An 89,685-nucleotide genomic window follows, 5' to 3' on the forward strand; every position below is an offset into this window, starting at 1 on the left:
CTGATCGGCGCGGGGGTGATTGTGCTGGCGTTATCCCTGTTTGTGCTGGGGGATCATCAGGTGCGGCGACAGATAAAGCAGTTTCAAGTGGAAAGTTGAAAGTGCCAACGCGGCTCGAACGATTTTGGATGTTTTGAGTAAGCGGCACTTTCAGGGTGCACTGAGCGCAAGCGAACGGCACCGCTGCGGCCCTGGGTTGGTGCAGTTCGCTTGGGCTCAGTGCACCCTGCACATTCTGGTTGTTACGGGGTTTCCTGATGGCCGCGACCTTTGCCGTTTCGTCTCGCGGCACAGGCTATGGGTTACGAAGAAACGGCAGGAGCCGGCTCTGGCGGCATGCTGTGATGGCTGACTACGGTGCCGTTCTCAACGCTTTCCAGGTGCACGTCGAATTTCCACAGGCGATGCAGGTGGCGGAGGACTTCCCGGGCGCTGTCGTCATCCAGGGGGCGGCCGCTGCTGCGCTGGTGGCGCAGGGTCAGGGCCCGGTCACCATGGACGTTGGCGCGGACGATCTGGATGTTGGGTTCCTGAATGCTCAGGTTGTACTGCTCGGCCAGGGCGTCGCGGACTTTGCGGTAGCCCTGTTCATTGTGAATGGCGGCCACCTCTACGTAATCGTTGCGGTCGTCATCGTCGATCTGGAAGAACTTGAAGTATCGGATCAACCGTGGGGACAGAAACTGCTGAATAAAGCTTTCGTCCTTGAAGCTCTCCATGGCGAACTTGACCGTTTCCACCCAATTTGAGCCGGCAATTTCGGGGAACCATTCCCGGTCCTCGTCATCCGGAGTTTCGCAGATGCGTCGGATATCCTGGAACATGTTGAAGCCCAGCGCATAGGGGTTCATGCCGCTGTAGAAGGGCGCCGTGAACGGGGGCTGATAGATCACCTGGCTGTGATTCTGCAGAAACTCCAGCATGAAACCATCGGTGACCAGACCCTTGTCGTAGAGATCATTGAGCAGGGTGTAGTGCCACAGGCAGGCCCAGCCCTCGTTCATGACCTTGGTCTGGCGTTGGGGATAGAAATACTGGGCCATCTTGCGCACGATGCGGATGATCTCCCGCTGCCAGGGTTTTAGCAGTGGGGCATTTTTCTCCAGAAAATAGAGCAGATTTTCCTGCGGTTCCGCGGGAAAGGTATCGCTCTGCTCGCGCAGCTGAGTGGCGGGCTGCAACTGGGGGAAGGTACGCCATAATTCAGATACCTGTTTCTGCAGGGACTCTTCCCGTTCGCGCTGGCGCCGCTTTTCTTCGATGGCAGAAATCGGAGAAGGGCGTTTGTAGCGGTCCACGCCGTAGTTCATCAGGGCATGACAGGAGTCCAGAGTCTCTTCCACGGCGGTAACACCGTGGCGCATTTCGCAATCTGCGATATAGTTTCGTGCGAATACCAGGTAATCAATGATGGACGAGGCATCGGTCCAGGTCTTGAACAGGTAATTGTTCTTGAAAAAAGAGTTGTGTCCGTAGCTGGCATGAGCAATCACCAGGGCCTGCATGGCGATACTGTTTTCTTCCATCAGGTAAGCAATGCAGGGGTCGGAGTTGATGACGATCTCATAGGCCAGCCCCATCTGCCCTCGCCGATAGCGGCCTTCCACCTCCACGAATTGCTTGCCGAAGGACCAGTGGTTGTAACCCACCGGCATGCCCACCGAGGAGTAGGCGTCCATCATCTGCTCGGAGGAAATGACCTCGATCTGATTGGGGTAAGTATCCAGGCCATATTTATTGTGGGCGATATCGGCGATAGCCTCGTCATAGCGTGCCAGCAGTTCGAAATCCCAGTCGGACCCTTCGGAGAGATAGCGGCTCATGCATCCTCCATGCGTTTCTTGAAAAGGTGCCGGAAGACCGGGTAGATCTCACCGGGCTCATCAATCTGTGCCATGGAGAAGGCGGCGGGGTGCTTTGCCATGATGTTCTGGTAATGATCCCAGAGGGCCTGGTGAGCCCGTGGCATCACTTCCACGTAGGAGAAGTACTGCAGTTTGGGGAGCAGTTCTTCCTCAATCAGTTTGGCGCAGGCGGGGGAGTCGTCGTTCCAGTTGTCGCCGTCGGAGGCCTGGGCCGCATAGATATTCCATTCCGTCACCGGGTAACGGTCATTGATGATATCGCGGGTGAGTTTCAGGGCACTGGAGACAATGGTGCCGCCGGTCTCCCGGGAATAGAAAAACTCTTCTTCATCCACTTCCTTGGCGCTGGTGTGGTGGCGGATAAACACCACCTCGATCTTTTCGTAATTGCGTTGCAGAAACAGATACAGCAGCAGGAAGAAGCGTTTGGCCAGATCTTTCATGTCCTGATTCATGGAACCGGACACATCCATGATGCAGAACATGACGGCGCGACTCACCGGCACCGGCACTTTGACATGATGGTTGAAGCGAAGGTCCACGGTATCCAGAAACGGGATGCGTTCCACCCGCCGCTCCAGTTTGGCAATCTGCTCGTCCAGTTCCTGCAGGCGTGCCTGGCGTTGTGGTGACTGGTCCTGTTGCAAAAGCGCCTCGCGCTCTGCTTTCAGGTCCCGGATACGGCGGCGCGTGGCGGCGGTGAGCGCCCGGCGTCGCATGGATGCCTGGCGCATGGAGCGGACAATATTGATCTTGGCGGGCATGCCCTGGCTGACAATGCCACCATGTTTGGTCTGGAAGGTCTGGGCACCTTCCATATGGCGTTTTACCAGATTGGGCAGCTCCAGATCTTCAAACAGGAAGTTGAGAAACTCCTGTTTGTCGATTTCAAAGGCGAAGGCGTCCTCGCCGTCCCCCTGATTGCTGGCCTGGCCATCGCCGGAACCCTGGCCGCCTCCGCCTTCCGGGCGAGCAATCCGGTCACCCTGATGAAATTCCTTGTTGCCGGGATGAACAATGCTGCGCTGGCCGCCAGGGCCATGGTGGAAGATGGGCTCGGACAGGTCCTTGCGAGGGATGCTGATGCGCTCGCCCTGTTCCATGTCCTTGATGGAACGACGGTTGACGGCATCGTTGACCGCTTCACGGATATGCTTGCGATAACGACGCAAAAAGCGCTGGCGATTGACGGTGCTCTTGCGCTTGTCGTTCAGGCGGCGATCAATGATGTAGCTCATTCGCTTCTCCCGACTTCACCGGCGGCATTGTAGGAGCGCCGCTTGAGGCGCGAATTGGCACAGCTGGTTTGCGCCTCAAGCGGCGCTCCTACAGCGTTCTACTGCGCCTTGCGTACCCGCAGATACCATTCCGACAGCAGGCGTACCTGCTTTTCCGTGTAGCCGCGGGAGACCATGCGTTGCACGAAATTGTTGTGCTTGCGCTGGTCGTCTTCGCTGCCCTTGGCATTGAAGGAAATCACCGGCAGCAGGTCCTCCGTGTTGGAGAACATTTTCTTCTCGATCACGTCGCGGAGCTTTTGGTAGCTGAGCCAGCTCGGGTTCTTGCCGTGATTGTTGGCGCGGGCGCGGAGTACGAAGTTGACCACCTCGTTGCGGAAGTCCTTGGGGTTGGAAATGCCCGCCGGTTTTTCGATCTTTTCCAGGTCTTCGTTGAGAGCCTGGCGATCGAAAATTTCTCCCGTGTCCGGGTCGCGGAATTCCTGGTCCTGAATCCAGAAATCGGCATAGGTCACGTAGCGGTCGAAGATGTTCTGGCCATATTCGGAGTAGGACTCCAGGTAAGCGGTCTGGATTTCCTTGCCGATAAATTCCACGTAGCGGGGTACCAGGTATTCCTTGATGAATCTCCGGTATTGCTCCTGACGGTCCTGGGGGAATTGCTCCTGATCGATGCGTTGTTCCAGTACATGAATCAGGTGTACCGGGTTGGCGGCCACCTCGGAGTGATCGTAGTTGAATACCTTGGACAGAATCTTGAACGCGAAGCGGGTGGAGAGGCCGTTCATGCCTTCATCCACACCGGCCATGTCGTGGTATTCCTGAATCGACTTGGCGTGGGGATCCACATCCTTCAGGTTCTCACCATCATAGACCCGCATCTTGGAGTAGATGCTGGAATTCTCCGGTTCCTTGAGGCGAGTCAGGGTCGAGAACTGGGCCAGCATGTGCAGGGTATCCGGTGCGCAATGGGCGTCGCGCAGACTGGAATTGCGCAGCAGCTTTTCGTAAATCTGCATTTCTTCGGTGACACGCAGGCAGTAAGGCACCTTGACGATATAGACCCGGTCGATAAAGGCCTCGTTGTTCTTGTTGTTCTTGAAGGTATGCCACTCTGCTTCATTGGAGTGGGCCAGAACGATCCCGTCGAAGGGAATCGCGCCCATGTGTTCCGTGCCGTTGTAATTGCCTTCCTGGGTTGCTGTCAGCAATGGATGCAGCACCTTGATCGGTGCCTTGAACATCTCCACGAATTCCAGAATACCCTGATTGGCCCGGCACAGCCCGCCGGAGAAGGAGTAGGCATCCGGATCATCCTGGGAGAAGTCTTCCAGCTTGCGGATGTCCACCTTGCCCACCAGGGCCGAAATGTCCTGGTTGTTCTCGTCGCCCGGCTCGGTCTTGGCCACGCCCACCTGATCCAGAATCGAAGGATAGCGTTTGACCACCCGGAACTGGCTGATATCGCCGCCGAATTCATGTAACCGTTTTACCGCCCAGGGAGACATGATGGTGCGGATATAGCGGCGTGGGATGCCGTATTCCTCTTCCAGGATGGGAGCATCTTCCTCCGGATCAAACAGGGACAGGGGAGAGTCGTTCACCGGGGAGCCCTTGATGGCGTAGAAGGGCACTTTCTGCATCAGCGCCTTGAGCTTTTCCGCCAGGGAAGATTTGCCGCCCCCCACCGGGCCCAGCAGATACAGAATCTGTTTCTTTTCTTCCAGCCCCTGGGCCGCATGGCGGAAGTAGCTGACGATATTCTCGATGACCTCTTCCAGGCCGTAGAACTCGTCGAAGGCAGGGTAACGACGGATGACCTTGTTGGAGAAGATGCGTGACAGGCGGGGGTCCTTGGCAGTGTCGACCATCTCCGGCTCGCCGATGGCCATGAGCATGCGTTCGGGGGCGGTGGCGTAGGCGCTGGGATCGCGCTTGCACAGCTCCAGGTATTCTTCCAGCGACATCTCTTCCTGCTGGGTGCTCTCAAACCGGGCCTGGTAGTGGCTGATAATGCTCATGCCTGCTTCCTCCTGGCGGAACCAACAATGGTCACAACAAAACTACATGGGGTACGTGTCCTTGGTAGATGCCTTGATCACTTTTCTCATTAATAAAAAAAGTCGTGTAAATAAAAAATGAAAATGGGGATTCGTGTGCGCAGGGCTGACCGTGCAGTCACGTCTTTAGCATGTAGCCAAACGGCCGATGAAGTCAAAGCGGAAGGAAATTTTTTTTTGCAGAAAAAGGACGAAGTGTGGCGAATGTCTGACAGGCCGGGAGGCGGTCGGTCACAAGGGGGAAACGGAAGGACGGAATGCAGCCGGCAGGGCCTTGCCTGCCGGTGCCGGGGATCAGCAGTGACAGGCGAAGCGGGTCAGGTCGTCCAGGCGCAAGGCGGTGAGGCTGCCACCCCAGACACAGCCGGTATCCAGGGCGTCGACGCCGGCCACGTGGGTATTGCCTTCCAGTGCCGCCCAGTGGCCAAACAGGATACGGGTATCCGTCACCTGACGATCCGGGTGCTGGAACCAGGGCATAAAGCCCGCTGGGGGGGCATCGGCTTCCCCCTTGGTGGCCAGATCCAGTTCGCCGGCCAGGTTCACAAAACGCATGCGGGTAAAGTGATTGGTGATGACGCGCCAGCGCTCCGGGCCTTGCAGCGCGTCGTCCCAGCCGGCCGGCTGGTTGCCGTACATGTGGGCAAAATATTCGCCTACCTGTGGCCCACGCAGTACCTGCTCCACTTCCCGGGCCCGCTCCCGGGCTTGCGACAGTGTCCACAGTGGCGGAATGCCCGCATGGGTCATCACTGCCTGGTGTTCCGGGATATCAATCAGTAACGGACAATCCTGCAGCCAGCCCAGCAGGGCGTTGCGGTCAGGGGCCTCGAGGATATCCGTGAGAGTGTCCTTGCGACGGCTGTCGGTGCTCCCCTGGGCCACGGCCAGCAGATGCAGGTCGTGATTGCCCAATACCGTATGCACATTATCGCGTAGCGCGTAAACACGGCGCAGGGTCCCCAGGGAGTCCGGCCCCCGATTGACCAGATCGCCGGCCAGGAACAGCCGGTCACGATCGGCATTAAATCCGATCCGCTCCAGCAGGCAGTCGAACGGCGCCAGGCAGCCCTGCAGATCGCCGATGGCGTAATCGCTCAAGAGTTGCCTCCGCCTTGGATGCCGGGGTTAATGCAGTGCATGGGGCACCGCCAGGGTGAACATGGGGATTTCTGCATCGAAGTGAGTGCCATCTTCTCCAATCATCTGGTAACTGCCGCGCATGCTGCCAACCTCGGTTTCCAGGATGGCGCCGCTGGTATAGGAAAATGTCTGGCCCGGCGCGATATGGGGCTGTTCGCCGATAACGCCTTCGCCGTGGACTTCCTGGACACGGTCCTCGCCGTCGGTGATCACCCAGTGGCGGGTGAGCAGGCGGGCACTGACGGTGCCTTCATTGCGAATGGTGATGTGATAGGCAAACACCCAGCGCTGGCTGTCCGGATCGCTCTGATCGGCAAGGAATTCGGTTTCCACCGAGACCTGAATATTGTGGCGCGGGCTCATGATTGCTCCGTTGATGTGATTCTCGCTGAAGGGTGATGCCACCCGATGCCGGTTACCCGGCGGGCGCTGACGTGACAGAGTGGCCCGTTAGGCGTTGCCTGCCCCGGGGCAGGTGAGATTGGCCAGGGTCACATAGTCCGCCACGGTGAGCTGGTCCGGGCGCAGACCGGCGTCGATGCCTGCCTGTTCGAACTGCTCCAGCGTTACCTGGGATTTTAGACTATTGCGGATGGCCTTGCGTCGTTGAGTGAAGGCCTGGGCCACCAGTCGGCGCAGGTGCTCTTCATCGTTTGCCGGATGGGGCGGGCTGGCGTGGGGAATCAGGCGCACCACGGCGGAATCCACCTTGGGCGGCGGGCTGAAGGCGCCCGGTGGCACAAAGAACAGATAGTCCGCCTGACAATGGTACTGGACCATGATCGACAGGCGCCCCCAGTCCCGGGTGCCGGGGCTGGCGGTGAGCCGGTCCACCACTTCCTTCTGCAACATGAAGGTCATGTCGCTGATGGCGTCCGCCTGGCTGAGCAGGTGGAAGATCAGCGGGGTGGAAATGTTGTAGGGCAGGTTGCCGATGACCCGCAGCGGCTTGTCCGCCGGTTTCAGGGTGCGGAAGTCGAAGCGCAGGGCATCGCTTTCATGGATGGTCAGGCGTTCCGGGCTGTTTTCCTGGCGCAGCAGGGCAATCAGGTCCCGGTCCAGTTCCACCACGTGCAGGTGAGGTATCTCTTCCAGCAGCGGGTAGGTAAGCGCGCCACGGCCAGGGCCGATTTCCACCAGGGTGTCGTCCTGCTGCAGCCCCAGGGTGCGCACCATGCGGTCCACCAGGTTGCGGTCATGCAGGAAGTGCTGGCCGAAACGTTTGCGGGTGCGATGTTCTGTCATGTGGCGGCAAGCTCCAGAGCGAGTCGGGTGGCGGCGATCAGGCTGCCGGCCTTGGCCGTGCCGGTGCCAGCCAGGTCGAAAGCGGTGCCATGATCCACCGAGGTGCGGATAAAGGGCAGCCCCAGGGTAATGTTGATGGCTTCGCCAAAGCCGGCGTACTTGAGGACGGGCAAACCCTGATCGTGGTACATGGCCAGCACCGCATCATGTTTTGCCAGCAGGTCCGGCTGGAAGGCGGTATCCGCCGGCAGTGGGCCGGTGAGGGCCATGCCCTGGCCGCGCAGGGCTTCCAGGGTGGGAATGATCACGTCCAGTTCCTCGCGGCCCAGGTGACCCCCTTCGCCGGCATGGGGGTTGAGCCCGAGCACCAGAATACGGGGTTCATCAATGCGGTACTTGCCGATCAGGTCGTTGCGCAGAATGGTCAACGTGCGGGTCAGGCTGTCTGCGGTGATTGCCCGGGGCACCTGACTGAGTGGCAGATGGGTGGTGACCAGGGCCACGCGCAGTTCGCGGGCGGTGAGCATCATGACTACCTGGTCCACCCCGGCCTGCTCGGCGAGAAACTCGGTATGGCCGGTGAAGGCCGGGTCGGCCCCTTCGCAAATCACGTTCTTGGCCACCGGGGCGGTCACCATGGCCGCAAAGGTGTTGTCCAGGCAGCCCTGGGCGGCGCGGGTCAGCAGGGTGAGCGTGCCGCTGGCGGTGGCCGGGTCCGGCTGGCCGGCAGTGACCGGCGCCCCAGCCGGGGTGTGCCATACCGGCAGGGTGCCGGGCGCCAATGGTTGCCCGGGTTGCCAGTCGGAGAGGGTGACCGTCAGGCCGAGCCGGGAGGCTCGGTCTTTCAGGACGTCACGGTCACCGATGGCAACCAGCGGGGCATCCGGGAAGGAGGCCGGCAGGGTCAGCACCAGGTCGGGGCCGATGCCTGCCGGGTCTCCGCAGGTGATGGCGATGGGACGCTCTGGCGTCAGACGTCCGGCGTCAGACGCCAGACTCATAAGCGGATATCCACGTAGGACTCGCTGCGCTGCTCCTGCAGCCAGGTTTCCAGCTCTTCTTCGAAGCGTCGTTTCTGCAGGGCCTGGGTGGCCTGCATACGGCGGAATTCCTCGCTCATGTCCGCATCGCGGGTAGCGTCCACGCGCAGGAAGTGCCAGCCGAACTGGCTTTCAAAGACCGGCGACAGTTCCCCCATCGGGGTATTGAGCATCATGTCCTCGAATTCCGGCACCATCTCGCCCTGGGTGATCCAGCCCAGTTCGCCGCCGTTGCGGGCGCTGCCCGGATCATCGGAATGTTCTGCGGCCACCGTGGCAAAGTCCTGCTTGCCCTCGGCAATGCTGTCATGCAGGCGAATGGCCTTGTCGCGGGCCTCCTCGGCACTGATCAGGGCGTCGGGTTTGATCAGAATGTGGCGAACCTGATACTGGGTGACTACTTTCTCGACACCGCCCTTGCGGTCCATCAGCTTGAGAATGTGGAAGCCGGCGCCGGAGCGCAGGGGCGGGGAAATCTCGCCCTTGTCCATGTCGATGGCGGTTTCCGCAAACAGGCTGGGCCACTGGGCCGCCGGGCGCCAGCCCAGGTCGCCCCCTTCCAGCGCCTTGGGGCCATCGGATTCAGCGGTGGCCAGCTGCTGGAAATCGCTACCCTTGTTCAGCCGTTCCACAATGCCTTCGGCCTTCTGGCGGGCGGCCTGCACCACCTCCGGGCTGGCACCGGCAGGGACGCGTACCAGGATGTGCCCCAGACGAAAATCGGCTTCGAACATTTGCTTGCCCATTTCCGAACTCAGGAAACGGTCCACTTCCCGGTCGGTAATGCGGATGCGCGACGCCACGCTGCGCTGTTGCAGACGGGAAATCAGCATGTCCTCACGGATCTGTTCACGGAACTGGGCCCAGTTGTAGCCATCCTGGCGCAGGGCGCCGGCGAAATCTTCCAGGGTCATGCCGTTCTGGCGGGCAATGCCGGCCAGGGCCTGGTTGAGGGTGGCGTCATCCACCTTGATACCGGCCCGGTCGGCGAGCTGCAGTTGCAGGCGCTCCAGGATCATACGGTCGAGGACCTGCTCGCGCATCACCGCCGGGGGTGGCAATGGCTGGCCCTTTTCCTGGAACTGCAGGGCAATAGTGCTGATGCGTTCATCCAGCTCGCTGGCCATGATGGCGCCGTCGTTGACCACGGCCACAATGCGATCGAGCATCTGCACCTTGGCATGGGACCAGACCGGCACCATCAGCGCGACCATGGTCAGCAGGCCAAGCAGAGTGTGTCTGGCGTGCAGGGTTGTCTTAATCATACTGTCTCCTGTATCCCGGAATACTGCGCTCCAGCAGGGCATCCACCTGGCCGCCGAAGCCACCCAGGCCGACCATCTGGATCTGTAACCAGATGGTGCTGTCCGCCTCCAGATCGCCGTCGCCGTCATCGTCCACCAGCTCCCGCTGACTCAGCAGGCGCAGTTTCCAGCAGCAATTGCGGTATTCGGCCCCGGCGATGGTTTCCAGAGTGCGCTTGTTTTCCAGGTCGTACATCCAGCGGCCCACCATGCGCCAGTGGCGATGTATTGGCAGGATGCCGCTGATTTCCGATTCGCGGATGTCGTCTTCGGGGCGGTCGTGATAACCCAGATTGACCACCCGGCGTTCCCGGTCGTTGTAACCGATCTGGAAGCTGGAGCGTTCCCGCTCGTTTTCTTCCAGATCCCATTGGGCTTCAGTGTAGAGGTACCAGTCGCGGGCAAAGTTCCATCGGGCGTCGCCCACCAGTGGTGTCTGGTCATCGGTGGGGTCTTCCACGGTCTGTTCGGTGGTTACCTTGCGATCTTCGAAGTAGAACCCCTGGGCCACCCGCAGCCGCAGCTGTTCCCGGCCGGTGGCATCATGGAGGAAACGGCTGGTCAGGCCCAGCGCCAGTTTTTCCTCATCGCCGATGCGGTCATAGCCGATAAAACGGTTTTCCCGGAACAGGGAGTTGTAGGAAAAGGTGAGCTCGCGGCTGTCAAAGTTGGGCAGGAAGTCCTGATTCTTGTAGGCCACCTTGTTGACGAACAGACGCGGTTCCAGGGTCTGGGTGTAATCCTCGCCGAGCCAGCGGCTGGGGCGCTCGAAGAACAGACCGGAGTCCAGGCTGGCGCCCCAGGTAGTGATATCCGGATTGTCCTCGGCGTTGGCGTCCACGCTGTCCAGCTCATAACGGGTGTGATATAGCCGGGCGCGGGGTTCCAGATAGCCCCAGGGCTTCTGCAGGCGCAGGTTCAGGGCCGGGGCCGCGTGGGCGCGCAGGCCGGTGGCCTTGCCGCTGTCATCGGAACCGCTGCGCTCGAAGGAGGTGATGTCCGACAGCCACAGACCCTTGAGAGGGCCATACAGGGTGGGATCGCCGGTGAGCTGCAGCTGGGGCAGACGGCGGTAGGGCAGGTCCTGATCCTCCAGGGTCGGGTCGATGGTCTGCCAGGACTGCATGCGCCCCAGTACCTGCCAGGTGCGACCGTAATAGCGGGCTTCCGCCAGTCGGGGCAGGTGCGTCTGGGAGCTGATCTCCAGACCGGTATCCAGATCCTTGAAGTAGAAGTCGTCCGACACATAGTTGAAGTCGGTCTTCAGGTTCCAGCGGTTGATATTGCCCCGGTGGCTCCAGCGGGCCACCTGGCGGTCTTCATCGTCAAACTTGCGGTCGTTGAACAGCACCCCGTAGCTGATGTCGCCTTCGCCCCAGGGCGTCAGATAGCGGAATTCGGAGTCCACCCCTTCGCCGCGGCCATCAATAAAGCGGGGCCCGATGGTGGCATCCAGCTGTGGGTGGATGTTCACGTAGATCGGTTGGGTAATATCCAGGCCGCCGCTGCTGTCGCCGATGGCGATGGTGGGGAACAGCAGGCCGGTCTTGCGCCGGTCATCAATGGGGAAGGTCAGCCAGGGCAGCCAGAAAATCGGCATGCTTTTGACTTTCAGCACCACATTGTTGGCTTCGCCCCAGCCCTTTTCCCGGTCCAGGAAAATCCGCTCCCCTTCCAGTGACCAGCCATTGGAGCCTGGCGCACAGGTGGTATAGGAGCCACGGGTAATGGTGGTGGTGGTCTCATTGAGGAAGATGTAGTCGGCGCTGCCCCGTGCGGCGGTGTTGAACAGGGAATAGCGCACCCCCAGCAGGCTGCCTTCCTTGCGGCGGGTCTGGCCGCTCATGCTGGAGGCAATAAAGGTGGCCTGGTCGCTTTCCAGACGCATGCCGTTTTCCAGCTGGAACTTGCCCGTGGCCTGGTCCAGTTGGGCGCTGTCGGTGGTAATGCGGCTGCCGGGCTGTTCGATCAGCACGTCGCCATCCAGCTCGATCAGGCCATTCTGCGACATGGTGGAGTGGTCAGCGGTGACCACGGTGTCGCTGCCTTCCACAGGAATGCCCACGGCGGGGTTATAGTAGATGCCGCCACACCATTCCGGAATGCTGCGCTGTTGCACGGCGGGGAACGTGGCCATTTCTTCGCGGTCAACCCAGTTGAGGTCGTTGTCCGCGGTACTGGTGCCTGCCAGAAGCAGCAGGCCAGGGATCAGAATTCGTTGTACGGGCAGTGGCATCGGCTGCTCAGAACAGGTAAAAAGGCCGTTTTGCACCGCGCGGATAACTGGCGCGGTAAAAGCGGCAGTGTAATGGAACAAGGAAGGCAATGCAGCCTGATAAAAGTAATTCTCACGTAGATCTGCGTAAGCAGGCTCTCGATCAGTGGGTAAGCGCTCACATTGGCGCTGAGCTGGCGGGTGTGCCGGCCTCTGCGGACGCCAGCTTTCGCCGCTATTTCCGTTATCAGCACGATGGCCGCAGCCTGATCGCCATGGATGCGCCACCGGCCCAGGAAGATTGCCGCCCCTTTATTGATGTGGCCCGGCGTCTTCAGCGTGCCGGCCTGCATGTGCCGGAAATCGTTCATCAGGATCTGCAGCAGGGCTTCCTGTTGCTCACCGACATGGGCAATGAGACCTGGCTCACCGCCCTCAATGAGGGTAATGCGGATGCCTGGTACAGCGCCGCCATCGACACCCTGATTACCCAGCAATTGCATACCGATGTGGCCGGTCTGCCGGTCTATGACGAGGCCCTGCTGCAGCGGGAACTGGAGCTGTTCCCCCAATGGTACCTGTTTCGCCACCGGGAAAAGGTGGTCACCGGCGAGCTGCGCCAGCGTCTGGACCGGGTGTTTACCGTGCTGATCGAATCGGCCCTGGCCCAGCCGCAGGTGTTCGTGCACCGGGACTACATGCCCCGCAACCTGATGGTGTCCGACCCCAACCCCGGGGTGCTGGACTTCCAGGACGCGGTGGCCGGGCCCATCAGTTATGACGTGATCAGCCTGTTCAAGGATGCCTTTATCAGCTGGCCGGAAGCGCGGGTGCTGGGTTGGCTGCGGGAGTATTTCGACAAGGCCACCGCCGCAGGCCTGCCGGTGCCGGCGGAGTTCGATACCTTCCTGCGCGATTGCGACCTGATGGGCGCCCAGCGCCATCTCAAGGTGATCGGCATCTTTGCGCGCATCTGCCACCGGGACGGCAAACCCAAATACCTGGGCGATGTAGCCCGGTTCTTCGCCTACCTGCGCACCGTCATCGCCCGCCGTCCGGAGCTGGCGGACCTGGAATGGATCCTGGATCAGCTCGAGGACAACGAGTGAAGGCGATGATCCTGGCCGCCGGCTACGGCAAGCGCATGCGGCCCCTCACCGATCACACCCCCAAGCCCCTGCTGCAGGCGGGGGGCAAGGCGCTGATCGAATACCACATCGAGAAACTGCGCGATGGGGGCATCGATTCCCTGGTGATCAACACCGGCTGGCTGGGCGACCGGCTGGCCGCCACCCTGGGCGATGGTCGGCGCTTTGGCATTCCCATCGTCTATTCCCATGAAGGTACCCCGCTGGAAACCGCCGGCGGCATTCGCCGGGCGCTGCCCTTGCTGGGGGATGCTCCCTTTGTGCTGGTCAACGGCGATATCTGGACCGACTTTGACCTGTCCCGGTTGGTGACCGAGCGGCCCGACCCGGTGCATCTGGTGCTGGTGGATAACCCGGACCACCACCCGGGTGGGGATTTTCATCTGACAGAGGGGGGGCGGGTGCGCGATAATGACGAACCCAGGCTGACCTATGCGGGCATCGGGCGGTTCGATCCGGCCCTGTTCCGGGGTCTGCCCGATGGCGAAGCGAAACTGGCGCCGCTGCTACGCGCCGCCATGGCCGACGATGCTGTCAGCGGTGAGCACCACCCGGGTCAATGGTGGGACATCGGCACCCCGGAGCGCCTGGAGGAACTGGATCGGTTACTCAAGAGCCCCTGATCCAGCGCCGAAAATGGTTTTGTAGGAGCGTCGCTGGCGGCGCGATCACTGGGTTTCGAGTTGCGAGCAACGCGTTTCGAAAGGCCAAACCGGCGCTTTTGATTTTGCTTTTCGCCACTCGAAACTCCTTACTCGCAACTGTCTTTACTGAGGAATCTTCATGCCCAAGCAGGATTATCTGATCGCCCCCTCCATTCTCGCGGCCAACTTCGCCCGTCTCGGGGAAGAATGCGATAACGTGCTGGCCGCCGGGGCGGACGTGATCCACTTCGACGTGATGGACAACCACTACGTGCCCAACCTGACCATCGGCCCCATGGTCTGCAAGGCCCTGCGCGACCACGGCATCACCGCCCCCATCGACGTGCACCTGATGGTCAGCCCGGTGGACGACCTGATCGGCATGTTCGCCGAGGCCGGCGCCAGCTACATCACCTTTCACCCGGAAGCCAGCCAGCACGTGGATCGCTCCCTGCAACTGATCAAAAGCTACGGCTGCAAAGCTGGCCTGGTGCTCAATCCGGCCACCCGTCCTGACTGCCTGGAATACGTCATGGACAAGCTGGACATGATCCTGCTGATGAGCGTGAACCCGGGCTTCGGTGGCCAGAAGTTCATCCCCTCCACCCTGGACAAGACCCGCGCCGTGCGCCAGATGATCGATGCCAGCGGCTACGACATCCGTCTGGAAGTGGATGGCGGCGTCTCTGAAAAGAACATCCGTGACGTGGCCGCCGCCGGCGCCGACACCTTCGTGGCGGGCTCCGCCATCTTCGGCAAGGACGACTACGCCGCCGTCATCCAGCAAATGCGCGAGGAGCTGGCGCAGGCCTGAGGGCCTACACCGCTCAGGAGGGAACCGAATGGCCCTGCCGCTGCCTTATCCCTCCATGCGCTACGCGACCCTGCTATTCACCTGTCTGATGCTCCTGCTGGCCGGCTGTGCCAGCAGGTCGCCCGTTGCCCCGGAATCCATGACCGAGGCTCCGGCGGCAATCCGTGCCAAGCAGAAAGCCCGCTCAGGCAATAGCGCCCCGGATTTGCAGGCCCAGCAGGAAATGGATGCACTGGTGGCAGACGTGATGGCCGAAGTGCCACCCCTGCGCGTGTCCCTGGAAGCCCAGCACGAAGACTGGAAAGGTGTTCCCTACCGCTACGGCGGCTTGAGTCCTCGCGGCGTGGACTGCTCCGGTTTTGTCTATCTCACCTTCCTGTCCCGCCTGGGCATGGAAGTGCCGCGCACTACCACTGAATTGCTGCAAAGTGGCGAAAAGGTCAAACGTGACGAGATTCAGGTGGGCGACCTGGTGTTCTTCCGCACCGGCCCCGGTAACCGCCATGTGGGCATCTACATGGGCAACGGCGATTTCTTGCATGCGTCCTCCAGCCAGGGCGTCATGACGTCCTCCCTGAGTAATCCTTATTGGCATCGGCGGTACTGGCAGGCTCGGCGGTTAGCCGGTTTGTAATACGCGCCATCTCGTGCGCGCCTGGCGTTACCGCACCTAACCCCTCTGCCAAACGAGTAGGGTGCACTGAGCCTAAGGTGAACTGCACCATTTCCCGCCCACGCGGTGCAGTTCGCCCCAGGCTCAGTGCACCCTACGCAAACCGCAATTCATCCGTTGTGCCCGAAACCTTCCACTTATTGTCGGCCTGATATGTGGCCACTGCACCGCCCGTTTTCACCCACGCGCAAGTTGGATTTGTAGGATATGACTTACATATTTTTTTAAGTTGCTGAGATAAAGTGAATTTTCATTTGCATAGCAGTGCGGGTTGCGCTGCGTTTTTTGCGCGATTTTTTTGGGGAGATTCATGCGTTTCTTGGTTTTTTTGTAGCATTCCTTGCTGGTTGTTCGACTTCGCCAGCGATGAATAACCGGGTTCAGCAATTCAATGCCGCACAGGAAGCGCAATACTCACCTACACGGGCAGAGCTTAAGGAGCTTCCGGGTGGCGTCTCCAATCTAGAGTTCGGAGTCTGGGCGGGTGTTCCCGGCGAGTCTGCGGCTAACGCAGCGTACCGGAAAAGAATTTTCGATAGCTTTAGAACCCAATGTGGTTTTGACGAAAGCCAATTGAAGGAGGTGCGGATTGTTAAGCATGATCCTCCAATCTGGTACGAAGTTTGGGTATTTAATAATCCAGAGTCTCAGCGCCCTGATAATACATCCGGCCTTTCCGTGGTCATGAGATTTAATCCAATGACAAATATTACCAACACCTCCTTCCGTGGGGATTGTGATTGATGGGGGTTGAGGGAAGGGGAAATGAAGGCCTGCCTTGTTGCTAGTCGCTTATTGTTTTTTATAAATGGAGGTGATCATGAAGGTTTCAATTTTTGGGGTTTTGTTGTCTGGATCCCTTTTTATGTGCAGTCATGCCTTTGCTGAATATTCCGGTAAGGGTGGTATGGCAGCATATGATATTAGTTCTGAGGTTTATGAATACCATTACAAACATGGTTTTACGGGGGAGGATGCTATGGGCTGGGACCCTAATCTACAGTACGCCTGGTCAAGAGTTGGTGCCGCGATGACCTGCAATGTTGATATGGATAAGGCGCTAGTTTTAAAGGGGCTGAGTAATGAATTTGGCAATGATCCATTTATTCATGACATGAACGGCGTTGGCTTTCATCATATGCAAAGCAAGAATATTGAAGGTTTTTGCTCGCCAGAGCGCGTTGATGAGATTAAGGATTTGATTCCGAATATGGAGGCCGGAGAGTTTCCTGAGAAATTCTAAAAAAACGGGATTGAAAATTGTGAACACGGGGCCGTAATAACATTGGGTCAGGTCTCCCAATCCCCATCAGCCTGGAAAATGGTTGGCATGCAGCTGTTGGCTAAATGAAGATAGTGGTAATCATATGCATCCGATTTTTCTGTATTGCCTGGGAATGCTTTTCGCTTGGGTGCTGTTGGAGTTTCTGGCGAGAAGCGGCCTGATGGCGTCTTCAAATGCAGCCTTGATGCTTGCTTTGGGTGTCATGCTGGCCATCGTTAGTTTGGTTGATTGGCAGCTGAATAGTCCTATGGTAAATGCTAGGACGGGTGACAATGTGACACTGGACGATTACATTGAGATTAATGGAGTAGTGGTTGTGTTTGCATTTTTAGTGTCAATTATTCTTGAGGTCAGGAAAAGACAGAGTGGGAAATAAGGGAAAATGTGACTGGGGCATGCCTTAGGGCACTGTGGCAGGTCTTTCCTTTCCCAAAGCGTGTGGCAGTCAGCCCTCTGAAAGCTTTCCCAAAACCCGACTAATATTTTCCCCCGCAGACACTTCGAATCGCTCGCTTAAGTCAGCCGTGTGGTAAAGCGCCCCCTGACCCAGAAAACCCTCCAGCACCGCACTCCGCCCTTTCCGAAACACCGCCTCCGGGGTCGGGAATGGGGTCGGGCCTCCCATTTCCCATTAAACCTAAGCCTGGGAAATAGTATACCTGACCCTCAATGGCTGCACTCGCTATTGTTGTGCTGCAAGATCCATAGAGCGTGAAATGAACTCTACTGCCTGACCATGTAGCTTTGGCCAATTTCGAAGCTCTGGTGTATGAAACTTGAATTCATAACCAAGCTGACGGTCTGGAAGAGTGCCTATCATTTTGCAAAAGCCCTGGAATCGGCCCAGACACTCAATCCTGAATTCTGTGTCGCCGCGGACAAAGTAATACCAAGAGGAGTCCGCTGTTAGCTGCTTCCGATATACTTTATATTCGCCATATTTATCCCAGAGGCCAGTATCTTTCGTCTTTTCATCTAAGCCATAATCAAAATAGCGCGTCCCAAGTAGATAAATTTCACCATGAAAGCGCTCCTCTTTTTCCCAGTGTTCCTTGCAAGCATTCCAACCTGGTAGACATAAATGCACGTTTATTTTTCGGGCTTCTCTCTTTTTTCGCAGGCTAGGAACCCAGCTAGAGTCAGAGTCTTCAAGACATGCGTCAGAGATCAAAAAGCTAGCCTCTCTCCTGTCGGCGCAAGCGGTCTTGACACATTGGTTTTCTACATTCGTGTAAGCCGCGCAGTAGCCAATCGAAATTGGCTTGGCCTGCCCCGATAGACAATCGTAATGAAGCGCCTCTGAATCATCTGCAGCTTGGCTTTCTAATGGCGCCCCCAAATACAAGACGATCAGTAGTGGCTGAGCGAAGCGCCAGCGGTTACTCCTTTTCATTATCAATTTTTTCCTGCGTGGCTTTAAATTTAGCAACTCTGATTGACTGGGCCACAAATTGATCCAGTGACGCCATCAAGGCCTGCCAGTCATAATCCTGGAATCTTCCTGGATAAGTCAGTCGATAGCTGACGCTTTTCCCCGCATTCGCTTCGATATGACAAAGGGACCAGCCAGGCTCACTTTCACTGCAACTGCCATGGAACAATTTTCCCTTCCGGGAAAAGAAATATATCCGCCTACCTTTCTTGTAAAAAGAAAATGGGCCAATGTCCCTAAGGTACTCACCTTTCATGGCCGACATCTGAAGACCATGAGTTATTTCATCCCGTCTAGGGAACTGATAGCGAACAAATAATGCGCCATATTCCTGGCACGGCAAGGCCTGCCCGGGACAGAATACCATCACAGGAAAATCGCCATTTCCACTAAACATTGACGTCCCTGTAACCTCTTCCTGATAGAGGCAGTTTTTGTTAATAGCCAGCGAGGAATAGTGTTTTTCTTTGTAAGATATATCTCTAACAATTAGGTCGCCTTCTAGACACTCCTGTAGTGCAACAGCGTACTCGTCATTAATTCCTCGACTTTGGCATGCGCTTAGCAAAATTAAAAATGACAGCATAGCCAGCAATGATTTCATTTTATTTTCCCCTGAGTCGCCTCTCCCGGAGCGAGACATGTAATAACAGAATCCGCTGCTGAAAGTGGAAACATTCATGCCTATTATCGCAGCGCTGTAAATCCTATTTGCTTGTAAGCTATTTCTTACATGGTGTTTTTGGAGGCTATTGCGGGCTCATCGTTGGGCGATCCGTGGGCAGCTCGCGAGCTTCCCAAAGCGGGCTGCCACTCAGTCCTCGGAAAGCGTCCCCAAAGCCCGGCTAAGGTTGTTGCGCGCCGACACTTCCAGTTGCTCCCTCAACTCTACCGTGTGATAAATCACAGCCTGATCCAGAAAACTCTGCAACACCGCACTACGCCCTTTCCGAAACGCTTCTTCCGGCACAAACTCATATTCCTGCCGAATCCACCCTTCATACCGGTCATACAACTCAACATCTGCCCCAAGAATACTCAGGTCGATATCCTGCAGCAGGGCCATGTCCGGGTCCGTGGGTGGGTGCGGGTGGATGGTGGCCAGGATGAGTTCGTGTACTCGGGCGCGCTGTTGGTCGGTCAGCGTGCTATCAGCAAACTGCTGGGCAAACCAGTCTGCACTGCGAGCTTCGTTATCGCTGGCGCGGGGATCGTAAATCACATCGTGGGCCCACAGGGCCAGTTCCAGGCAAAGGGGATCTGCGGCGAGATGGCGATAGTGGTCTAGCCATCCGAGGCAGGCGGCGATGTGGTCCAGGGTGTGATAGTGGCGATGGGGTTCGCTGTAGTGGGTGGTGAGTTGTTGCCAGGTGGACTCCGGGTCAGGGAGTAGCGGGGCGACGACGGCCCGCCATCGTTGGTGCAGGGCTGACGCGGTGGTCATCCAGCTTCCTCCAGCGGCTTCCCATCTTCATCCACAAAACGCACATCCCGCACGGTGAGGGTCTGACCCTGCTGGTTCTGGACGGTAACCGGCGCCAGCGGCTCTCCGGTCTGGCGGTCCACCAGCTGCATGCTGTCTTTCTCGCCATTCCAGCGTTCGCTCCACTGGCGCAGGGCGGTGACTACCGTAAACAGGTCGCGGCCCTTGTCGGTGAGGCGGTATTCGTAGCGCTTGCCGTGCTCGCCCACGTCCACGCGCACCATGACGCCGTTGTCCACCAGCCGGGTCAGGCGGTTGCAGAGGATGTTCTTGGCTATGCCCAGGTTGTGCTGGAAATCCACAAAGCGGCGGGTGCCCAGCATGGCCTGCTTGACCACCAGCAGGGACCACCAGTCACCAACCTCATTGAGGGCGCAGGCCACCGAGCAGCCCATTTCATCGAAGCGTTTGCGTGTCATGGGTGGCATTGTACGCCAGAAAGGTTGCATAACGAAACCAAATAAGGTTTTATAACGCAACCAAATTGAGGGCCGTCGATTGGTGGCCTCGCTGATTCTGTTGTTTTTTATCGCGCTCGCTTGAGCGCCAGAGTGAAACAAAATTCGGGAGAGTAACAATGAGTGGTTCCCTGGACAGTCTGCTGCGCCCTTTTGCGCACAAATCCCTGAACCTGCGTAACCGGGTGGCCATGGCCCCCATGACCCGCACCTTCTCGCCGGGCTATGTGCCCAATGACGAGGTGGTGGGTTACTACCGCCGCCGAGCCGAGGGTGAGGTGGGCCTGATCATCACCGAAGGCACCTTTGTGGGCCACAAGGCGGCCAACGGCTATGAGCGGGTGCCGGCCATTTATGGCGATGCCGCCATGGCGGGCTGGAAGAAGGTGGTGGATGCGGTCCACGAGGCTGGTGGCCAGATCATCCCGCAGCTCTGGCACGTGGGCTCGGTGCGCAAGCCCGGGATTGGTCCGGACAAGGACGTGCCCGGGCATTCGCCGTCCGGCCTGTTCAAGCCGGGCAAGGAAAATGGCCACGCCATGACCCATGAGGATATCCAGGACGTGGTGCAGGCTTTTGCTGACTCCGCCAGGGCCGCCAAAGCGGTGGGCTTTGACGGGGTAGAGATTCATGGTGCCCACGGCTATCTGCTGGACCAGTTCTTCTGGGAAGGCACCAACCAGCGCGATGACGAGTACGGTGGCTCCATCGAGAACCGCGCCCGCTTCGGCGTGGAGATCGTCAAGGCGGTCCGTGAAGCGGTAGGTGAGGAGTTCGCCATTGTGCTGCGCTTTTCCCAATGGAAGCAGCAGGATTACGACGCCAAGCTGGCCGAGAACCCGGAAGAGCTGGAGCGCTTCCTGATGCCGTTCGTGGAAGCCGGCGTGGATATTTTCCATGCCTCCACACGACGTTTCTGGCTGCCGGAGTTCGAGGGTTCCGACCTGAACCTGGCCGGCTGGACCAAGAAGATCACCGGCAAGCCCACCATTTCCGTGGGCAGCGTGGGTCTGGATGGGGATTTCCTGAACAGCCCGGAAGGCATGGGCGGTACCGCCAACCCGGCGGCGCTGGATGAGCTGACCCGACGCATGGATAACGACGAGTTCGACATGATCGCCGTGGGCCGGGCGCTGCTGCAGGACCCGAACTGGCTGCTGAAGGTGAAGGAAGGGCGTGAGGAAGAGATCGCGCCGTTTACCAAGAAGGCGTTGGGAAGTTTGAGTTAAGAGCTACAAGCTCCAAGCTGCAAGCTACAACGCGGATCCGGGTTTGCCGGATCCGATAGGAAAGAGGCCGCGTCCAGAGTCTGGGTGCGGCCTCTTTGCGTTCTACGGAGCCGCTGTAGGAGCGCCTCTTGAGGCGCGAACCGAGCGACAGCGAGGAAAGGGCCAGAAATGGCACCCGATCCCGTATGGGGCTGACGGCGGGTTTCTGATCGTCCGCCGGACGATTCCGCGTTTACACGCGGTTCGCACCTCAAGAGGTGCTCCTACAGGTGGTTATTAATCCTCCCCCTGATCCACCAGGGTCTGGTTCACCGCCAACGCCAGCAGGGTGCAGATGACGCCGGAGAGCAAGTAGACGGTGACCGACAGCAGGCCGAATTTGGCGGACAGGCCCAGGGCCACCAGCGGAGCGAAGGCGGCGCCGAACAGCCAGGCGAAGTCGGAGGTCAGGGCGGCACCGGTGTAGCGGAAGCGGCGCTCGAAGTTGGCGGTGACGGTGCCGGAGGCCTGGCCGTAGGAAATCCCCAGCAGGGCAAAGCCGAGCAGGATAAAGGTGTCCTGCATGGCCGGGCTGCCCCCCATCAATAGCGGGGTGAGCAGGCTGAAGACGCCGATCACCGCCGCCAGGGCGCCCACGGTGGTGCGCTTGCCGATGCGCGCGGCGATCCAGCCGGAGCCGATGGTGGCAATAATGCCCACGATGCCGCCGACGATCTGTACGGTCAGCACCTGGCCGGTGGTCTGGCTGCCCTGCAGGGCGATCCAGGACAGCGGGAAGATGGTCACCAGGTGGAACAGGGCATAGCTGGCCAGGGCGGCGAAGGAGCCGATAAAGATGTTGTAGCCCTGCTTGCGCACCATCTCGGTGGTGCCGATGGGCTCCAGCTCGCTTTCTTCCAGGGCTTCGGTGTATTCCTCGGTGAGCACCAGACGCAGGCGGGCGAACAGGGCGACCACGTTGATGGCGAAGGCCACGAAGAACGGGTAGCGCCAGCCCCAGCCCAGGAAATCCGGGGCGCTCAGGCTGTTATAGAGAAACAGGAACAGGGCGCTGGCAATGACGAACCCCAGCGGCGCGCCCAGCTGACCGATCATGGCGTACCAGCTGCGCTTTTCCTTTGGCGCGTTCAGGGCCAGCAGCGACGGCAGACCATCCCAGGAGCCGCCGAAAGCCACCCCCTGCATGATACGGAACAGGGCCAGCAGGGTAATGGCGTAGCCACCCAGCTTCTCGTACCCGGGCAGGAAGGCGATGCCGGCGGTGGCGGTCCCCAGCAGGAACAGGGCTGCGGTGAGTTTGATGCCGCGACCCCAGTGGCGCTGGATCGTCATGAACAGGGCGGTACCGAAGGGCCGGGCCACAAACGCCAGGGCAAACAGGGAGAAGGAATAGAGCATGCCCTGTAGCGGGTCGGCGAAGGGGAAAAACACCTGCGGGAAGATCAGTACCGAGGCGATGCCATAGACAAAGAAGTCGAAGTATTCGGAAGTCCGGCCGATGACCACACCGACGGCGATTTCATTGGGCGCCACCGGGGCATGGCTGGAACCGTGGGACTGCTGGGGCTGGGACATGTTGTGCGCTCTTGTTCTGCCTGGGCTAAAGAGCCCGTTCAGTGATGGATGCGGATGTGTCTTCCCTGTAGGAGCCATGCTTGCATGGCGAACCGGGCTGGCACCTTTCGCCATGCAAGCATGGCTCCTACAGGGTTAGGGTCCACTCCCCTAGCACTTTAAGGCTATGGGACAAAATGTCCAATACCCGCTTCCCATTGCCTTGGCTAGAGTTCTCCTATCCCATAAGCCAACCAGAATAGCCGCCAATGCAAATATTCAAATACTTGCGTGGAGTGTCGCTGACGTTGCTTGTCGCTGCCCTGCTGTCGGGTTGCGATGCAGTCGTGATGTCCCCCTCTGGTGATGTGGCAGTGCAACAGCGGGACCTGCTTGTCTGGTCCACCATCCTGATGCTGCTGGTCATCGTTCCCGTCATCGTGCTGACGCTGTGGTTCGCCTGGCGTTATCGCGCATCCAATACCGAGGCCACCTACAAGCCTGACTGGACCCATTCCACCGTGCTGGAACTGGTGATCTGGGCGGTGCCGTTGCTGATCATCATCGCCCTGGGGGCGATGACCTGGGTGTATACCCACAAGCTGGACCCCTACCGGCCGCTGGATCGCATTGATGCCAGCACCCCGGTGCCGGCGGATCTGGAGCCGCTCACCGTGGAAGTGGTGGCGCTGGACTGGAAATGGCTGTTCATCTACCCGGAGCAGGGCATCGCCACGGTGAATGAGCTGGCGGCGCCGGTGGATCATCCGATCCGCTTCAAGATCACCGCGTCCACCATGATGAACTCCTTCTTCATCCCCGCCATGGCCGGGCAGATCTATGCCATGGCCGGCATGGAGACCAAGCTGCACGGCGTGATCAATGAGCCGGGCGTCTACCAGGGCTTCTCCGCCAACTACAGTGGTGCCGGCTACTCGCATATGAAGTTCCAGTTCCACGGGCTCAGCGAGGCAGATTTCCAGGCCTGGGTGGACAAGAACAAGGCCAGCGGCAATACCCTCAGCCGCGAGGTCTACAAGGAGCTGGAAGTGCCCAGCATCAAGGACCCGGTGACCCGCTATGGCAGCGTCGATCCGACCCTCTACCACGCCATTCTCAATCGCTGCGTGGACCCGGGCACCGTGTGCATGGAAGACATGATGTACCACAGCGGCCATGGCAAGCAGGAGGCGAGCGAAACGGGGCACGATGCCCACGCCGGCCATGCCCAGCATGGAGGCCACCATGAATAAGCCTGTTTACCTGAATACTGTCGCAGTAGGTGTCGCCCATGTTTGAAAACCTGGACCTGACCAAACTCATATTCGGACGTCTGACCTGGGACGCGATTCCGTTCCATGATCCGATCATTCTGGCTACCTTTGCGGTGGTGGCGGTAGGGGGTGTGGCCATGCTGGCGGCACTGACCCGCTACAAGCTGTGGGGCTACCTGTGGACCGAGTGGTTTACCTCCATCGACCACAAGAAGATCGGCATCATGTACATCATCCTGGGTCTGGTGATGCTGCTGCGCGGCTTCGCCGATGCCATCATGATGCGCCTGCAGCAGGCCATGGCCTTTGGCGACAACATGGGCTATCTGCCGCCTGATCACTACGACCAGATCTTCACCGCCCATGGCGTGATCATGATCTTCTTCGTGGCCATGCCGCTGGTGACCGGGATCATGAACTACCTGATTCCGTTGCAGATCGGTACCCGTGATGTGGCCTTCCCGTTCCTGAACAACTTCAGCTTCTGGATGACCGCCGGTGGCGCCGCGCTGATGATGATGTCCCTGTTCGTGGGCGAGTTTGCCAAGACCGGCTGGCTGGCTTATCCGCCACTATCGGGGATATTGCAGAGTCCCGGGGTGGGGGTGGATTACTACATCTGGTCGTTGCAGATCGCCGGGGTGGGGACCTTGTTATCGGGGATCAACCTGCTGGTGACCATCGTCAAGATGCGAGCCCCGGGCATGAGCCTGATGAAGATGCCGGTATTCACCTGGACGTCCCTGTGCACCAACGTGCTGATCGTGGCTGCCTTCCCGGTACTGACCGCGGTACTGGGCATGCTCACCATGGACCGTTATCTGGGCACCGCCTTCTTCACCAACGACATGGGCGGCAACGCCATGATGTACGTGAACCTGATCTGGATCTGGGGTCACCCGGAGGTGTACATCCTGATCCTGCCGGTGTTCGGTATCTTCTCCGAGATCGTGGCCACCTACAGCCGCAAGCCGCTGTTCGGGTACACCTCCATGGTCTATGCCACCGTGGTGATCACCGTGCTGTCCTACCTGGTATGGCTGCACCACTTTTTCACCATGGGCTCCGGGGCCAGTGTGAACTCGTTCTTCGGGATCACCACCATGATTATTTCGATCCCGACAGGTGCGAAGATCTTCAACTGGCTGTTCACCATGTTCCGTGGCCGCATCAAGTTTGATGTGCCCATGCTGTGGACCGTGGGCTTTATGGTCACCTTCGTGATCGGTGGTATGACCGGGGTGCTGCTGGCGGTACCGCCGGTGGACTTCGTGCTGCACAACAGCCTGTTCCTGATCGCCCACTTCCATAACGTGATAATCGGTGGCGTGCTGTTCGGTCTGTTTGCGGGTATCACCTACTGGTTCCCCAAGGCCACCGGTTACAAGCTGGACGAGTTCTGGGGCAAGATGTCCTTCTGGTTCTGGTTGATCGGTTTCTACTTCGCCTTCATGCCGCTGTACGTGCTCGGCCTGATGGGCGTGACCCGTCGTGTCAGCCACTTCGAGGATCAGTCCCTGCAGATCTGGTTCCAGATTGCCGCCTTCGGTGCGGTCCTGATCGCTGTAGGTATCGCCGCCTTTGTGATCCAGCTGGTGGTGAGCTTCAAGCGTCGCGAAGCGCTCAAGGACGAAACCGGCGACCCGTGGGATGGCCGCACCCTGGAGTGGTCCACCTCCTCGCCGCCACCGCCGTACAACTTTGCGTTTACTCCGCGCGTACATGATCTGGACGCCTGGTGGCAGATGAAACAGCACGGCTTCAAGCGCCCGGAATCCGGTTTCATCCCGATTCACATGCCCAAGGGCACCTGGGCGGGCGTCGTGCTGTCGGCGATCAGCGTGGCCTGTGGCTTCGCCCTGATCTGGCACATGTGGCTGGCGGCGGCGGTGACCTTTGTGGCTCTGATCGGCACGGCCATCTACCACACCTTCAATTACGACCGTGATTACTACATTCCTGCCGAGGAAGTAGAGCGGATTGAAGCTGAACGAACCAAGGTGCTTGCCAATGTCTGAAGCAACCATGACCGCTGACGGGAAAACCCAGGACGGCCAGCTGGAGTTCCTGGTGAAGGGGGATCATCACCCCCAGAACGGTACCCTGCTGGGTTTCTGGCTCTACCTGATGAGCGACTGCCTGATCTTCGCAGCGCTGTTCGCCACCTACGGGGTACTGGCACGCAGCTATGCCGGTGGCCCCACCGGGATGGAAGTGTTCGACCTGACACTGGTGGCCATCAACACCTCCATGCTGCTGCTGTCCTCCATCACCTATGGCTTCGCCATGCTGGAGATGCAGGCCAACCGCCTGAAGGGCACGCTGATCTGGCTGGGTATTACCGGCCTGCTGGGCGCGGGCTTTCTGGCGGTGGAACTGTATGAGTTCTATCACCTGATCCACATCGGTGCGACGCCGCAGACCAGTGGTTTCCTGACCGCCTTCTTTGCGCTGGTTGGCACCCACGGCCTGCACGTGCTGTTCGGTATCGTGTGGCTGGTGACCCTGTTGTTCCAGCTCAAGAAGCACGGCCTGATCCCCGCCAACAAACGCCGGGTGTTCTGCCTGTCCATGTTCTGGCACTTCCTGGATGTGGTCTGGGTGGGTGTCTTTACCTTCGTTTACCTGATGGGAGTGCTGCCATGAGTGAGCATACACACGATCACGATCATCACGAGGCGGAAGGCCCCCACGTTTCCCTGAAGGAATACGTGACCGGCTTTGTGCTGGCGGTGATCCTCACCGTGATTCCGTTCTGGGTGGTAATGGGCAATGTGTTTGAAAGCTCTACCACCACAGCACTGGTGATCCTGTCTTTCATGGTGGTGCAGATCTTTGTCCACATGGTGTTCTTCCTGCACATGAACTTCCATTCGGAAGGGGGCTGGAACATGCTGGCGTTGATCTTCACCCTGGTGCTGGTGTTCATCACCCTGGCCGGTTCCCTGTGGGTGATGATCAGCCTGAACAACAACATGATGCCGGGCATGATGTAGGGGGCGTCTCTGCATGCCCCCTTGCATGCTCAGTCATTCTGACCCGAGGGCGCGGCCTGAAGCGCGCATCTGTTGCGCCTTGTCTCTAGGAAAGGGAGCCACCCTGCCCGTCGAGACAAGACACAACAGCTGCACACTTCAGACCACGCTGAGCACGCAAGGGGGCATGCAGAAACGCCCCATGCGTCGGACAAAAGCTTTTTCATCACAGACTTCACTGAGTAAAACCGCTTAATCTCAGTGTTCTCTGTGGTGAAAAGGGTTTAACGATCTTTCCCCACGTTTGAAGAGGCATTGCCATGGCTCGTCGGCGTCTTCTTTCTTTCCTGTTTCTGCTGTTGTGCGTGGCGGCCTTTGCCGGCTTTGTCGCCCTGGGCGTCTGGCAGGTGCAGCGCCTGGCCTGGAAAGAGGATCTGATCGCCCGGGTGGATGCCCGCGTCCATGCCGCCCCGGTGACGGCCCCAGCTCCGGTCGACTGGGCCAGCGTGAGCAAGGATGTCCACGAATATCGGCGCGTTCAGTTAACGGGTGAATACCGGGTCGACGGCCTCTCCCTGGTGGCGGCGGCCACGGAAGAGGGGCAGGGTTACTGGGTGATGGTGCCCTTGCAGCGGGCGGATGGCAGCCGGGTTTACATCAACCGTGGCTTCGTGCCCCAGCGCTTGCGCGAGCAGGCTGCCCGGGGGGACTTCACTCCACGCGGCCAGGTCTCGGTGACCGGCCTGCTGCGGCTCAACCAACCGGGTGGCGGGGTGCTGCGCGACAATGTGCCCACCGAGAACCGCTGGTATTCCCGGGATGTGCAGGCCATGGCCGAACTGCACGGCCTGGCGCCGGTGGCGCCGTACTTTGTTGATGCGGAGACCAGCACGCAGCCCGGACCCATCGGTGGGCTTACCGTGATCCGCTTCCCCAATAACCATCGGGTCTATGCCATCACCTGGTTTGCCCTGGCGCTGGGCGTGATGCTGGCGGCCTGGCTGGTGGTGCGCGAACAGCGCAAGGGCTGAAAGCGTTGTTTGTTGAAGCCATGCTTGCATGGCGAACTGCCTCACACCTTCACGCCGAAGTCGGTAAACTGACTGGCCATGGATAAACTGACTATGACAGCCCCCGCCGGCACGGCCCCCCTGGCGGCCATTCGCCGTTCCAGTGAGGATGTGGCCGGTCGCAAGAATTTGCAGCTGCTGATCCAGTTGCGCTGGATCGCCATGGGCGGGCAGCTGGCCACCATCCTGCTGGTGCACTACGGTTTCGGTATCACGCTGCCGCTGGGGCAGATGCTGGTGGTGCTGTTTGGCTTGTTGCTGCTGAACGCGGTGAGCCTGCTGCGCCTGAAATTGCCGAAAAGCATCGGCAATACCGAGTTGTTCCTGTCGCTGCTGATTGATGTGGCGACGCTGACCATCCTGCTCTATCTCAGTGGCGGGGCCACCAACCCCTTCGTATTTCTCTATCTGTTACAGGTGATTCTCGGGGCCGTGCTGCTCAAGGTGTGGTCCACCTGGGTGATCCTGATCACTACTACCTTTTGCTTTGCCTGGCTGGCCTGGTCGGGCAAGCCGCTGCCGCTGCCGCTGGATCATTCCAAGGGTCTGTTCAGCCTGTATATCGAGGGGATGATCATCTGCTTTGTGCTCAACGGGGTGCTGCTGGTGATCTTTATCAACCGCATCACCCGTAACCGTCGCCAGCGCGACGAGCACCTGGCGGAGCTTCGTCAACGGGCCGCGGAGGAGGAGCACATCGTGCGCATGGGGCTGCTGGCCTCCGGCGCCGCCCACGAACTGGGCACCCCGCTGGCCACCCTGTCGGTGATTCTTGGCGACTGGCGGCACATGGAGCCGTTCAAGTCTGATCCGGACATGGCCCAGGAAATCGGCGAGATGCAGACCCAGGTGCTGCGTTGCAAGTCCATCGTCAGCGGCATCCTGCTGTCTGCCGGTGAGGCACGGGGCGAGTCGTCGGAGGAAACCACTGCCCGGGAATTCCTGGATGACCTGGTGGCGGAATGGCGGGAAACCCGCCCGGTGAAGGATTTCATTTACCTGAATGATTTTGGCCAGGACCTGAGCATCGTTTCCGACTCGGCCCTGAAGCAGAGCATCCATAACGTGCTCGATAACGCCCTGGAGGCATCGCCGAAATGGGTGCGCCTGGATGTACATCGCCATGACGATAACCTGGTGATTTCGGTGACCGACCGGGGCCCCGGCTTCCCGGCGGCCATGCTGGAAAGCCTGGGGCGCCCCTACCAGTCCAGCAAGGGCCGACCGGGTAGCGGCCTGGGGTTGTTCCTGGTCATGAATGTGCTGCGTACCCTGGGGGGGAATCTGCGCGCCCGGAATCTGGTGCAGGGTGGGGCCGTGGTGATGCTGTCGTTACCCCTGTCCGCCGTCACGCTGGAAGAGGAATAGGTTGTGAGTGAGTTGGAGCAACAGACCGAGCGGTTGCTGCTGATCGTGGAAGACGACGAGGCCTTTGCCCGTACCTTGAGTCGTTCCTTTGAACGGCGCGGCTATACCGTGATCCATGCGTCGGGAATGGACGAGATGGAGGTGTTGCTGGAGGACCATGATCCGGGCTACGCGGTAGTGGATCTGAAACTGAAAGGCGAGGCGTCCGGTCTGGCCTGTGTGCAGATGCTCAATCAGCATAACGAGGACATGCTGATTGTAGTGCTCACCGGTTACGCCAGCATTGCCACGGCGGTGGAAGCGGTGAAGCTGGGCGCCTGCCATTACCTGGCCAAACCCTCCAACACCGATGATATCGAAGCGGCCTTCCTGCGCGCCGAGGGCGACGTGGACGTGGCTCTGACCGCCCGGGAAACCGACCTGAAAACCCTGGAATGGGAACGCATCCACGAAACCCTGGCGGAAACCGGCTTTAATATCTCCGAAACCGCCCGCCGGCTTGGCATGCATCGACGGACCCTGGCCAGGAAGCTGGGCAAGCAGCGGGTTAAATAATCTCGCAGTTCTCAATAACGCCGCGTAGGAGCGTCGCTGGCGGCGCGATAACCACCCTATGGAATCGCGCCGCCAGCGACGCTCCTACAAAAATTGGGGGGGCTGTCGAAAAACGGTCACCCCAATCGATTAACTATGGAAAGCCAATTCCTTCAAGGAGAGAAGCCATGTCGGAAGTCCGTCTTAATCCCTATCTGAATTTCCCGGGCAATTGCCGGGAAGCCTTTGATTTTTATGCCGGTGTCCTGCAGGCCGAGATCAGTTTCCTGATCACCATGGGCGAATCGCCCATGGCCAGTGAGGTGCCGGCAGAAAGCCACCATCACATCTGCCATGTCTGCCTGGAGGGGGAGGGCATCGTATTGATGGGGTCGGATTGCCCGCCGGATACGTATGAAAAACCGCAAGGCACCATCATCAATGTGCAGGCGGAAACCTCCGAGCGGGCGGAAGCCATCTTTGCGGCGTTGAGCGACGGCGGCGAGATTCGCATGCCCATGGAGGAAACCTTCTGGGCGAAGCGCTTTGGCATGTGCATCGACCGCTTCGGGGTGCCCTGGATGCTCAATTGCGACAAACCCATGCCGTAGTGTGGCTGTGGCATTCGGGCTGCGGAGGCCTGGGCGTGTGGATGCAGCGTGCCTGCCTGCACACGCCCCCGTATACTTGTGCCATGAGCAATATACCTGCCAGCGATAACGGTACTTTTCTGTGGATGACCTACCAGGCCATGAGCAAGGCCGGCCTGGACTGCGCCGCCATCTTTGCCAGTGTCGGTATGCCTGACGAACCGCCGGATCGCTCCCAGCGGCGTATCAACTCTCCCCAGCAACGCTTCTGGGATGCGGCCGAAAAGGTTAGCGGCGATCCGGATATCGGGCTGCGCATCGGCGGTATGCTGCCGGCATGGCGGGGGCAGGTTCTCGAGTATCTGTTTCTCAGTAGCCCCACTTTCGGCGAGGGCCTGGAGCGGGCACTGCGTTACAGCCGGCTGATGACCGACGCCATGCAATTCCAGCTGCGGGTGGAGGGCGAGAGGGCAATCCTGTCCGGGCTCAGTCATCCGGTTCGTCATTATCTGGAATGTGCGACCTGCATTGTTCTGCGCTTCCTGCGCCATGTCTCCGAGAGCGACTTCCAGCCACAGCATATCCAGTTTGAACATGCCGAAGGCGCCAGTGGGACCCTTTACGAAAGTGTTTACCGGTGTCCGGTGGTCTTGGGGGCAGAAGAGGGGGCGCTGGTGTTCCCCGCTGCCCTGCTGGACCGGGCCTCGCCTGCGGCGGAGCCGGAGCTGCTGGCGGTGCATGAAAAACTGGCCTTGCAGAAGATGGCCGATCTGGCACGCCAGGATTTCCTGCTCACCCTGGAGCGGGAGCTGGGCAGCTTGCTGGAGCAGGGCGATGCGTCCCTGGATGCGCTGGCTGCGCGGGTTGGCCGCAAGCCTCGGGCGCTGCGGGCGGAGCTTGAGGAGGCCGGGACCAGCTTCAAACAGCTGCTGACCGGTTACCGGGAGCGTCTGTCCCGGCGCTTGCTGGCGCGCACCCAGGAACCCATCGACCAGATTCTCTACCTCACCGGGTTCTCCGAACCGGCGGCATTTACCCGCGCCTTCAAGCGCTGGACCGGGGAAACCCCCTCCGCCTATCGCAAACGCAAGCAGTCGGAAAACCCGGATTCTTGATCCTGGTGACGGCGATTACTGCCCTGCGGATCAAATCGATCGGAGTGGAATTGGGCAGGATAGCCGGCAACAGGTTATCCATGAGGTCTTCCCATGCTCGGTTTTCCCGTCGCATTGCTTAGCGTTAACGCCTTCGAGTGGTACGCCCACAAGGTGTGGTTGCACGAATTCCCGCGAAAGCACCGGAATAGTCCGTTCTTTACCCATATTCGCCACCACAAGCGTGCCCGCCTTAATGGTTTCGAGGACGAGGGTTACACCCAATCCATGTGGAAAGACCAGGAAATGTTCAATGAAAAGGCGGCGCTGATCGGACTCTGTGTCGTGTTCACGCCTACCGTGGTGGTGGCGCCCTTTTTTACCGTCGGCGTGTACTATGGCGCCTGGCAATACTGGCATAAGCACAGCAAGGCGCATCTGGACCCGGAATGGGCGAAAGCAAACCTGCCCTGGCATTACGACCACCACATGAACACCAACCAGGACGCCAACTGGTGTGTGACGCGGCCCTGGTTCGACTACATCATGGGCACCCGGGTTATTGGTGAGTCGGATATCGCAGAAACCAACCCCCTGGGTATGAACCTCCCCCAGTGGCTGGAAAAGCCCGTTAACCGGGTGGTCCGCCGTGTTTTGCCGAAGGCCTTTACCCGGCTGGATGAAAACCGCGAGCTGGAAGCGCAGCGTCTGCACGATAGCCAGGCGACCGAGGTGGATGCGGCCTAGGGTTGTTAACAGGGTTTAATGGATCTGATCCGGTGGAGGGGTAAAGCGGTGGGGCGGTAGCTCCACCCGCTGTACCTGGCCTCCCTGCACATAGGTGTGGCCCGGGTAGCGCTCGCCGCCAGTGACGGTGAATTCGAAGCGGTAGATGCGGGTGATACGCCGTTTGCCGTGGCGGTCTTTGATCAGCGCCAGTTTTTCCGGCCCCACGGTATCATCCAGAAACTCCACTTCTTCCCGCTCGCAAAATCGCCGGGTGTAGATCAGCGCCCGCTCACGGATGCCATGGGAACGCCAGAACAGGGCGGCGATCACTATCACGGCAGTGACCAGGCCGATGTCGGTCAGATCCAGATTCATGGAGCCCGTCCTGTCAGGTTGCCGAACAGGCTGCGCCACTGGTCGTCACTGAGGCCGTTGAGAGTGGCGATGTTGCGCTCGGGAATCTGCTCCGGGTCCGGGTAGCTGGCCAGGCCCCGGTCCAGGCTGGCTTCTCGGAGGATATGCAGGATCGGGTAGGGGGCCCGGTTGGTGAAGTTCTCGCGGTCGTCCACCTGCGTATCGGCAAACTGATAGGCCGGATGGAAACTGGCAATCTGAAAGGTGCCTTCCCAGCCCTGCTGTTCCAGCAGGCCGTCGGCCAGATCGAGCATGTCGTTGTAGTCGAGAAAATCATCCAGCTGATCCGGAATGATCAGCAGGGTGGTGTCGATCTGCTCGGCGGGGGTGCGATCCAGCCGTTCCAGCTCGTCATAAAGATCCACCAGCAGGGTTTCCACATTGCGGCTGTCGCTGACGGCAAAGTGCACCTGCCCGGCGTTCAGGGGTTTACGGGCAAAGGGGCACAGGTTCAGGCCGACGACGATCTGTTCCAGCCACTGGCGAGTGTCGGCGATGATGGTATCGGAAGCAGGCATGTTCATTGGGCTACGAGGTAGTAAAAGGGCGAGGGTAGCATGGATTCGTGTGGCCGTCGGGCGGAATGCGTAATGCGAGAGGAGGCACCGGTTTGATGACTCAGCAGCGAGGTCTGAGGTACGAGTTTCGAAAGGCAAACTGCCGTTGGTTTTCGCTCCTCGAAACTCGCTTCTCGCGACGGGCTGTTAGTTGCCCCAGAGGCTTCAGGCGTCTTCAGGCGTCACAATAGGGTCGCCCACCCGCACTACGCCGCTGGAGAGGATTTCACAACGCAGGCCGCCCCGGCCGAGCAGGGCCTTTACCACCTGGGGTGGGGTCAGGTCGCCGGCCAGCAGCTTGCCCACCACGGAGCAGGGCTCGCACAGTTCGATGCCCCGCAGGCGGATGTTGCCGAGCAAAAACTCCCGGCCTTCCAGGGCATTCAGGTCCACCCCTTCGGTGAGCACATTGCGGCGCAGAATGTGGGGTTCAACCCGCTGCTGATGATCCCGGTTGAAGTCGGCGATGGCTTCGGATTCGATCAGGGTAATCTGTTCGGCGGGCTTTGCATTGCGCCGGTAATGCCGATCGCCAACGATGCCGCAACCGGCGCGCAATTGCACGGCGGGCTGGCTTTCTACCGGGCCGCGGGATTCGCTGGCGGTGAACAAGGCGAGGACTTTCATGGGGCTCCTGGGTTCTGGCCGGAGGCTGACACGGGCATTCGAGCGATAGTCTATCAAAACGCGCCTGAATCCACCGTTGTTAAGGGGGCGATAGCCGTTGGAGCCTTGCTCGCAAGGCGAAGGGATGAATCCGTCCTGGTGCCCACTGAAACCTTCGCCTTGCGAGCAAGGCTCCAACGGGGGCATGCCTGGGGGGAGTGTCTGGCGTCGGGCGCTGTCATTCGCTAGAATTCTCTCCATCTTCACGTTTGAGAAAGGACGTCCCCCTTGGACCGTGCCCTGATCAACAGCTTTGCCTTCCTTTCCTCACCCGCCAGCTGGCGATGGTGACGCTCCCCTTGTGACTGTGCCCGGTGCACGGACACGCCCTTTTTGCCTTGTTTTTCCTCTACAATCGTTGCACTTGTCGGCCTGTGCGTTTGAATGGCCGAGCGAAGACCAATAGGGACAACCATGTCACAACAGCAACTGGATCGTTATGCCCAAGAGGGCTATACCCGGGTGCCGCTGGTACGCGAGGTGCTGGCGGATCTGGATACGCCGCTGACCGCCTACCGCAAACTGGCCCAGGGGCCTTACAGCTACCTGTTTGAATCCGTTCAGGGCGGCGAGCGCTGGGGGCGCTATTCCATTCTCGGGCTGCCGGCCACGGAAGTGATCCGCATCACCGGCCAGACCGTCAATGTCAGCAATGAACAGGGCGAGACCACCACCGAGGTCGCCGACCCGATCCAGTGGATTGAAGACTACCGTCAGCAGTATCGCTCACCGGAAATCCCCGGGCTGCCCCGTTTCAACGGTGGCCTGGTGGGCTACTTCGGTTATGACAGCGTGCGCTATTTCGAGCCGCGGCTGGGTCCGGCCCCCGGTGAGGATGTGCTCGGCGTGCCGGATATCCTGCTGATGCGCTCCGAAGAAGTGGTGGTGTTCGATAATCTGCGCGGTGCCCTGTTCCTGGTGGTGCATGTGGACCCCCGTGACGGGGATGCGGGCAAGCAGGCGGCACAGCGTCTGGATGCGCTGCAGGCGCAGCTGCGTGCGCCCCTGCCGGAGCCGGAGCATACCGTGTACGGCGAGCCGGTGGACGAAAGCGATTTCCGCAGCGAATTCCCGGAAGACCAGTTCAAGGCCGGCGTGGAGAAGGTGCGTGAGTATATTCTCGCCGGCGACGTGATGCAGGTGGTGCCGGCCCAGCGCATGAGCTGCCCGTTCCAGGCGCCGGCGCTGGATCTGTACCGGGCACTGCGTTATCTGAACCCGTCGCCGTACATGTTCTATCTGGATCTGGGCGATTTCCATATTGCCGGCTCTTCCCCGGAGATTCTCACCCGGGCGGAGCAGGGATCGGTCACGGTTCGGCCCATCGCCGGTACGCGCAAGCGCGGTGCCAACAGCGAGGAAGACCAGGCTCTGGAAGCGGACCTGCTGGCGGACCCCAAGGAAATCGCCGAGCACCTGATGCTGATTGATCTGGGCCGTAACGATGTGGGCCGGGTGGCGAAACCGGGCAAGGTCACGCTCACCGACAAGATGGTGGTGGAACGCTACTCCCACGTGATGCATATCGTGTCCAATGTGGAAGGCGAGTTGCGTGATGGCCTGGGGCCGTTGGACGTACTGCGTGCCACCTTCCCGGCAGGCACCCTGAGCGGAGCACCGAAGATCCGCGCCATGGAAATCATCGACGAACTGGAACCCACCAAGCGTGGCATCTACGGCGGCGCCGTGGGCTATATCGGTTTCAACGGCGACATGGATACCGCCATCGCCATCCGCACCGCCGTGGTCAAGGACCAGCGCCTCTACGTACAGGCCGGCGCAGGCATTGTGGCCGACTCGGTGCCCCAGTCCGAATGGGACGAGACCATGAACAAGGCCCGGGCCGTGTTCCGGGCAGTGAATCTGGCACTGGGTGGCCTCAACCTGGAAGACGGAGGGCAGCGGTAATGCGTGTGCTGATGATCGACAACTACGACAGCTTTACCTACAACCTGGTGCAGTACCTGCAGGAACTGGGTGCCGAGGTGCTGGTCCACCGCAATGATCAGATCACCATCGACGAGATCGAAGCGCTGAACCCGGATCGGCTGATGATTTCCCCCGGGCCCTGTACCCCCAATGAGGCGGGCATCTCCATTGCGGCGATTCAGCACTTTGCCGGCAAGCTGCCGATTCTGGGAGTCTGTCTGGGCCACCAGAGTATTGGCCAGGCCTTCGGTGGCAAGGTGGTGCGCGCCCGTCAGGTGATGCACGGCAAGACCTCACCCATTTACCACAGTGGCGTGGGCATTTTCCGCAACCTGCCGTCGCCCTATACGGCCACCCGTTATCACTCCCTGGTGGTGGAAAAGGACAGTCTGCCGGATTGCCTGGAAATGACCGCCTGGACCTGCCACGAAGATGGTAGCGTGGACGAGGTCATGGGCATGCGCCACAAGACCCTGCCTATCGAAGGGGTGCAGTATCATCCCGAATCCATTTTGAGTGAGCATGGCCATGCCCTGCTTGAGAACTTCCTGAACAACGAACAACAAGGGGACGCCGCATGAATATCCAGCAGGCCCTGGCCAAGGTGGTCGAGCAGATTGATCTGAGCGTGGACGAGATGCAGGAGGTGATGCGTCAGATCATGACCGGTGGCGCCACCGACGCCCAGATTGGCGGCTTCCTGGTGGCCCTGCGCATGAAAAGCGAGTCCCTGGATGAGATTACCGGAGGCGTGCAGGTCATGCGTGAGCTGGTGACCGCCGTGCCGGTGCAGAATCGCCAGTATCTGGTGGATATTGTCGGTACCGGCGGTGACGGTGCCAACCTGTTCAACGTGTCTTCCGCCAGTGCCTTTGTGGCGGCGGCGGCGGGGGCCCGGGTGGCCAAGCACGGCGGGCGTTCGGTGAGCTCAAAAAGCGGCTCGGCGGACCTGCTGGAAACCGCCGGTATTGCCCTGGATCTGACCCCGGAACAGATCGGCAGCTGCGTGGACAATGTGGGCGTCGGCTTCATGTTTGCCCCCAATCACCACAAGGCCATGAAGTACGCCGTGGGGCCGCGCAAGGAGCTGGGCATGCGCACCCTGTTCAACATCCTCGGGCCCATGACCAACCCGGCCGGCGTCCAGCGCCTGGTGTTGGGGGTCTTCTCCGAGAAGCTGTGCCGACCCATGGCGGAAGTCATGGGCCGTCTCGGTGCCGAGCACGTGATGGTGGTGCACAGCAAGGATGGCCTGGACGAGATCAGCCTGGCCACCCGGACCCATGTGGCGGAATTCCGTAACGGGGAAATCAGCGAATACGCGGTGACCCCGGAAGACCTGGGGCTGGACTCTGATTCACTGGTGGGCCTGGATGTGACCGACTCCGATGCCTCCCTGGCCCTGATTCGCGACGCCTTTGGCAAGCGCAGCAGCGATGCCGCCCGCAAGGCGGCGGACATGATTGCCCTGAACGCCGGGGCGGCCATCTATGTGAGCGGGATTACCCGGACCCATAAAGAGGGGGTACGCATGGCGGAAGACTTGATCCACAATGGAGAGGCAGCGGAGCGCATGCGTGAGCTGGCCCAGTTTTCCACGGCACTGACTGCTGCAGACTGATAAGGAGAGCGGTTATGAGCACAGGCACCATTCTCGACAAGATCATTGCCCGCAAGCAGGAAGAAATCGCCGTCGGCAAAAACAACTACACCCTGGGCGAGCTGGAGGCCATGGCCGACAACGAGCGCAAGGCCAGGGGCTTTATCGCCAGCCTGTTTGACCGGGTGCGCGACCACCAACCGGCGGTGATCGCGGAGATCAAGAAAGCCTCTCCCAGCAAGGGTGTAATCCGGGATGATTTCGATCCGGTGGAGATTGCCCGCAGCTATGAGAAAAACGGTGCCGCCTGCCTGTCGGTGCTCACCGACAAGGACTTCTTCCAGGGGGATGAACACTACCTGCGCGCCGCCCGCAACGCGGTGAACCTGCCGGTGCTGCGCAAGGACTTCATGATCGACCCCTGGCAGATCTTCGAGTCCCGGGCCATGGGGGCCGACGCCATTTTGCTGATCGCGGCAGCCCTGTCGGATGCGCAGATGAGCGAGCTCTATCACGCCGCCCAGCAGGCCGGCTGCGATGTGCTGGTGGAGGTGCATACCGAGGAAGAGCTGGAGCGGGCAGTGAATCTCAATGCTGAGCTGATCGGCATCAACAACCGTAACCTGCACACCTTCGAGACCAGCCTGAACACTACCCTGGCGTTGGCGGAAAAAGTGCCCGGCGACCGCATGATCGTCACCGAAAGCGGCATCCACACCCCGGAGGACGTGAAGCTGATGCGCAAGAATGGCATCAATGCGTTCCTGGTGGGCGAAGCCTTTATGCGGGCGGAGGATCCGGGGGCGGCGCTGAAGTCGCTGTTTTTTTAGTTAACAGTTAACAGTGAATAGTTAACAGCTGCGCGGGGCCTGGTTGGTGCCGGGCAGAGAATGTTTGAGGCCGCGCCCATTAAGTGGGTGCGGCCTTTCTGTTTGAACAACCCTTACCTGCGAAGCCGCTGTAGGAGTTCCCTTCCAGGGGACGAACCGAGCGACAGCGAGGCAGGGTGCCAGATACAACAAGGCCGCGCCCATCATCTGGGCGCGGCCTCTTGGTTTTCCGTACCTGAAGGTGTTCGACGCGCAGCTATTAACTATTCATTATTAACTGTTAATTGCTCTTCACCGCGTCCCGTAAACCACCATGGTCTTGCCTTTCACGGACACCAGGCCCTGTTCTTCCAGGTTCTTCAGAACCCGGCCGACCATTTCCCGGGAGCAGCCGACGATGCGGCCGATTTCCTGGCGGGTGACCTTGATCTGCATGCCGTCCGGGTGAGTCATGGCGTCGGGCTGTTTGCACAGGTCCAGCAGGGTGCCGGCCACGCGGCCAGTGACATCCAGAAACGCCAGGTCGCCCACCTTGCGGGTGGTGGCGCGCAGGCGGCCGGCGATCTGGGCGGAGACGGCGAACAGGATGTCGGCGTCTTCCCGGGCCAGCTGTTTGAACTTGCCGTAGCTGACTTCCGCGACTTCGCACTCGCTCTTGGCTTTCACCCAGGCCGAACGGGAGGGATCATTCTCGAACAACCCCATCTCACCGAAGAAATCCCCTTCATTCAGGTAGGCCATGATCATTTCGCGACCATCGTCGTCTTCGATCATGACCGTCACGGAGCCCTTCAGAATGTAGTAAAGCGCATCCGATTCATCACCCGCATAAATGATAGTGCTCTTCGCCGGATACTTGCGGCGATGGCAGTGGGCCAGAAACTGGTCCAGATTTGGAATAATTTTGTTGCCGTCAGTCATGGGCGCTCAATATTAAGCCAGAAAAATGTCTTAGCTGATAAGCGTAAGGATATTGCCTGTTTTTATCATTGATGCCAAGGGAACTGGCTCTCACTCTCAATTTTCACAGGCTCAACGGTGGCTTATGGCTGACCGGCACCGGATAGGCAGGGGATGGATCGGGGGGCCGGGCAGGAAAAATTATCTGCGATCCGGCCCCCTGAGGGGGTGGCGGCGCCCCCGCGCTATGGTACTCTGCGCCCCCTTTCGGGGCTGGAAAATACCGGCCCGGAGCGGTGACTGGAAGCTGGGAGATTCCCCATGAAAGCAGTGGTTAAATGGCAGGGCGAAGCCTGCTATGAAGCGCAGACAGAAAGCGGCCATACGGTGCTCATGGATGGACCGCCGGACCATGGTGGCCAGAATCGCGGGCCGCGTCCCATGGAGACCCTGTTACTGGGTGTCGGCGGCTGCTCTTCCTTTGATGTGGTACATATCCTCAAGAAGTCCCGCCAGGACGTGACAGACTGCCGTTGCGAGCTGACCGCGGAGCGTGTGGATGAGGGGCCGGCGGTATTCAGCAAGATTCATCTGCACTTCATCGTCAGCGGTAATAACCTGAAAGAGGCCCAGGTGAAGCGGGCCGTGGAGCTGTCGGCGGAGAAGTATTGCTCGGCCAGCATTATGCTGACCCGAGGTGGTGTTGAGATCACCCATAGTTATACCATTGAGGGCCAGGAAGCTTGACCCCTGGCCGGTCAAGGTGTCCGGCGCAAGCCGGAGAGACCATGAGGTCTCGCAAACAGGTAACCGCAGACGCTGCGGTGGTGTGTTGGTTCTATTGTGGCGGTGACGCCTACGGGGTACAGCTGTGGTGAAAGATCCCAATCCCAAGATTACGGTTCATGGTTTCAACAACCTGACCAAATCCTTGAGTTTCAATATTTTCGATATCGCCTATGCGAAGACGGAACAGCATCGCAAGGAGTACATTGAGTATATTGACGAGCTGTATAATGCCGAGCGGCTCACGGAGATTCTCACCAATGTGACCAAGATTATCGGTGCCAACGTGCTCAACGTGGCTCGTCAGGATTACGATCCCCAGGGCGCCAGTGTGACCATGCTGATCGCTGAGCATGAGACGCCGCCGGACGGTACCGACTGGGATGAGGAAGCGCCGGGTCCGCTGCCGGATTCCGTGGTGGCGCATCTGGACAAGAGCCATGTGACGGTGCACACCTATCCGGAATCCCATCCGGATAACGGCATTTCCACCTTCCGGGTGGATGTGGATGTGTCCACCTGCGGGGTGATTTCTCCGCTGCGTGCCCTGAACTACCTGATTCACAGCTTCGACTCCGATATCGTCACCATCGACTACCGGGTGCGGGGCATGACCCGGGATCTGGACGGCACCAAGCACTACATTGATCACGACATCAATTCGATCCAGAACTTCCTGACCGAAGACACCCAGAACGCCTATCAGATGATCGACGTGAACGTGTACCAGGAGAACATCTTCCATACCAAGATGCTGCTCAAGGACTTCGACATCGACAACTATCTGTTCGGTGCCGGCAGCGACGAGTTCGACAAGGAAGAACTGGAGCAGATCGAGGAGCGCCTGCGCACCGAGATGCTGGAGATCTTCTACAGCCGTAATATGGGATAAGAAGGGCAGTTAACAGTTAATAGTGAATAGTTAACAGTTCGCGCCCATCGTCAGTTGTAGTAGAAAGCAAAGAGGCCGCGCCCACAGGTTGGGCGCGGCCTCTTGCGTTTTATGGACATGCTCCTCTTTCGAAGCCGCTGTAGGAGCGCCTCTTGAGGCGCGAACCGTGCGAAGCACGGGAGATCAAACACTCCAGACCGTGACAGAGTTTCGATAGAGAGATCAGTAGGGTTTTGAAGGGTTGCCTCGCCAAGGCTCGGTTCGCGCCTCAAGAGGCGCTCCTACAGGTGCTTTTTCAGCGCGCCGATCAGATTCTGTAAGTCGTGAACGTCATCACCTTGCTCATCAGCGTCATGGCGTGGCGCACTGGTGGGGGGAGCTCGGCGCCGCCGGCGTCCTTGGCGGTGACTGCGTGTTTGAGTTCGTCGCTTTTCATCTGTTCCAGAATGGCGCGGGTGCGCAGGTCGCTTTCCGGAACCTGGAACAGGTGGGACTCCAGGTGTCTGACCACCTGATTTTCCGTTTCCGACACAAAGCCCAGGCTCCAGCGATCACCGACCAGGCCGGCGGTGGCGCCCACCGCATAGCTCATGGCGTAGAACAGCGGGTTCAGTTTGCTGGGGACGCCGCCCAGTTCGCGAATGCGTTCTTCGCACCAGGCCAGGTGGTCTTCTTCCTCGCGGGCCGCTTCCTCCATGGCATGGCGCACATGGGGCAGGCTGGCGGTGCTGGCCTGTCCCTGATACAGGGCCTGGGCACAGACTTCGCCGGTATGGTTGATGCGCATGAGCCCCAGCACATGGCGGCGTTTGTCCGTGGGCAGGGTGCCGGCCTCCGGGGCATCCGGCGCCGGGGAGGCATGGGCGGGTTTCCGTTCCGCCTGGATGGTGCCTGGCGTCAACGTGCGCAGGGCGTTATCGGCCCGGGCCAGCAGTTTATCCAGCGGTGACAGTCGACGTTCGCTCATGGGGGCTTCCAATACGGTTTGCCACGGCATACACCTCGGGGTGCAGGTATCGTGGCGCTACAAAACAGTGTCAGTCTTCATGCTAGCATAGCGCTGACAGTGACCTGTGAAGAATGATAACAAATGAGTGACCTGAACGACCTGAAAATGCTGCTGGAATCCCGCTACCCCATCGTGGTCATCGAGACCTGGGAGGAGTTGCGGGCCCTGGACCTGATACGCCGTTTGGGGATGCGTGAGGGGCGACCGGTGTTTGCCTGGAATGTGGTGGATGGTCTGCGGCGGCTGGAGTTTGAAGATGCCCCCAGTCAGAAACACACCGTGGAACCGGATGCGCTGCTGGGACAGATTCGCGGTACCAATGAACCGGGCATCTACGCCCTGTGCGATCTGCATCCGTTTCTGAAGGACGAGCCGCGTCATACCCGGTTGCTGAAAGAGATCGCCCTGCACCATGAGCGGTTGCACCACACCCTGGTGTTGATCAGCCACCAGTTTTCCATTCCCCCGGAGATTCGCCGTTATTGCACCCGGTTTTCCCTGTCCATGCCCGACGAGAAGCAGCTGGAACACATCGTTCAGGATGAGGCCCGTCGTTTCAAACAGGAGAAAGGCGAGCGAGTGCGGGCAGACCGTGCCTCGCTGGATCGTCTGGTGCGCAATCTGCGCGGTTTGAGCGTGGAGGACGCCCGCAAACTGGCCCGGGGTGCCATTATCCATGATGGAGCCATCACCGAGGCGGACTTGCCGGACATCAACAAGGCCAAGTTTGCCCTGATGGAAATGGACGGCGTCCTCAGCTACGAGTACGACACGGAAAGCTTCGCCAGCGTGGGGGGGCTGCAAGGGCTGAAGGACTGGCTGGGGAAACGGGAGAAAGCGTTTCATGGCCAGAATGGGATCGACAGCCCCCGCGGCATCATGCTGGTGGGCGTGCAGGGCGGTGGCAAGAGCCTGGCGGCCAAGGCGGTGGCCGGGTTGTGGGGGCTGCCGCTGCTGCGCATGGACATGGGCGCCATCTACAACAAGTTTTTCGGTGAGTCCGAGCGTAACGTGCGCGAGGCGCTGGAGCTGGCGGAGACCATGTCACCCTGTGTGTTGTGGATCGACGAAATCGAAAAGGGCATCGCCGTGGGTGACAATGATGGCGGTACCTCCCGGCGTGTGCTCGGCACCCTGCTCACCTGGATGGCGGAAAATAAGAGCCAGGTGTTTCTGGTGGCCACGGCCAATGATATCGAACGGCTGCCACCGGAACTGATTCGTAAGGGCCGTCTCGACGAGATCTTCTTTGTGGACCTGCCGTCGCCGGCGGTTCGCGAGGTGATTTTCCAGATCCATCTGGAAAAACGCGGCCTGTCAGTGGATTGGTTCGATTTGCCTGCCCTGTCTGAGCACAGCGACGGGTTTACCGGAGCAGAAATCGAGCAGGCTGTGGTGGCCGGTCTCTACAGCGCAGGGGCTGCTGACGGGGTTCTGGATCAGGCGCTGCTGGAAGCGGAACTGGCGGCCACCGTACCGCTGTCGGTGACCATGGCAGAATCCCTGGCGCGCCTGCGTCAGTGGTGCCAGGGCAGGGCGGTCCATGCCGGTGCTTGACCCCGGCCTGGCCGGGTCCGACCAGAGCCTGAGCGCTGCCTATGTGGATGCGGTGTTGCCACCGCTACTGGCGCATTACGGTTTGTCCCGGGACGTGGTGCTGCAGCAGGCCGGGCTCAGCGAAGCGCCATTCTCTGAGCCGGGACAATTGTTGCCACTGGTGGATGTGCTGCGACTGTTTCTGGTGATCCTGCAGGCCAGTGGCGATGCGGGCCTGGGTTTCGAAATCGGCAAGCGGGTGAAGCCCCGCTCCTATCAGGTGCTCGGTTACGTGATTCTGGCCAGCCGTGATCTGTGTCAGGCCATTGACCGGTTGATTCGCTTTGAAAGCCTGTCCGGCAAGCTGGGGGAGACCCGGCTTTCTCACCATGGAGACAGGGTCCGCCTGAGCTGGCAATGCCCTCTGGCCGGTGAGCCTGCCCGTTATCTCACCGAGGCGGCCGTGACCGGTTGGGTGGCGTTCATGCGCCCGCTGATAGCCCGGGAGCTGGCCCCCAGTCAGGTCTGCTTTCGGCACGGGGCCCCGGATGATGAACAGCGTTATCGGGCATTTTTCGATGCGCCGGTGGGGTTCTCGGCAGACTTCGACGGGGTGGAATTGCCCGCGGAGTATCTGGCGTTGCCGCTGGAATCGGCGGATCCGGGGTTGTCGTTGATGATGGAGCGGGAAGCCCGTGACCTGCTCGCCGATTTCGACATCAATAGCAATCTGGTCAGTGCCGTGCGTGCGCGGATTTATCAGCAGCTGGCGGATGGGGAGCCGTCGCTGGAATCCGTGGCGGACAGTCTGGGCATGGCGGCCCGCACGCTCAGCGCCCGGCTGGCACGACGCTCCCTGCGCTTTGCGGACATTCTGGACGGCTTACGTCAGAGTCTGGCGGAGTTGTATCTTCAGGATTCGGCCCTGTCGCTCACCGAGATCGCACTGTTGCTGGGCTTTGCCGAGTCCAGCTCGTTCAGTCGGGCATTTCGTCGCTGGCGAGGGACAAGTCCGAATCAGTGGCGTCGGGGCGGGTAAAGCGCACCAGGGTTTCCCGGAGCACGTTAAGCTCCACCGGCTTGGGCAGGTGGGCGTTCATGCCCGCCGCCAGGCTGCGCTCCTTGTGTTCGCGCAGGATATGGGCGGTGAGCGCGACGATGGGGACCGCCGGCAGCCCCTGCTTCTGCTCGAACTGGCGAATGCGCCGGGTGGCTTCGAAGCCGTCCATCTCCGGCATTTCGCAATCCATCAGGATCAGGTCATAGCGGTGTTTTTCCGCCAGTGACAGGGCTTCCTGGCCATCCGAGGCAATGTCGGCTTTCAGGCCCAGCTTGCCAAGCATGCCGCGAATCACCTTCTGGCTCAGGTAATGGTCTTCTGCCACCAGGATGCGCAGTTGCGGGTCCGGTTTGTGCTCGGTCTTGCCGGGAACCGGTCGATGGCCCTGACCCAGCTCCTCGGCCAGTACCTGACGCAGGCGAGGGGAGGAAACCGGTTTGGACAGCACACGGTGGATGCCCACGTTGCGGGCCTGGGTCGCACTGGGTGCCAGACTGACACCGGTCAGCATCACCAGCACGGTGGGGTGCATGATCACCGGGTCTTCATGGATGCGGGCGGCCAGTTGCATTCCGTCCATGCCGGGCATGTTGTGGTCGAGCACCACCACGTCGAAAGGCTCGTTGATGTTGGCCTGGGTTCGCAGGGAGGCCAGTGCTTCGCGGGGATCGTGGCAGGCAGTGACCCGCATTCCCCAGGACAGGGCATGGTGACGAAGCACCCGGGTCACGGTGCTGGAATCGTCCACCACCAGCAGGCTTTTCCCTTCCAGGGTACGGGTATCCACCATGGCTGGTGGGGGAGCCTCGCTGGTTTCTGCCGGCAGGGGAACCACAAACCAGTAATGGGCGCCGCGCTGGTCTTGCAGGGTGCCCATGCGGCCTTGCAGGGCTTCCACCAGCTGCTCTGCGATGGCCAGGCTCAGATGACTGCTTTCCGGCTGGTTTTGGGTGTTGCGCAGGCGTTTGAGGATGTCGTCGTTGAGGGCACTGCCGGAGAAGCCGAAGCGAACCCGGTCTGCCTGGCCGGTGGGCTCCATGGACACATCCACCACCAGTTCTCCGTGGCTGCCATGGCGTACCAGGGCGCCCATCAGGTTGGTGAGGATCTGCCGTAGCCGGCCGGCGTCGCCAATCACCCGGGTGGGGACATTGGTGTGCACATGGGTGATCAGCTCAATCTGCTTTTCCTCGGCCTTTTCCTTGAACAGGTCTATGGCTTCCATGACCAGATCATGGATGTCCAGGGTGCTGTGGTTGATGTCTGTGCCCTGGGTAGAGAGCTGGGAGTGCTCCAGCACATCATTGATGATGCGCAGCAGGTTGTCGCCGGCATTCTGTATGGCGCCCACGCACTCGCGCTGGTTGGGTGTCAGTGGCGTGTCGCCAAGGATTTCCGCCATGCCAAGGATGCCGCTCAGCGGGGTACGAATGTCATGGCCGATCCGGGACAGGGTTTCCCGGCGAGTGCTGTCCACGGTCTCGGCAATGGCTTCTGAGCGTTTCCTTTCGATCTTCAGGCGCGCCTGCTGGCTGTATTGCAGTCGCAATCCGATCCCCAGGGTCACAGCCTCCAGCACCGTGGCTCCCAGTAACCACTGGGGCAGTTCCGCCCCGGTCTGCACTACCCCCAGGCACGCCAGGCATACCACCAGGGCCGGGATGCTGATCAGCAGGGAGGTGAGAAAAAACAGTCCTCCCCCGGTGATTTCCCGGTGCCAGGCGGTGTAGCCCATGGTGAGCAGAAACAGGGTGGCCAGGGTGACCAGAGCAAAGCTGATGTAGCCGGCGGCGGCCAGCGGCAGCATGATGGTCAAGGGCAGATTGATCAGGGCCAGTACCTGCAGCAGGCGGGTAGAGTATTGCAGCCAGCCGGTCTGTTCGGACAGGTTGAAGAAGCTGCGCGAGAGACCGTTCGCCGACCACATTGCCAGCATCATGCCGGCAAAAAGCAGCCGCGGGTGCAGCAGGTTGTTTTCACTCAGATCCCCGGGGAGCAGGTCCGCCAGGGTCAGCCCGATCATCAGGATGCTGAGGATAAAGCCGCAGTGGTAGTAGTAAGTGGCGCCGCCACGCAGGGCGCCCACAATCAGGTTATAAAATGCCAGCATCAGCAGGGCGCCGGCCAGCAACATGTAGATTGTGTTTTGCTGTTGCTGGGTCTGAAGCAAGCCGTTGACGGTGGTCAGTGTCAGTCCGTAAGTCAGGTAGGCCCGGGGAGGCAATTGCAGATAGACAAGCTGGGTGTCGCCGGTGGGCAGGTCTATCCGGAAGCTGCTGCCGCGGCCGCTAATGCGCTGCTGGGGGGGCAGTTGGCGGTACCCCTCGTTGCCATCCGGCAGGTAGAGGGTTGCTGCCGGATTGCCACGCAGATGCAGGGCGAAGGTGCTCTGGTTGCCCAGCTCGTTCTTGATGGCAACGCGGACCCACCAGTATCCATTGCGGATACCCAGACGCTCGATATAGCGGGTGGCCGGCTGAAAACCGGCCGTGGCGGGATGCTGGCTGACTGCCTGGATATCCAGCTCACCGGAGGGGTCGCGCAGGTACTCGGAGTAGATGGTAATGCGGGCCTGATCCGGCAGGCTGTGGATCACAAAGGGGGGCGGCGGTTCCGGGTTGGCCCGACAGAGGCTGCCAACCATGGCCAGCAGAAGAATCAGCGCTCCTCTGAATAAAAACGAATCAGGCCACTTCCGTTGGTTCTTTTGCATCCGTCGCTTTTCCCCGGTCCAGCACATAGGCGTTGAGGCCTGCTTCCGAGAGGATATAGGCTCCCAGCTCACTACGTCGACCATCACCGCACACCACATAGAAAAAATCCTTTTCCAGCGTGTGCACTTCGCGGCGCAATTCGTTGAGTGGCAGGTTGCGGGCACCGGGGGTGCGGTCGTGGCGAAACTCCATGGGCAACCGCACATCCACCAGAATGCAGGCGGTTTCCGCTTCCAGCACCATGGTGTCCAGCTCATCCTCACTGAGGTGGCGAATGACCGAGTCTTGCAGGATGGATTGAAAGTCCTTCTTGCCAAGGCACATCAGGGTGCCGTCACTGGTCATGGTAATGGTGGCGTTGCGGGGGCTGTCGCTGATCAGGGCGTCTTCACCGAAGAAGCGACCGGCGGAGAGGGCTGCCAGGGTTTCCTGTTTGGCGCCTTTGGCGCGGGTGACCATGGCCTTGCCCTGCTTGATCACGAAGAAGGTATCGCCATCCTCGCCCTCGCGCACCACCGTTTCGCCGAGCTGCACTTCCCGTTCCTCGAATTTCACGAACAGGCTGTGAATCATGGCCGGCGGGATGGCGGAAAACAGCTCTGAAGACAGCAGCGCATCCATCCAGTCCCGCTCGCTCTCGTCATCATCCTCGTCGAGCATGGATTCGGCTGCCTGGGTCCAGGTCATCAGCAGATCCAGCTTGTTGCGGTCGATGGCGTAGAGGGTCGTGGTTTCCGCGCTGATGGCGTTGATGGTGTGTTCCGGGTAATTGTCCAGCGCCAGGTAATTCTCGTCATCGTCGGCGGTAAAGTGCCGCACCTGGAAGCTGGCGTCGGTCAGGTCCAGGGAGCCTTCCACCAGAAAATAGGCCTTGTCACTGGTCTGGCCACGTTTGAACAGCAATCGCCCCGGACCGATCTTGATGACGTCGATCTGGCCCTGGATTTCCTTCAGGTGTGATTCGCCCAGGCAGTCAAAGGGAATGAAATTCTCGAGACGAGACATGTCGGCGACGACATCGCTCATTGCTAACCCCCGGCAGTATAAACGTGCAGCATTGGTGGATGAGCCCTGCCGGGCTCACCCTTACTTCTTAGTTGCTACTACTTTATGACTTTTCGCGGGCCACTGCACGGTAACCGATGTCTTTGCGGTGGTAGGCGTTGCGCCATGTGATCTGCTTCACACCGGCATAGGCGTTGGCCTGGGCTTCACCGACGGTGTCGCCGACACCGGTCACGCAGAGTACCCGGCCGCCGCTGGTGACCACCTGGCCGTCTTTCTCGGCGGTGCCAGCATGGAAGACTTTGACGGTGTCGGAATCCGCCCGGTCCAGGCCGTCGATCACGTCGCCCTTGTCGTAGCTGTCCGGGTAGCCGCCGGCGGCCATGACCACACCCAGGGTGGGGCGCGGGTCCCACTGGATCTCGGTCTGGTCCAGCTTGCCGTCCAGGGCCGCCAGGCACAGGGCAGCCAGGTCGGATTGCAGGCGCATCATGATCGGCTGGGTTTCCGGGTCGCCGAAGCGGCAGTTGTATTCGATGACCTTGGGGGCGCCTTCCGGGTTGATCATCAGCCCGGCGTAAAGAAAGCCGGTGTAGGGCATGCCCTCGGCGGCCATCCCTTCCACGGTGGGGGTGATCACCTCGTCCATGATGCGCTGGTAGACCGCATCAGTGACCACCGGCGCCGGGGAGTAGGCGCCCATGCCGCCGGTGTTGGGGCCGGTATCGCCGTCGCCGACGCGCTTGTGGTCCTGACTGGTGGCCATGGGCAATACGTTCTTGCCGTCCACCATGACGATAAAGCTGGCTTCCTCGCCTTCCAGAAATTCCTCCACCACCACGCGGTGGCCGGCGTCGCCGAACTTGTTACCGTCCAGCATGTCGCGTACGGCGTCTTCGGCTTCTTCCAGAGTCATGGCCACAATCACGCCTTTACCGGCGGCCAGGCCATCGGCCTTGATGACGATGGGGGCACCCTGTTTACGGACATAGGCCAGGGCCTCGTCCATGTCGGTGAAGTTGCCGTAGGCGGCGGTGGGGATGTGATGGCGAGCCAGGAAATCCTTGGTAAAGGCTTTTGAGCCCTCCAGCTGGGCGGCGAGCTTGCTGGGGCCAAAACACTTCAGGTTGTTGTCCTGGAAGGTATCCACCAGGCCTTCCACCAGCGGCGCTTCCGGCCCGACGATGGTCAGGTCGATGCCGTTGTCCTTGGCGAAGGCCAGCAGGGCAGGTTGGTCCAGCACGTCGATGGCTACGTTTTCCACCCCGGCTTCCCGGGCGGTGCCGGCATTGCCGGGTGCCACGAACACTTTTTCTACCTGCTCAGCCTGAGCCACTTTCCAGGCCAGCGCATGCTCGCGGCCACCGCCGCCAATGATCAGAACTTTCATTGAGGTTACTGCCTCTTCTGACGTTGTCTCTATTGGAGACGGGTCAGACGTCGGACGTCGGACGCTAACCCGGTTTTGTCGTCAGACGTCCGACTTCAGACGTCCGACCGCTTAATGTCTGAAATGACGCATGCCGGTGAAGACCATGGCCATGCCGGCTTCGTCGGCGGCGGCAATGACTTCTTCGTCGCGGATCGAGCCGCCCGGCTGGATCACGCAGCTGATGCCTACCTTGGCGGCATTGTCGATACCGTCGCGGAACGGGAAGAAGGCGTCGGAGGCCATCACCGACCCTTCCACCTGCAGGCCGGCATGCTCGGCCTTGATGGCGGCAATGCGGGCGGAGTTGACGCGGCTCATCTGGCCGGCGCCCACGCCCACGGTCTGGCGGTTCTTGGCGTAGACGATGGCGTTGGATTTGACGAACTTGGCCACTTTCCAGGCGAAGATCAGGTCGTGCATCTCGGCTTCCGTAGGGGCGCGCTTGGTGACCACTTTCAACTCGCCTTCGGTGATCATGCCGATGTCGCGGTCCTGCACCAGCAGGCCACCGTTGACGCGCTTGTAGTCCAGGCCTTCTGTCGCCGGGCCGTCGATCTCGCCACACACCAGTACCCGTACGTTTTTCTTGGCAGTGGTAATGGCCAGTGCCTCATCGGTGGCAGACGGGGCGATAATCACTTCCACAAACTGACGATCGACAATGGCCTGGGCGGTGGCGGCATCCAGCTCTCGGTTGAAGGCGATGATGCCGCCGAAGGCAGATTCGGTATCCGTTTCGAAGGCCAGGTCGTAAGCCTTGCCGATGCCGTCCAGGCTAACGGCCACACCACAGGGGTTGGCGTGTTTGACGATCACACAGGCGGGCTTGGTGAAGGACTTCACACACTCCAGCGCCGCGTCGGTGTCGGCGATGTTGTTGTAGCTCAGTTCCTTGCCCTGCAGTTGCTTGGCCGTAGCAATGGAGGCCGGTGCCGGATTGCGTTCGGTGTAGAAGGCCGCTTTCTGGTGCGGGTTCTCGCCGTAGCGCATGTTCTGGGTCTTTTCGAAGTTCAGGTTGATGGTGCGCGGGAAGTCGTCATTGTTTTCACCGACTTTCTTGCCGAAGTAGTTGGCAATGGCGCTGTCGTAAGCGGCGGTGTGTTCGAAGGCCTTGATGGCCAGATCGAATCGCAGGGTGTCGGACAGGGCGCCGTTGTTGGCTGCCATGTCGTCCAGAACGCGCTGGTAATCTGCAGCGGCGGTCACAATGCCGACGCTGGCATTGTTCTTGGCGGCGGAACGTACCATGGTGGGGCCGCCAATATCGATGTTTTCGATGGCGTCTTCCAGGGAGCAATCCGGGTTGGCTACGGTGGCCTCGAAGGGGTACAGGTTGACCACCACCAGATCAATGCGGCTGATGTCGTTGTCCGCCATTACCTGCTCGTCCTGGCCGCGACGGCCCAGGATGCCGCCGTGCACTTTCGGGTGCAGGGTCTTCACCCGGCCGGCCATCATTTCCGGGAAACCGGTGTAGTCGGAGACTTCGCGTACCGCGATGCCCTCGTCCTGCAGCTTCTTGTAGGTGCCGCCCGTGGAGAGGATCTCCACGCCTTGCTCGGCCAGGGCCTTTGCAAATTCGACGATACCTGTCTTGTCGGAAACACTGATCAGTGCACGTTCAACCGCGTTGCTCATGGGGTTTCACCAAGTTACGTTCTGGAATAAGTGGTTCATTTAAAAACAAAAAAAGGGCAGTAAGGACTGCCCTTCATCTTCGCGGTCGTGCTTACAGCAGACCGTACTGCTTGAGTTTCTTGCGCAGGGTGCCACGGTTCAGGCCCAACAGCTCGGCGGCCTTGGTCTGGTTGCCGCGGGTGTACTCGAGCACTTTCTCAAGCAGCGGAATTTCCATTTCCGCCAGCACCATCTGGTAAAGCTCGCTCACCGGCTCGCCGTCCAGCTGGTTGAAATAATCGTTTAACGAACGTCGCACACAATTGCGCAGGGTGTCGTGAGTTTCACTGCGCGCAATGGTCAGGTGCGGCTTTCGTGCTTCAGCGGTGTTCATTTCAGTGAGTGTCCGTGCAGCGGCTGTGTTAACTGAAGAAAGGGTCATGCGGCCAAGGCTCCGTTTTTCTTCCGGGCAGACACCTCGCCATAGCGACCGAATCGTACCCGGTCGGTAGTGGCGTTTATCTGTTGGAAAAACTGCTCGATTGCCAACCGTTGATCGGTGGCATTTTCCAGTGTGTTAAATCCGCGCCGGAAGTCTTCCCCACCGGGCAGGTTTTGCGTGTACCAGCCCAGATGTTTACGCGCGATACGCACTCCCATGAACTCTCCATAGAACTGGTGGAGTTCGGCGAGGTGCTGTTGCACGCAATCGTGGACTTCCGTTACTAACGGCGCTGCGGCTAGCGAGCCGTGCTCGAGGTAATGCAGGGTATCCCGGAAGATCCACGGGTTCCCCTGTGCAGCGCGGCCGATCATGATACCACCCGCGCCGGTGGATTCCAGTACCCGTTTAGCTTTTTCCGGGCTATCCACGTCACCGTTAGCCATAACGGGAATATTGACTGCGGCCACCACCCGGGCGATGGAGTCATACTCGGCGTCGCCGTTGAACTTGTCCGCGCGGGTGCGGCCATGGATGGCCAGGGCCTGGATGCCCGCCGCTTCGGCGATTCGAGCGATCTCCACGGCGTTGCGATGATCGCGATCGGGGCCGGTACGAATCTTCAGGGTTACCGGTACGTCCACAGCAGCGACCACCGCATCCAGGATGCGGGCCACCAGCTCCGGGTCGGCCAGCAGGGCGGAACCTGCGGCGCGTTTGCACACTTTCTTTGCCGGGCAGCCCATATTGATATCAATGATCTGGGCGCCATGATCCACATTGGCGCGGGCCGCGTCGGCCAGCATGGCCGGCTCGCCGCCGGCAATCTGCACCGACACCGGCCCGGGCTCACCACTGTGATCCAGTCGTTGGCGTGACTTTCGAGAGTTCCACAGACGGGTGTCCGAGGTCACCATTTCCGATACCAGCAGGCCGGCACCCAGATCCCGGCACAGACGCCGGAAAGGACGATCCGTGACGCCGGCCATGGGGGCCAGAATCAGCGAATTGGGCAAGGTGTATGGGCCGATTTGCATAGGGGCGGAATGGCATGTGTTTAAGGGGGGCTAATGATAGTGAGCGGCGCGCGGGGATGAAAGGGCGCAGGGTAAAAAATGCGCAATTTCGGGCTCAGGCGGGTGCGGTGGTGTTATCTGAGTGGTTAGTTGCGAGGAGCGAGGTACGAGTCTCGAAAGGCAAAACCGGTTTGGCTTTTCGAGACTCGTACCTCGTTACTCGCTGATCCTGCCGGGGGCGTCTGGCGTCGGCATCGGGTCAGGGCCGCTATCGCTGGCTCACCCGTTCCTTGGCATCCACGGCTGGCAGCAGGCGCAGGTTATAGTTCACCGCCTGCTCGCCCGGATCGACAATTTCCAGGGAGATGTGCAGCGGAGTGTTCACCGGCATGGCCTCCATGTTTGTCAGATCTCCCCGTAGATATTCCGCCGGGCTGAAGCGACGGCTGGCGACGGGATTACCATTGAGGGCGCTGAAGCTCAGTTCCAGTTCTGGAAACGGCTGCGGGTAACGGGCTTCGTTGAACAGGATGGCGTCCACGATCAGGGCGTTGGTGTAGTCGGGATGGCTGCGGACGACCAGATTGGCACCGCGCAGTTTACTGATATCCGTGCGGTTGGGCAGCCGGCAGCCCAGCACGCCGCAGGCCTGTTGGTAGAGGGGGCGCCATTGCGGGGTACGGGCCAGATCATCGAAATTGAAGTAGGCGTATTGTGCTACCAGTACCACCAGGGCCAGGGCTGACAGACCGCCCCATTTGAGCATCCCCGTCCAGTCGTGTTGCTGGCGGAAGGGCGTATCGCGCTCACGTACCGGCTGCGACAATGGGACCGGTTCTTCGGTCAGGTCGTCGCCAAACAGGTCCAGGCCGCCGAACAGGCTGTCATCATCGTCATCCTGTGGCGGTTTGGGGGCCGGTTTTTTCTTGGCCTGTGGCGGTTGTGCCGTGGCTTTCGGCGGGCTGGCCTGGCTGTCCCGGGGGGCAAAACTGGCGGGTTGGCTGGCGGTCTGTTTCGCTGGCGGATCGTCTTCGTTTTCCAGTTCCTTGAGCAGGGCCTCGGCCCAGGCCTCATCCGCATTGTCGTTATGACTGGCGCGGCCAGCGCCCTGCATGTCGGAAAAATCTTCCCCGAGCCCGGAGTCGGCGGCATCTTCATCCAGATTGATGAAGGAGTCGCTCAGCTCCATACCTTCAATGCTGAGGCTGGAGGTGGCCCCGTCATCGTCATCATCGAACGTCTGCCGAGAGTCTTCGCTGGCGTTGCCTGCATTGCTTTCCAGGGCGCCTGCCCAGCGATCGTCGGCGGCGTCCTGTTTGGCCGGGGGGCCATCAATCAGGTAGTCACTGGCCTGAAAAATCTGCAGGCAGGAGCCGCAGCGTACCGCGCCGCGGGCCTGCTTCAGGTGTTCTTCGGTGATCTTGAACTGGGCTGCACAGTGTGGGCAGCGGGTTTTGTATTGGGCGGCCATGGCTTTCGCCTGATTGTTATTGGTGATGAGACGCTAGGCGCTGCACGGACCAGACTATGACGCAGCCACAAATCAGGGCCGTGTGCGCAAATATGTTTTACAGAAAAAGCGGGACAGGCCGCAAGGACCTGTCACTCAGTTTTACGTCGTACTCCGTCGATCCGCACCCAGTCGCCCTGTTGAGTGGTGGGATTCAAATCAAACCAGGGGGCGTAGGCGTTGCGGACGGATTCGGCCTGTTCGGCCAGAATGCCGGACAGGGCCAGGGAGCCCCCCGGGCGACAATAGCTGGCCAGCTGACCGGCCAGCTCCACCAGCGGGCCGGCCAGGATGTTGGCCACAAGTACGTCGCAGCGATAGTCCGCCGGCAGATTTTCCGGCAGGTAGAGTCGGAGTGCGTCGGCGACACCGTTGTTGCGGGCGTTGTCTTCGCTGGCGGTCAGTGCCTGGGGATCGATGTCGGTGCCGGTGGCATTGCCGGCCCCCAGCAGCAGGGCGGCGATGGCCAGCACCCCGGAGCCACACCCGAAATCCAGTACCGCCTTGCCGGTCAGGTCGGCCCGGTCCAGCCATTCCAGACACAGGGCTGTGGTTTCATGGGTGCCGGTGCCGAAGGCCAGCCCCGGATCCAGTTTCAGATTTACCGCCTGGGGATCCGGCGAGGCACTCCAGCTGGGGACGATCCACAGCCGTTCACCAAAGCGCATGGGCGCAAAATCATCCATCCAGGCCCGTTCCCAGACCTGATCATCCAGCGTCTCGTGATGATGGGCCTGGGCCTCCAGCCCCTGTTGTTGCAGGGCAGCGAGGATCAATGCCGGGTCACGGTCCGCATCGAACAGGGCGCTGACCACGGTGTTCTGCCACAGGGGGCGAGCACCGGGCGGTGGCTCGAAGACTGGCTGATCGGCGCCGTCGGTGAGCGTAACCGCGCAGGCGCCCATGTCTTCCAGTGCGGATTGAAAGGCATCCGCATGGGCTTCGGTGGTGGCGAGGTGGAGCTGGAGCCAGGCCATGGTTTCGCTTCGCTCTAGTTGAGAGTTAACAGTTGATAGTTGACAGCTCGCGGGGTGGGCGGTGCTGGGCTTCTAACGCAGAAGGCCGCGCACAGGTGCCGGGCGCGGCCTCCGAGGCTAATGGTAACAGCGAACAGTGATCGCGAGCTATTCGCTGTCAACTGTCAGCTGTCCACTATCAACTGCTTTTATTCCTGTCCCAGCTTTTTCTCGAGGTGGTGAATATCCACGCCGCCGGCAATGAAGGCCTTGTCCCTGAAGATCTTGTTGCGGTGCAGTTCCACATTGGTCTTGATGCCCTCCACCACGATTTCGTCCAGCGCATTCTTCATGCGGGCGAAGGCGATTTCGCGATTTTCTCCCCAGGTGATCAGCTTGCCGATCAGGGAATCGTAGAAGGGGGGTACGGTGTAGCCGCTGTAGATATGGGAGTCCACACGGACGCCGTTGCCACCCGGCGCGTGGAAATAGGTGATCTTGCCGGGGCAGGGGGTGAAGCGGACCGGATCTTCCGCGTTAACACGGACCTCGATGGCATGCCCCTGGAAGGTGATGTCTGACTGTTGCAGCTGCAGGCCTTCGTCGCTGGCGATGCGCAGTTGCTCCTTGACGATGTCGACACCGGTGATCATTTCGGTCACCGGGTGCTCTACCTGTACACGGGTATTCATCTCGATGAAGTAGAACCCTTCATTTTCGTACAGGAATTCGAAGGTGCCGGCACCCCGGTAATTGATTTCCTTGCAGGCGTTGACGCAACGCTCGGCCACTTCATCTTTCAGGTGTTGGGGAATGCCCGGCGCGGGGGCTTCTTCCACCACCTTTTGGTGACGACGTTGCAGGGAACAGTCCCGGTCGCCCAGATGGATGGCATGGCCGGCGCCATCCGCCAGGACCTGGACTTCCACGTGACGGGGTTTCTGCAGGAACTTTTCCATGTAAACGGTGGCGTCACCGAAGGCATTCTTGGCTTCAGAGCGGGTCAGGGTGATGGCATTGAGCAGGTGCTTGGCGTCTTCCACCACGCGCATGCCACGGCCGCCGCCGCCGGCAGCGGCCTTGATGATCACCGGGTAGCCGATCTTCTCGGCCATGGCCAGGGAGGCATCGCCGTCGTCCCCCAGGGGGCCATCGGAGCCGGGCACGGTGGGAACACCGGCTTTCTTCATGGCTTCAATGGCGGCGACCTTGTTGCCCATCAAACGGATGGTCTCCGCCTTGGGGCCGATAAAGGTGAAGCCGGAGCGTTCCACGCTTTCGGCAAAATCCGCATTTTCGGCGAGGAAACCGTAACCCGGGTGAATGGCGTCGGCGTCGGTGACTTCCGCCGCACTGATAATCGCCGGGATGTTCAGGTAGGACTCGGTGGACGAGGCCGGGCCGATGCAGACCGCTTCGTCGGCCAGCCGTACGTGCATCAGATCCCGGTCAGCCTTGGAATAAACCGCCACGGTGCGAATGCCCAGCTCCTTGCAGGCACGCAGGATGCGCAGGGCGATTTCGCCGCGGTTGGCAATGACAACCTTTTCCAGCATGAGATGCCTCCGTTAAACGATGGAGAACAGAGGCTGATCGAATTCAACCGGTTCGCCGTCTTCCACAAGGATGGCATCAATGGTGCCGGACTTGTCCGCTTCGATCTGGTTCATCATCTTCATGGCTTCGACGATGCACAGCACGTCGCCGGCCTGGACCTTCTTGCCCACCTCCACAAAGGAAGACGCACCCGGTGACGGGGAGCGGTAGAAAGTGCCAACCATGGGGGAGCGCACCAGATGACCACTGGGGGTGTTGTCGGCCGGTGCGGGAGTGTCAGCGGCTGGCGCCTGCGCCGGAGCGGGCGCCGGTGCAGGTGCCTGCGGAGCCGCATAGTAGTGCGCGGGCGCCGCAGGGTGACGGGAGCCGCGGCTGATGCGCACGGATTCTTCCCCTTCACAGATCTCCAGCTCTTCGATGCCGGATTCTTCCAGCAGCTCAATCAGTTTCTTGATCTTGCGAATATCCATGTATTAACCATCCAGTTGTTCAAGGGCGGCGGTCAGCGCCAGCGTGTAGCCGGTGGCGCCGAGCCCGCAGATCACGCCCCGGGCAATATCAGAAAAATAGGAGTGATGGCGGAAGCTTTCCCGAGCATGCACATTGGAGAGGTGCACCTCGATAAAGGGGATGTCCACCGCCAGCAGGGCGTCACGCAGGGCCACGCTGGTATGGGTGAAGGCCGCCGGATTGATAATGATGAAGTCGATGCCCTCGGTGCGGGCATCGTGGATCCGTTCAACCAGCTCGTATTCCGCGTTGCTTTGCAGGTGCTGCAAGTGGTGGCCGGCATCGCTGGCCTGGGTCTGCAGTTGCTGGTTGATATCGGCCAGGGTGACATGGCCGTACTTGTCCGGCTCACGGGTGCCGAGCAGATTCAGGTTTGGGCCATGTAAGACCAGAATGGAAGCCAAAACGGGTCCCCCTGGGGAATTTGTCGTTATCTACCGTGAACGTGCAGGAAATGCACCGGTTATCCCGGTGTTTCTGGCACTTGTGCAATACTAGGGGGAAATCATGACAGAAAAAAGGGTTTTACAACATTCGTTACAAGTTGCCGGAAGATGCCGTGCAATCGGTACTGTTTCACGATTTTTGGTTAGGCGGAGCTCCTACGGCAAGGGCATGGGGTCGTGGAGGGGCATCAAAGCCCCGGCATCACCCGTTGGTCCAGATGCTCCAGGAACCTCGCTGGTTTCATTTCCCCCAGTACCCGGGATTCCGGTAGCTCCGTGCCTGCCGGGGTAAAGAACACCAATGCCGGCAGGCCGAGGATGTTGTACTGCTCCATGATGGCCTGGCTGTCGGCGTTAATCTCGGTGATGTCCACCCGATAAAGGTCGAAGTCTTCCATGGCTGCCAGTACCTGGGGATCGCTGAGGGTGGTTTCCTCCAGCACCTTGCAGGCCACGCACCACTCAGCAAAGAAATCCACCAGCACCGGCTTGCCGGCCCGGCGGGAATCGGCCAGGGCCGTGGTGAGATTGTCGCGGCCCAGGATGGTCTGCCAGGGACCGTGGTCGCCGGGAGAGCTGACGGTGTCAGTCACCGGTGCCGGTTGTGTCATCGGCGCCAGGGGTTGCAGTGGGTCGTCGCCACCGCTGAGTGCCCCGACGATCATTACCGAACCATAGAGGGCCAGCACCAGAGCGATACCCCGCTTGAGTCGGGCCATTCCCTCGCCGGCGGATTCCAGGGCGCCGAGCTGCACCCCGTAGATCGCCAGCAGCAGACCGTAAAGGCCCAGGGTAAGGGTGCCGTTGATGATGCGGTCCAGCAGCCAGATGGCGACGCCCAGCATGACCACACCAAAGAAGCGTTTGATTTCTTCCATCCACATGCCGGCCCGGGGCAGCAGGCTGCCGCCGCCGGTACCGAAAATGATCAGCGGCACCCCCATGCCCATGGACAGGGCGAACAGGGAAGCCGCACCGGTCAGGGCATCGCCGCTGGCGGCCACATAGATCAGTGCTCCGGCCAGAATCGGGGTCACACAGGGAGAGACCACCAGGGCGGAGATGGTGCCCATGATGGCGGCACCAAGCAGATTGCCCCGTTGGCTGTCGCCGGGCTGGTGCAGCTTGTTACGCAAGAAAGCAGGCAGTTGCAGCTCGTAGAGACCGAACATGGACAGGGCCAGTAACACGAAGACCACCGTGGAGGTGATGATGGCTGCCGGTTGTTGCAGCAGGACCTGAAGATTCAGGCCGGCGCCAAATACCGCAACCAGCAGCCCGGCCAGGGTATAGGGCACCGCCATGCCCAGCACATAGCTGGTACTGAGCACAAAGCCGCGACTGGCGCTGGGTTCCTTTTCGCCGGCGATGATCCCGGAAAGGATCGGCACCATGGGGAAGACGCAGGGCGTGAACGCCAGTAGCAGGCCGCCCACGAAGAACAGGCCGATGATCAGTCCCAGGGAGCGGTCGGTCATCCACCGGTTGAAGGCGTTGGCGTCTTCGGATTGCAGGGTGCTGAGAAAACCGCCGTCATCATTGCGGGTGCTGGGGGACTCAGCGGGAGTGGCCGCGGTCGCGGCCGGGGACTTTTTTGCCGGTGCCGGATTGGCCAGCGGGATAACCTTCTTGGTGGGCGGATAGCACAGGGTGTCCTCAATACAGCCCTGGTAACGGACTTCCAGCTCGGTGGCCACCAGCGGTACGCTGGCGACCGGCAGGGTCAGGGAAAGCCGGTCGTAGTAAACCTGCACATCCCCGAAAATTTCGTCGGTCTTGTCCTTGCCGGGGGGGAGGGTGTAGTCGGCGAAATCCTCCAGCACATTGCCATTCTGGTCTCGCAAGCTGAAGCCGAAACGGTGCTGGTACAGATAAACGTCGTCGATCAGCTCGAAATCCAGCAGCAGTTGCTGGCTGTCCCAGTCGGCATCGGTTACCAACTGGATGGCTTCATCTACGGTAGGAAGGCGGTCTTCACCGAAAAAATCCTGCGCCAGGGTAGCGGAACATGCCAGCAGCAGTGTCAGGGCGAACCCCAGTCGTAGCCAGGTTTTTTGCATTAGTTACTCCTCAATCCCCAAAAGCAAAAGACGGCATCGTTTCGATGACGGAATGACCGATAAGTTTCAGGGCGGATTATTAACGGTGCCTTAAGATTGCTTTAAGGCATCCGTAGGAAGCTGTGGTCTCAATAACAGGAGAACCTTATGCGCTTTCTACGGGTACTTGTACTGCTGGCCGTTCCCTGGCTGGCCATTGCCCAGCCCCCATTTTCCCCCGAGCTGCAGGCAGACGCAAAAGTCATTTATGTGGACTTCTGGGCCAGCTGGTGCGGGCCGTGTCGGCGTTCCTTTCCCTGGCTCAATCATATGCAGGCCAAATACGGAGAAAAGGGCTTCACCGTGATTGGCGTCAACGTGGATCCCAGCCGGGAAGACGCCCAGTTGTTCCTGGACAAATACCCGGCCACCTTCCCGCTGGTGTACGACCCGGACGGCGAGCTGGCCACCCGTTACGCCCTGCAGGGCATGCCCAGCTCCATCCTGTTGGGTGCCGATGGTGAAGAGCTGTCGCGCCATATCGGCTTCTCCGAAAAGCACAAGGATGACTACGAGCAGGAAATCGTTCGGTTACTGGAGGCAAAACAATGAAAAGGCTGATCAGTCTTGTGGCCGTGATGACGGCCCTGGGTGCCCTTGCCGGGTGCCAGAACTTGGGGGTGCAACCGTGGGAGCGTGATCTGCTGGCCAAGCCGGTGATGACACCGGGGGCGGCAGACGGTCTCGATGATGCGCTGGATGATCACATCTATTTCAGCAAGGAAGCGTCCAGTGGCGGGCGCGGTTTTGGCGGCGGCGGCTGCGGCTGCAACTGAGGGACGAACCATGAAAAAAATGTTAGACGGAAAGAAGATTGGTGCGGGCCTGGCAGCGGCAACGTGTTCCCTGCTGGGGCAACCAGCCATAGCTCAGGATAGCACCGATGCGTGGCAATTTGATTCTGCCGTGCTGTATTACAGTGAGCAGGATAGGGTGACGGCAGTGGAGCCCGTGGTTCGTGCCAAAAAGCAGTTCCAGGACGAGAGTGAACTGGAAATGAAATTGACCCTGGATACACTTACCGGGGCCTCTCATAACGGCGCCATCACTTCTGACAAGCCACAGACCTTTACCTCTCCTTCCGGGAACAGTTCCTATCAAGTGACCAATGAGGTTCCCCTTGATGATGCCTTCAAGGACACCCGGGTAGCCGCCAACATGCAATATACCCGTCCGTTCACCCGCAACCTGCGCTGGACCGGCGGTCTCAACTTTTCCAATGAGTATGACTTTACCTCCCTGGGGCTGAATGCCGGTCTGTTGTGGGACCTGAACAACAAGAACACCACGCTGACGTTTGGGGTGGCCCATGAGGCGGACACCATTGACCCGGTGGGTGGGTCGCCGGTCGGGCTGACTTTCCAGAGTGACGAGGACAAGACCGATGGCAGTGAAGACAAGTCGATCAATGACTTTCTGATCGGCATGACGCAGGTGATCAACCGCCGCTGGATCATGCAGTTGAACTACAACCTGTCCATATCAGATGGGTATCACACCGACCCGTACAAGATTGTCACGGTGGTGGATGCCAACGGCGATCCGCTGGAAGCGGAAAGTTTCGGCGCCAACGATATTGGTGCCGGCGACGCACAGGTTTTCGAGTTGCGACCGGATTCGCGGACCAAGAATGCCTTGTACTGGGAGAACCGTTACCACTTCAACCGGGATGTGCTGGCGGTGGGCTATCGTTTCATGTCCGATGACTGGGGTATCACGTCCCATACCCTGGATGTGAAGTACCGTTTCCAGTTCGATAACGGCTGGTACCTGCAGCCCCATGTGCGCTGGTACGACCAGAGCCAGGCAGACTTCTATAAGGAATCCATTACGGCTTCCGAGCTGACATCACTGCAGAACAGCCAGGGCGAAGTTTCGGCGGATTACCGTTTGGGTAACCTCACGGATACCACCTATGGGTTCAAGGTCGGCAAGGAGTGGGCCAACAACCAGCAGCTGAGCCTGCGGGTGGAGAGCTTCACCCAGAGTGGCGACAGCGATGCCTCGGAACTGGATGCACTCATCACTCAGGTCGGTTATACCTTCTACTGGTAACCGATTTGACGATGGTGGAGCCCGGATGAAGCAGGGCAGAGATGAAATGTACAAGGCCCTTACCCTGGAGCAGGACGGCCCCCTTTGGCGGGGCCGTTTTGTTGCCATGGCCAGCCCCTGTGAATGTCTGGTCAGGGGTGTTGATGAAAGCCTGGCACGTGAGGTGGCGGAGTCTGTGGCTGCGGAAGCCTGGCGCATTGAACACAAGTATTCCCGCTATCGTGACGACAATCTGGTCGCGGCAATCAATGCCGGTGATCAACAATGGGTGACGCTCGACGAGGAGACGGTCAGGTTGCTGGATTTTGCTGACCAGTGCTGGCGTCTCAGTGCTGGCGCCTTTGACATCACCTCCGGGGTTCTGCGTCGCGCCTGGCGGTTTGATGGTTCTGATCAAGTGCCCCAGCCGGAACAGGTGCATGCCCTGTTGCCACTGGTGGGTTGGGACAAGGTGGAGCGGGAGGCCGGCTGTATTCGGTTGCAAAAAGGCATGGAGCTGGATCTGGGCGGTATCGGCAAGGAATATGCCGTGGACAGTGCTTTTCAGCGGGCAGGTAAACTGACTGATGCCGATCTGCTGGTGAACTTCGGCGGTGATCTGGTGGCTCGTGCTGCCACATCTCCCTGGCAGGTGGGTATGGAAGGTACCGCAAGGCCCATGGCCGGCCAGTTACGGTTCACCACCGGGGCACTGGCTACCAGTGGTGACAGCCGGCGTTATCTGCTGCGTAATGGTATTCGATACAGCCATGTGCTGGATCCGCGCAGCGGTTGGCCTGTGGCCGATGCGCCGCGTGCAGTCACTGTGTTTGGGCAGCAATGTACCCAGGCGGGGTTATTGTCCACGCTGGCCTTGCTGCAAGGCCGGGATGCGGAAACCATGCTGCGCGGTGCTGGTGTACAGTACTGGATTCAATGGGGAGATGATGCGGCTGCTACTGGTTGAAGATGATGCGCTGCTGGCGGATGGCCTGCAGCGTGCCCTCCGCGCGGAAGGGTATACCGTCGATCTGGTTGATCGTGGAGACCTGGTCTTGCCTGCGTTGGCTGCAGGCGGGTTTGAGCTGGTGCTGCTTGATTTGGGGTTGCCAGGGCTGGATGGCATGGCTGCATTACGTGCCTTGCGTCAGCAGGACAAACAGATTCCCGTGATCATCATCAGTGCCCGGGATGCGCTTGATGACCGCATTACAGGCCTGGATAGCGGAGCAGACGACTATCTGGTGAAGCCGTTTTCCGCGGTGGAGCTGATTGCCCGTATTCGTGCCCGGCTGCGTCGTCGGGAAGCACCAGGTAGTGAAATACTGACGGTGGGGGATTTGGCGATTGATGCAGCCCGCTTCAGCGTGACCCGTGGTGGAGAGCCGGTCAATCTATCCCGGCGGGAAATGAGCGTGCTGCTGCAACTGGTGCGTCACCGTGGCCGTGTGCTTACCCGTGATCAGCTCGAACAAGGGCTATATGGCTGGAATGAGGATGTGGAGAGCAATGCGCTGGAAGTGCATATCCATCACTTGCGCAAAAAGCTCGGCAGCGGTCTTATCCGCACGGTAAGAGGCGTTGGCTACAGTCTCAGCGGAGATCAGGAATGACTTTCTCCATTCGTCGTTTTCTGGTTGCTTCCATCTTGATGGTGATCCTCGGTGGAGGACTGCTGCTGGGGATTCTTACCTATCGCACGATCTATCATGAACTGGATGAGCAGTACGATGCCGAACTGGTGCAGAGTGCTCACTTGTTGGCGGGTTTCTGGCAGGATGGTCACCCACCGGAGACCTCCCTTTCTGCGCTGGATAGTCAGGAATCCCGCTATCTGCGCTATTTTATCTACCAGCTATGGCAGAGCGGCAAACTGGTTTCTGCCAGTGAAGGCTCTCCCGAATCTCCCCTGGTTGCGCTCAATGAGCGGCCCCATTACGAGGAAATCAAAGGCTGGCACGCCTATTCGTTACCCCTTTCGAATAATCGCTGGCTGATCCTGGCAGAGAGTGACTATGCCCGCCATTCCATGGTGAAAAATGTGGCGGGTTCTCTGCTCGCCCCGTACTTGATCAGTGTGCCTTTCGTGATGTTGCTGGTGTGGCTGGCGATTCGTCTTGGTCTGTCGCCGTTGTCGGATCTTGCCCGCTCGGTGAGCCGCCGATCCACGGATAACCTGACGCCGTTAACGGGGGGCAAGCAGGTACGTGAATTGGAACCGGTGAAAGAGGCGATCAATGCCTTGTTGCAACGCCTGGACGCTGGTATCGAGCGTGAAAAGCGGTTTACTGCAGATGCTGCCCATGAGTTAAGGACCCTGCTGATGGTGCTGCGATTGCACGCTGAGAACGCCCGTTCCCTGTCGGATCCGCAACTACGGGACGAATCCCTGCAAGGGCTGCAGGAAGCGGTAGGGCGCGCTGAGCGAATGCTTGAGCAGTTGCTGGTGCTGGCGCGGCTTGATCCTGCTCAGGGCCCACCTGAGCAGGGTGCCTGTGCAGATATCCTCAGGGTGGCAAGGGATACGTTGGCCTCGCTGGTGCCCCTGGGGGACCGTTTCAACCAGCAGCTTGTGTTGTGTCTGGAGGAATCCCTTCTGGTGGCAATGCCTGAGGAAGCCCTGCAGCTGGTGCTGCGTAACCTGATCGACAACGCCTGCCGCTATGCCTCGCCTGGCGTGATACAGGTGAATGCGGAGCGGCAGGGCCGTCAGGTCTCTATTGAAATCTCAGATAGTGGTGAGGGGTTGAGCGAAGAGCAATGGCAGCGCTATCGGGAACGTTTCAGTCGGGGGCATTCGGATAGCGATGGAGCCGGGCTGGGTTTGTCCATCGTCAATGGTCTGCTCTCTCTTTATGGCGGTAGTCTGACTTACCGTAAACGGTGTGCGCAGACTCCCGCAGCTGCTATCGTGTTACTCCCTGCCGCAACTCAGAAGCCTGGGCTATAGTAGCGGTTCGTCGATCTTGGGAGTGATCATGAGTAACGAGAAATTCACCGAAAAAATGGGCGACGCCATGCTCGACCCCCGTCATAACCGGATCTGGAAGGGCGTTCTCTGGCTACTGGGGTTGTTACTGCTGGTGGACGTGCTGCTGAGCTGGTACTGGAGTCAGGAACCGGAGCTGCGTGAATTGCCCAGCCGTGACAATGCGGTTGCCGGTGAAACCATTGCCCGGGAGCTGATTTTCGTTGCGGACACCTTGCTGTCCAAACCGGGGGGTTATCTCAGTAATGACATACTCCCGCATCGTCTTTGGATGGATAATATGCCGTCCTGGGAATACGGTGTTCTGGTTCAAGTCCGTGATTTCACCCGGGTGCTGCGTCGTGACATGAGCCGCTCCCAGTCCCAGAGCCAGGAAGACCGGGATCTGGCCATTGCCGAGCCCCAGTTCAATTTTGACGCGCAAAGCTGGGCCATGCCGGCCACAGAAAGCGAATATCGCCGGGGTATCAAGGCGCTGCAGCGTTATCTGGAGCGTCTCACCGATGCCAACGAAGGGGACGGTACCTTCTATGCCCGGGCCGATAACCTCAACTACTGGCTCAACGAAGTGCAGAGCCGGCTGGGTTCTCTCAGTTTGAAACTGAGCCAGAGTGTGGGGCGCAGTGAGCTGAATATGGATGTGGGCAGTGCCGAGTCCGTTGCCAAACCCGGCAATGAAGAAGACTTTGTGAAAACGCCCTGGTTGAAGATTGACGATGCATTTTATGAAGCGCGTGGAGCGACCTGGGCCCTGACGCAGCTGATGCGTGCCGCCGAGGTGGATTTCGCCGAAGTGCTCCGTAAAAAGAATGCCACTGTCAGCTTCCGGCAAATGGTCCGGGAACTGGAAGCCACCCAGGAAACCCTGTGGAGCCCGTTGATTCTCAACGGCGACGGCTTCGGCATGCTGGCCAACCATTCCCTGGTCATGGCCAACTATGTGACCCGCGCCAATGCGGCCCTGGTGGATCTGCGGAAACTGTTGCAGGAAGGGTAAAAAGGCAATTAATAGTTAACAGTTAGTAATTAATAGTTGCGCGCTCTGCGTCAGCTTTTACTCCAAGCAAAGAGGCCGCGCCCACAGGTTGGGCGCGGCCTCTTGCGTTTCAGACAAAACAAATCCTGTCCGCAGCGTTATTAATTATTCATTATTAATTATGTTTACGCCGCATTCTTTTCCTTCACTTGCGGCAGGCTGGCGCGCCATTTTTCGATCAGGGCGCTGTTGTCGTCTTCCCAGGGATGGAAACCGGGTTTCAGGTAACTGAACCAGGCGGGGATGACGCTGCTGATGACGCCACGGTAGCCGAAGCCTTTCCACAGGCCCTTGGCCAGGGTCAGGGGCTGGCGGTGGATGCCGTCGCGTTTGAGCATTTGCCAGGTGAAGTAGGAGGTGAAGCCCACCAGGTAAGCAGAGCCGGACAGGAAGGTGCGCTGCCGCTCCAGATAGTTGTCGCTCACGTCCTTGTAGAGGTCGTAGGCCACGGCCTTGTGCTCGGTTTCCTCAATGGCATGCCAGACCCACAGGTTGCGCACCGAGGGATGCATTTTTTCCACCAGGTCCGGGCGACGCAGAATGGCATCGGCGAGAATCGCGGTGATGTGCTCCAGACCGGCCGTGGCTGCCAGCTGCTGCTGCTGGCTCATGTACTTGCGGGCGCCGGCCAGCAGTTTGCGGGTTACCGCCAGAGCATGATTGACGATATCGTCGTATTGGCCGTCGGCAATAAGATCATTGAAGGCCTGATGCTCCAGGGAGTGCATGGCTTCCTGGCCGATAAAACCGGAGATGTCTTTCTGGCGGTCCGGGCCTTTTGCCTGGTCGCGCAGGGCGCGAACGGAATCCACGAAGAAACGTTCGCCATCCGGGAAGGTCAGCGACATCACGTTCAACACATGGGTGAGCACCGGGTCATTGTCGAACCAGTAGGGCTGGTCTTCCAGACCCTCGAAGGTGAACCCCATGCGACGAGGGGTGATGCTGATAGCCGGTGTTTTCCGTTTTTTGATCAGTCGTAGCTTCATTGGTGTCTCCTCAAGATGTCATTGCTGACATCAGTCAATGACATCTACTATGCGAGGTCTTGCAGTCAAGGTCTTGTCGTGGAGGGCCAACAAATGGTGAGTTCGGGCCGTCCCTGGGGAAATGCCGGCATACCGGGTATTTATGTGGTGTTGCTCTATGATGTGCTGGCGGGCATGGGGCTGGATGCCCCGTCCCTGCTGGCAGGACTGGGAGTGAGCCGCGATGAGCTGCTGGCCCCGGACCGGCGGGTATCCATGTCCCTGGCCCAGACGGTGGCCGAGCGGGGGGTGGCCATGGTGGGAGAGCAGGGGCTGGGATTCCGCTATGCCCGGGCCATGAGCATTACCCTGCACGGCCCGGTGGGTCTACTGGCCCTGTCCAGCGCCAGCGCCCAGGATGCGCTGGATGCCGCGTGCCGGTTTCTGGGGCTGCGAGCTCCGTTTCTGGTCATTGACCAGACCCGCCAGGGAGAGCTTGCCCATCTGCAGCTACGCAGTACGGCAACCCTGGGCGTGGCCCATGATTTTGTTGTCGAAGCCATGCTGGTGGGCCTCGTGTTCATGATCGAGCAGTTGCTGGATGCGCCCCCGCAGGGCCTGGAGATTCGCCGCCGGGGGCCGGCGCCTGCCTATCTGTCGACCCTGAAACAGGAAGTGGGGGTGCCGGTGTTGTTCGACCAGGGTGAGGATGCCCTGGTTTTTCCCCAGTCAGCGCTGGCGGCCCGGCCTCGCTTGGCGGATCCCCAGGTGGCGGCCCTGGCTCGGGAGCAATGCGAGCTGGAATTCCGTCAGTGGCGTACCGAGGAGGATGGTGTCATGGCCGAGCGTATCCGCAGTGCTCTCCAGGATCGTCCCGCGCCGTTACCCTCCCTGGAGACCATGGCAGAAAAACTGTCGGTGTCCCCCCGCACTCTCAAACGCCACCTGCAACAGTCCGGACTCAGCTATCGCCAGCTCCAGGACGAGGAGCGTTATCGGCAGGCACAACGTCTGCTGGCCAAGCCGGATAACAGCATCAGCGAGGTGGCCTATACGCTGGGGTACAGCGATGTGGCCAACTTTTCCAAGGCGTTCAAGCGCTGGAGTGGGGCGACGCCACGGGCGTACCGGGAGCAGAGATAGGAGTAAGCTTTAAGCTGCAAGCTACAAGGCGCGGGGAAGGCCTGGAGATGGGTGCTCTGCCGTGCCCGCGCATGGAGATCTGCCATGGAAATCAAGGCATCTGAAAAAGAAAAGGCCGCGCCCTGTTGAAGGGGCGCGGCCTCTTAGCTTTCTGCTTGCCGCGAAACTATCTCGCGTTGCAGCTTGAAGCTTGTGGCTTGCAGCTCGCCTTACGCTTTTTCGTAGGCTTCCACAGACTTCAGGATCTCGGCCTTGGCGGCTTCGGCGCCGTCCCAGCCATCGACCTTCACCCACTTGCCCGCTTCCAGCTCTTTGTAGTGCTCGAAGAAGTGCTTGATCTGAGCCAGCAGCAGCTCGGGCAGATCGTTGATGTCTTTCACGTTGTCGTAGATCTTGGTCAGCTTGGTGTGCGGCACGGCAACCAGCTTGGCATCTTTGCCCGCTTCGTCAGTCATGTTCAGGATGCCGACCGGGCGACAACGGATCACGGAACCGGGAACCACCGGGTACGGGGTTACAACCAGCACGTCCAGCGGGTCGCCGTCTTCAGACAGGGTGTTGGGGATGTAGCCGTAGTTGGCCGGATAGAACATGGGGGTTGCCATGAAACGGTCGACGAATACGGCGTTGCTGTCTTTATCGATCTCGTACTTGATCGGGTCAGCATTGGCCGGGATCTCGATGGCCACGTAAATGTCTTCCGGAATCTCTTTACCGGCGGGAACCTTAGCAAAATCCATGGTCTGTCCTTCTCAAACAGGGTTGGTGGTGGGCGCGGATTATAGCAATGCAGGGCGGCTCCGGCTAATGGCGCAAGGGCGTAACCCGGAGGGTGAGAAGAAAGGCTTTATGGTCAATGAGTTAGGGAGCCCGGGGCGGGGCTCCCCGGGCGTCTTGCAATGTTATTGGGCGGCTTCCCAGCCGGGGTAGTTGCCTTCCAGCAGGCGGACTTTCTTGAAACCTGCGTCCTCCAGCAGGGTGGCGGCGGCGCTGGCGCGGCGGCCGGACACGCAGTACAGCACGATTTCCTGCTTGCGGTATTGCTTGAGCATGTCCAGGTGCTGGTCCATCTGTTTGGCCGGTACCATGATGGCGCCGGGAATATGGCCGGCCAGGTATTCATCCTCATTTCGTACATCAATGATGATGGGCGCGCGATCGGCCTGCATGGCCTGTTTGAGCTCGTTGACGCTGATGCTGTCGGCAGCCCACAACGGGGTGCCAAGGACACTGAGCACTACAAGTAGAACCAGGTTGATACGTTTCATGACGTTGACTCCTGTCGGGTTTGCCATTCCTGCAACTCTTGTCACAGCCTGCCCGCACCTCTCACCATCCGGGGAATCGAGGGCTTGGCCGTGGGATGGGAAACACTTGCCGGGCGCGGCTGGCACGTTCATACACGAACGTCTGGTTTAGACAACGCGTCGAGGCTTTTGCTCACGGGGTCTCCATTTATTTCTGACGCTACCACCGCGAGGCTGCGGAGAACAGTCAACCGGTGCACGTCCGTGACTTTTGACGTGTAAACGGCACAATATCCGCCATCTGTATTCTGCCAGCCGGCCCCAAGGAGCGCGTGCCATGTCTGTTCATGAAATCACTCACCCTCTGGTCAAACACAAGCTGGGTCTGCTGCGTCAGCAGAGTCTGAGCACCCGCAGCTTTCGCCAGCTTACCGCGGAAGTGGGTAGCCTGCTGACCTACGAGGCCACCAGTGATCTGGAGTTGGAGGATTATCAGGTGGACACCTGGATGGGACCGGCGCCGGCCCAGCGCATCAAGGGCAAGAAAGTGACGGTGGTGCCCATCCTTCGTGCCGGTATCGGCATGCTCGATGGGGTGCTGGAGCTGATTCCCAGCGCCAAGGTCAGCGTCGTGGGGGTCTATCGCAATGAAGACACCCTGGAACCGGTGGCCTACTTTGAAAAGCTGGCCCACGACATTGATGAACGTCTGGCGCTGGTGGTGGACCCCATGCTGGCGACGGGGGGCTCCCTGGTGGCCTGTATCGACATGCTGAAAAAGGCGGGTTGCCAACAGATCCGTGCCCTGGTGCTGGTGGCGGCGCCGGAGGGCATTGGGAGGGTCCGGGCTGCGCATCCGGACGTGGACATCTACACCGCCTCGGTGGATCAGGGGCTCAACGACGATGGCTATATCGTGCCCGGCCTGGGAGATGCCGGGGACAAGATCTTCGGGACTCGCTAGCCCTTCCCGCTGGAGCCTTGCGAGCAAGACTCCAGGGATCACTACCGTCATTGGTGTTCGCGGCCTTAAAGGAGCCATCGGCATGCAACAGCCCGGATTCTGGAACTGGAAAATTATCCTTATTGGTGCGCAGATGCTGTTCGTGGCCTTCGGCGCCATGGTGCTGATGCCGTTGCTCACCGGGCTGGACCCCAGCGTGGCCCTGTTCACCGCCGGTCTGGGTACGTTGTTGTTTCAGTGGATTACCCGCCGATCGGTGCCGGTGTTCCTGGCCTCCTCCTTTGTATTTGTGGCGCCTATTGCCCATGGGGTCGCACAGTGGGGCGTGTCCGCCACCATGGGCGCGCTGTTGTGCACCGCCGTGGTCTATGTGGTGCTGGGCGGGCTGGTCAAATGGCGTGGCCCGGGTTTCTTGCATCGTCTGATGCCGCCGGTGGTCACTGGCCCCATCATCATGGTGATTGGATTGAGTCTGGCGCCCACGGCGGTGAACTTTGCCATGGGTATGACCGGCAATGGCGCCGAGCGGCTCTTCCCCTACGGCGAGGCACTACTGGTGTCCATGGTGGCCCTGCTTGCCACTATGCTGGTGGCGACCCTGGGGCGGGGACTATTCCGCCTATTGCCCATTCTTTGTGGTGTGGTCAGTGGGTACCTGGCAGCCCTGCTGATGGGGATGGTGGATTTCTCGGCGGTGGAAGAGGCGGGCTGGTTGGCCATGCCGGACTTTGTGGCGCCCAGTTTTCAATGGCAGGCGATCCTGTTCATGGTGCCGGTGGCCCTGGCCCCGGCCATCGAACACGTGGGGGATGTCCTGGCGATCAGCAGCGTCACCGGCAAGGATTACATCCGTAAACCCGGCCTGCATCGCACTCTGACCGGTGACGGTATTGCCAGCATGGCGGCGGCCCTGTTCGGTGGTCCGCCCAATACCACCTATTCGGAAGTTACCGGGGCGGTGATGCTGACCAAAGTGTTCAATCCGGTGGTGATGACCTGGACCGCATTGTTTGCCATCAGCCTGGCCTTTATCGGCAAATTCGGATTGCTGTTGCAAAGCATCCCCACGCCAGTGATGGGGGGCATCCTGATTCTCATGTTCGGCTCCATCGCCAGTGTGGGCATGAGTACCCTGATCAAGGCCCGGGTGGACCTTAACGCCCAACGCAACCTGGTCATTGTGGCAGTGACACTGATCTTTGGTATTGGTGGCATGGTGATGGGCAATGGTGATTTCACTTTGCAGGGGATCAGCCTGTGCGGACTGGTGGCAGTGATTCTGAACCAGGTTCTGCCGGATCACACCGGCACAGAGGAAGATCTGGGTGAGGAGCATGCCTGCAAGGAGAACTGGTCAGAGCAGCGCAAGGACAGTCATTAACTGGTACATCCGTGCCTTTATTGAGGCGTTATTCTCTTTTTCTTAAGCAAATGCTTTTCAGGATAAAAAGTTCTTTGCTTATTATTTTGCAAAATGATCTGAGCAAAATAATTTTTAAGCTATATTTTTGTAAAATTACATCTTTGTAACTGTTTCTGTCATTTTAATTGCGCATGGTTTGTTCCTGATGAACCAAGGAAGCTGTCAAAAGGGAACAGACTATGAAACTTAATCGTCTTGTGTTGCCGGCCGTTGTCGCCGCTCTTGCCACCGGCTGTGCCAGCAATCAGACCGTTCAGGACACTGCCGAATATCAGTCGTTGCAAAGTCAACAGCAGCAGCTGGAGCAGGAAAACCAGCAGTTGCGCGCAGCGCTGAACTCCAGCCAACAGCAGCCCGCCCCAGCGCCGGCACCGTCAGAATCCGGTAATCAGCTACTTCCCCCCAATGCCAAGCCAGGCCATTGCTACGCACGGGTTGTGATTCCGGAAACCTACAAGACCGAAATGCAGCGGGTCATGGTGTCTCAGGAAGACAGCAAGATCACCACCACTCCCGCTCGCTATGAAACCGTTCAAGAGCGAGTGCTTGTCAGTGAAGCCTACGACAAGCTGAAAGTGATTCCTGCCACTTACAAGACAGTGACCGAGAAGGTGCTGGTGAAAGAGGCGACCACCAAGTTGATCACCAAGCCGGCGGAATATAAAACCGTCACTGAGCAGGTGTTGGTAAAGCCCGCTTACACTACCTGGAAGAAAGGCCGTGGCCCCATCGAGAAAATCGATGATTCCACCGGTGAAATCATGTGTCTCGTGGAAGTGCCGGCGGAATACAAGACCGTTAGCCGTAAGGAACTGGTACAACCCGAGCGTACCGAGGAAGTGAAAATTCCTGCGGTGTACAAGACCGTCACCAAGAAAGTGGTGGATCAGCCTGCGCGCACTGAAAAAGTCACCGTGCCAGCGGTTTACAAGACCATTGATGTGGTCAAGCAGGTAGAACCGCCGAAAGAGAAGAAAACCATTATCCCCGCCGTCTACAAGGAAGTGCCCAAGCAGGTCAAGGTGACCGACGCGGATCTGGAATGGCGCGAAATTCTTTGTGAAACCAATACCACCCAGGATGTGGTCCGCCGCCTTCAGAAAGCACTGGAAGACAAGGGCTACGACCCGGTATGGATTGATGGTGTCTATGGTCCGAAGACCCGCGCCGCCGTGGTCGCTTACCAGAAGGACAACGATTTGGCCTCCGGCCAGTTGACCATGCAGACGCTGGAGCACCTGGGCGTGGAATTGTAACGCGCTGCTCCTTTCTGGTATTCAGGGCCGGCTTTTGCCGGCCTTTTTTATGTGTGCTCAGACTTGGCGTTAATAGCGAAGATACCCCGGTATTTCGCAGATGTTTCTGGCCAGAGATTAAACGGTCTGTCGCAACACCGGTGAGGTTTGGTCAGGCCGGTCATGCCCCAACCAGCCCAAGTCTCCCTTTATCCCTGATGTTGGTTTATCGGGTGGCACAGGCGCCGGCTTGATTGCCCTCGCGCAGCTGGCCCAGAACCTGGCCCGCAGTGAGGGTAAGAAAGGCACGTATCGGCAGTCCTGCTTCGCGCAAGCGCCTGGCGGTCCAGGTGTTGCAGGTATTGCTGAACCAGAAGGTGTCATTGGAAGGGAAGAAACGGCTATCGCCGTACAGACCCGGGTCGCCGGCGGGTAACCGCCCCTGCTCATCCAGTTGGAAATACCCGGCCAGACTCTCCTGTAACTGGCCGAGTTGCTCGGCACTCAGGCACAGTGGCTGCAAATCTGTATGGGGCAACAGTTCCGGATGTCGCTCCAGTCCTACCACGTGCATTGCCGATCGGGTTGGCCACAGCATGGCCCGAACCCGTAGCCACCAGCTGTCATCCTGCCGATAAAAGGCATCATCCCCCCAGCCGAACTCGTAGAAAGACGGCTCACTGAAGTGCGGTTCAAGAAACCCCAGGGCAGGGGAGAGCCGGTCTGCCGGAAAGGCAATACCGGTATGCCACCGGTGGCGTACCACCAGCACCGTCACGTCATCGGCCAGAGCCTGAGCCGGCAACGCCAATACCACCGTAAGAGAGATCGCCCATAAACGCATCATGGCTACAGTGTACCAAGCCATCGAGTCTCGCCGTGATATGTATTCGGTCCCATCAAGCATGCGGATTTGCCGACTTTCCTGTTTGAACTATCTGTTTTTTGTTTTTATAGAACTGCAGCGTGGCTGGCACGATAATTCGCGTCGATACGTTGATGAAGCATATGCGCAGTCTGCTGTGATGGTGTGGTAGCCGGTTGGAATAGACCGTTTGCCAAGACGGCGAGGCCACCGTCGGCCAGATGTCATATTTGCGCCAGCAGGGTACGGGCAATTTGCATTAAAAGCAGGACAATCTCTGGACAGAGCGGCTTGGAGGTAATCTGTGATCAGCGGACTTGCCTGGCGCAAGTCTTTCCCTGTTCGCATCCCGGTCGAGTACACTATCCAGCCAAGACCAACCCGACCCACAGATCCAGCCATGCCCCATTCCCATCCCATCGGTATTTTCGACTCCGGTATCGGCGGCCTGTCCGTGGCCGCGAAAGTCCGGGAGCTGTTGCCCGCCGACGATATCCTCTATGTGGCCGACTCCCGCCATGCGCCCTATGGCGACAAGTCCGATGCTTTCATTCTGGAGCGGATGAACACGGTGACGGATTTCCTGCTGGGGCAGGGGACCAAGGCGGTGGTGGTGGCCTGCAATACGGCGACCACCTCCGCCATTGCACAGCTACGGGCCTCCTGGTCGGTGCCGATTATCGGCGTGGAGCCAGGGGTCAAGCCGGCGGTGCTGGCCACCCGCAGTGGGGTGGTGGGGGTGCTGGCCACGCCCAGAACCCTGCAGACCCATTCCTTCAGTGCTCTGGCGGCCCGGTTTTCCAGCACCGTGAGTATTGCGGTGCAGCCCTGTCCGGACCTGGTGGGCCAGATCGAGGCGTTGCGTTTTGATGACGACAGGACCTTGGCACTGCTGAATCGCTATATCGCACCGCTGCTGGAGAAGGGCGCAGATACCATCGTGCTGGGCTGTACCCATTACAACTACCTGGCCGACCGCATTGCGCAGGTGGCAGGGCCCGGGGTGCAGATCGTCAGCACCGAGTCGGCGGTGGCCCGGGAAGTGGTGCGGCGGTTGGCGTGCGAGAGGCTGCTGGCGGAATCCGGGAAAACCGGGGATGAGGCGTTTTACACCAGCGGCGAACTGGCGGTGTTTGCCCGACAGATCGACTGCTTGTGGGGGCCTGGGAAGGCGGTTTATTCGTTGTAGGGGCGAAGCGTCTCGCTAAAAAACGTGATGGCTGTGTCGAAAGCGCCAAGGGCAGTTCGATAAGGTGATGACAGCACGCATGGCTGTTTTGAACTAACCCTTGGGAGACAGCAGCATGACCAGAATGATCTTTGTAAACCTGCCGGTAGCAGATCTTAAAGCGTCCATGGCGTTTTATACCGCGCTGGGCTTCGAGAACAATCCGCAATTCACCGACGAGACTGCCGCCTGCATGGTGTGGAGTGAGGCCATCCATGTGATGCTGCTGACCCATGACAAGTGGCGGACCTTTACCGCCCGGCCGATTCCGCCTTCCTCTTCCAGTGAAGTGATGCTGGCACTGTCCTTTGACAGTCGTGATGCGGTGGATGCCGTGAATAAGGCCGCTGCGGACAATGGCGGCACGGCAGATATCAACCCGGTTCAGGATCTGGGGTTCATGTATAACCGTAACCTGGCGGACCCGGATGGGCATGTGTGGGAAATGATATGGATGGACATGGCGGCGATAGAGGGCTAGTGCCGGCTCCCCGATTCCTGTCCGAGCTACGAAGCCCCTCTGTAGGAGTTCCCTTCCAGGGGACGAACCGTGCGAAGCACGAAATCGACCGAAGGTCGGTCAGGGACTTCAGGTTTCAACAAACTGAATGAAGGCATGAGGTGAACCTAACCCGTTTCCCTCGCCCAGGCTCGGGTTCGTCCCCTGGAAGGGAATTTATTCGCTTCGCTCACCCTTCAGGCCGCACTTCGTGCGTTACTCCCCTCCGCTACGTTCCTACAGAGATTCGTAGTGGGTTGAAGGCGTGAACCCGGAGTAAAACAAAAACGCCCCGCGATGCGGGGCGTTTTTCGTTTCCGGGTGGCTTACACCTCGAACGCGTCGTTCAGCTTCTTGGCCACCGGGACCAGTTTCAGCTTGGCGAATTGCGGCAGGCCGTCCTTGTAGGGCGGGTAGGACTCGCCGCCAATCAGGGGCGCCAGGTATTCGCGGCCGGACGGAGTGATGCCGAAGCCATCCTTGGTGATGAACTTGCGCGGCATCTTCTTTTCCACGTTGGCCACTTTCTTCAGCGGTGCCTCACCGATGGTCCAGCTGTATTTCTTGGTCTTCTTGCGCTCGATGGTGGGCATCACCGCATTCTTGCCGGCCACGGCGAATTCCACCGCTGCGCGGCCCACGGCGTAGGCCTGCTCCACATCGGTGGCGGAGGCAATGTGACGGGCAGCCCGTTGCAGATAGTCGCTCACCGCCCAGTGGTATTTGTAGCCCAGCTCATCCTTGACCATTTGTGCAATCACCGGGGCCACGCCACCGAGCTGTTTGTGCCCGAAGGCATCGGTGTTACCCGCGTCGGCCAGGAAGGTGCCGTCTTCGTAGCGGGCACCTTCGGACACCACGATCACGCAGTAGCCCACTTTCTGAACAGTGGCTTCCACTTTCTTCATGAAGGCGGCCTTGTCGAAGGCGATTTCCGGGAACAGGATCAGGTGTGGCGCGTCGTCGTTGTCTTCCTTGGCAAGACCTGCAGCAGCAGCGATCCAGCCGGCGTGACGGCCCATCACTTCCATCACGAACACCTTGGTGGAGGTGGCGCACATGCTGGCCACGTCCAGGGCCGCCTCGCGGCAGCTCACGGCGGTGTACTTGGCCACGGAGCCAAAGCCCGGGCTCACATCCGTGAAGGGCAGGTCATTGTCCACGGTCTTGGGCACGTGGATGGCCTGGATCGGGTAACCCATCTTTTCGGACAGCTGGGACACTTTCAGGCAGGTGTCAGCGGAGTCACCGCCACCGTTGTAGAAGAAGTAGCCGATGTTGTGGGCCTTGAACACCTCGATCAGACGCTCGTATTCGCGCTGGGAGGTTTTCAGATCCTTGAGCTTGTAGCGGCAGGAGCCAAACGCGCCGCCGGGGGTATGCTTGAGCGCGTCAATGGCGCTTTTGCTTTCTTTGCTGGTGTCGATCAGCTCTTCGGTGAGGGCGCCGATGATGCCATTACGCCCGGCGTAGACCTTGCCGATCACATCCTTGTTCTCGCGGGCGGCTTCGATCACGCCGGCGGCGGAGGCATTGATGACAGCGGTGACACCGCCAGACTGAGCATAGAAAGCGTTTTTACGCGCCATGAGAGACCCCTTGATTCAATTTGCGTGCATTCTAGCGAAGGAGGCCATGAAACACACCCGGTGTTGTCGGACGATGACAGGAAAAGGGCAGTTGGAAGTTCAACGTTGAATGTTGAACTTCCAACTGCCCCTGATGGTGATTTCCTCCCGGCTCTGGAACAATAGCTCGCCGGAGGATCCATGACTGCATTGATGACATTGTTCTGGCGGCTGGCCATATTTCGCGCCGGCCCCGAAAACGCGCCTTACTCAACGAACCTGCTGGGCCTGGTGTTGCTGGGTTGGTGTGGCCTGCAACTGCTGGTAGGTAGCTTGCAGACAGCCCTGCCGGTGCTGGTGTTGCTGAGCAGCCAGCTCACCTCAATGGCGGTGATCCTGGCGGGGATTTTTGTACTGCTGGGCTTTAAGGGGCTGCAGAGTCGTTGGCTGCAGACGGCCCTGTCGTTGGTCGGTATCGATGTGGTGCTGACCCTGGTGACCCTGCCTTTGCTGGCGATCAATGCGGGCATGGCCCAGTCCCAGGGCTGGATCGAGGGGCTGTATCTGTTGCTGGTGAGCTGGCAACTGGCCGCCCAGAGCTTCGTTTACCATCGGGCCATGAATGTGGGGCCGTTCCTGGGCCTGGGGATCGCCCTGACCCTGCTGGTGGCCGGCTATGCCGCGGTAGTGATGCTGGTGCCGGAAGTGGTGACGGTGACCCGGTAAGCTTCACCTGACAGTCCCTTTGCCGTTAAGGTGCAGGGATTCTTTTGATCGGTTTATTCCCATGCATATCCATATCCTCGGTATCTGTGGCACCTTCATGGGCTCTCTGGCGCAGCTGGCCAAGGCTCAGGGCCATCGTGTTACCGGTAGTGACCAGAACGTCTATCCGCCCATGAGTGACCAACTGGAAGCGGCGGGCATTGCACTGACCCAGGGGTACGACCCGGCGCAACTGGAGCCGGCGCCGGATCTGGTGGTGGTCGGCAATGCCCTGAGTCGGGGCAATCCTGCCGTGGAAGCCGTGCTGGATCGGGGCCTGCCCTATACCTCCGGTGCCCAGTTGCTGGAGGATGTGATCCTGCCCGGGCGCTGGGTGCTGGCGGTGGCCGGTACCCACGGCAAGACCACGACCAGCTCCATGCTGGCCTGGATTCTGGAGCACGCCGGGCTCAATCCCGGTTATCTGATTGGTGGTGTGCCCGGCAATTTCGGGGTCTCTGCCCGACTCGGTGAGACGCCGTTTTTTGTGGTGGAAGCGGATGAATACGACACCGCCTTCTTCGACAAGCGCAGCAAATTCGTTCACTACCGTCCGCGCACCGTCATTCTCAACAATCTGGAATTCGACCACGCGGATATCTTTGCCGATCTGGCCGCTATCCAGACCCAGTTCCACCACCTGATTCGCACCGTGCCTTCCTCCGGGCGGCTCATCCTTCCTCATGGCGAAACCGCCCTGGAGGAGACACTGGAGAAAGGCTGCTGGAGCGAGATTGAACGCTTCGGTGAAAACGACTCCCTGGGCTATCGGCTGGATAACGCGGATGGTTCCGCCTTTACCGTGCTGGAGAACGGTGAGCCAGTGGCACAGGTGCGCTGGGATCAGACTGGCCGGCACAGTGTGAATAACGGCATGGCCGCCTTGCTGGCTGCCCGTCATGTGGGTGTGACGCTGGCGGATGGCGCGGCGGCTTTGTGCGAATTCCAGGGTGTGAAGCGGCGTATGGAATTACGCGGTGAGATTCATGGGGTGCGGGTGTATGACGACTTTGCCCATCACCCCACGGCCATTGCCACCACCCTGGACGGGTTGCGTCGCAAGGTCGGTGACGGAAAGATTCTGGCGGTGATCGAACCCCGCTCCAACACCATGCGCATGGGAAGCCACAAGGAAGCGCTGGCTGCCAGCACCGGGGCGGCGGATGAGGTAATCTGGTACCAGCCGCCGGGACTGGACTGGTCGCTGGACCCGGTGGTGTGTGAATCGCCGGTGCCCGCTTCGGTGAGTAATGATATTGACGACATCATTGCCCGGGTGCTGGCTCGCAAGGGCGAGCCACTGAATGTGGTGGTGATGAGCAACGGCGGCTTTGGCGGTATCCATCAGAAGTTGCTGGAGGCGCTAAAAGCATAAGCTCTTCGCCACATGTTATTCCGGAGGGGTCGTTGGAGCCTTGCTCGCAAGGCGAATTCTCTCAGGGGCCGGGCCCTTCGCTTTGCAAGCAAAGCTCCAACGGTGGCCGGCTTTACGGTTAGCTTGGTGTTCGGCGTGAATCAACACGGGAGGTTGTCATGTTCTGGTCCGTATTCTGGGCATCGGTGCATTACCTCAGCATTCTGATGCTGTTTGCTTTCCTCTACGGGGAACTTCTGTTGTGGCGAACCGGCATCAACGAACGCAACATTCGTACTCTTCTGTGGCTGGATATCGGCTATGGTCTCGCGGCGCTGGTGGTAATGGTGAGCGGGATTGCGCGGGCCGGCTGGACGGAAAAGGGCTGGGATTTTTACCTGTCCAACCCCTGGTTTCATGGCAAGGTCACCCTGTTTGTCCTGATCGGCCTGTTGAGCCTTTACCCCACCAAGGTGTTGCTGGGCTGGCGTAAAGCGGTGAAGGCCGGTCATGTGCCGGAAATTGATGACGCCCTGCAGCGCAATCTGCGTGGTGTGCTGGTGGCGGAACTCCACCTGGTGGTGTTGATGCCCATTCTCGCGGCATTGATGGCCCGTGGTGTAGGAATGGGTGTATGAAAAAACGAATCACACTGGCCTTCACCGGCGCTTCCGGTGCCCCCTACGGATTGCGCCTGCTGCAGTGTCTGCTGGATGCGGATTGCGAGGTCTTCGTCATCCTGTCCAAGGCGGCGCGGGTGGTGATCGGCATGGAAACCAAGCTGAAACTGCCGGCCGGCACCGGCGCGGCAGAGCAAGCCCTGCGCGACTGGGTGCAGACAGACCGTGGCAACCTGGTGGTCTGCGGGCTGGAACAGTGGACCGCACCGGTTGCATCTGGCAGTGGTGCGCCTGCCGCCATGGTGGTGTGCCCGTGCTCCACCGGGACCCTCTCCGCCATTGCCTGCGGGGCCAGCGATAACCTGATCGAACGGGCCGCCGATGTGGCCATCAAGGAGGGGCGCAAGCTGATCCTGGTACCCCGGGAAGCGCCTTTTTCCCCTCTCCACCTGGAAAACATGCTGAAGCTGTCTCGCCTGGGTGTGACCATCATGCCGGCTGCCCCCGGTTTCTATCATCAACCGGAGACGGTGCAGGACCTGGTGGATTTCATCGTCGCCCGGTTACTGGATCATCTGGGGGTAGAACAGACGCTGGTGAAGCGCTGGGGGGAGTAACCCTCCAAATCCGTTGTAGGAGCGTCGCTGGCGGCGCGATAACTCAACCCCTGAATCGAGTTTCGAAGACCTGGATTGAGCTGTTGAAGGTCTTGCCTTTCGAACCTCGCTCCTCGTAACTCGCAACAGTTTTGTTCGCGCCGCCAGCGACGCTCCTACAGGACCTTTACGGTCAATGCACCAGAAGGTGCCCCACCAGCCCCAACGCAAACCCGGCCACTGCCCCCTGGGCTGGCGCCCAATGCTTTTTCAGGGGCACCTGCGGGGCAATGTCCTGGAACACCAGGTAGAGAATCCCGCCACTGGCAAACAGCATGATGCCCCCCAGCACCAGTGGGCTGTCCACCAGCACCAGGAAGCCCAGGGCGGCGCTGACGGGGCCGAGCAGTGCCAGGGTGGTGAAGGCCAGAATGATCTTGCGGGAGGAGAGGGTATTGCCGTCGCTGTTGCGGATTTCCCGATAGGCGTTGAAGCCTTCCGGGAGATTCTGCATGCCGATCAGGAACGCCAACAGGTAGGCCTGGCCTCCTCCCACTGCCAGTGCCGCCCCCAGGGCGATGGCTTCGGGCACAAAATCCAGCAACATGGCCAGTAGTTGTGACATGGCACCGCCATGGGCAGCCAGTGCCCGGTCCACCACCATAAAGGCAATGCCGCCGCCAACGAACAGCAGGGTGGCAGAGAGCGGGTTATGGTGTTGGGCCCCTTCCGGGACCAGCACCAGGGCCACGGCGGCCAGCAAGGCGCCACCACCGAAGGCAATGACTGTATGGCGGACCTCCTGTTCCAGCCAGCCCCGTGCGATGTGCTGTTTAACACCGATCAGGGCACCGGCGGCCATGCTCAGGCCTGCGGCCAGGCTGAGCAGTAATGCAAGATAAAGTGGGCTCATGGATCATCCTTGAAGGTGAAACGCCTGTTAGCGAGAGACCTTAAAGTCTGACTGGTGGACGATCAACTGTTACTGAGGCTGTAGTCCACCGGCGCGATGACTTCCACGGGAATCTGTTTCAGATCCTTGGGGGGAGCATCAAAGCGAAGGCGGGAAACCAGCTCCAGGGTCGCCCGGTCCAGAATCCGGCTGCCGGAGCTCTCCACGACCGCCACCTGTTCTGCCCGACCGGAGGCGTTGATCATGAACGAGACCTTCACGGTACCCTGTTGGCGACGCATGCGGGCGCGGTGCGGGTACTGTTTGTTGTAGTCGATGGTATCGCGCACCTTGGCCAGGTATTTGTTCAGGGCGTTTTCCGTGTCGCCGGATTGATGCACCCCTTCACCCGGGTCCCCGGCCATGCCTTTGGCGCCCACTTGTTGGGGCTGGCTGGCGGCCTGCTCGCTATCGTTTTTTTCCCGGGTTTCCTGCTCCGTTTTCTTCTCTTTCTTGGCCACAACCGGTTCCGGGGTGGGTTCCGGTTTGGGTTCCGGCTTGGGCTTGGCCACGGGCTTGGGTTTTGGTTTTACCTTGGGCTTGGGTTTTGGCTCGGGCTCGGGCTCGGGCTTGGGCGTCGGCGCTGGCGCCGCGTTGGCCGGCGCGGGTGGGGCGGCGGGTTTTTCCGCTGGCGGCGCAAGGCTGACCACCATTTCCGTGACACCGGGCTTGGCCGGCCGTCCGCCGGCCAGGGTAAGGGCTCCGACGGTAACCAGGACGCTGGCGTGAATCAGGGCGGAGATGACCCAGGCGAAAAGAGTGCGGGATTTCATTGCCCCTCCCCGTCATTGCGGGTCACCAGGCGCACTTGCTCTACGCCCAGTTCCTGCAGGGTTTCCAGTCTTTCCCGCAGGGTCGTCATGGTGACGCCGGCATCTGCCAGCAGACGGACTTCCGCCCCTTCCGGGCGTTCTTTCAGATGCTCTTGCAGTGTGGTCTCGGTGAGCGCCGTGTCATTGACCTCGGTGAACCACTGGCCGTCCTTCTGCAATACCAGCAACAATTTGTCCCGGGCTTCCGGTCCATTGGCGCTCTGGCTCAGAGGGGTATCCACGGATACGGTGGGGCTCTTGGCCAGCTGGCCGGCCAGCATGAAGAAGATCAACAGCAGAAATACCACATTGATCAGTGGCAACACCGGTTCCAGTGGGGGGCGGCGGGAAGAGGTTTCCATGATCATCATGGCAACAGCTCCAGTTGTACGTCCTTTACGCCGGCGGCCTTGATCGCATCCACGGCGGCCAGGGCTTGCTGCAAGGTGGCATCCGCACTGACGGTGACCCAGACCTTGGTTTTCTGGGTGTCGAGCCGATCCGCCACGGCGTCAGGGGTGAAACTGACGCCGTTCAGATTCAGGTCGCCGTCGGCCTCCACTTCGATCACCAGCCACTTGTCATCAGGTTTATTCATGCTTTCAGCGGGCTGCACGTTGACGGGCAGGTCGTAGAACTGCCCGAAACGGGTCGCCAGCATAAAGAACACCAGCAGAATAAATACTACATCAATCAGCGGTGTGAGGCTGATAAAGGGCGTACGGTGACGCTCTGGTTCAATATGCATGCGCCACCGACGGGTCGCGGTCCTCTTCCAGGGGCTCGGATTCCGCGTGATTGTTGCGAAGGACCTTCAGACGGGACAAGCGGTCCTGCATTTTTTCCCGGCACAGTTCCAGGCTGCGGTCCGCCCAGTGAAAGGCAGCCAGCGTGGGGATCGCAACGGTCAGGCCGGCGGCGGTGGTCAGCAAGGCTTCCCAGATACCGCCTGAGAGGATGGACGGGTCCACCTGGGCGCCAGCCGTCTCCAGGGCCTGAAACGCGCCGATCATGCCAAATACGGTACCCAGCAGGCCGAGAAGGGGTGCCACGGCGCTGATCACTTCCAGAATGCGCAGGCCGCCGCGCAGATTATCCAGGGAGGTGCGCGCCAGGCGCAGGCTTTCTTCCTGCCAGGCCGCTTCTTCCAGTTTGCTGTTCTGCCAGCATTGCCATACCACCTGATCAATCGGGCTGGTCAGTTTCCCGGGCTTGGCGGGCTGCTGGCCCCGGGTCAGGGCGTCCAGCAGACGGTCTGCCTGACGGGCGCTGCCCGGGCGAACGCGGGCGAACTGCAGAATCTTGGAGATCAGGGTGGCCAGGGCGATCACGGACAACAACGCCAGAACCCACATGGTGGCGCCGCCACTGACAAACCAGTCAGGCAGTTGCAGGGAAATCGGGGGCATGGAAAAACTCCTGCTACGGGCGAATCCAACGGGCCCGGTTAGTAGTACAAAAAGCATGCATACTGGCATGCGGTTGTGACATCCCGGTGACTGAGCAACAAACCGGGGAACACGGATTCGAGACGGTCAGCGCGAAGGCTCGAATTAGGGGTCGCAATAATAGGTTCGCAGGCACCTGAATGCAAGTCATTCCTATTTGCGGGCCATTCACGGTACTGCATCGCAGTGTTGCTCAACGAGGGGGTTCTGCCGATGGGGAAGCGGTGGACAGCCACAGAAAGAGGGCGTCTGGGAGGGTAAGGCTGGTGGCCGCCCCCGTAAGCGCTTTGCGGTCTTTCGGGGGGAGGCATCCAGTCAGAATGGCGCCGTGGGGCGCCCGGCAGAGTTATTTGAGCAACAAGCGGTAATTCATATTGGATTCGATGCGGTTACCGTCCTGATCCAGTTGTTCAATGGCGTTGACGGCATCCTTGATATAACGGCGGTCGGCATCGGGATCATCGGGGTTGATGGTGTAGATGTCGTATTGCATGTTGCCCTGCAGGCGCTTTTCCGCCTCCCAGTTACCGCGCTCTGACGCGCTCAACTCCACTTTGGAACCGCTCAGGTATTCCTCGCGCAGTTCAAAGCGAGTGGGATTGTCGTACTGATCTCGGTAAAGCGTCAGAGTGGTGCGAATGCCGGAACAGTCAGCGCAGGGCAGCATGCCGCTGTATGTCAGCTTCTGGGCGGTAGGGTTGACCGGTTCTTCCGGTGGCTTGCTCTGGCAGCCGGTAACGAGAATGGCACTGCCCAGCACGGCGGCGGCGAGGTAGGTTTTCATCTTGGTACTCCCTGACAACTCCTTTAAAGATACCCCTTTGAAAAGTGTTTTTGTGTTTGGTTCGCCGTTTTAACAGTTTTTGATAATTTCATGGCGCGTTTGCGCACTGCTCAGTAGACAGGAGGGAGTCTCGGAGGGCTCGGCAGACAGGGCCTGGTGCGCATCAATCTTGCGGAAAACCCATTGCATGATGGCCAGAAAGAAAGCGAACACGATCAGAAAATAGAACAGAATCATGCAGCACCTACCCGGTTATTGTTGTGCAGACAGGCTAGAACCGGACGGGGGAGGTCACCAGCAACACTTTGTTATCAGTTGTTGGTTTACTGTTATCGGGGTTCCGGGCGGGCATGAAAAATGACGGAAACCGGCAGTGTCTGCTGCGGGTCCAGAGGTTCCTCCAGAGAGACTCGATAGCCCTGACTGTGGAGCAGCGCCAGCCAACTCTGCAACGTGCGGAAATACCAGGGCGGAGCATCACCGAAATCAACGCAATCGGCTGGCCAGCGGGTTTCACGCCAGCCATCGCAATAGTGTCCTTCGCAGGTCATCAGCGGGTGCAGGGTCTGTATCAGCAGCAAGCCTCCGGGGGAGAGCCGGCGGTGCAGCACAGCCAGTAACTGTTGTACGGATTGCTCGCCAAACAGGGAAAAATTGCACACGGCCAGATCAAAGGAGTCGGTGAGGTTCTGCGCCAGTTCACTGAAGGCCAGACAGCGGTAGTCCCCCTGTTGGTGTTGCTGGCGGGCAGCCTCCACCAGGGCCGGGATGGCATCGATGCCGGTGGTGTGAATGCCCCGGGCAGCCAGGCGGCGACATAACCAGCCCTCGCCACATCCCACATCCAGCACCCGGCTCGGCTGGTGAGCGAGGATGGCCCGTTCGATGGCCGGGTCGCTGATGCGCCGGCTGGCCAGCCCCTGCTGTTGTATCAGGCGGGTCCAGGGGGCGGCATTATCCTGCCAGCTGGCAAGGATGCGTTGCTCCGGTGTCATGTGGTCAGCGCATGGGGGTTAGTGGGCCCGCCCGTTCCACGGCTCGCTGGTACGCCGGACGTGCTTCCATCTGCTGCAGGAAGCGCTGGATTGCCGGCAACCGGCTCAGATCGGCGCGGGCAGAGGCGGCCTGCAACGGAAAGCTCATGATGATATCCGCTGCGCTGAGCGTCTCGCCAGCAAACCAGTTATGGTCGGCCAGGTGAGACTCAATGACAGCCAGCTGGGTTTCCAGTTGCGGGTCAATAAAGGTGCCAATCACCTTGCCGCTGATGCCCTTGGCAACCGGACGGACAATAAAGGGCATGGGGGATTTGGGAATACGGCTGAATACCAGCTTCATCACCAGCAGGGGCATCAGGGAGCCTTCTGCGTAGTGGAGCCAGTAACGCTCTTGCACCCAGCGTGGATCGTCGGTGCGGATTTTCCAGCTGTCGTTGCCGTGTCGCTGGATCAAATATTCAATAATGGCGCCGGACTCTGCCACGGTGATGTCGCCATCGGTGATTACCGGGGATTTCCCCAATGGGTGCACCTGCTTGAGTTCCGCCGGGGCCAGCATGGTTTTGCTGTCGCGGGCATAGTGGCGAATCTCGTAGTCCAGGCCCAGTTCTTCCAGCAGCCAGACGATGCGCAGGGAACGGGAGTTTTCCAGGTGGTGAAGGGTGATCATGGGCTGTCTCGCTAATCCGGTGTTGCCCGGCAGCATAGCAGAGTTATGCGCCATTCACGTGCGACACCCTGCACACCTGTGATCGGTGAGGGGGGGAGCATGCAACAAAGGCATAACCCCCCGGACTTCAGTGTCTGGCGGTATCAATACTGGGAGGGCGAGCCGCCAGATGAACCTGCTTGATCACCGAGTCGAGAATGGTTTCGGTGCGCCAGGCCTGATGGTGGTTAACCATGGCAACCACCGCCCAGGTGGTGTTGTTTTCATCCCGGGTGAAGCCAGCGATGGAACGTACGTTTTTCAGTGAGCCCGTCTTGATATGGCCGAGGCCGGCCATGCCGGCCTTGCCAAGCCGCCGGCGCATGGTGCCGTCCATGGCAATCAGCGGCAGGGACGCGATCAACTCAGCCGCAAAACGGCTTTCCCAGGCTTGTTGCAACAGGCTGGCCATCTGCCGGGCGGAGATCCGTTCAAGGCGCGATAGGCCGGAGCCGTTTTCAAACACCATGCCCTTGCTGTCGATGCCCTTGGTGGCCAGCCATTCGCGGATGGTTCTTTCCGCCGCTGCCAGGTCGTCCCGGTCTCCAGGTTGACGGAATTTGGCGCCCAGGCTGAGGAACAGCTGGCGGACCATCACGTTATTGCTCCACTTGTTGATGTCACGAACCATGGTGACCAGGTCTCGCGAGGAAGTGGTGGCGAGCAGTTCGATGCTGGCATCACGGGGGCGAAGCCCTTGACGTATCTGACCGGTGAGAGTGCCGCCCAGTTGCTGCCACAGGCCGGTGATCAGGGCGCCGGTGTAGTCGCCCTGGTCCATGACGGACAGGTAGCTGCTGGTGGAGCACCCTTTGGGCAGCACGCCGGTAACAGTGATGCGGGTGTGGCCATTTTCGGTCAGGGTCGGTTGGTAATCGAACTGGTAGCGTCGCGGGCACTGGCCGTAATCCTTGAAGACCATCCGGTTATCGATCTCTACCCCATTGAGGGTGGGTTCGGTCCAGGTATGGATGCCTCTCTCGTCAGCGCGGGAACGAATGCGCAACACATTCAGGTTGGTAAGCAAGGCGTGGGGTTCAACCAGGAAGGGCGCATTGGGGTTGTCGCCGTCATCATCAAAGTCAGGAATACCGTTGGGCAGATTGAAGGCGCTGGCGTCAAGCACCAGGTCACCCTGGATATGGTCAATGCCCATGGCGCTCAGCTCGCGCATCAACAGCCAGAGTCGCTCTTCGGTCAGTTTCGGGTCGCCACTGCCAGCAAAGTAGAGGTTGCCCTGCAAGGTGTTGCCACTGATCTTGCCGTCGGTGTACAGCCGGGTATGCCACTGATAGGTGGGACCGAGCAGCTCCAGGGCCGCATAGGTGGTGACCACTTTCATGATGGAGCCGGGATTGAAGGGGGTATCCGCATTCAGAAAGCGGGCATCACCAGGGCCGTTCAGGGGAATGGCGGTGACCGCCAGGTGCTCGTCGGCCAGCTGCAGATTCTTGGCAGCCTCCAGTACCGGAGCGAGAAGCGGGGTGGGTGAACCGGCATGGGCGGGAATGGCGCCCAGCATGCTCAACAGGGTCAGGCATGAAAGTGCTGACAGCAATCGTAAAAAGCGTGCCTTGACGGCAACCGGGTGAGACATGAGCAGACCTGGCCAGATAGTGGCGGAAAGTAGAACGGCACAAGAAAATAACTGGCCCTAGCGTAAACCAAAGCCGGGGCCGGGTCAGCGGGGGGAATCGCGATGAAATGTAAATTCATCGCGACTCCTGCGCTGGAGCGGGGCGGCATCAGGCGGGTTTGTGGATTCCCACATCAATGCCTTTGTGTTGCAGGTCTGCGTGATAGGAGCTGCGCACCATAGGACCTGATGCCACAGAGCGGAAGCCCAGCTCCTCCGCCACACGGGCATATTCGCGGAATTCGTCCGGGTGAACGAAACGGGCCACCGGCGCGTGGTGTTTGCTGGGCTGCAGGTACTGACCAATGGTCAGCATGTCCACATCGTGGGCGCGCAGGTCCTTGATGGTGTTGATCACCTGTTCGAAGGTTTCACCCAGGCCCACCATGATGCCGCTCTTGGTGCTCACGTCCGGGCGGCGTGCCTTGTAGCGCTGCAGCAGGTCCAGTGAATGCTGGTAACGCGCGCCGGGGCGGATGTGCTTGTACAGCTCCGGGACCGTTTCGATGTTGTGGTTGAACACATCTGGCGCCGTGTCCACCAGAATATCCACGGCGGTATCCAGGCAAGGGCGGAAGTCGGGGGTGAGGATTTCAATCTTGGTCTGCGGCGTGCGTGCGCGAACCTGGCGGATGCATTCGGCAAAATGCTCGGCGCCCCCATCGGCCAGATCGTCCCGGTCCACGGAGGTGATCACCACATACTTGAGCCCCAGATTCTCCACGGATTCGGCCAGATGCAGGGGCTCTTCCGGGTCCAGGGCGTTGGGGCGGCCAAAGCCCACATCACAGAAGGCGCAACGTCGGGTGCAGATGTCGCCCATGATCATGAAGGTGGCGGTGCCGCCGCCGAAACATTCCGGCAGATTGGGACAGGCGGCTTCCTCGCAGACGGTATGCAGCTTCTGCTCGCGGAGCATGGACTTGATGCGCTGGATCTCGCCGTTGGCGGGGACGCGCACACGGATCCAGTCCGGCTTCCGCTGGTAGCCGGTCTCTTCATTGACCATGGGAATGGTGCGTACCTTGTCTGCACCACGCAGCTTGTCGCCGATCTGAACCTTGCGCTTGGCCTGTGCCTGCTCGCTCATGGGGTGTCCGTTACTGTCAGGGTGCCGGGCTGTGGGCCGGCGAAAATTCGGAAACGTCATTGTACCAGTCTGGCAAGGGGGCTGTCCGTGGCGCCAGCCCCAGACGTTTGGCTAATAACGTCACCAGCTGTTGCTCCATGGTGTGGCGATCCAGCACTACGCCCTGCTGGCTAAGGGTGGTCATGGGCTGGCCAACATGGCCGCAGGGGTTGATGCGCTGCCAGGGAGACAGGTCCATGTCGCGGTTGATGGCCAGGCCGTGATAACTGGCGCCCCGGCGGATGCGCAACCCCAGTGAGGCAATCTTGGCGCCTTGCACATAGACACCGGGAGCGTCGTCACGGTTGGCCGCGTCGATGCCGTGGCTGGCCAGAAAATCGATGATGCCCTGCTCAATGGCACTGACCAGCCCCCGGCTGCCGAGCCCCAGGCGTTTAATGTCCAGCATCAGGTAGATCACCGTCTGCCCGGGGCCGTGGTAAGTCACCTGCCCGCCCCGGTCGCTGTTGACCACCGGGATCTCGCCGGCATTGAGCACATGTTCCGGTTTGCCGGCCTGACCCAGGGTGAACACCGGTGGGTGTTCCAGCACCCAGAGCTCGTCGGCAGTGTCGGCGGTACGGCCATCGGTAAGCGTGCGCATGGCCTGCCAGCAGGGGGTGTAATCCACCCGGGGGAGATAGCGAATCAAGGCATCGTTCATGGGGGAAGTATAAAGGCAGCGACAAGCTACAAGCTACAAGCTACAAGCTACAAGCTACAAGCTACAAGCTAC

General features: G+C 59.8%; 92 protein-coding genes (1 of these 92 running past the window's edge). 44 read left to right on the forward strand and 48 right to left on the reverse strand.

Translation table 11 applies throughout. The annotated features are described in order from the left end of the window. Positions 1 to 99, forward strand: partial view of a DMT family transporter gene (locus tag C4S63_RS10430; protein ID WP_062815881.1) — the 3' portion only. The gene continues 819 nt to the left of window position 1, outside the view; only the last 99 of its 918 coding nucleotides appear in the window; the start codon falls outside the window, past its left edge; the stop codon is at positions 97 to 99. A gap of 203 nt (positions 100 to 302) precedes the next feature. Here the strand turns inward: C4S63_RS10430 and C4S63_RS10435 are convergent, their stop codons facing one another. From C4S63_RS10435 to C4S63_RS10475, 9 genes are all read right to left on the reverse strand, one after another. Next, on the reverse strand, positions 303 to 1,823 hold the full coding sequence (locus tag C4S63_RS10435) for a SpoVR family protein (protein WP_062815882.1): 1,521 nt from the start codon (positions 1,821 to 1,823) through the stop codon (positions 303 to 305). Next, a complete protein-coding gene (locus tag C4S63_RS10440; RefSeq protein WP_062815883.1) occupies positions 1,820 to 3,103 on the reverse strand; it encodes a YeaH/YhbH family protein in 1,284 nt (427 codons plus the stop codon). Before C4S63_RS10440 ends, C4S63_RS10435 begins: the two co-directional genes overlap by 4 nt. 98 nt (positions 3,104 to 3,201) lie before the next feature. Further along, a complete protein-coding gene (locus C4S63_RS10445) occupies positions 3,202 to 5,124 on the reverse strand; it encodes a PrkA family serine protein kinase (RefSeq protein WP_062815884.1) in 1,923 nt (640 codons plus the stop codon). 333 nt (positions 5,125 to 5,457) lie between these two features. Beyond that, positions 5,458 to 6,264, reverse strand: a complete 807-nt coding sequence (locus C4S63_RS10450) for a symmetrical bis(5'-nucleosyl)-tetraphosphatase (protein WP_062815885.1) — start codon at positions 6,262 to 6,264, stop codon at positions 5,458 to 5,460. A gap of 27 nt (positions 6,265 to 6,291) precedes the next feature. After that, entirely contained in the window at positions 6,292 to 6,669 is a 378-nt protein-coding gene (apaG, locus tag C4S63_RS10455; RefSeq protein ID WP_062815886.1) for a Co2+/Mg2+ efflux protein ApaG, read from the reverse strand. A gap of 87 nt (positions 6,670 to 6,756) precedes the next feature. Continuing rightward, on the reverse strand, positions 6,757 to 7,551 hold the full coding sequence (rsmA, locus tag C4S63_RS10460; RefSeq protein WP_062815887.1) for a 16S rRNA (adenine(1518)-N(6)/adenine(1519)-N(6))-dimethyltransferase RsmA: 795 nt from the start codon (positions 7,549 to 7,551) through the stop codon (positions 6,757 to 6,759). Continuing rightward, complete coding sequence (gene pdxA / locus C4S63_RS10465) at positions 7,548 to 8,552, reverse strand: 4-hydroxythreonine-4-phosphate dehydrogenase PdxA (protein ID WP_062815888.1); 1,005 nt, start codon at positions 8,550 to 8,552, stop codon at positions 7,548 to 7,550. The genes rsmA and pdxA overlap by 4 nt, the downstream gene beginning before the upstream one ends. Further along, complete coding sequence (locus C4S63_RS10470; RefSeq protein WP_062815889.1) at positions 8,549 to 9,856, reverse strand: peptidylprolyl isomerase; 1,308 nt, start codon at positions 9,854 to 9,856, stop codon at positions 8,549 to 8,551. The genes pdxA and C4S63_RS10470 overlap by 4 nt, the downstream gene beginning before the upstream one ends. Further along, a complete protein-coding gene (locus tag C4S63_RS10475) occupies positions 9,849 to 12,131 on the reverse strand; it encodes an LPS-assembly protein LptD (RefSeq protein WP_062815890.1) in 2,283 nt (760 codons plus the stop codon). The genes C4S63_RS10470 and C4S63_RS10475 overlap by 8 nt, the downstream gene beginning before the upstream one ends. Positions 12,132 to 12,220: 89 nt before the next feature. Between C4S63_RS10475 and C4S63_RS10480 the strand changes: the two genes are divergently transcribed. From C4S63_RS10480 to C4S63_RS10505, 7 genes are all read left to right on the forward strand, one after another. Next, on the forward strand, positions 12,221 to 13,219 hold the full coding sequence (locus C4S63_RS10480) for an aminoglycoside phosphotransferase family protein (protein ID WP_062815891.1): 999 nt from the start codon (positions 12,221 to 12,223) through the stop codon (positions 13,217 to 13,219). Next, on the forward strand, positions 13,216 to 13,881 hold the full coding sequence (murU, locus tag C4S63_RS10485; protein WP_062815892.1) for an N-acetylmuramate alpha-1-phosphate uridylyltransferase MurU: 666 nt from the start codon (positions 13,216 to 13,218) through the stop codon (positions 13,879 to 13,881). The genes C4S63_RS10480 and murU overlap by 4 nt, the downstream gene beginning before the upstream one ends. 160 nt (positions 13,882 to 14,041) lie before the next feature. After that, positions 14,042 to 14,716, forward strand: a complete 675-nt coding sequence (gene rpe / locus C4S63_RS10490) for a ribulose-phosphate 3-epimerase (protein WP_062815893.1) — start codon at positions 14,042 to 14,044, stop codon at positions 14,714 to 14,716. Between the two features lie 28 nt (positions 14,717 to 14,744). Then, the gene (locus C4S63_RS10495; protein ID WP_231874172.1) at positions 14,745 to 15,350 is read left to right on the forward strand and encodes an NlpC/P60 family protein; all 606 of its coding nucleotides are present in this window, start codon (positions 14,745 to 14,747) and stop codon (positions 15,348 to 15,350) included. A 303-nt stretch (positions 15,351 to 15,653) separates the two neighbouring features. Beyond that, positions 15,654 to 16,133 carry a hypothetical protein gene (locus tag C4S63_RS17285; protein ID WP_146063377.1) on the forward strand — a complete coding sequence of 160 codons (480 nt, stop codon included), beginning with the start codon at positions 15,654 to 15,656 and terminating at the stop codon, positions 16,131 to 16,133. Positions 16,134 to 16,209: 76 nt separating this feature from the next. Further along, positions 16,210 to 16,632 (forward strand): hypothetical protein, encoded by a 423-nt coding sequence (locus tag C4S63_RS10500; RefSeq protein WP_062815894.1) that lies wholly within the window; start codon positions 16,210 to 16,212, stop codon positions 16,630 to 16,632. A gap of 124 nt (positions 16,633 to 16,756) precedes the next feature. Beyond that, complete coding sequence (locus C4S63_RS10505) at positions 16,757 to 17,050, forward strand: hypothetical protein (RefSeq protein ID WP_062815895.1); 294 nt, start codon at positions 16,757 to 16,759, stop codon at positions 17,048 to 17,050. A 306-nt stretch (positions 17,051 to 17,356) separates the two neighbouring features. Here the strand turns inward: C4S63_RS10505 and C4S63_RS10510 are convergent, their stop codons facing one another. The 4 genes from C4S63_RS10510 to C4S63_RS10525 all read right to left on the reverse strand — a co-directional run bounded on the left by C4S63_RS10510 (position 17,357) and on the right by C4S63_RS10525 (position 20,008). Further along, on the reverse strand, positions 17,357 to 18,067 hold the full coding sequence (locus tag C4S63_RS10510; RefSeq protein ID WP_062815896.1) for a hypothetical protein: 711 nt from the start codon (positions 18,065 to 18,067) through the stop codon (positions 17,357 to 17,359). After that, entirely contained in the window at positions 18,054 to 18,710 is a 657-nt protein-coding gene (locus tag C4S63_RS10515) for a hypothetical protein (protein ID WP_062815897.1), read from the reverse strand. Before C4S63_RS10515 ends, C4S63_RS10510 begins: the two co-directional genes overlap by 14 nt. Positions 18,711 to 18,920: 210 nt before the next feature. Continuing rightward, a complete protein-coding gene (locus tag C4S63_RS10520) occupies positions 18,921 to 19,550 on the reverse strand; it encodes a hypothetical protein (RefSeq protein WP_197461855.1) in 630 nt (209 codons plus the stop codon). Then, positions 19,547 to 20,008, reverse strand: coding sequence for a helix-turn-helix domain-containing protein (locus C4S63_RS10525; RefSeq protein ID WP_062815898.1), 462 nt, complete (start codon positions 20,006 to 20,008; stop codon positions 19,547 to 19,549). Before C4S63_RS10525 ends, C4S63_RS10520 begins: the two co-directional genes overlap by 4 nt. Positions 20,009 to 20,166: 158 nt before the next feature. Here C4S63_RS10525 and C4S63_RS10530 point away from each other — a divergent pair, with 158 nt between their 5' ends. Continuing rightward, on the forward strand, positions 20,167 to 21,276 hold the full coding sequence (locus C4S63_RS10530; protein WP_062815899.1) for an NADH:flavin oxidoreductase: 1,110 nt from the start codon (positions 20,167 to 20,169) through the stop codon (positions 21,274 to 21,276). A gap of 276 nt (positions 21,277 to 21,552) precedes the next feature. On the opposite strand, the gene C4S63_RS10535 is transcribed toward C4S63_RS10530, so the two are convergent. Further along, positions 21,553 to 22,851: an MFS transporter gene (locus C4S63_RS10535; protein ID WP_103917529.1), complete on the reverse strand. Its 1,299-nt coding sequence runs from the start codon at positions 22,849 to 22,851 to the stop codon at positions 21,553 to 21,555. Between the two features lie 248 nt (positions 22,852 to 23,099). On the opposite strand from C4S63_RS10535, the gene cyoA reads away from it, so the two are divergent. From cyoA to C4S63_RS10585, 10 genes are all read left to right on the forward strand, one after another. Next, a complete protein-coding gene (cyoA, locus tag C4S63_RS10540; protein WP_062815901.1) occupies positions 23,100 to 24,083 on the forward strand; it encodes a ubiquinol oxidase subunit II in 984 nt (327 codons plus the stop codon). A 38-nt stretch (positions 24,084 to 24,121) separates the two neighbouring features. Further along, positions 24,122 to 26,122, forward strand: a complete 2,001-nt coding sequence (gene cyoB / locus C4S63_RS10545; protein WP_062815902.1) for a cytochrome o ubiquinol oxidase subunit I — start codon at positions 24,122 to 24,124, stop codon at positions 26,120 to 26,122. Further along, positions 26,115 to 26,750, forward strand: a complete 636-nt coding sequence (cyoC, locus tag C4S63_RS10550; RefSeq protein WP_062815903.1) for a cytochrome o ubiquinol oxidase subunit III — start codon at positions 26,115 to 26,117, stop codon at positions 26,748 to 26,750. Before cyoB ends, cyoC begins: the two co-directional genes overlap by 8 nt. Then, entirely contained in the window at positions 26,747 to 27,100 is a 354-nt protein-coding gene (gene cyoD / locus C4S63_RS10555; RefSeq protein ID WP_103917530.1) for a cytochrome o ubiquinol oxidase subunit IV, read from the forward strand. The genes cyoC and cyoD overlap by 4 nt, the downstream gene beginning before the upstream one ends. 299 nt (positions 27,101 to 27,399) lie before the next feature. Next, positions 27,400 to 28,110, forward strand: coding sequence for an SURF1 family protein (locus tag C4S63_RS10560; RefSeq protein ID WP_062815905.1), 711 nt, complete (start codon positions 27,400 to 27,402; stop codon positions 28,108 to 28,110). Between the two features lie 78 nt (positions 28,111 to 28,188). Then, positions 28,189 to 29,517, forward strand: coding sequence for an ATP-binding protein (locus C4S63_RS10565; protein ID WP_062815906.1), 1,329 nt, complete (start codon positions 28,189 to 28,191; stop codon positions 29,515 to 29,517). A gap of 3 nt (positions 29,518 to 29,520) precedes the next feature. Then, positions 29,521 to 30,072: a response regulator transcription factor gene (locus tag C4S63_RS10570; protein ID WP_062815907.1), complete on the forward strand. Its 552-nt coding sequence runs from the start codon at positions 29,521 to 29,523 to the stop codon at positions 30,070 to 30,072. Between the two features lie 167 nt (positions 30,073 to 30,239). Further along, positions 30,240 to 30,662, forward strand: coding sequence for a VOC family protein (locus tag C4S63_RS10575; RefSeq protein WP_103917531.1), 423 nt, complete (start codon positions 30,240 to 30,242; stop codon positions 30,660 to 30,662). Positions 30,663 to 30,745: 83 nt separating this feature from the next. After that, a complete protein-coding gene (locus tag C4S63_RS10580; RefSeq protein WP_103917618.1) occupies positions 30,746 to 31,756 on the forward strand; it encodes an AraC family transcriptional regulator in 1,011 nt (336 codons plus the stop codon). 93 nt (positions 31,757 to 31,849) lie between these two features. Then, positions 31,850 to 32,482, forward strand: coding sequence for a sterol desaturase family protein (locus C4S63_RS10585; protein ID WP_103917532.1), 633 nt, complete (start codon positions 31,850 to 31,852; stop codon positions 32,480 to 32,482). Positions 32,483 to 32,497: 15 nt separating this feature from the next. Here the strand turns inward: C4S63_RS10585 and C4S63_RS10590 are convergent, their stop codons facing one another. From C4S63_RS10590 to C4S63_RS10600, 3 genes are all read right to left on the reverse strand, one after another. Next, positions 32,498 to 32,839: a DUF3301 domain-containing protein gene (locus C4S63_RS10590; RefSeq protein ID WP_103917533.1), complete on the reverse strand. Its 342-nt coding sequence runs from the start codon at positions 32,837 to 32,839 to the stop codon at positions 32,498 to 32,500. Further along, a complete protein-coding gene (locus C4S63_RS10595) occupies positions 32,836 to 33,396 on the reverse strand; it encodes a DUF1415 domain-containing protein (RefSeq protein WP_103917619.1) in 561 nt (186 codons plus the stop codon). Before C4S63_RS10595 ends, C4S63_RS10590 begins: the two co-directional genes overlap by 4 nt. A gap of 204 nt (positions 33,397 to 33,600) precedes the next feature. Further along, entirely contained in the window at positions 33,601 to 34,062 is a 462-nt protein-coding gene (locus C4S63_RS10600; RefSeq protein ID WP_062815911.1) for an MOSC domain-containing protein, read from the reverse strand. Between the two features lie 453 nt (positions 34,063 to 34,515). Between C4S63_RS10600 and trpE the strand changes: the two genes are divergently transcribed. From trpE to trpC, 4 genes are read left to right on the forward strand one after another with little or no spacing between them, the layout of a single operon-like run. Beyond that, positions 34,516 to 36,009, forward strand: coding sequence for an anthranilate synthase component I (gene trpE / locus C4S63_RS10605; protein WP_103917534.1), 1,494 nt, complete (start codon positions 34,516 to 34,518; stop codon positions 36,007 to 36,009). Beyond that, positions 36,009 to 36,611 (forward strand): aminodeoxychorismate/anthranilate synthase component II, encoded by a 603-nt coding sequence (locus tag C4S63_RS10610; protein WP_200819538.1) that lies wholly within the window; start codon positions 36,009 to 36,011, stop codon positions 36,609 to 36,611. The genes trpE and C4S63_RS10610 overlap by 1 nt, the downstream gene beginning before the upstream one ends. Beyond that, positions 36,608 to 37,651, forward strand: a complete 1,044-nt coding sequence (trpD, locus tag C4S63_RS10615) for an anthranilate phosphoribosyltransferase (RefSeq protein ID WP_062815914.1) — start codon at positions 36,608 to 36,610, stop codon at positions 37,649 to 37,651. Before C4S63_RS10610 ends, trpD begins: the two co-directional genes overlap by 4 nt. Before the next feature lie 14 nt (positions 37,652 to 37,665). Next, positions 37,666 to 38,460: an indole-3-glycerol phosphate synthase TrpC gene (gene trpC, locus C4S63_RS10620; protein ID WP_062815915.1), complete on the forward strand. Its 795-nt coding sequence runs from the start codon at positions 37,666 to 37,668 to the stop codon at positions 38,458 to 38,460. 291 nt (positions 38,461 to 38,751) lie between these two features. Here the strand turns inward: trpC and crp are convergent, their stop codons facing one another. Beyond that, the gene (gene crp, locus C4S63_RS10625) at positions 38,752 to 39,381 is read right to left on the reverse strand and encodes a cAMP-activated global transcriptional regulator CRP (RefSeq protein ID WP_062815917.1); all 630 of its coding nucleotides are present in this window, start codon (positions 39,379 to 39,381) and stop codon (positions 38,752 to 38,754) included. A gap of 300 nt (positions 39,382 to 39,681) precedes the next feature. Between crp and C4S63_RS10630 the strand changes: the two genes are divergently transcribed. Continuing rightward, complete coding sequence (locus C4S63_RS10630; RefSeq protein WP_103917535.1) at positions 39,682 to 40,107, forward strand: OsmC family protein; 426 nt, start codon at positions 39,682 to 39,684, stop codon at positions 40,105 to 40,107. 124 nt (positions 40,108 to 40,231) lie between these two features. Continuing rightward, the gene (gene speD / locus C4S63_RS10635; RefSeq protein WP_062815919.1) at positions 40,232 to 41,038 is read left to right on the forward strand and encodes an adenosylmethionine decarboxylase; all 807 of its coding nucleotides are present in this window, start codon (positions 40,232 to 40,234) and stop codon (positions 41,036 to 41,038) included. Between the two features lie 307 nt (positions 41,039 to 41,345). Here speD and coq7 read toward each other — a convergent pair whose 3' ends face one another. Then, entirely contained in the window at positions 41,346 to 42,005 is a 660-nt protein-coding gene (gene coq7 / locus C4S63_RS10640; RefSeq protein ID WP_062815920.1) for a 2-polyprenyl-3-methyl-6-methoxy-1,4-benzoquinone monooxygenase, read from the reverse strand. A gap of 123 nt (positions 42,006 to 42,128) precedes the next feature. On the opposite strand from coq7, the gene C4S63_RS10645 reads away from it, so the two are divergent. Both C4S63_RS10645 and C4S63_RS10650 read left to right on the forward strand, forming a co-directional pair. Beyond that, complete coding sequence (locus C4S63_RS10645; protein WP_103917536.1) at positions 42,129 to 43,604, forward strand: AAA family ATPase; 1,476 nt, start codon at positions 42,129 to 42,131, stop codon at positions 43,602 to 43,604. Continuing rightward, positions 43,591 to 44,622: an AraC family transcriptional regulator gene (locus C4S63_RS10650; protein WP_103917537.1), complete on the forward strand. Its 1,032-nt coding sequence runs from the start codon at positions 43,591 to 43,593 to the stop codon at positions 44,620 to 44,622. Before C4S63_RS10645 ends, C4S63_RS10650 begins: the two co-directional genes overlap by 14 nt. On the opposite strand, the gene C4S63_RS10655 is transcribed toward C4S63_RS10650, so the two are convergent. The 12 genes from C4S63_RS10655 to dsbD form a co-directional block, all read right to left on the reverse strand. Continuing rightward, the gene (locus tag C4S63_RS10655) at positions 44,561 to 47,356 is read right to left on the reverse strand and encodes a hybrid sensor histidine kinase/response regulator (protein ID WP_103917538.1); all 2,796 of its coding nucleotides are present in this window, start codon (positions 47,354 to 47,356) and stop codon (positions 44,561 to 44,563) included. The two genes, C4S63_RS10650 and C4S63_RS10655, sit on opposite strands and share 62 nt — an antisense overlap. Further along, a complete protein-coding gene (locus tag C4S63_RS10660; protein ID WP_234999988.1) occupies positions 47,328 to 48,383 on the reverse strand; it encodes a cyclic nucleotide-binding domain-containing protein in 1,056 nt (351 codons plus the stop codon). The genes C4S63_RS10655 and C4S63_RS10660 overlap by 29 nt, the downstream gene beginning before the upstream one ends. Before the next feature lie 82 nt (positions 48,384 to 48,465). Then, the gene (gene purD / locus C4S63_RS10665) at positions 48,466 to 49,752 is read right to left on the reverse strand and encodes a phosphoribosylamine--glycine ligase (RefSeq protein WP_103917539.1); all 1,287 of its coding nucleotides are present in this window, start codon (positions 49,750 to 49,752) and stop codon (positions 48,466 to 48,468) included. A 111-nt stretch (positions 49,753 to 49,863) separates the two neighbouring features. Continuing rightward, a complete protein-coding gene (purH, locus tag C4S63_RS10670; RefSeq protein WP_103917540.1) occupies positions 49,864 to 51,432 on the reverse strand; it encodes a bifunctional phosphoribosylaminoimidazolecarboxamide formyltransferase/IMP cyclohydrolase in 1,569 nt (522 codons plus the stop codon). Between the two features lie 91 nt (positions 51,433 to 51,523). Next, positions 51,524 to 51,805, reverse strand: coding sequence for a DNA-binding transcriptional regulator Fis (gene fis / locus C4S63_RS10675; RefSeq protein ID WP_062815927.1), 282 nt, complete (start codon positions 51,803 to 51,805; stop codon positions 51,524 to 51,526). Positions 51,806 to 51,849: 44 nt separating this feature from the next. Next, positions 51,850 to 52,890: a tRNA dihydrouridine synthase DusB gene (gene dusB, locus C4S63_RS10680; RefSeq protein WP_063508533.1), complete on the reverse strand. Its 1,041-nt coding sequence runs from the start codon at positions 52,888 to 52,890 to the stop codon at positions 51,850 to 51,852. Between the two features lie 247 nt (positions 52,891 to 53,137). After that, positions 53,138 to 54,340, reverse strand: a complete 1,203-nt coding sequence (locus tag C4S63_RS10685) for a zinc-ribbon and DUF3426 domain-containing protein (RefSeq protein ID WP_103917541.1) — start codon at positions 54,338 to 54,340, stop codon at positions 53,138 to 53,140. 131 nt (positions 54,341 to 54,471) lie between these two features. Beyond that, a complete protein-coding gene (gene prmA / locus C4S63_RS10690; RefSeq protein ID WP_103917542.1) occupies positions 54,472 to 55,356 on the reverse strand; it encodes a 50S ribosomal protein L11 methyltransferase in 885 nt (294 codons plus the stop codon). A 188-nt stretch (positions 55,357 to 55,544) separates the two neighbouring features. Beyond that, positions 55,545 to 56,891 (reverse strand): acetyl-CoA carboxylase biotin carboxylase subunit, encoded by a 1,347-nt coding sequence (accC, locus tag C4S63_RS10695; protein WP_103917543.1) that lies wholly within the window; start codon positions 56,889 to 56,891, stop codon positions 55,545 to 55,547. A gap of 12 nt (positions 56,892 to 56,903) precedes the next feature. After that, a complete protein-coding gene (gene accB / locus C4S63_RS10700) occupies positions 56,904 to 57,362 on the reverse strand; it encodes an acetyl-CoA carboxylase biotin carboxyl carrier protein (protein WP_103917544.1) in 459 nt (152 codons plus the stop codon). A 3-nt stretch (positions 57,363 to 57,365) separates the two neighbouring features. Continuing rightward, the gene (gene aroQ, locus C4S63_RS10705) at positions 57,366 to 57,806 is read right to left on the reverse strand and encodes a type II 3-dehydroquinate dehydratase (RefSeq protein ID WP_062815932.1); all 441 of its coding nucleotides are present in this window, start codon (positions 57,804 to 57,806) and stop codon (positions 57,366 to 57,368) included. A gap of 230 nt (positions 57,807 to 58,036) precedes the next feature. Continuing rightward, positions 58,037 to 59,908 carry a protein-disulfide reductase DsbD gene (dsbD, locus tag C4S63_RS10710; RefSeq protein WP_103917545.1) on the reverse strand — a complete coding sequence of 624 codons (1,872 nt, stop codon included), beginning with the start codon at positions 59,906 to 59,908 and terminating at the stop codon, positions 58,037 to 58,039. Positions 59,909 to 60,055: 147 nt separating this feature from the next. Here dsbD and C4S63_RS10715 point away from each other — a divergent pair, with 147 nt between their 5' ends. From C4S63_RS10715 to C4S63_RS10745, 7 genes are read left to right on the forward strand one after another with little or no spacing between them, the layout of a single operon-like run. Further along, entirely contained in the window at positions 60,056 to 60,499 is a 444-nt protein-coding gene (locus tag C4S63_RS10715; RefSeq protein ID WP_063508528.1) for a TlpA disulfide reductase family protein, read from the forward strand. Next, complete coding sequence (locus tag C4S63_RS10720; protein WP_063508527.1) at positions 60,496 to 60,723, forward strand: DUF4266 domain-containing protein; 228 nt, start codon at positions 60,496 to 60,498, stop codon at positions 60,721 to 60,723. Before C4S63_RS10715 ends, C4S63_RS10720 begins: the two co-directional genes overlap by 4 nt. 10 nt (positions 60,724 to 60,733) lie before the next feature. Next, positions 60,734 to 62,002: a DUF3570 domain-containing protein gene (locus C4S63_RS10725; RefSeq protein ID WP_234999989.1), complete on the forward strand. Its 1,269-nt coding sequence runs from the start codon at positions 60,734 to 60,736 to the stop codon at positions 62,000 to 62,002. A gap of 25 nt (positions 62,003 to 62,027) precedes the next feature. Then, the gene (locus C4S63_RS10730) at positions 62,028 to 62,948 is read left to right on the forward strand and encodes an FAD:protein FMN transferase (protein WP_234999990.1); all 921 of its coding nucleotides are present in this window, start codon (positions 62,028 to 62,030) and stop codon (positions 62,946 to 62,948) included. Beyond that, on the forward strand, positions 62,929 to 63,594 hold the full coding sequence (locus C4S63_RS10735) for a response regulator (RefSeq protein WP_103917547.1): 666 nt from the start codon (positions 62,929 to 62,931) through the stop codon (positions 63,592 to 63,594). The genes C4S63_RS10730 and C4S63_RS10735 overlap by 20 nt, the downstream gene beginning before the upstream one ends. After that, positions 63,591 to 64,931 carry an ATP-binding protein gene (locus C4S63_RS10740; protein ID WP_103917548.1) on the forward strand — a complete coding sequence of 447 codons (1,341 nt, stop codon included), beginning with the start codon at positions 63,591 to 63,593 and terminating at the stop codon, positions 64,929 to 64,931. Before C4S63_RS10735 ends, C4S63_RS10740 begins: the two co-directional genes overlap by 4 nt. Positions 64,932 to 64,959: 28 nt before the next feature. Continuing rightward, positions 64,960 to 65,967: a DUF2333 family protein gene (locus tag C4S63_RS10745; protein ID WP_103917549.1), complete on the forward strand. Its 1,008-nt coding sequence runs from the start codon at positions 64,960 to 64,962 to the stop codon at positions 65,965 to 65,967. Between the two features lie 164 nt (positions 65,968 to 66,131). Here C4S63_RS10745 and C4S63_RS10750 read toward each other — a convergent pair whose 3' ends face one another. Then, positions 66,132 to 66,995, reverse strand: a complete 864-nt coding sequence (locus C4S63_RS10750; protein ID WP_062815935.1) for a metal-dependent hydrolase — start codon at positions 66,993 to 66,995, stop codon at positions 66,132 to 66,134. 93 nt (positions 66,996 to 67,088) lie between these two features. Here C4S63_RS10750 and C4S63_RS10755 point away from each other — a divergent pair, with 93 nt between their 5' ends. Next, a complete protein-coding gene (locus tag C4S63_RS10755; protein WP_103917550.1) occupies positions 67,089 to 68,117 on the forward strand; it encodes an AraC family transcriptional regulator in 1,029 nt (342 codons plus the stop codon). Between the two features lie 209 nt (positions 68,118 to 68,326). On the opposite strand, the gene ppa is transcribed toward C4S63_RS10755, so the two are convergent. Together ppa and C4S63_RS10765 are read right to left on the reverse strand one after the other, a co-directional pair. Then, a complete protein-coding gene (gene ppa / locus C4S63_RS10760; protein ID WP_062815937.1) occupies positions 68,327 to 68,857 on the reverse strand; it encodes an inorganic diphosphatase in 531 nt (176 codons plus the stop codon). Between the two features lie 162 nt (positions 68,858 to 69,019). Next, a complete protein-coding gene (locus tag C4S63_RS10765) occupies positions 69,020 to 69,385 on the reverse strand; it encodes a rhodanese-like domain-containing protein (protein ID WP_103917551.1) in 366 nt (121 codons plus the stop codon). 316 nt (positions 69,386 to 69,701) lie between these two features. On the opposite strand from C4S63_RS10765, the gene upp reads away from it, so the two are divergent. The 3 genes from upp to C4S63_RS10780 all read left to right on the forward strand — a co-directional run bounded on the left by upp (position 69,702) and on the right by C4S63_RS10780 (position 73,007). Continuing rightward, on the forward strand, positions 69,702 to 70,328 hold the full coding sequence (gene upp / locus C4S63_RS10770) for a uracil phosphoribosyltransferase (protein WP_103917552.1): 627 nt from the start codon (positions 69,702 to 69,704) through the stop codon (positions 70,326 to 70,328). 82 nt (positions 70,329 to 70,410) lie between these two features. Beyond that, the gene (locus C4S63_RS10775) at positions 70,411 to 71,709 is read left to right on the forward strand and encodes a uracil-xanthine permease family protein (protein WP_234999991.1); all 1,299 of its coding nucleotides are present in this window, start codon (positions 70,411 to 70,413) and stop codon (positions 71,707 to 71,709) included. A 221-nt stretch (positions 71,710 to 71,930) separates the two neighbouring features. Beyond that, positions 71,931 to 73,007 (forward strand): peptidoglycan-binding domain-containing protein, encoded by a 1,077-nt coding sequence (locus C4S63_RS10780; RefSeq protein WP_103917553.1) that lies wholly within the window; start codon positions 71,931 to 71,933, stop codon positions 73,005 to 73,007. A 205-nt stretch (positions 73,008 to 73,212) separates the two neighbouring features. Here the strand turns inward: C4S63_RS10780 and C4S63_RS10785 are convergent, their stop codons facing one another. Beyond that, the gene (locus tag C4S63_RS10785) at positions 73,213 to 73,854 is read right to left on the reverse strand and encodes a DUF2459 domain-containing protein (protein ID WP_160052756.1); all 642 of its coding nucleotides are present in this window, start codon (positions 73,852 to 73,854) and stop codon (positions 73,213 to 73,215) included. Positions 73,855 to 74,251: 397 nt separating this feature from the next. Here C4S63_RS10785 and murI point away from each other — a divergent pair, with 397 nt between their 5' ends. Further along, on the forward strand, positions 74,252 to 75,040 hold the full coding sequence (gene murI / locus C4S63_RS10790; RefSeq protein ID WP_103917555.1) for a glutamate racemase: 789 nt from the start codon (positions 74,252 to 74,254) through the stop codon (positions 75,038 to 75,040). A gap of 115 nt (positions 75,041 to 75,155) precedes the next feature. Continuing rightward, positions 75,156 to 75,560, forward strand: a complete 405-nt coding sequence (locus tag C4S63_RS10795) for a VOC family protein (RefSeq protein ID WP_103917556.1) — start codon at positions 75,156 to 75,158, stop codon at positions 75,558 to 75,560. A 344-nt stretch (positions 75,561 to 75,904) separates the two neighbouring features. Here the strand turns inward: C4S63_RS10795 and C4S63_RS10800 are convergent, their stop codons facing one another. After that, complete coding sequence (locus C4S63_RS10800; protein WP_063508309.1) at positions 75,905 to 77,167, reverse strand: 6-phosphofructokinase; 1,263 nt, start codon at positions 77,165 to 77,167, stop codon at positions 75,905 to 75,907. A 180-nt stretch (positions 77,168 to 77,347) separates the two neighbouring features. On the opposite strand from C4S63_RS10800, the gene C4S63_RS10805 reads away from it, so the two are divergent. From C4S63_RS10805 to C4S63_RS10820, 4 genes are all read left to right on the forward strand, one after another. Next, positions 77,348 to 77,872: a hypothetical protein gene (locus C4S63_RS10805; RefSeq protein WP_063508310.1), complete on the forward strand. Its 525-nt coding sequence runs from the start codon at positions 77,348 to 77,350 to the stop codon at positions 77,870 to 77,872. A gap of 61 nt (positions 77,873 to 77,933) precedes the next feature. After that, positions 77,934 to 79,286: a UDP-N-acetylmuramate:L-alanyl-gamma-D-glutamyl-meso-diaminopimelate ligase gene (gene mpl, locus C4S63_RS10810; RefSeq protein ID WP_103917557.1), complete on the forward strand. Its 1,353-nt coding sequence runs from the start codon at positions 77,934 to 77,936 to the stop codon at positions 79,284 to 79,286. 158 nt (positions 79,287 to 79,444) lie between these two features. Beyond that, positions 79,445 to 79,903: a DUF2214 family protein gene (locus C4S63_RS10815; protein WP_103917558.1), complete on the forward strand. Its 459-nt coding sequence runs from the start codon at positions 79,445 to 79,447 to the stop codon at positions 79,901 to 79,903. Continuing rightward, on the forward strand, positions 79,900 to 80,502 hold the full coding sequence (locus tag C4S63_RS10820; protein ID WP_103917559.1) for a flavin prenyltransferase UbiX: 603 nt from the start codon (positions 79,900 to 79,902) through the stop codon (positions 80,500 to 80,502). Before C4S63_RS10815 ends, C4S63_RS10820 begins: the two co-directional genes overlap by 4 nt. A gap of 172 nt (positions 80,503 to 80,674) precedes the next feature. On the opposite strand, the gene C4S63_RS10825 is transcribed toward C4S63_RS10820, so the two are convergent. The 12 genes from C4S63_RS10825 to lipB all read right to left on the reverse strand — a co-directional run bounded on the left by C4S63_RS10825 (position 80,675) and on the right by lipB (position 89,613). After that, complete coding sequence (locus C4S63_RS10825; RefSeq protein ID WP_063508312.1) at positions 80,675 to 81,394, reverse strand: ZIP family metal transporter; 720 nt, start codon at positions 81,392 to 81,394, stop codon at positions 80,675 to 80,677. 62 nt (positions 81,395 to 81,456) lie between these two features. Continuing rightward, positions 81,457 to 82,206, reverse strand: coding sequence for an energy transducer TonB (locus C4S63_RS10830; protein ID WP_103917560.1), 750 nt, complete (start codon positions 82,204 to 82,206; stop codon positions 81,457 to 81,459). After that, positions 82,203 to 82,616: a biopolymer transporter ExbD gene (locus tag C4S63_RS10835; protein WP_103917561.1), complete on the reverse strand. Its 414-nt coding sequence runs from the start codon at positions 82,614 to 82,616 to the stop codon at positions 82,203 to 82,205. The genes C4S63_RS10830 and C4S63_RS10835 overlap by 4 nt, the downstream gene beginning before the upstream one ends. After that, entirely contained in the window at positions 82,613 to 82,993 is a 381-nt protein-coding gene (locus tag C4S63_RS10840; protein WP_062815953.1) for a biopolymer transporter ExbD, read from the reverse strand. The genes C4S63_RS10835 and C4S63_RS10840 overlap by 4 nt, the downstream gene beginning before the upstream one ends. Next, positions 82,983 to 83,654, reverse strand: a complete 672-nt coding sequence (locus C4S63_RS10845) for a MotA/TolQ/ExbB proton channel family protein (RefSeq protein ID WP_103917562.1) — start codon at positions 83,652 to 83,654, stop codon at positions 82,983 to 82,985. Before C4S63_RS10845 ends, C4S63_RS10840 begins: the two co-directional genes overlap by 11 nt. Positions 83,655 to 84,039: 385 nt before the next feature. Then, the gene (locus C4S63_RS10850; RefSeq protein WP_062815955.1) at positions 84,040 to 84,477 is read right to left on the reverse strand and encodes a copper resistance protein NlpE; all 438 of its coding nucleotides are present in this window, start codon (positions 84,475 to 84,477) and stop codon (positions 84,040 to 84,042) included. 69 nt (positions 84,478 to 84,546) lie between these two features. Continuing rightward, positions 84,547 to 84,714, reverse strand: a complete 168-nt coding sequence (locus C4S63_RS17380) for a hypothetical protein (protein WP_156478249.1) — start codon at positions 84,712 to 84,714, stop codon at positions 84,547 to 84,549. Between the two features lie 92 nt (positions 84,715 to 84,806). Beyond that, on the reverse strand, positions 84,807 to 85,472 hold the full coding sequence (locus tag C4S63_RS10855) for a bifunctional 2-polyprenyl-6-hydroxyphenol methylase/3-demethylubiquinol 3-O-methyltransferase UbiG (RefSeq protein ID WP_062815956.1): 666 nt from the start codon (positions 85,470 to 85,472) through the stop codon (positions 84,807 to 84,809). A 4-nt stretch (positions 85,473 to 85,476) separates the two neighbouring features. Beyond that, complete coding sequence (locus tag C4S63_RS10860; RefSeq protein ID WP_103917563.1) at positions 85,477 to 86,145, reverse strand: glutathione S-transferase; 669 nt, start codon at positions 86,143 to 86,145, stop codon at positions 85,477 to 85,479. Positions 86,146 to 86,272: 127 nt separating this feature from the next. Then, positions 86,273 to 87,781: a D-alanyl-D-alanine carboxypeptidase/D-alanyl-D-alanine-endopeptidase gene (gene dacB, locus C4S63_RS10865; RefSeq protein WP_103917564.1), complete on the reverse strand. Its 1,509-nt coding sequence runs from the start codon at positions 87,779 to 87,781 to the stop codon at positions 86,273 to 86,275. 148 nt (positions 87,782 to 87,929) lie between these two features. After that, on the reverse strand, positions 87,930 to 88,910 hold the full coding sequence (gene lipA / locus C4S63_RS10870; protein ID WP_103917565.1) for a lipoyl synthase: 981 nt from the start codon (positions 88,908 to 88,910) through the stop codon (positions 87,930 to 87,932). Positions 88,911 to 88,926: 16 nt separating this feature from the next. Next, positions 88,927 to 89,613, reverse strand: coding sequence for a lipoyl(octanoyl) transferase LipB (gene lipB / locus C4S63_RS10875; protein ID WP_062815960.1), 687 nt, complete (start codon positions 89,611 to 89,613; stop codon positions 88,927 to 88,929). Between the last annotated feature and the right edge of the window lie 72 nt (positions 89,614 to 89,685).

Origin of the sequence: Alcanivorax sp. DSM 26293, from assembly GCF_900107995.1 — a bacterium.
Classification (GTDB): Bacteria; Pseudomonadota; Gammaproteobacteria; order Pseudomonadales; family Alcanivoracaceae; genus Alcanivorax.

Excerpts from the sequence above, each read along its gene's own strand:
- dusB (WP_063508533.1), bottom strand. The coding sequence starts at position 52,890 with ATGCAAATCGGCCCATACACCTTGCCCAATTCGCTGATTCTGGCCCCC.
- pdxA (WP_062815888.1), bottom strand. The coding sequence starts at position 8,552 with ATGAGTCTGGCGTCTGACGCCGGACGTCTGACGCCAGAGCGTCCCATC.
- C4S63_RS10750 (WP_062815935.1), bottom strand. The coding sequence starts at position 66,995 with ATGAAGCTACGACTGATCAAAAAACGGAAAACACCGGCTATCAGCATC.
- C4S63_RS10500 (WP_062815894.1), top strand. The coding sequence starts at position 16,210 with ATGAAGGTTTCAATTTTTGGGGTTTTGTTGTCTGGATCCCTTTTTATG.
- cyoB (WP_062815902.1), top strand. The coding sequence starts at position 24,122 with ATGTTTGAAAACCTGGACCTGACCAAACTCATATTCGGACGTCTGACC.
- cyoA (WP_062815901.1), top strand. The coding sequence starts at position 23,100 with ATGCAAATATTCAAATACTTGCGTGGAGTGTCGCTGACGTTGCTTGTC.
- dacB (WP_103917564.1), bottom strand. The coding sequence starts at position 87,781 with ATGTCTCACCCGGTTGCCGTCAAGGCACGCTTTTTACGATTGCTGTCA.
- C4S63_RS10435 (WP_062815882.1), bottom strand. The coding sequence starts at position 1,823 with ATGAGCCGCTATCTCTCCGAAGGGTCCGACTGGGATTTCGAACTGCTG.
- C4S63_RS10445 (WP_062815884.1), bottom strand. The coding sequence starts at position 5,124 with ATGAGCATTATCAGCCACTACCAGGCCCGGTTTGAGAGCACCCAGCAG.
- C4S63_RS10785 (WP_160052756.1), bottom strand. The coding sequence starts at position 73,854 with ATGGCTTGGTACACTGTAGCCATGATGCGTTTATGGGCGATCTCTCTT.
- C4S63_RS10650 (WP_103917537.1), top strand. The coding sequence starts at position 43,591 with ATGCCGGTGCTTGACCCCGGCCTGGCCGGGTCCGACCAGAGCCTGAGC.
- C4S63_RS10730 (WP_234999990.1), top strand. The coding sequence starts at position 62,028 with ATGAAGCAGGGCAGAGATGAAATGTACAAGGCCCTTACCCTGGAGCAG.
- accB (WP_103917544.1), bottom strand. The coding sequence starts at position 57,362 with ATGGATATTCGCAAGATCAAGAAACTGATTGAGCTGCTGGAAGAATCC.
- C4S63_RS10600 (WP_062815911.1), bottom strand. The coding sequence starts at position 34,062 with ATGAAAGTCCTCGCCTTGTTCACCGCCAGCGAATCCCGCGGCCCGGTA.
- C4S63_RS10560 (WP_062815905.1), top strand. The coding sequence starts at position 27,400 with ATGGCTCGTCGGCGTCTTCTTTCTTTCCTGTTTCTGCTGTTGTGCGTG.
- trpE (WP_103917534.1), top strand. The coding sequence starts at position 34,516 with ATGTCACAACAGCAACTGGATCGTTATGCCCAAGAGGGCTATACCCGG.
- C4S63_RS10480 (WP_062815891.1), top strand. The coding sequence starts at position 12,221 with ATGCAGCCTGATAAAAGTAATTCTCACGTAGATCTGCGTAAGCAGGCT.
- C4S63_RS10495 (WP_231874172.1), top strand. The coding sequence starts at position 14,745 with ATGGCCCTGCCGCTGCCTTATCCCTCCATGCGCTACGCGACCCTGCTA.
- C4S63_RS10565 (WP_062815906.1), top strand. The coding sequence starts at position 28,189 with ATGGATAAACTGACTATGACAGCCCCCGCCGGCACGGCCCCCCTGGCG.
- crp (WP_062815917.1), bottom strand. The coding sequence starts at position 39,381 with ATGACTGACGGCAACAAAATTATTCCAAATCTGGACCAGTTTCTGGCC.
- C4S63_RS10470 (WP_062815889.1), bottom strand. The coding sequence starts at position 9,856 with ATGATTAAGACAACCCTGCACGCCAGACACACTCTGCTTGGCCTGCTG.
- cyoC (WP_062815903.1), top strand. The coding sequence starts at position 26,115 with ATGTCTGAAGCAACCATGACCGCTGACGGGAAAACCCAGGACGGCCAG.
- rpe (WP_062815893.1), top strand. The coding sequence starts at position 14,042 with ATGCCCAAGCAGGATTATCTGATCGCCCCCTCCATTCTCGCGGCCAAC.
- trpD (WP_062815914.1), top strand. The coding sequence starts at position 36,608 with ATGAATATCCAGCAGGCCCTGGCCAAGGTGGTCGAGCAGATTGATCTG.
- lipA (WP_103917565.1), bottom strand. The coding sequence starts at position 88,910 with ATGAGCGAGCAGGCACAGGCCAAGCGCAAGGTTCAGATCGGCGACAAG.
- C4S63_RS10510 (WP_062815896.1), bottom strand. The coding sequence starts at position 18,067 with ATGAAAAGGAGTAACCGCTGGCGCTTCGCTCAGCCACTACTGATCGTC.
- C4S63_RS10530 (WP_062815899.1), top strand. The coding sequence starts at position 20,167 with ATGAGTGGTTCCCTGGACAGTCTGCTGCGCCCTTTTGCGCACAAATCC.
- C4S63_RS10655 (WP_103917538.1), bottom strand. The coding sequence starts at position 47,356 with ATGCAAAAGAACCAACGGAAGTGGCCTGATTCGTTTTTATTCAGAGGA.
- C4S63_RS10685 (WP_103917541.1), bottom strand. The coding sequence starts at position 54,340 with ATGGCCGCCCAATACAAAACCCGCTGCCCACACTGTGCAGCCCAGTTC.
- fis (WP_062815927.1), bottom strand. The coding sequence starts at position 51,805 with ATGAACACCGCTGAAGCACGAAAGCCGCACCTGACCATTGCGCGCAGT.
- C4S63_RS10800 (WP_063508309.1), bottom strand. The coding sequence starts at position 77,167 with ATGGCGCGTAAAAACGCTTTCTATGCTCAGTCTGGCGGTGTCACCGCT.
- C4S63_RS10475 (WP_062815890.1), bottom strand. The coding sequence starts at position 12,131 with ATGCCACTGCCCGTACAACGAATTCTGATCCCTGGCCTGCTGCTTCTG.
- C4S63_RS10595 (WP_103917619.1), bottom strand. The coding sequence starts at position 33,396 with ATGCCTGCTTCCGATACCATCATCGCCGACACTCGCCAGTGGCTGGAA.
- C4S63_RS10860 (WP_103917563.1), bottom strand. The coding sequence starts at position 86,145 with ATGATCACCCTTCACCACCTGGAAAACTCCCGTTCCCTGCGCATCGTC.
- coq7 (WP_062815920.1), bottom strand. The coding sequence starts at position 42,005 with ATGAGCGAACGTCGACTGTCACCGCTGGATAAACTGCTGGCCCGGGCC.
- trpC (WP_062815915.1), top strand. The coding sequence starts at position 37,666 with ATGAGCACAGGCACCATTCTCGACAAGATCATTGCCCGCAAGCAGGAA.
- C4S63_RS10645 (WP_103917536.1), top strand. The coding sequence starts at position 42,129 with ATGAGTGACCTGAACGACCTGAAAATGCTGCTGGAATCCCGCTACCCC.
- C4S63_RS10840 (WP_062815953.1), bottom strand. The coding sequence starts at position 82,993 with ATGCATATTGAACCAGAGCGTCACCGTACGCCCTTTATCAGCCTCACA.
- accC (WP_103917543.1), bottom strand. The coding sequence starts at position 56,891 with ATGCTGGAAAAGGTTGTCATTGCCAACCGCGGCGAAATCGCCCTGCGC.
- C4S63_RS10850 (WP_062815955.1), bottom strand. The coding sequence starts at position 84,477 with ATGAAAACCTACCTCGCCGCCGCCGTGCTGGGCAGTGCCATTCTCGTT.
- C4S63_RS10740 (WP_103917548.1), top strand. The coding sequence starts at position 63,591 with ATGACTTTCTCCATTCGTCGTTTTCTGGTTGCTTCCATCTTGATGGTG.
- C4S63_RS10755 (WP_103917550.1), top strand. The coding sequence starts at position 67,089 with ATGGTGAGTTCGGGCCGTCCCTGGGGAAATGCCGGCATACCGGGTATT.
- upp (WP_103917552.1), top strand. The coding sequence starts at position 69,702 with ATGTCTGTTCATGAAATCACTCACCCTCTGGTCAAACACAAGCTGGGT.
- C4S63_RS10825 (WP_063508312.1), bottom strand. The coding sequence starts at position 81,394 with ATGAGCCCACTTTATCTTGCATTACTGCTCAGCCTGGCCGCAGGCCTG.
- C4S63_RS10765 (WP_103917551.1), bottom strand. The coding sequence starts at position 69,385 with ATGAAACGTATCAACCTGGTTCTACTTGTAGTGCTCAGTGTCCTTGGC.
- rsmA (WP_062815887.1), bottom strand. The coding sequence starts at position 7,551 with ATGACAGAACATCGCACCCGCAAACGTTTCGGCCAGCACTTCCTGCAT.
- murI (WP_103917555.1), top strand. The coding sequence starts at position 74,252 with ATGCCCCATTCCCATCCCATCGGTATTTTCGACTCCGGTATCGGCGGC.
- C4S63_RS10585 (WP_103917532.1), top strand. The coding sequence starts at position 31,850 with ATGCTCGGTTTTCCCGTCGCATTGCTTAGCGTTAACGCCTTCGAGTGG.
- cyoD (WP_103917530.1), top strand. The coding sequence starts at position 26,747 with ATGAGTGAGCATACACACGATCACGATCATCACGAGGCGGAAGGCCCC.
- C4S63_RS10735 (WP_103917547.1), top strand. The coding sequence starts at position 62,929 with ATGCGGCTGCTACTGGTTGAAGATGATGCGCTGCTGGCGGATGGCCTG.
- C4S63_RS10580 (WP_103917618.1), top strand. The coding sequence starts at position 30,746 with ATGAGCAATATACCTGCCAGCGATAACGGTACTTTTCTGTGGATGACC.
- C4S63_RS10610 (WP_200819538.1), top strand. The coding sequence starts at position 36,009 with ATGCGTGTGCTGATGATCGACAACTACGACAGCTTTACCTACAACCTG.
- C4S63_RS10775 (WP_234999991.1), top strand. The coding sequence starts at position 70,411 with ATGCAACAGCCCGGATTCTGGAACTGGAAAATTATCCTTATTGGTGCG.
- C4S63_RS10505 (WP_062815895.1), top strand. The coding sequence starts at position 16,757 with ATGCATCCGATTTTTCTGTATTGCCTGGGAATGCTTTTCGCTTGGGTG.
- C4S63_RS10780 (WP_103917553.1), top strand. The coding sequence starts at position 71,931 with ATGAAACTTAATCGTCTTGTGTTGCCGGCCGTTGTCGCCGCTCTTGCC.
- C4S63_RS10660 (WP_234999988.1), bottom strand. The coding sequence starts at position 48,383 with ATGAGCGATGTCGTCGCCGACATGTCTCGTCTCGAGAATTTCATTCCC.
- C4S63_RS10720 (WP_063508527.1), top strand. The coding sequence starts at position 60,496 with ATGAAAAGGCTGATCAGTCTTGTGGCCGTGATGACGGCCCTGGGTGCC.
- C4S63_RS10835 (WP_103917561.1), bottom strand. The coding sequence starts at position 82,616 with ATGATGATCATGGAAACCTCTTCCCGCCGCCCCCCACTGGAACCGGTG.
- C4S63_RS10440 (WP_062815883.1), bottom strand. The coding sequence starts at position 3,103 with ATGAGCTACATCATTGATCGCCGCCTGAACGACAAGCGCAAGAGCACC.
- C4S63_RS10745 (WP_103917549.1), top strand. The coding sequence starts at position 64,960 with ATGAGTAACGAGAAATTCACCGAAAAAATGGGCGACGCCATGCTCGAC.
- C4S63_RS10525 (WP_062815898.1), bottom strand. The coding sequence starts at position 20,008 with ATGACACGCAAACGCTTCGATGAAATGGGCTGCTCGGTGGCCTGCGCC.
- purH (WP_103917540.1), bottom strand. The coding sequence starts at position 51,432 with ATGAGCAACGCGGTTGAACGTGCACTGATCAGTGTTTCCGACAAGACA.
- C4S63_RS10725 (WP_234999989.1), top strand. The coding sequence starts at position 60,734 with ATGAAAAAAATGTTAGACGGAAAGAAGATTGGTGCGGGCCTGGCAGCG.
- C4S63_RS10515 (WP_062815897.1), bottom strand. The coding sequence starts at position 18,710 with ATGAAATCATTGCTGGCTATGCTGTCATTTTTAATTTTGCTAAGCGCA.
- C4S63_RS10805 (WP_063508310.1), top strand. The coding sequence starts at position 77,348 with ATGACTGCATTGATGACATTGTTCTGGCGGCTGGCCATATTTCGCGCC.
- lipB (WP_062815960.1), bottom strand. The coding sequence starts at position 89,613 with ATGAACGATGCCTTGATTCGCTATCTCCCCCGGGTGGATTACACCCCC.
- C4S63_RS10845 (WP_103917562.1), bottom strand. The coding sequence starts at position 83,654 with ATGCCCCCGATTTCCCTGCAACTGCCTGACTGGTTTGTCAGTGGCGGC.
- C4S63_RS10715 (WP_063508528.1), top strand. The coding sequence starts at position 60,056 with ATGCGCTTTCTACGGGTACTTGTACTGCTGGCCGTTCCCTGGCTGGCC.
- C4S63_RS10795 (WP_103917556.1), top strand. The coding sequence starts at position 75,156 with ATGACCAGAATGATCTTTGTAAACCTGCCGGTAGCAGATCTTAAAGCG.
- C4S63_RS10575 (WP_103917531.1), top strand. The coding sequence starts at position 30,240 with ATGTCGGAAGTCCGTCTTAATCCCTATCTGAATTTCCCGGGCAATTGC.
- C4S63_RS10630 (WP_103917535.1), top strand. The coding sequence starts at position 39,682 with ATGAAAGCAGTGGTTAAATGGCAGGGCGAAGCCTGCTATGAAGCGCAG.
- C4S63_RS10815 (WP_103917558.1), top strand. The coding sequence starts at position 79,445 with ATGTTCTGGTCCGTATTCTGGGCATCGGTGCATTACCTCAGCATTCTG.
- C4S63_RS10590 (WP_103917533.1), bottom strand. The coding sequence starts at position 32,839 with ATGAATCTGGATCTGACCGACATCGGCCTGGTCACTGCCGTGATAGTG.
- apaG (WP_062815886.1), bottom strand. The coding sequence starts at position 6,669 with ATGAGCCCGCGCCACAATATTCAGGTCTCGGTGGAAACCGAATTCCTT.
- C4S63_RS10855 (WP_062815956.1), bottom strand. The coding sequence starts at position 85,472 with ATGACACCGGAGCAACGCATCCTTGCCAGCTGGCAGGATAATGCCGCC.
- purD (WP_103917539.1), bottom strand. The coding sequence starts at position 49,752 with ATGAAAGTTCTGATCATTGGCGGCGGTGGCCGCGAGCATGCGCTGGCC.
- C4S63_RS10535 (WP_103917529.1), bottom strand. The coding sequence starts at position 22,851 with ATGTCCCAGCCCCAGCAGTCCCACGGTTCCAGCCATGCCCCGGTGGCG.
- dsbD (WP_103917545.1), bottom strand. The coding sequence starts at position 59,908 with ATGCAAAAAACCTGGCTACGACTGGGGTTCGCCCTGACACTGCTGCTG.
- mpl (WP_103917557.1), top strand. The coding sequence starts at position 77,934 with ATGCATATCCATATCCTCGGTATCTGTGGCACCTTCATGGGCTCTCTG.
- C4S63_RS17380 (WP_156478249.1), bottom strand. The coding sequence starts at position 84,714 with ATGATTCTGTTCTATTTTCTGATCGTGTTCGCTTTCTTTCTGGCCATC.
- prmA (WP_103917542.1), bottom strand. The coding sequence starts at position 55,356 with ATGGCCTGGCTCCAGCTCCACCTCGCCACCACCGAAGCCCATGCGGAT.
- ppa (WP_062815937.1), bottom strand. The coding sequence starts at position 68,857 with ATGGATTTTGCTAAGGTTCCCGCCGGTAAAGAGATTCCGGAAGACATT.
- C4S63_RS10830 (WP_103917560.1), bottom strand. The coding sequence starts at position 82,206 with ATGAAATCCCGCACTCTTTTCGCCTGGGTCATCTCCGCCCTGATTCAC.
- C4S63_RS10520 (WP_197461855.1), bottom strand. The coding sequence starts at position 19,550 with ATGACCACCGCGTCAGCCCTGCACCAACGATGGCGGGCCGTCGTCGCC.
- C4S63_RS10820 (WP_103917559.1), top strand. The coding sequence starts at position 79,900 with ATGAAAAAACGAATCACACTGGCCTTCACCGGCGCTTCCGGTGCCCCC.